The following is a 96,507-nucleotide window of genomic DNA, read 5'->3' as shown; positions in this document are numbered from 1 at the left end:
GTGCTCTCCTGCTGCTGCCGTCGTTCGCGCGTCGCAACGAGCAGTTGCATGGGCGCCTCAACAACCGCTTCGCTCTGCCTCCGGCAGCCGAATACTCGCTCCGCTCGTTTCGCGCGTCCCCGCGCGAATTGCCCGCCTCCGGCGGGTCGTTATGAATTGGCCTCCGGCCATTTCATAACGTGCGTGCCTCCGGCACGAAATGCGGCTGGTTTTGTTGTATATGTGGGTGGTTGGGGTTTTAGTTGAGGGCTCGTCATGTGTGTTGCCCTTGTGGGTATTCGAGGAATCTCCGATTCCCTTGAAAATAAAGGGAATTGATTGGTATTCCGTGGAAGGAAGTAAACCACGGAATACCCGGGAAGGGAAAGGGCCCCTCCGGGGCCCAACCCCTTTCGGGCTACAGGAGGTTGGGCGAGTCCCGGGGGTGTACCTGCCTCCGGCAGGACCGACCGGCCGAGGGAGGGAGAGGGAGCGAGGAGGACCCGAGGGAAAGAGAGAGCTGGGGTGTGGGCAGGGAGCCGCCACCCACCCACCCGAGGCCGACAGGCCCCGGCCCCACACCGGCCCGGCGCGGCGGCAGAGCCGACGCGCAGCAGACCCCAGGCCGTGCCCTATCCCCGAGGCTGCCACCCGACCACGCCCGCCCCCATACCTCACTCATCCTTCAACCGGCGCGGGAGCAGTGGCAGCAGAGGGGATGTCAGCAGCCGGACCACGCGAGAGTAGCTCGCTAAGCTGGTGTAACGCGGAGGCCGGCCGTCAGGCGGCGCAACATCCAGCGCAACCCTTGGCGCAACATCAAGGCGCAACCTGTACCGCAACACGAGGCGCAACAGGGCTTCCAACCATCCACTACACGTACTAGTATGTGAGTTGCAGGGGGAAGGTGACCCCTGGCAGATGCAGTGATCAGCGAAGGGGAACAAGTGGAAATCCAGATTTCCGACGGAATCGTGCGTCGAGTTCGAGGCGGAAAGAATGCCCCCATGACGGGCCTTGCCATCCAGGCACGCACGGTCTCGAACTTCCTCCCGCTGATGTGCGAGCGGGTGGGGGCGACGATCGTGCACAACTCCGACGCGCACTACACAGGAATTCGCTTTGACACCAAGGTCGGTCCGGTTGTTCTGGAAATGCCGACGGGTGACCAGCCGTACCGTTTGGTTCACGAATTAATCGAGCCAGACGAGAACGGGCGCACCGAGGTGGAGATGCGGCGATTCCCACAGATCTACAAGCCGCAGGGCGTCGCGCACATCACGGCCGAGTTTCTTCGGTCGCGCGGGTTCCTGAAGTAATCCGCTCAGGGGGGATCCCCGGCGGGCTGCCCCCCTTCCACCCGGCAGCACCGAGAGGAGAAGGGAAGGCATGGAGAGCATGCGGATTGCGGAGCAGGCCGAGGAGGCTGGAGCGCCGCTCACGGTGGCAGAGCGGGAGCAGGCCGGTTATGCACTGCGGGAGTTGGCGCGCAGCGAGAGCGACCCGGACGCGCTGCGGGTGCCGAGCGAGCAGCTGGAGATGGTCCGGCCGTTCTTCGAGTTGGGTTGGGCGATGGGTGTGCGCACCGGTCACACGGGGCCGGCCATGGCTGACGTGCCGGTAGACCGTGACACGATCGCGCGCGCGTTTGTCCTGCTGATGTCCGAGCGTGTAGCGGATCAGCTTGTGATCGTGGTAGCGCGGAGTCTGGACCCGCAGCACGCCGGACCGGTGCTGTGGCAGAAGGTCAGGTATCACGGCAGCCTGACGCAGCGTCACGGTACGTACTGGGTCGGCGCGATTCACGCGCACGCCGACCCGGTCGGTGAGGCCCCCGAGCTGCGTTACGACCTGTGCGAGATGCGCGGCGTCACACCGGTGTCGGTGGTCACGAACGTGCGGCGGCAGAGCCTGACGCCGTTGGCCGACCACCGCGCGATGGTCTAAGTGCGCAGGTCAGGGGTAGGTTCACACAAAGCCAACTCTCACTAGTATTGAAGTTGTTCGGGGGCGGCGGCTCCGTCCCCGGCCCGCAGAGATCAACAGCGTCCGGGGGTGGTGGCCCCACCCCCGGACTGCCACGAAGGGGAGAAACTGCATGACTCAGCAGTTCGCCGAGCGCGCCACGAACGTCGCCCCCACCGGCGCCCGTAACGCCGAACTCGCCGACCTGGTCCGCATCCTGGAGGACCAGAACCGCCGCAAGCTGGACGTGATCGCCCCCGCCGCCGCGCTGCGGTTCCGTGAGGGCAACGTGCACGTCGAGGGCGTGGAGTCCCTGATCACGGAGGACGGTGTGACGGAGGTCGACGGCATCTACCGGCCCACCGCCGTCGCCGACGAGGGGATCGCCGACAAGCTCCGCGTCCCGCTCGCCTACCTGCGCCGCATGCGCGCCGAAAACGTCCCGCTGCTGGACGAGAACGTGAACGCGTGGCTCCGTGAGGAGCCGGAGCGCCGTTTCATGCTCCGCGCGTTCCGAGGCGACAACGGCCCCGGCATGCCGCCCGCCGAGGGCGTGGCCCGCGCGCTGCTGTCCGACAGCTACAAGCTCATGGACAACTTCGACATGCTGCTGGCCGCCCTGGACGGGGTGAAGCAGTCCGGCCACCCCACCCGCGTCACGGGATGCGACCTGACCGACCGCCGCATGTACGTGCGCGTCGAGTCCGAAGCCGTCGCCATCCAGGCCCGCGACCTGCTGCGCGGCTACCGGTCCCCGTTCGACGGCCGCAGCGGTGACGAACTCCCGATGATCTCCGCCGGTTTCGTCATCACCAACAGCGAAGTCGGTTCCGGGGCGTACACCATCACCCCGCGCGCCGTCATCCAGGTGTGCCGCAACGGCCTGACCGAGACCAAGGACGTCATGCGCGCCGTGCACCTGGGAGGCAAGCAGGACGAAGGTGTCGTGTCCTGGTCCGGTCAGACGCAGCGCAAGACGCTGGAGCTGATCACGTCCAAGACCGCCGACGCCGTCCGTACGTTCCTGTCGCGGGAGTACGTGGAGGCCAAGGTGCGCGCGATGGAGGCCGCCGCCGGTAAGACGCTGTCCGAGCCGACGAAGACGATCGAGCACGTCACCAAGACGCTCAGCATCGGTGCCGAGGCCAAGGACATGATCCTTTCGCACTTCGTGCGGGGCGGTCAGATGACGGCCGGGGGCGTGATGCAGGCCGTCACGTCGACCGCGCAGACCCTCACCGACGCCGACCAGGCCGCCGCCCTGGAAGCGCTCGCGCTGCCCGCCCTGACGGCCGCCGCCGCGCACGGCTGACAGACCCCCGTGCGGGCCGGGAACCTCCCCGAGCCCGGCCCGCACGGGCCCCACGCCCCCCAGCGCCGGGCGGGTACCCCTCCGACCGTCCGGGGGTGCCCGCCCGGTCCCAGAGCGCGGAGCGCTCCCCACCCGGCCAGGGAGAGCGGAGCGCGCCCGCCCCGCTCTCTGCCGCGTAGCGGCGGCGCGTCGTGTCTGCGGAGCAGACCGCGCGCCCAGAAGACCCCCGCCGCGCCACGAGACACGTGCGCCGGCCCCGGTGCTCACCGCCCCGTCCGCAAGGAGTACCCGCATGCCCGCACGCCCGGAGCTCACCCGCCCCGACGACGCCGCCATAGCGGCCGCCATGAGCCGCTCCCTGACCGCGATCGCCGCCCTGGTCCAGGCACTCGGCGACGGCGAACACACGATCAACCTCGTGGCCGAACGCACCGACGACATGTTCGTCCGGGGTCAGGCCGACCTCTCCGTCGGCACCGCCCCGCTACGCCTGGCCGTGCTGGACGAAGACCTGCCGCCCCGACGCCCCCGCCCTCCCCTTCGGCGAGGGCGGGGCGGCAGGCCCCAGCTCACCGAACCGACCGACGAGGAGCCGCAGCCCATGACCAGCCCGAGCCTGACCATCGACACGCCCGCCGGCACCGTGCGCGCCACCGCCGGCCTCCGCCAAGCCGACGCCGTCGTCTTCGAGCTGGGCGGAGCGATGCGCGGCAGCGTGCACGTCACCGGCACCCACCACCCCCACTGCTGGGACCAGTTCACCGCCGTACGCGCCTGTCTCGGCCCCGTCAACGCCTTTGAGACCACCGCCCCCGACGACGACCTGCCGCGGCTCGCCCGCAGCCGCAGCGGCTACCGGGGCAGCCTGGCCCTCTACGACGACGACTACACCCACCGCCCCCAGGTCACGGTGTACCCGATGGAGTCCGCCGCCTGGCACGAGCCGTCCGAGAAGACGGCGGCGACACTCACCGCCGTCCTGCGCGCCTGCGCCGCCCATATCACCCAGCGCGACGACCTGCCCGAGATCCTGACCGCCTCCCGGCAGCGGGACACTCCCGCCCTGCTGCGCTTCCTCACCTGGTCGGCCACCCACCACCAAGCCGAAGCCGCCCGCTACGAGCGGGAGGCCCACACCGCCCACCCCGCGCGGCGCGCCGTCGTGGCCGCCTGGTGGACCGTCGCACGGTGGTTCACCGCCTGCCCGCACCCGGTCCTGCTGCTGATGCTGGCCGACCTCCCCAACTCGCTTGCGCGCACCGTCGACGTGAAGCAGTGGTGGGCCCCCTACTGCCTCACCGAGGCCGCCCGAGAGCACGAGCACGCCCGCCGCGCCCAGCCGAAGCCGACTCCCTGCGCACCCAGCAGCGCTCACGGCGCCCGGCACGCCGCCCGCAACCCCCTGCGCACGGTGCCCCGCACGCGGCGCGTCTGGAACTGGAGATGTCGTGACCCTGCGCTGGTTGATGACCCTCGGAGAGCGCAGCCGCCCCGAGACACCCACCTACGCCGAGTGCCCCGGCCCGGACGAGGCCCGCGCGGTCGCCCTGGTCGACGACTGCGGCCAGCTCTTCCCCATCCTGCTGGCATGGCGGCGGGCGCTCGGCCGCGAAGTGACCGGCTGGGCCGGGCAGGTCGAGGCGGACGACGTCGAGAACCTCCCCTAGGACGTGACCGACGACTGGGGGCCCGGTCTGCGGCTGGACACGATGCCCGGCGGGTACGTGAAGGTTTCGGACTACCGCGACCACCAGTCGCCCGACGCGGTCACCGCCGGCCCCCGCATGCTTATGCGCTGATCTCGACCTCAAAAGCCGCAGGTCGGGGGTGGGTTCACACCACCCTCAATCACACTATTATGAATGTTGCGGGAGGGGGCGTCTCCGTCCCCCCGTACCGCCCCCTGCCGCACCCAGGACCGACCGAAAGGGCCGCGGCGCCCGAGGAGTTCACGTTCCCCCGCAACACCGGTTCGTACGGCTACCAGGTCCTCGACCGCCAGGACCCGAGCACCAGTTACGGGGTCGTCTGGCGCGCCCCGGAGGTGTGCAGGTGGGTTGCCGAGTATCCCGGCAACCGTCCGGGCAGCGGCGGCGGGATCCCCGGATTCGCCAGCCGGGAATGGGCCGCGCGCTTCCTGTACCGCTACCGCAAGCCCCAGCCCTCCGGCCGCGCCTAACCGGCGCCAGCCCGCCTCTCACCCACCGCCGCATCACAGACAGGGGACCGCGCATTGGCCACCTTCGACCACGCCACCCCGGAACGCTGCGCCCAGCTCGGCCGCGCCCTCACCTCCGCCAGCCTCGGCTGGAGCGACAACGGCCACCAGGACAACCCGCAGTACCTCACCTACACCGTGACCGACCCGCGCGGCCGCACGTGGCAGATCAGCCCGGCCACCAACTTCCAGATCTCCCCTCCAGTCCGGCGCAGATCTGGCAGGCCAGCTGCGGCGAACTGGCGACGACCACGCCGATCCTGTCCGCCCGCAAGGTGGCGGAGCACATCAAGGGCGTCCCAGCATGAGCAGCCCGCCGCCGTTTCGCCCCGAAGAATTCGACGAGCGGTGCGAGACGTGCAAAGCCCCGCCCGGCCAGCTCTGCCACCCCTGGTGCGACACCGGCTACACCGCAGAAGACTTCCGCCACGACGCCGAGCGCCGCGCCAAGGCCGCCGCAGCGCCGGGAACCCCGACCAGCCACCCAAGAAGTGAAGACGCCGCCATGCCGCAGGAGTTGACCACACAGGAGCGGTTGGACGCGCTCGCCGACGAGGTGGCGCGGGAGTTGGGCACGCGCTGCCGGACGGACCGGCTCACCGGCTACGTGCGCGGTATGGGGCGGCTCATCATCGACGGCGACGCCGCGCCCTGTGCCTGTGCCAGCCCGATGCCCGCCGCCCCGACCGGCTGAAGATCTACGCCGCACTGCCGGACGAGACCCAGATAACCGCGCCGTCGATCGGCGTCACAGCCAGCAGCGCCCGCCATGTGGCACGTGAGATCACCCGGCGGCTGTACCTGCTGCACACCCAGGCCGTGCAGCAGGCCACCGAACTCGCCGTCCAGCAGGAGGCGGAGGAAAACGACCGCCGCGCCGTCGCCGAAGCCGTGGCCCGGGCACTCCCCGGGGCCCGGGCACTCCCCGTGGCCCGGGTCGAGGAGCAGCACCGGCGCACCCGGGTCGACAGTGTGTGCGCAATCATCGGCCCCTCCGGCGAGTGGGTTCAGGTCGAGGCATCCGGCCGTCCCGACTCGGTGATCCCCTTGCTCGCAGCTTTCTCCCAGACGCCACGGGAGTGAAAGGCGCAGGTCAGAGGCGGGTCCACATAGAAGAATCTCACACTAGTATAAACAATTGGTCAGACCGTCGCCTCACCAGCATCCCTCTCTCCGGGGTGACGACCTTCGTTCTCCCCCTCCCCTCTCTTCCAGCCTCAGGAGTTGCCATGTTGCGAACGCTGCGCCGCGCCCTGCGACCGGCCCGTCTGCGCATTCCCACCCGCCGCTTCACCGCCGGAATCGCGGCACTGCCACCCACCGCCAGCGAAGCGTTCGGCACCGACGCCAGCGCCGAGGAAGCCGTCGCCCTCTACCGCAGCGAGTACACGCTGCCGATGCCCGACGACCACCTGGGCGACGCCGTGCGCGCCCTGGACTTCCCCTACTCGGTGCCGAGCCCGAAGACCCGCGCCGCGATCCGTGCCGCCCTCGCCGTCCTGGAAGCCGACTACACCGTCACCCGCTGACCACCCCTCCGCCCTGACCTCGCGGGCCGCCCCGGCCGGGGTGACCCACGGCGGAAGGAGACCCCGTGTTCCTGGTCGTACCCGACCCCGCCCACGGACTCGTCGCCGCTCCCCAGTCCTTCCTGGACATCACCCCCGGCACCGAAGAAGCCCTCACCGCCCAGGGGTTCACCTGGAACGGCGAGATCGAGGCGTACACCCGCCAGACCGACCACAGCCCCGCAGCCGTGGAGCGTACCGCCGGCCCCCTGCGCGAACTGGGCCACTACGTCTTCTCCTCCTACACGCCGCTGCCCACCCGCTGACCGCATTCGCCCGGGTTTCCAGCCCATAGGCACACTATTATGCTTGTTGTGGGGCGGTGACCACCCCAGCGTCGAAGCCAACGCCTGCAGAGTCACTGCCACCCACCGACCACCCGCGCGGACCCGCGGGCCACCCAGGGAGGGGCGGCCCACGACGGACGCCCCCGGGTGTCCCACCCACAGACTCGTCGCCGTCCCGAGTCCACCCTCGGTCTGACGCCCGGCACCGAACCGTCCCCCACCGCCTAATCGTTCACCTGGAGCAGCCCGATCGAGGCGTACACCCCCTCCGGACCGACAACAACTCCGCGGCGGTTGAGCTGATGCGGTTGGTTGGCAGCAGCCTCCGCGGAAGATGCACCAGACGCGTTACCGGGTGGTGTTTCTGCCCTTCCAGGGCCACCGACGACACCCACGGCGCGCGTCATGGGTACCGTTTTGGGGAGATCCCGAACGGATGGAGCCCGCGCATGCTGGAAGAAGCCGAGGAGATCGGCCGCCGCGTTCGTCGCGCGCGTCTGCGCCTGGGCATGCCACAAGCAGACCTCGCCGTCGCCCTGGGGAAGTCTCAAGGGTGGGTGTCCAAGATGGAACGCGGACAGATCGAGATAGACCGTGTTGGCCTGCTCAACGCCATCGCGGCCGAACTGGGCGTTCATCCCAACGACCTGATCGGGCGCCCGTATACGAGCACCCCCGCCGACAACCAATGGCAGATCGCCGCCGCATCGATCCTCCGGGAACTACGCCGCTACGACCTCACGCCAGTATTCGAGGGCACCCCTCGGCCGTCCGGCGAGCTGTGGCGCGACATGACCAGGTTGCACCGCCTACGGGACGCCGCGGCAAACATCGCAATCCTGCGCATACTGCCTGACCTGCTGCGCGAAGCACGAGCACTCGCCGAAGTCTCCACCGGCCATGAACGCGAAGAGGCATACGCCGTATACGCCGTCGCCTGCAAGTTCGCCCACACCGCCGCGCACGCCCTAGGTCACGCCGAGTTGATCGCCATGGCCGCCGAGCGTGCGGCATGGTCCGCGCGCCTGTCTGGCGACCCCATCATGCCCGCGCTCGCCGACTGGATGCGTGTATGGGACATGTGGGCAACCGCCGATTGGGACGACTCCATGTCGCTGTCCGACAAGGCGCTCAGCAGCATCCAGGACGACTACGACCGAGGCGAGCCGCTCGCCGTCCGCATGTGGGGGGCCCTCCAACTACGCGCCGCCGTGTCAGCCGCCCGCGCGGGCCGACCGTCGGAGTCCGAGGACCGCATCGCGCACGCCCGCGCCGCCGCTGAGCGCATGCACAATCATCAAGGCCCACCGGTCTACGACCGGCATTCTGTGACGTTCTCATCCGGCAACGTGCAGATTCACGCAATCAGCGTCGCGCTGGAAGCCGGCAAGCAGACCCGCGCCCTCGCCCTGAATCGGCGCATCAGCCCTGAGCTGGTGTCCGCCCTGCCCAACTCCCGGCAGGGACACCATCACATGGACCTCGCCCGGGCGTGGCTGTGGGACGGCAACCGCGACAAGGCACTCTCCGAGCTGGAGACAGCCGAACGGATCGCCCCGCAACTTGTGCGCAATCACCCGATCGCCCGCTCGACGCTGCGCAGCATCGTCTACGCCGAACGCACGGCCACGCGCGAGAAGTTGCGCCGCATGTCAAACCGCTTCCACCTCGACGGGTGAGAGTCGTATTCCTCCGATTCATATTCGTCCCCTGACTACCTTTTAGCTTCGGGGCATGACTCGACGAGGAACCCCCCATCTGCCCTCGCAAGGCGCGTCGGGCACAGCCGCTCCCTTCTCTCCTCGACTCGGCGACCTTGCTCGGGACACCTCGAAGGAAGGCGAAATCGGCGTCGTCGTTGCGTTACCGGGCGAAGGCAGAAACACGTACCACCTCGTCCCGCCCGGAGGCGGCGACAAGTGGTCGGCCCCCAACGACGGCAAGACGCTGACCCCCGTGCAGCCGCAGGTCACACACATCACGCCGCAAAAGCGCGACGTGACGTACGACTCGCGCGCCGAGCGCGGCGGGTTGCCCGTCACCGTCCACTACGACGACGGCGGCACCGCCGAGTCCCTGCTCGTCTTCGACCCGTCCCAACTGGAGCTGTACTACTACCAGGTTGGACGCATCATCGAACTGCGCGACAAAGCGCGCGGGGGCAAGGTATGAGCGGACGCCACGCGGCCGGCCGCGCACCGCGCCCGCCCTTACGCCGCTTCCCGCAGACCACCGTGCCTCGCCTCATCGGCTACCGGTGCGAGGCCGTGGCGATCCCCCTCGACAATCCGCGTCGCGAGATCATCCTCGGCGCCTATAACGCCCGTTCTCCGCGCTTGGCCGCACGGTGGCTGCGCCAGGAAGCCCAATGCCTCGCCCGGCGCCTCGATGCGGACCCGCGCGCACCGTGGCTGTACGCCGCTCCCCTCATCCTCGGAGGCGACATGCGCCCCGCCGACTTCCTGCGCGCATGGGCAGGCGACGCCAATCGCTACGCCAACGCCATCGCCAAGCTCGCCGCCCGTGTGCCCTATCAGCTCACGGTCACTGATCACGACGCACGATATGCCCTGATCGTGGCCCCTGCACTGATCAGGCGGGCCCCACAGTTCCCGCCCCCTGCCGGGTGCTTCCCCTCCCCGGCAGGGGGCGGGTGCGAACCCGCAGCCACCACATACACCGCGCTGTAGATCACGCCTTACGCGGAAACAGGCCCCGCCCGATGCCTCGTTGCTCCATCCCGGGCGGGCCGGACCCCACCGCGGCCGAGGCCACCAACCGGGGCCGCCGCCGTGCGCACCACCACGTCCGAAGCACCACCCGACACAAGGAGGCACTCGTGACCATCGCACAGAAGCGCACCGCGACCGACGCGCGGACGCTGATCAGCACGGAACTGCGCGAAACCCTGGTCGACAACATGCGCGCCAAGTTCCCGCAGCTGACCGAAGAGAAGGCAGACCGCGGCGTCGGCCAGATGCTCGCCTTCCTCGCCGCGTGCGCGCACAGCGAGAAACCGCTCAGCCCCTCGCCGCTCGTGGACAACTTCTGGCACGCCTTCCTGCTCCACACCAAGGCGTACCGGGAGTTCTGTCAGCAGACCTTCGGCCGGTTCCTCGACCACCAGCCCGGCTACCTCAACCCGGAGGAGCACGGAGGCGGCAAGGTACTCCGGGCCCGGACCGTCGACGCGGTCACCCTCGCCGGGTACGAGATCGACATGGAGTTCTGGCCCGAGCTGGACCTCGCCGAGTGCTCGCAGTGCCACGCGAACTGCTCGGACAGCCCGAACCACCCCTGAGAGTTCCCCGGCCGGCCCCTGGCCTGTGCCACGCTGGCACAGGCCAGGGGCCGGCCCCCCTTTTTTTGCTCGACCAACGCAGGAGACCCCCGGTGGACCGCATCGAATGGCATGACCTACCAGCAGCAACCCGAGCCGCCGTGGAACGCCACACGGGTCCGGTCGAGCACGTCGAGACGGCGCCGCACGGCGTCATGTCCCGGCTCGCCTGCACCCTGCGCACACGGACCGGCCGAGCGTTCGTCAAGGGCACCCTCGAGGACGACCCGCAGGCGTGGGTGTACCGCCACGAGGCCCAGGTCACGCGGAACGCGCCCCGTGCACCCCGCGTGCTGTGGGAGGTCGACGCCGGCGGATGGCTGCTGTACGGGTACGAGTTCGTCGAGGGCCGATACCCGGACCTGACTCCCGGCTCCGACGATCTCGCCCGCCTTGTACGCACGCTCACCGCCATATCCGACACACCCTGGCCCGAGACCCTGCGCAAGAAGCCGCTTCACACACGATGGGCTGACTTCCTGCCCCAGGACGTTCCACCCTGTCTGCACGGCCGAAGACTCGCCCATACCGACATGTCCCCGCACAACATGCTGGTGAACAGCGCCGGCGAGCTGCTGCTACTCGACTGGGCCCTCGCCTGCCCCGCACCCGCATGGGCAGACACCGCGCTGACCATCCCCCGGCTCATCTCCGCCGGCCACACACCGCAACAGGCCGAGACAATCGCCCAGCAGGTTCCCGCCTACCACGCCGCCACGCCTGCCACCCTGACCCTGTTCGCACGCACGCTCCACGCGGCGTGGGAGCACTGGGAGCAAACACGCCCCATGCCTCACAGAGCCGCCCTCACCGCCGCCGCTCAAACATGGGCCACACACCGCGAGGAAGGACGCCAGACGAGCGCACACACCCTCTCCTCATAATCGACTGCACCGGTACAGGTACGCCTGAAGCCGCGCCAGGACGAGATGCTCACCCTCCCCCGGGAGCTCAGCCACCGCCGCCTGGAGACCCCGGTCGCAAGCAGCCATCTGGCCCTGGCGTTCAGCCCGGGCGGCCAGCCGTATCTAGTGCACCCCGGTTCGAGCAGCTGTCGCCACGCTGGATCCCCGACGGCGACGAATCGTTCCCGACCGCCGAACTCGCACACCTCGAACGCCCCCGCCCCGCCCTTGAGGCCCTGCCCGCGCGCCAGCGCTACCAACCGTGCGAGCTGCACGGCATCGTGCTCTGGCGGTGCCTGTGCGGGCCGCGCGCGATGTCCAGCCCGCAGATGGCCGTGTGTGGTCGCCAGCCGGCGTATCGACTCCAGTGACGCCGCAACAGGCGGCGTCGTTGAACAGCGCGACTCCATACGGCGGAGCCCCCGGGATGTCATGGCCAATGCCCGGGGCTCCGTGGCGTTGCGAAGCGGGAAGGCGTTACGTGTCAGCGGCTGGAGTTGGTGATGCCTGCGGCGAGCTGCCCCACCACATCCACGATGCCCTGCCCGAAGGCGGTCGGCGCAACGAGGATGCCGAACACCAGGACGATGAGCACGGTCAATTTCTCATCGTTGCGGCTCCGTGCCTCGGTGCGCCGACGCAACCGCACAACGATGATGACCGCCAGCAATACCGCCACATTGATCGTCAGCACGAACAGCCCCCACCCGCGCGAACAACGACTCTCCTCCCAGGTGTAGCCAGCAGCGATCCGTAGGGCGTCTTCGTCCTGCGAGGATGGCGGCAAATGCATGCCAGGTCGACCGGATACACGGTCTTGCCCCAGCAAAAGTCATCCGATGCCGCACTGACTCCGGAGTCTGCCGCCCGGGCAGGTTCGTCGGCCCGAAGCCGGACCCATGCCGCCGCCCACTGCGGCCATCATCACCAGGTGACCGACCCGTCCCACAGCCCGCCCGCACACGGGACAGTCAGGCGGCGTCCCGTTCATGAGCGCGAGTCGCCCGGACAGCGCCGGCCACTGTCGGCAGCCGCGTCGCTGGCGCCGCCCGCCTCGCCTGCAGCCCGGCGACATTCCACGGGTCGCGTAGCGGCTGCGCTGGCGGCTGCGAGCGACCACAAGTGACTTGCAATTGCAGGTCTGGATCTGTGTTACTGCGCGCCGACGCCCAAGTTGAGACTGTTTCTGATCGCATGACTTCGATCGGCGCCAGGACTGTCAATGCCTGCGAACGTTTTCGTCGTTGCACGACCAGAAAAGAAGGATAACTTTCCGCGAAAGAGACAGGCCGTGGCTGACACGCGGCGCTACGGAAGTCAGGGAGATTTCCGCTGAGGCCGAAACGAAAGTCACCCGTCCTGGGGTAACTCGAGATATAAACCGGAGTGCGGCAAATGGGTGATTAGCGTATCGCACTGCGTGTCGGTAGCTTCACCCTCAGGTGCGTGCGGGACTTCGTACTGCGTCTACCAAACCCTGTCCGAAGTCCCGCACGCTTGCGACAACACTGAGGAGTTGCCCTATGGGGCGATCTACCCCCCGGCGTCGCCGGGCTAAACGGCCTTCCGGCCGTTTCACTGCTGACAAGCGTAATGGCCGTAACGAAAAGTTTCGTTACGTGAACCGGTTTGGCACGCACGCGGTCAGCGCGTTCATCTGCGTCTTGTTCCTCGGATACGTGCTGATTTTCCGGCCGTCCGTCCAAGTGACGGTCTCTCAGGAGGCCGTCTACGCCCTCGGCGGTGTACTGTCCGGCGCCGCGTTCAGGGCCTTTCGTCTCCGCCGTCACCGGCACTGACACACATCCGGCGGTGGGAGGACTGCGCCATCAGCCTCTCACCGCCCACCCGGGGCGGCCTGAGCCCGGCCGCCGCCATAGCCCGCCCGCCCCGGCAAGCAGCGTGCGACAAAACCCGGGGAAATTCGGCTGTATCAGCACCGGACAACCCCCTCTGAACCCTTTTCGTGACGGGATGGAAGAACCGTGAGTGACACATGTGAGTACTGCGGCTCCGCTCTCGCCGGAGGACCGGGCAAGGGCCGGCCCCGGAAGTACTGCGGAGACGCCTGCCGCCAGGCCGCCCACCGGCGCCGCCTGCACGGCGACACCACCGCCCTGCCCGCTACACCGCAACCCACGCCGCCGGAAACCCAGCCCGAACAGCGGCCGCTCCCCCGGACCAGCCCCGCCGCCCGCACCCACGGGCCATCCGCCGGCGACGAGATCCTCACCGAGATCGCCAAAGACATCCAAGACAGCGCACGCGACCTCGCACGGTTCCTGCCGTCCTGCGACGGCGAAGAACCCTTACGGCGGATCGCCCAGCTGCACGAGCAACTCGACGGCCTGACGGCGGCCGTGGTCGGGCGTGCCCGCTACCGGCGCGTCACCTGGACCACCATCGGCTCCATCCTGCGCATCAGCGAAGACACCGCACGCCACCGCTACACCGAGCGGCACATCCTGCGCCGCCTCGCCCGCTTCAACCGCTCCGAAACCGCGCTCACCTCCCTCGCCAGCGCCTACACCGCCGCCAGCCCGCACGTCGGCGAAACCCCGGACGAAACCGCCGGCAGCGACACAGGGAACGAGACCTTCGACGCAGGCACCGAACGCGACGAAGGACCCGACCAGTCCACCCCGAGCGAGCCGTCGGGAGCGGCGTACAACCGGCTCGCCCCGATCCTGTCCATGCTGATCCGCACCGCCCAGCTCACCAACAAGGAGGTGAGCGGCCGGATCGGCTGCTCCGCCTCCTACCTGTCGCGGATCCTGTCCGGCGAACGCGTGCCCACATGGGACCTGACCCGGAAGTTCGCCCAGGCCTGCGGCGCCGACCCAGAAGTTCTGCGAACCGTCTGGGAGTCCGAGAAACTCAGCCAGAAGAGCCGCGATCTGCCTCCTGACCCGGATGAACCTCCTCTGCCCGCCGCCGAACGGCTCCGCGCCGCCGTGCACACACTGCACCTGCGCGCGGGACGCCCCGCACCCTACGACGTGGCGGTCGCGAGCCGCTGGCTACTCAGCGCCAGTGCCGTCGCCTCCATCCTCGAAGCCACGATCCTGCCGCACCACGACGTCCTGGAGACATTCGTGCGCGTCCTCGGCGGCGACGTCGACCACTTCAAGCAGCTCCTGGACAACGCCCACCGCGAAGCCGCCCACGGAGCAGAACTCCTTCACTCCACGCCTGCAGCACCGCCTACCACAGCAGTCACCGTCGGTGCGGCGAGCATGACAGCCCACCCAGACACTCACCCGCCTCAGCCGCATCCCACTGGCGCAGACGCCATCATCAAAACGTTCAGCGCAGTACTCACCGAGGATGAGACCGTCGAAGACGGCCGCGCCCGGCTTCTCCACAAACTCGCCAAGCAACACGAGCCCGCCCGACAAGCAGACAGCGGACGGACCCGGCCTCCTACCGCCCTCGCTGAGGCACTACGGCACCGCGCCCTGCCTCCGGCACACTCCATCTCCCCCCTCCGAGCCAGCACATGACCACCCCGCGCTATCGATCCCGTCCGACAGGCGCACCCCCGCCACTGGCCGCCGTGCTGACCATGAGGCGGTCTTGCTGCAGCTCAGCTGGGGCGCGACGTAGTCGCCATCCAGTCCAGGGTGGAGAGCCTTCTTCCCGATTCCAGCAGGCCGCGCAGTACCTTCTCCGCCGGGAATTCGGGCGAGCAGCCGTGACCTTCGGGCCGGCACCGATCGCACTGGTACGGCAACTGCGGGCGGCGCGGCCAGGCTATGGGGCGGGCTCGTACGTCACGGTCTGGAGCGGGCAGCCCAGCGCCACATCGTGCAGCGCCGCCAGCTCGGCTTCATCGGCGGCCAGGCCCCAGCGGAGCTTGGTGCCGACCCACTCGGCGGCGTACCGGCAGTGCACGTCGGCCGCAGGGGGCAGCCATTCGGCCGGGTCCCGGTCGGCCTTGCTGCGGTTGGAGCGGGCGGTGACCGCGACCAGCGACTGCTCGGCGCCCTGGTCGTTGGCGTACGCCTCGCGCCGCTGGGCGGTCCAGGCCGAAGCGCCGCTGTCCCAGGCTTCGGCAAGGGGCACCATGTGGTCGATGTCGAGCCCCGAGGCCGACGTCACCACGGTCGCGTCGTAGTACGACCACCAGCTGCCGCCGGTCAGACGGCAGCCAGCGCCGACCACGGGCGGCTCGATCGCCTCATGGATCAGGACCTCGGCACGGGTGTTGCAGCCGTCGGCCGGGGCGTCGCCGGCGTTCCAGTGGCGGAAGCTGTCGCGGCTGTAGCCATCGCGGGACTCGCTGCCCAGGGGAAGGCTGGCGACGGCTTCGGCCAGGGGCAGGGTCTGTGCGGCGTGGGCGGGGGACGTGAAGGTGAGGGACAGGACGGCGAGGGCGGCGGCCAGGCCGCGCAACAGAGCTTTGACCATGTGGCGTTGATAGCCACTGGCGGATGATCACATTCCGCACAAGTCCTGAGCGCCCCCCGTGTGAGTGGAATGGTCGTACTGGAGAAACGAAACAGCGGTCCGCCCGCCCGCACCTCCACAGCGACCGCCCCAAAACCGGTCGACTGGGCACGGGTCGGCCGGAGTTGGGGCCGCAAACTCGCCAAGGGCAAGAACCGCGACCAGGCCCTCACCGCGCGGATCGACGGCGAACGCCTGCCCGCCAGCCAGGCGTTGAGGGCGCGGTCGGCGACGTCAGGCCGGCCTCCCCCGCCGCCTGGCGGGCGTGATCGCTGCAACCGAGATCAGTGGTGCGGGGTGGGCGGCAGGGCCCGGTCGAGGAAGTCCAGCCGTGTCTGGCGGGGGAGCTGGCTGTCCAGTCCGAGTGCTGTGCGGATCGTTTCGGCCGTGACGTCGCGCGGGATGCCCAGGCGGCGTTCGGCGTCTCCGATGATCTCGCCGATGGTGTAGTGAGCGGCCCGGGGGTGGTGCCCGATGAGCCAGTCCAGCATCTTCGCCACGGGGGTGGTGATGCCGTAGAAGGTCGTCGGCCCGGTGTCACCGGTCGCTTCGTCGAGGTCCTTGCCGGTGACGAGTTCGTCGAGGAAGGCATGCCGGACGGTGGCTGCCAGATCGTGCGGGTCGATGATCGCCTCGGTGTCGGCGGCGACGCTCCAGGCGAGTTCGTCAGCCACCTCGTGGACGGCCGCCTCGTTGCGGTGGCGCAGGGTCCAGCGCTTGCGCCGGTCGGGGCGTTCCCAGAGCACACCGAAGAACAGGCGGGCCAGGCGTTGGCGGAGTTCGGAGGCGCCGACGGGCAGGTTGTCGTCATCGCCGGAGGCGAGTGTGGCGGCGGCGCTGTCGGGTGAGCGGTGGCGTTGTTCTGCCCAGTCCTGGGCTACGGTGCGGGCCCACAGGTTGCGGCCGTTGACGGTGGCCTGGGGTGGGGGGACGTCGCGTTGGCCGCGGGAGATGTAGGCGCGCAGAGTGGAGGCGGCGATACCGCCGATCTCGGCCAGCTCGGGTACGCCGATGAGCTGGTCGGTGGCGAGTTCGGGTGCGGAGAGGCGGACCACGCACTGGGACAGGGGGCGTGCGTTGCGGGGGCGGTGGGAGGCCCACAGGGCGAGGTGGTCGTTCCACGGGTCGGGGGGCGGTGCGTCCCGGTCAAAGTTGGCGATCTTGATCAGGCGTCCGCCGGCAGGGTGGGCGTTGTCGTCGAGGAGGTCGTCGGCGGTGATCGTGACGGCTGCTTTGACCGGGCGCCGGTCGTAGCGTTCGCCGGCGGCGTCCCAGACCTGGTCGGGCCGGTACCAGGTGGTTCCGTCCCACCAGTAGCCCCCCTGACGGAAGAGGAGTTGGGGTCCCCACAGGCTGCTGTGCCAGGACGAGGCGTCCTTGTCGGGGACCAGGAGGACGGTGCGGCCGTGGCCGGGGTGGTGACGGACGACCCAGGACAGGTCGTTGCGGATCGGGTCGGTGGTGAAGGCCAGCCAGGCCCCCTCGGTGGTGCGGTCCCTGTCCCAGCGGCCCCAGGTGCTGCCGCCTTCGTGGCGGCCTATGGCCTCGACCGCGGCGGGGTCGTCGACGGGGATGTGGCTGTCGTCGACGAACGGCAGGCCGGGGACGGGGTGGTCGGTGCGCAGGCCATTGGCGACGGGCTCGATGCGATGCATGGGTGCTGTACCTCTCCCAACCAGAGTGCTGTAGCTATATACAGCACACGAGATGCCCAACGTACAGCACACCCAAACCTAGTGCCTACAAAGGTAAGTGAGGGCCCGTCAGCCTCTCAGTAGGTGTTCTTTCAACCTCGACGCCGCAGGTCAGAGCGGCCGTGTTGCCCGTGGGGCAGGCGTCGTCGTTCCGTGACGGCGCAGTAACGGCGATGCCGGACGGCGGTAGGTCGTAGATGGGCGGCTATGCCGGAATGGTCGGCGATCACGGGCATCCCCGTCTTGCCGTGGATGCCGCCAGCTACCAGTACAGCCCTGTGATGCGAGGCCCGACAAGAGGCCCGTGATCACCGCCTCGGAGGTTGAAAAGCACCCAGTCAGCCGGACCCCGAGCATGCCACTCCGTGACGGTGACTCGAATCGCTCCGCGATTCGGCCCAACGGAATTCGCTCCGCAAATTCCCGAGAGTGCCGACGATACGAGGCTCACGCTACAGCCCGCAGTCTCGACCGACCGTCAAGTCCTTTTCGTTTCCTCATATCCTCTCGACCAGTACGCCCGATCGCGGTGTGTCATTGCTGCCGTAACCACAACGCCACGGTCATTATTTGATCATGAGAAGTCACCCCCTCGTGGTCGTGCAGGCACCAGACGACCGAGGCTTGAGAGCCGTACGCGTCGCAGGCGAACCTATCGGACAGGCCTGGTCATTGCGAGAATTGCGAAGACTTCTGCGACGAGCCGGCCTGCCCTCGGATATCGATCTTAAGAACCCAGGGTATGTTCATTGGCTGGCGGACAGCTGTTGCTGGCCCGACCGCCCGTGGAAAAGGCGTGGTACGGCCATGGTCATGGCTCTGGGGCTTCTGACATCCGTCGCCGTGCTGTCCTATGTCGGCGTCAAGGACGCCTTTAATGCGCTGGCGTACGGCGGGCGTGTCATGGGTGCCCTGTTCATGGTCGCGGCACTGATGGAGATGCTGGCTGCTTTCGCATTGTGGGACTACTGGGGGAAGAGGATCACGCCATACTCAGGCGCGGCAGTCCTTCTGGGCGTCGGGTCCGTAGCGGGCACCAATCTGACCTTCCTGGTGATTCAGATCGAGGGCGGATACTACGCCGGGTTCCTCTGGCTGTGGATCGGGCTGGCTCTCTGGTCGGTCTGGGCACTATGGGCCCTAAAGGGTGTCTGGCAAAAGATCCAGCATCCCAGGAGCGTTGCGCTGGGAGCTGCGCTGTCCGGAATCGTCGGGGTCGTCGGCCTTACCTATTCGCAGATGTACGTCCCGTATGCCACTCCCGTGAAGGTACCCTTCGGCGTCTCCTTCGGAAATCCCACGATGAGTGCGGATGGCGCGGTGCTTCACGTGCCTGCACATGTCGAGTTCCGTAACACCGGTTCAGTCACAATTGACGTCATCGGCACTATGTGGAGCGTCACAGGCTACCCGACCAAGTTGAATACCGAAGGCAACAGCATGCGTGACTGGAAAAACGATCTGTGGCAGTACGGTGCCACGCTCAGACATGTCGCTTACTCACCTTCCCACATGCTGGGGACCGAAGAGTTCGTAAACGCGGGTGCAAGGATGGACCCCGGGGACGACTTCTCAAAAGATTTCGTCGTCGATGTCCCTCTACGGTCTGGGATCGGCCGCATTGAAATCTACGCGATCACCTCCTATGTCAGGGCCGATAGAGGAAAGCTAGGAAACGACTACGGAGACTCACACCAAGCATCATGGGATACGGAATCGAAAGACGGGAAGCACACTTGGGACGCCCCCGAGTGGGTGGCAGAACCGGGAGACGCGTTCTATCGAACTGCTTCCAGGATTTACCGCAGCAGTGAAATGCTGAATCTCACGCACGCCGAGGATTACGCATCTGCCTGGTGGGTGCTGCCGCGGTGGAGAGAAGGTAGCGGGTTCGCCGAGGACGATACCGCCCCGTACATGGCGGTGAGCGTCTCCCCACATGAGGACCTCAAACAGAGCCTCAGTGATGCCGAACAAGCACCATACGGAATGAAGACCCTCAAGACAGTTACTGAGCGCACCATCGCTCAACTCCTGCAGGCGGCCAAGAAATAGCCCCCCTCACCAGCAACCGCCTTACCTCCCTTCTGCCTACTCCCGCTAACGCCTGGAAGCAGCTGCACCGTGGCGGGCGGTACGGCGGCGAGTAGGCCGATGCAGTGGATGCCGTAGTCGCGCAGCACCTGCGCTTGGCGCGGGCCGAGGCCGTGCAGGGCGTCGACCGGCAGCGGGCTCAGCCACTCGGTGACCTGGTCCGGGTCGATGGCGAGGACGCCGCCGGGGCCGCCGATCTGGCCGGAGGCTGTGGCCGCAACGGTGATCGACGGTCCGATTCCGACCCGTACGTCGGCACCGAGGCGGAACAGGGTGCACACCCGCAGCACCTCCCCAGCGCAGCGGCCGCAGTTCCCGCCCCACAGGCGCGGCCTCGCCCTCGTCACGCGCAGTGCGTTCCAGGTCGGCCCACACGTCGTCGGTCGGGGCCACATTCCAGTTCGGTGCGAGCGTCTCCTCGGCACGCCAGTCGGTGACCCGGAAGAGCTGGACCAGGTCCTGGGGGCTGCGGGTGGAGACGTAGCGGCCGCACATGCAGTCACTCTCCCCCCAGCCCTACTGGCTCCCACCGTGCCGGCTGCCGTGTCGAGCCGCATCCGCGGCGCGCGGCCGTCACGCCGGCCACGCAAGGGCCGAGGCGGTGGGGCGGCCCCTGCCCAGGGCGCAGGTACGAGGGCCGCCCGGGCCCTGCAAGTCCTGTCACATCGCAAGGCACTACGACGCTATGACCGAACGTCTTGCCCGGCCCGCTCGGTGGGCCCGGACGGGTGAGCGCCAGCAGCGCGAGCGGGCGCCTCGCCCAGGCGCGTTCTATTCTTCGTTCGAGGCGAGCGCTGCTTTTCGCCCAGAACAGGACATCGCGATGACGACTCCCGTCCCTCCGCCTACGGAGGCCGATCCCTCGGTTCTGACCTGCCGCAGCGACGAAGTCGGCCTGTGCGCCAAGTGCCAGCGGAAGACTCATCGCTACGGCCGCGGCGGGAACCCCTTGTGCTCGTACTGTCTGCCAGAGGCATCAGCGCAGTGGGGACAGAACGTGCGGCAGGCCCCCACCCCTGATCACGACAGCGGTCCGATGCGAGGGAGGGCGTGCCGGTGTGCACCCGGACGGCGGGCGAACCGGGGCGGACCGCGGCGGAGTCGTCGCCGAGTTGAGCGACGGCGGTGGTGAAACGTTCGGTGCCCAGGCCGGAGCCGTACCCGGTGCCCCGTCGGGTCCCCCGCGGGGGCGCCGTCCGCAGCCCCGCGCAGTGCGGTCGTGGCGCGCCCACGCCCGCCTTGGCCGGCGGATGAGCCCCGGCGGCGGCCGTGCGGCGCCGCCGCGGGCCGCCGTTCCGTGTCGCGGCCGCCGCCGGACGGTAGCCGGCGTGGGTCATCCCACCGTCGGGTCAGGCGATCCAGCTGTGGGTGACGGCGAGGACGGCCGAGCCGTCGAGGTCGGTGAGCTTGGTGCCGGTGAAGTCACGGGCCCACTCGGAGGTCTGGATGCGGAAGGCCGGACGGTCCGCGGTGAGCGCCTCCAGCACCGCCTCGGCAGCCTCCGGCGCGGTCTGCATCCCGCTGGAGAGCCGGGGGACGGCACGGTGGATGTACGCCTGGAGGGCCGGGGCGTACGGGCCGGCAGCAGCGATCTCGGACTCCAGGGCGAGACCGATGTTGTTGATGAACTCCGTGGCCACGCCTCCCGGTTCGACCGTTGTCAGACTGGGAGGTGCGGCCGGCGGTCTCTGCCGTGGCGCGTGTTGAGGACATCGTGCAGGCTGTCCCGCTTTGGGGAGCGGTGCAGGAAGCGGTGAAGAGACACCCTTTGGCCGTCTACTTGAGTAGACGGCCAAAGGGTGTCTTGCTGGTCAGGTTCCGCCACGGGTACAGGGGTGCGGCTAGATCATCCAGAGCTGGCGGACCGACTTGCCGTCCTTGGAGCGGATGAGGATCTCGTTGCCGCCGTCGCTCTCCTGCTCCACGAGGTAGAGCAGGGCCACAGCCCGCCGCACGGTTTCCGTGATGGAGGTCTGCTTGTGCTCCTTGTACCACCTGAGCTTTTCCGCCGTCTCGGAGTTGATGTTCACGCTGAGGCGGGTCACTTCCTGCTGCCGGAGCGCGTTGGATGTGGTGTCGGTGGTGTTCGAAGGCATGGCAAATCCCCATTCCCAGTGGTGTCGCGCGAAGCTCGGACACGACAACGATCGGGCCGTCTACCCCGGAGGTGACGAACCCGAAGTTTTCGTGGACACGTATGTGTGCCTGTGCGCGGACACGGGCGAAGCGCCCTGTTGAGCCTCGCTACGGCGAGGTCCCTGTCCCCCTGGACCTCTTCCGGCGACACAGGCGGTCTGTGCAGGCCGGCGCAGCGGTCTCCCCCTGGGTATCTGGATGACCCATCGGAACTCCTTTGCGCCGGACGTCGAAAAGCTTGTACCCCATCCTGAGGCAACACACACCTGGTGTCAAGTAATTCAGCATGGGATGCGTTCTGGATGTACATCCTATGCACATGGTATGTGTACAGAGATCACATGCTGTGTGGTAGTCTTCCCCTCCAAGGAAGGCTGGTGGCTCTCGTTCGCATCAGCAGCCCACGCCCCAGGGCCGAACCTTCGAGGGGACACCGCGCATGGCCGACCAGGGTTCGAGGAGCCGGGGATCACTGCGCACCGTGCGCGGCATAGTGATCTGCAGCAATGCGAAGATCCTTTACATCGCTCCCTTCTGGGACCTGGGCAGCCCGGGGCAACTGCAGAAGGTCCGTCAGCGCCGGCCGCAGATTGTCGAGTTCCTCGGCCCGGCCGAGGACGAACCCTCCTGCAGTACAGAGGTTCGGATGGCCGAGGACATCGATCCCGGCCCCGACACGGAGATCTGGAGGCTGGGCCCTCCACTTCGGCTGATTGCCTGCGCCCACGGCGCACGCGGGTGTAATCACACATGAGTGAGCGCACATCGGCACGAACGTTCCAGTAGGGCTGAACGCAACTTCCCCGTACGGCCGCGGCAGTCTCCCGAAGCATCCTTATGGGACGAAGACGAACCCTCGCAAGAAGGCGACGACTTCTACCGCCTCGGTCCCTGGAAACCGTGTCCCCCCATCCAGTCGGACACAGCAATTCCCCAGCAGCCCGGTCCCGACAAGGAAGCCTGACCGCCCATGGGCACCGAAGACCAGGACCTCGTCGAGGACGAAACACCAGCCGCCTCAGGCACGGATGACGACATACTCAGAGCCGTCATCAGCCAGAACATCCAGGGACAGGGCACCACCGAACCCTCCCCACCAGAACCGGCAGACCCCGAAGCCGGCACTCAACTGGGCGAGTTCGAAGAGAACGACCAGCCACGCAGGGACGAAGTCGTGGGTGAAAGGCCCTTCAACCCGCAAGAAGGCATGCACAGAACCCGGACACGGCTGGCGATGGGACTGCTCATCCTGGTCGGGGTTCTGGCCCTCGCCCCCACGGTCGCCCTGATCTTCGGCAAGCAGCTGGAGTTCACCACCGACGCCTACCGCGAAGTGAGCGCCATGTTCACCCCCCTCATCGCCCTCGCCAGCGCCGCGTTCGGCTTCTTCTTCGCCTCGGACGATCGCAACCGGCCCTGAGCAGCCCACACGCCGCGCCGGTGCCCGGATCCGGCACAAGGACCTCACACACCCTTATGTTCGGCGGAAGGCGTCGACCGCGGTGCGCATCTCCCGGGCCCGGTCCCATTCCGCTTACGAGGCGGCGGGCTCGCCGCTGATGCGGGCGACAGTCTCGGCAAAGGCCCGGTGGTCGGCGAGGACGTGACGTGCTCGCGACCAGGGCCAGCCGAAGAACTGGCGCTGGACCGGCACGGTCAGCGCGAGCAGCAGCTCCAGCTTGGTGGCCTCCTCCCGTTCGGACAGCACGACCATGCGGGCGTTGCCGGCGTAGTCAACAGCGAACTGGATGAGGTGGGAGGTGGGCCAGCTGCCCGCGTACGCCGCGACATTGTCGATCAGCCACCGGGTGGCGTCATCGAGCTGCTGCCACCAGCGCTCCCGCTCGCCTGCCAGCCGCTCGCGCATGACGGGCGTCCAGCCCGGCTCGTCGTCCGCCGGGAGCTGGACCTTCTGCAGCAGACCGCACGCCGAGATGATCCGGGTCATGTTCGCGCTGAAGGTGTCACGGGTGGCATGGACGTCGCCCAGCCGCTTCTTGCGGGCCTCCATGCGCGGGGTGACGAACAGGCCAGTCGCGAGGGCGGTCACGACGGCGGTGGCAGCGGCCACCAAGAGGGTCCACAGGATGCTGGGCATGGCGCACATGCTCCCGCACCGCGCGGGCCGCCCCGGACGCTCAGGTGACCGGGCCGTCGACCTCGCCTTGGGCCGTCCAGGTCTTGCGCACGCGCTCGGCGCCATCGGTCTCCTCGATGAGCCGGATCACCACGTTCGGGTCAGTGCCGTAGAGCCCGACCCACTCCGTGTACCGGTCCTGGGCGGTGCTGGGCACGGTCCACGCGCCCTCGACGGCCGGGCCGTCCGCCCGGAACTGCAGCCGGGCGAGATGCCTGGTCCCCATGCGCCGCTCCTCGCCTCGGTGCTCAGTCTCCATCTTTGCGCCACGGCGGAGCTGGCGGTGGTCCGGTCCTCTGCCTCGCGGACCTTGTCCCGGGCCTCCACGGCCCCGGTGTCCTAGCTCAGACACCAGCCGCAAAGTAGGAGTCGGGGCCATGTATCTGAGGGCCAACTGACCGCACCGGGTTCTGGGACACCCTCGAGAGCGGCGATGTCAGACCCTCCCGCTAGCTTCCCTCCATGGACGCAGGAGACTGGATCGCCCTCGCCGCGGTCGTCATATCGGTGGCTGCCGCCGGCATCGCCATCTGGCAGGCGAAGACCGCATCTGCCTCGGCAGACCACGCCAGGGCACAGGCCCGTGCCGCAGACGAGCAGGTACGTGTTGCCAGGGAGCAGCTCCAGCAGGCTGAGCGAGTGCACCGTGAGCAACTGGCGCTGGCCGAGCGCGTCCACCGGGAGCAGAACGAACCGTACGTAGTGGTCGACATCGCACCCAACGAGCCCGGCTCCGGAATGCTGGTGCTGACCATCCAGAACACCGGTCCCACGATGGCCCGGGACGTCCGTGTCGAGTTCACGCCCTCCTTGGAGTCCAGCGACTCCCGCCTCACGCAGCGTCTGCGGCGTGCCCTGTCCCGGCCCATCGCGGTGCTTCCGCCGGGTCGGCGGCTGGTGTATGCCGTGGACACCTTCCAGCGCTGGCAGGTTGGCCTGCCGATGGAGTTCGACGTCACCGTGCACGCGAACGGTCCGGCCGGCGCGGTGGAGCCGCTCACGTACAGGATCGACCTGGAGGTTCTGGCCGAGTCCCTGGTGGGTGAACGCCCGAACAAGCGGATCGAGGACGCGCTCGAGAAAATCGCGGGAGGCGCCAAGTCGCTGGCTGGCACGTACAAGCTGGCGAACGGCACCGCCATCCGTGCCGAGCGGCAGTGGAGCCAGGAGCAGCTTCGCCGCCTTGCCTCAGAGGACAACTAGGCAGGGAAACGGGGACGCCGCGCTACCCGCGACCTACTTTGCGGCTGGTGTCTGAGCTAGGACTCCCGGGCCTTCTCAGCGCCAACGGCTGTACCGATGTTCCCCGCGGCCGGTCCACGAGCTGGCTCACCATGACCGTGAGCCTGCGCTGGCACCAGGACGGCGGGTGGAAGGTCACCGACCTGCAGCAGAGCGACGGCCCCGAACCCGCCGACGCCACGGACTGAGCCCGTCGACCTGCGAGAGGTGCGCCCGGCCCATGCGTTGCCGATAATGCCTGCCACCCAACGAGAGCCGACAACGGGGGCGAAGAGTGACCAGGAATCAGTGGATTGCCATTGGGAGCGTAGCGGCCACGGTCATCGCCGCGTTGATCACTGCCGGGGCGATGCTCCTGGCAGACTCCGACGGCGGCGGCACCCGGAACGACTGCAGCAACTCGGCCCAATGCGCCGGTCGCGACATCAACGAGAACGCACGATGAGAGACGTCCCAAGAGCGCTGCCGATGGGGGGCATTCGAGGCGGCGCGATGGCAGTGAGCGCTGTTCTGGCTTTGTCGGCGTGCGGTGGAACAGAGATCGGTACCCAGAACAACTGCAGCACTGGCGCCGACTGCGCCGGCCGCGACCACGCCGAGGGCGGCCAGGGCAAGACCAAGGAACCGCCTGAAAGTTCCCCTTCGCCATCGTCTGCCGCATCGGCTGAGTCTGCAGCGCCCCCGACCTACTCCCTGGTTTACGAGCACAAGACCTTCGGCCTCACACTGTGGGAGTTCTGCGGTGAAGGAACCTGGTACGCCGACTTCGAAGGGCGGACGTCCAAGTTCTACTCCGCCGATGACGTCAGCAATATGGAGACTCAGGCAACGGACAGCGGTCAGCAGTTGCCGCTCGACTTCTACTACGGAGGCTGCTTTTGGGGCGCCTTCGGCAGTGACAACCCCTGGGGGATCGTCTCCTCGAAGCCGACAGGGCCAGAAGACTGCGCCAGCTCGGCGCAAAGCGCCGGGCTGAGCCACATCAACCTTCAGCCGGACAAGAACGAGGGGCAGGTAAAACCGGGCACGCTGATCTGCACGGTCACTGACGCCGGGGTAGCACTTATCCAAGTGAAGAGCCTGCGGGGCAGTAACTCGATGGATACCCCAGAGCATGTGGATCTCGATGTGACCCTCTGGAAGAAGGGCTGACGGACGCCGACGAGGAGGCCCGGGCCCCTGTCCCGGGCACACCGGCAGTGCCGTCTTTGAGGAGCACCCGCACCCGTCTGCCGTGAGCCGGTGGCGTCTCGCCCCGACCGACCGCCGACGGAGCGGCCAACGAATGGACTCCGGATAACCCACACATATCCGGAGTCCATGAACTGGCCGGGATCACCTAGTAGGGATCAACAGCGGTGCACCGCCCGTACGATGACCAGCGTGACCGTCCGCCGCACCCTTGGCACCGGCCCTCAGGCTCCCGCGCACAGCATCCGCGCCGCCCAGGCCGATCTCCTCGACGCACTGCCTGGCGTCCGCCTCCCCGACCTTGACGAGCTGCGGGGCCGTGGGGTGCTCGGAGCGCATACGGCGGCGCCCCGGGGCCCGCGTCGTGTTCTCGGAGCCGGCGGCCGCCCGGTCGACGACCCGTCCACCTCGCTCGGCTGACGCGCCCTCAGTGCTGACCGCTGAAGGACCGATAGGGTCAGTCCGGTGTCACAGTTATGCCGCTGGGGATGTCAGTCCCACGCGGCACCATGCGCTCATGAAGCTTGTCGGGTACATCCGCGTCAGCACCGACCGGCAGGTGGAGGACGGCTTCGGTCTAGCGGTCCAGGAGAAGACGATCCGCACCTGGTGTCGGCAGCAGGGCCACACCCTCGGACGCGCGATCTACCGGGACGAGGGGTACTCAGGGACCCTGCCCGCTCCCGAGCGTCCCGCACTGGCTGACGCGCTCAACGAGGTAGAAGAGGGCCAGGCAGCTGGGATCGTAGTCGGTCGGCTCGATCGGCTTGCCCGTCGTCTTGTTACGCAGGAAGCCATTCTGGCCCAGGTGTGGAAGAACAACGGACGCGTCTTCACGGCTGACCAAGGCGAGATCCTCCAGGACGATCCCGAAGACCCCATGCGCACGGCCATGCGGCAGATGATGGGCGTCTTCTCTGAGCTGGAGCACTCAATGATCGTGGCCCGGCTCCGGGCGGGGCGTAAGGAGAAGGCGATCCAGGGCGGGTACGCCTACGGCGCCCCGCCCTACGGATGGCAGGCCGTTGCCGGAGAACTTGTCGAGGAGCCCGTCGAGCAGCTCGGTCTCTCCAGGGCTCGGGAACTACGGGCGGCGGGCGCCTCACTCCGTGAGATCTGCCGCCATCTTGAAGCGGAGCAGATCCCGCCCCGTCGCAGCGATCGATGGCACCCAGAGGCCGTGCGCCGGATGCTCCAGCACGAGGCGCCCTACACCCTCCGGCCGCGTACAACCTGAGACCGCGTGTCGGTCGAACGCCGATAACGAGGTCAGCTGGACCAGATTGGAGGCAGGAGCACCCCGGCCGGAGGGGATCCGTCGAGGGCACCAGACCTGATGGTGCTTCGCCGGCCGCCTCGCTGAAGTCGACCAGGCTGCCGGAGAAGACCGCCCAGTTGGAGCCGACCGTCGCGCACCTGGGCGAGAGGCCCGCGCGATCAGGCGCACGATCGGATCATGGAGATTCTGGTACGGGTCGCACTCGGCGAGGGGAGGTTGCGGCATGCTCCTCTCGTGCTCGTTCCGCAGCGTCGTCGTCGCTTTGTGCTCTGGCCGATCTCGTGTGTCGCGCCCGTGGCCCTCATCCCCGCCCTCGTGCTCGGTTGGGCCGTGTATCGGTACGTCAGCAGTGTCCTCACGGGTGTCGGCACCGCGTTGGTGTTGTTCAGCGTCTTCCTTGCTGTCGTCTACGCCTACCGCAGGCGACGAGTAGCCCGATGGGCCCCTCAAGGACGCTACGCCCCGGACCTCTTGCCGGTATGGCTCGTAGCGCTCCTGGCCGTCGCCCTCGCCCTCCTTCTGGGCCGGGTGATCTACCAGATGGCGCTGGACTACTTCGAGCGCGAGGCTGCCGCGCAGAAGCTGACCAAGCCGGTCAACATCAACGACGTCCTCAAGGCCACCGTCACCGTCCTGACGCTGACCGGCGCGGTACTCGCTGGCGTCTATGCCTACCGCAAGCAACTCGTCGCCGAGGGCGACGCGCACCGCGCGGACGCAAGCCAGCTCGCCGAGCGCTACGCCACCGCCGCTGAACAGCTCGGCCACGACCGGGCCGCTGTCCGCCTCGCTGGCGCCTACGCCTTGGCCCGGCTCGCCGACGACTGGCAGGAACAACGCCAGGTCTGCATCGACGTACTGTGCGCCTACCTGCGAATGCCCTACGAAACCGAAACCACGGCGGCCGGCTACAAGGAGGGCGAACGCGAGGTTCGTCACACCATCATCCGTGTCATCCGTGACCACCTGCGGGACCCGGACGCCTCGGCGTCCTGGTGCCCGTACTCCTTCGACTTCACCGGCGCCACCTTCGACGGCGGCGACCTCTCGGACAGCCACTTCCAACACAGCGCCAGCTTCGACGGCGCGAAGTTCAAGGGCAGGACCGTCGCCTTCAACTTCACCGGCACGAGATTCCATGAGGGCACCGTCACCTTCCATAAGGCAGAGTTCGGCGGCACCGTGTTCTTCAACCGTGCGCAGTTCGACGGCGGAACCGTCGGCTTCCTCGGCGCGGAGTTCCGCGGCGCCCGCGTCAACTTCCTCGGCGCGAAGTTCCGCGGCACCCACATCATCTTCAAGCACGCGGACTTCGGCGGTGGCACCGTGGCCTTCCACACTGCGGAGTTCAGCGGCGGCACCGTCGACTTCCACCGCGCGAAGTTCGGTGGCGGCACCGTCGGCTTCCGCGATGCGGAGTTCAGCGGCAGCACCGTTACCTTCGACAACGCGGAGTTCGGCAGCGGCGCCATTGTCACCTTCGATGACGCGCACTTCCAAGATGGCGTCGTCACCTTCGACGGCGACACAAGGCTGGAGCCGGGCGCCGCTGTCACCTTCGAGGGCGCGGAGTTCGGCGGAACCCGCATCGCCTGGGGTCCGTTGCCGCGGCCGGCGGGGCACTAACCCGACCGCCCCCGCTTCGGTACTCCAGATAACCTCTCCTACTTCGGAGGCCGACCGGACCCTGAGCGCGGCATACGTCTCCGCGTCACTATTGCGCCGGCAACAGTGACGGCTCGCCGACGCGAGCGTGGCGCCGGCGAGGTCTGGCAGGGCACACGCGGAGTGAGATGGTCCCAACTTGCTCAGCTAGCCGCCTCAAATTCGATTTCGCTGCGGTCCTTCCTCTGCCACAGCCCAGACACCTCCTTCCTGAGGGAACGAACCGGCTCAAGGAGTTGCTCGATGAGGGGAGGGTTGAGGGCTTCCTCAATGTGACGAGGATCGTAGAGGGGCAAGTCGTTGGGAGCGGGGCGGGCGGGAACCCGCATCTCCTTCTCCGACTCCCGGCGCCTCCACGCTCGTGTCCACGCCTTGAGCCATGCACCACGCTCCTGCTCGTGCACGTCGCAGACGTTGAGGAAGGCTACGAGCTGTTCGAGCTGCAGCATGGTCTGTCCGAGAACCATGCGATGCAGGGTGGTGTGGGGAAGTAGGCCCCCGCCGCCAGCTCGCCGCTCGATTTCCTCGATCGGCATGGCGCCACTTCTGTAGTACAGGTATTGCAGTGCCGCGATCATGTCTTCGGGATCCTTGACCGCGCTCAGCTTCGGCGGACGGGTGCGGACCACCTCGCTCGTACGGTGCTCCTCCCACCGGGCTTCCCGCCACAGCTCCCGCGCGTGGGCGACGTTGCCCCCACACGCCCGCGCGAAAGCCTCCACCACGGGCAGTCTGGGGATCTTCTCCCCAGTCGTTGCGCGAGAGAGGGTCACCGAGCTGTAAACCGTCCGCTCGGCAAGCTGCTGGTACGACAGACCAGCTTGCCGTCGATGACTCCGCAACCAGATAGCGAGCCGCCCCAGGCTCCGGTTCGGCGTAGTTATGGGCTTCTCCGGCCGTCCCATAAGCGCAGCCCCTCACATACCGGGGGCAAGAGGAGCGCGGCGGGCCACGTGGGCCCCGACCAAGCCGCCGCCGGCCAGGATTTCCATTGCTGCGATGACCGGCATTCCCGCATACACGAGCACTGCACACGCAGCGATCACGATGATGATGACGACGGCCTCCGGCCAATTGAGCCGTGTCGGCGTGGTCGGCTCTTGAACACACGCGTGGCGCTGACGGTTCCTCATATCTCGATCTCCTTGGGGAGTTGGGACGCCAGAGGGAGCGCCCCTGGCGTCACGGACGGGCTGCACAACACCGCTGGGCGACTGCAATCACCCGGCTGGGGAGCATGGTGGCACTAGATCCGAAAAGCGCACACTCGTTGATGCACAGGCATCCCCGTACGCCGAGTGACAGAAGTGACGCCTTCCGGAAAGAGGCGTTCCGAATGGCCCTGACCTGCGGCGGAGCAAGCTCCGTCATTTGTCAGTGCCCCGTGGTAAGGAGAATTGATTCAGCCGCAACCCGATTCTTGTTGCAGGCGTACGCCTCGCCTTGCGAAGCTCCAACAGGTTCATTCCACACGCGGAAAACGTCTCGAAGCACGGGCTGCACAACCACTGCTCACAGACACGAACCTGACCGCCGAACCAGCTGCAACTGGAACGGCACACACGGGAGCCCCGGCATCAGGATGCCGGGGCTCCCGTGTTCTTGGACCTCACCTTCAACGCGGAGCAGGCAGAGCGGCGGGCGCGTCACCGGTCACCAGGGAGTCCCGACCAGCAGCCAGTTCCGGCACGTACTTGTAGAGGGTCGTACGGGAGACGCCCAGCAGCTTCGCAATCGACGTGACCGTGTTCTCTGGCTGTGCGAGCAGGGCGCGAGCGTGCCGGATCTGTTCCGCGTTCATGGCTGGCGGCCGGCCGATGCGCTCGCCCCGGGCGCGAGCCTCTGCCAGGCCCTCGTGGGTGCCCTGCACGATCAACTCCCGGATGAACTCTGCGAGCGCAGCGAACACGTGGAACACCAGGCGGCCGCCCGGGGTCGTGGTGTCCAGGGCCTCGTGCAGCGACTGGAAGCCGACCCCGCGCTTGCGCAGGCCGGAGACGATCGAGATCAGGTCTTGGATCGAGCGGCCCAACCTGTCGAGGGAGGGCACCACCAGCGTGTCGCCGGGGCGTACGTAGTCGAGGCACTTCCACAGTTCCTCGCGCTCCGCGTTCCGCCCGGACTTCTTCTCCTGAAAGATCCGGGCGCACCCCGCCGCCTCCAGTGCACTGATCTGCCGATCGAGCAACTGGCCCTTGGTGGAGACCCGGGCGTAACCGATGAGGACGCCGGAGGACGTCGCCGGGAACGCCGTCAAGAGATCGTCGCCGTCTGCGGCCCACTGGGGGAGTGTCGTCATGGGCGAGCACCGTACAGAAAAGGGCAGCGAGGCGTTACTGGACGCGCGCGGACTTGTTGGACGCTCTTTCTGGACGCCGAATCCCCGGCGTAGGGCCAGTTCCCTCGTTGCGCGCCCAAGTGTCCAACAAGAGATCGGTTCTTGGACAACGGCGCCCAGACGCCGACACGCCCCGCCGTCGCCGACTTCCGGCAGCGTCGGCTTCACCATACGACCGCTGCCATCACAGATGCCAGGAAGTGGTCAGGCTCGACTGGCATGGTTCACCATCGTCGGGTGGACCATGAGAGCGGCTCCCATGAGCCTGACGAAGCCGAGCCCCCTGCGGCGCCGAGTTCCAAGGGTGCCGATGGAAGAAAGCCTGATGCTGGCAATGTCTTGCCGCCGTCGTACCGGACAATCTTGCAAGTCTCTGCCGGGTTCCGCGCCATGGCGGAAGACGTGGCCCGGACGCAACGGTTCATCAATCAAGCCGTTGCACCCTTGCAACACGTCATTGCCGAATCCCAGCGCTTTCAGCAGATGATTCGCGACAGCATGCCGGATCTCTCCTTCATTGCTCCGCGGATCGACTGGGCGCAGTTCCGGGGCCTGGCCGATACCGTCGCCAAGGCCCAGCGTGTCCTCGAACGGGTTGTTCCGAGCAACTGGCTGGGAGAATCCCTCGACTACGACGCGATGCCGCCCATCCTGGAAGGTGGCACGCCGCTCGCTTGGGTGCCCTCCGCTCCCATCATCCGCCAACTGCTGGCTGCGCCCGATGCACAAGCTCGCGCTCAAGCGCTGGAGGAGAACACCGAGGAGATCGTGGCCTCGTGCCGAGAAGCTCTCAGTGCCGTCAGCCAGCCAGGCCTCCGACAGCAGGCAGCCATGCTCGAGGACTGCTTGACCATGGTTGAGGCCAGCACGCTGGGGGGCGCTCAAGCACTCGCAGCCTCGGTCTGGGACACGGTCTACCGGGGCGTATGGCGCGCCGAACCGGCTTTGAAGACAGCCGGATTCTTCAAGTACAAGGACGTAGCCAAGAAGCTCCCCAAGATAGACCTAGACGACTCCACCTTGCTGCAGTTCCGCCAGGCCTGTGTATTCGCGCCGTTCGTGAAAGCCTGCGAGGACTTCCACGACAGCCACCCGGTTCCTACCGTCTTCAACCGTCATGCCACCGCTCACGCTGCCGGATCCACCCAATACAGCAGAGCGAACGCACTGACGGCACTCATGCTGGCCGTGAGCCTCCTGCGTGAACTGGAGCAGGGAGACCTCTCCTATTCGATTCGCAGCTAACGATGGAAGGCGTACCACTGGAAGGCCTGCGGCTTCCCGCTGGGCCTGCCATGTGCTGTTCGGACGCTCATGAGTCCACGAGGTACGCCTTCTCCCCCGCCATCAGCGGTGCGTCGGCAGGCCCCTTGATGTAACTGGCTGTTCTCTAACCGTCCGTGTGGTCGGTGGGATTCGAATAGGGGCCTGGTTCGGGTGAGTCGGCCGGTGCAGGTGCATGGAAGAAGGGCCTCTTGGTAGCTCGCGGTTGTCGAGTCCAGCGAGAAGCAAGAGGCCCTGTTGTCGAAGTGTCGCGTGGTCGTGGTCGCCGGGTCCAGTTCGTCCACTCCGGGGTGTGACTGCCTCGCCCATCGGTTCGGGAACGCGGCCGACCGGCCGGAGCGCCGGCCCCGGTACGACTCGGACATGAGCGATGCGGAGTGGGCACGGGTGCGGGATCTGCTGCCGGTTCCGGGATGGCTGGCGGGCCGGGGCGGCAGGCCGGAGGGCTACTGCCACCGGCAGATGATCGACGCGGTGCGCTACCTCGTCGACAACGGCATCAAGTGGCGCGCCATGCCTGCGGACTTCCCGCCCTGGCCGCGGGTGTATGCCTTCTTCGCCCGCTGGCGGGATACGGGGCTGGTGGCCGAGCTGCACGACCGGCTGCGCGAGGCCGTCCGCGGAGCTGAGGGCCGCGGCCCGGAGCCGAGCGCAGGCGTGGTGGACTCGCAGTCGGTGAAGGCGGACGCCACCGTCACCCATGTCTCGCGGGGGTTCGACGCCGGCAAGAAGGTCAACTGTGATAGTCGAGCTGCGGCCCGGGTTGGGCTGCTGCCAGGCTCGGCGCCGACGTTCCGGCATGACCCACAAGGTAATTGGCGGCTCGTTGCAGCCTGCCGTTCGCCCGAGTTGTCTGCCGGACGTCGGCGTCGGCCTGGCCCACCCCGTTGGCTTGATCAGCAGCTTGTCCGCCATCTCGACGTGACTCATCACAGTTCTGCCACGCGGTGACTCCACCCAGGCCGACGCCGACCACGGCCGTCCTGAGCCCGAAGGAGAACAACCGCGTGACCATGCTCGCAGAACAGGTCGACGGCGTCATCGGCGTCGACACCCACCGCGACACCCTCGCTGCCGCATCCGTGTCCCCGATCGGGGCCGTCCTGGCCACCACGGATTGCCCGGCGAACGCCCGCGGCTACCGTCACCTCCTGGACTTCGCCCGACAGCATGTCCCCGGCCGCCGCTGCTGGGCGCTGGAGGGCGTCGGCAGCTTCGGCGCCGGGCTGGCCGCCTTCCTCGACCAGGCCGGCGAACAGGTCGTCGAGGTGCTGCGGCCCAAGCGGCCGGCCGTCCGCGGTGGACGCAAGACCGACATGCTCGACGCCATCCGGGCAGCCAAGGAGGCCCTGTCCACCGAGCACCTCATCCAGCCCCGGGTCAGAGGCGAACGCGAGGCCCTGCGCGTCCTGCTCGTCACCCGCCACGGCGCGGTCCTCGCCTCCACCGCTGCGGTCAACCAGCTCAAAGGCTTGATCGTGTCCGCGCCGGACGACCTGCGATCCGAGCTACGAAAGCTCAAGCGCCCCGCCCAGGTCACCCATTGCGCTCAACTTCGAGATCGCCCGACGCACGGCGTCGAGCACCGGATGACCGCCCGGGCTCTGCGGTCCACCGCCCAGCGCATCCAGGCCCTGCAGGTCGAGGCCAAGGACCTCGAGAACGAGATCCTCGCGCTGGTACGGCAGTTGGCCCCCGAGCTCCTCGATCTGCTCGGCGTCGGACCGATCACCGCAGCTCAGATCCTGGTCAGCTGGTCGCATCCGGGCCGGTTCCGCTCCGAGGCGGCCTTCGCCTCATTCGCCGGAGTCTCACCCATCCCCGCATCCTCCGGGCTGACCAACCGACACCGGATCAACCGCAGCGGCGACCGACAACTCAACCGAGCCCTGCACACCATCACGCTCATCCGGATGCGGTTGGACCCTGCGACGAAGACGTACGTTGCCCGCCGAGTCGCCGAAGGCAAGACCTCACGCGACGCACAACGCTGCCTCAAGCGAGCCATTTGCCGGCAGCTCTACAAGATCCTTGAACGCTCCGACCCCACCGGAACGAAACCCAAGGAGCTCCCTCAAGTGGCTTGACGCGATATAGCAGCCTCGGGCGCAAGCGCCACCTGCTCACCGACACCCTCGGGCTCCTTCTGGCCGTGCTGGTCACGCCGGCCTCCACGACCGACCGGGACGCCGCCCGCATCCTGCTGCCCGCAGCAAAGAAGCACTTGAGGCGGCTGGTGCGGGTCTGGGCCGACGGCGGTTGCACCGGCCACCTCACCGACTGGGCTGCCCTGCACCTCGGACTGGTCCTGGACATCGTCCGCCGCAGCGACGACGTCCAAGGTTTTCAGGTCCTGCCCCGCCGCTGGGTGGTGGAAAGATCCTTCGCCTGGCTCCTGCGCAGCCGGCGGCTGGTGCGTGACTACGAGCGGCGCACCGACACCAGCGAGGCCGTCATCCTGTGGTCGATGACCATGCTCATGAGCCGCCGCCTGGCCGCCCGGCACCAGCAGCGTCCTGCTCCGGCGCGGGCAGCGTGAACCTGCCCGGCTTCGCCTCCACCAGCCAGCCCCGTTCCACCAGCCGTTTCAGCCGGGCCCGCGCTCCCTCGACCCGGGAGGCGGACGCGCTGTCCCAGCCCAGCACCACCGCTGCCCGCCGGGCACCCAGCCCATCGGATCCCGCCTCCAGGGCGGCGGCCATCAACGCCTGGTAGTCCACCGACAACACCTCGGTCCCGGCCGCGTCCTGACGGTGCGGCACCGCCCGGCGCGGCCCCACCGGCTTCCTCTGCGACACCCCGTCGGCCACCACGGCGGGCGCATCCGCCTCGGCCAGCGCCTCCAGGTACTGCTCCAGGCCGATCACCCGGCGCCTGAGCACCTCTTCCGCCTCCGCCAGAGCCGCCCGCACCCGCTCCAGCTCGGCTTCGAGTTCCTCCACCCGCACCGCAGCGGCCTTCTGCCGCGCTTCCAAAACCGCCCGCATCGATGGCACCCGCCACCCCCACGACATCTCGGCCAGCAACGGACCGAGACTCCCGCGACAACCGCGATCTCACGCCTGACCAGCAGGAACCGCACACGAGGTTCGGAAAGAGAACGACCTCTCAGGCAACTGCATTGGCCTTCACTGGCCCCCAGACCCCCGCTGGCCCCGGCGTCCTGCAGCGCGGACCGGCATCGCCGGAGTGGAGAGCGGCCACCGGGGACACCTTCCGGCCCGACTGGCGCATCACCGACCTGATCAAGGCTAGTCGTCAGTCCACCGCCCCGGACCCCGGGATCATCTGCCCCGACAACGGCCCCGACATGGATCTGCTCGAACACCAGGTCCGCCGCTTGCTGCAGCAGCCGCCCCGCAAAGCCGCGGATCTCGCCGCCCAGCACCGGTCGGCCTGCAGCGGCTGTAATCGACCATCGCCCGGAACCTCACGCCCTCCGGGGAGGGATACTGCCCATGATGACGACGACCGCTCAGCGCCTCCTCGACCTCGCCGCGGCCGCACCGGCCTGCCAAGGCGGGGACTTGCTGCTGCTCCTGCGTGAAGCGAACGAGCTGTACCAGCAGGGCCTTGAAAGCCTGCGCCAGAGTGTGGCGGCCCGCTTCGCCGGGCTCCGCACGCGGGATCTGGTGGCGGCCGTGACCGCGGCCGGCATGCCCTGCGACGCCTCTCAGGACCGCGACGAGCTGCTCCTGCTGCTGACCCTGACCGAATGGGAAATGACCCCCGCCGCCCTGGCGTACACGGAGATGGCCGAGGACGCCGCCCGCAGGGGGGTCAGCCTCATTCCAGAGGAGTGAAGTCGGGCATCGGCTGGATGCCGCGGACGACTGGACACCCACCGAAAACATACTCCATTATATGCGTTGCGAGCCGGGCGGGCCGGCTCCTCGCTACGGGATGGGACGGTTCAGGTCATGGCTGCCCGATCCACGCCGCAACTCGTCGAGACTGCAGAGATCGCCGCAGAACACGGGCTGACTCCCGCACGCATCAGCGCCCTGTACCTCGAGCGGGAGACCAACGGATTCCCGGAGATCGTCGGCCGCCGCGGCCGCGCCCGCCAGTGGGACAAGAACGAGGTCGACAAGTGGTTCACCCAGCGGCGGAAGGCGCCCCGTCTGCAGCAGTACAAACCCCCCACACTCCATCCCGACGAGCTGCTCACCGGAGCCCAGGCCTCTCGGTTCCTCGGCTACAAAAATCCCCAGCAGGTCAACACCTATCTGCGGGACCACCCCGGCTACTTTCCCGAGCCGGACGTCGTCGAAGAACTCGGCACTCCAGAAAGGCCCTACCGCCGTCCGAAGTGGCGCGTGCAGACGCTCCTGGACTGGAAAGACACCCGTCCGGGCAGCGGGAAGCGCAGCGTCAAACGCGCAGCGCCCGCTCTGCCGGACGTCCCCATCGATGGTGACCCAGACGAGCTGCTGGGCGCATCGCAGGCAGCGGCCCTGCTCGGATTCAAGAGCCTGAACTCCTTCAGCAGCAGTCTGGGCCAGGGCAACCTGCCCCTGCTGAAGACCGTGGACGCTGTTTCCGAGAAGGGCGGCCGTCGCCGGTGGACCCGCCGGCGCATCCTCGAACAGGCCGCGCAGCGCAAAGCCAAGTGACACAACCGGCAGGTGCGGCCGCTTCGCCCACCGCCCCTCATAAACGCGGTGTCCGGTTATGGGTCGTTGATCCCCTGCGGACCGGGTGCGCAACGATGGCCGGCATGGCGTGGCTCGCCACCGCGCCCCGCAGCAGCCCCGGTTGCTGCGGACCGGCCATCGCCGAACTTCCGGTGGTACCGCCCTCCGCGTGCGCCAGCCCACCTTGCCGAGGCTGGTCAGCGGACCCCCAAGCAAGCTGTGCTTGCGCGCGTGCGGGGCTCGTGGTCGGGGTCGTGGAGGCCGGCCACGGCCCCGACCGCGAGGCTGTTTCGCGTTCGTGACCATGGTCGGGGCTTCGTGGTCGGGGGTTGGGTCGGGGACCACGGGTTTCCTCAAAGAATGCCCATGGCCAGCCCCACACCGAGCACTCCGACCACCAACTCGGCCCCCAGCCCCGCCGAACCGCTGCATCACCAGGTCCTGGCCGCGCTCGCCCAGCACCGCATCGCCACCACCAGCCAGCTGCGCAGGATGGTGCGGCCGGACGGCACGCGGCAGCTGCTGTCCCGCGTCCTGAACAAGCTGCGCTCCGACGGCTTCGTCGACTGCACGGCGCTGCCGGGTGCAAGCCGGTCACGTACCAACGCCTGGTACCTCACGCAGGAAGGCGCGCGGCTGACCCGGGACCTGCCTGTCCTGCGGGGGCGGCCCCCCTACCCCATCACCTCGACGACGGCGGCGTCGCTGAAGACCCCGCACACGCTCGCCGTCGTACGCGCCCACCTTGCCTTCGCCGAAGACGCCCGCCGGCTCGGACACGAGCACGGCCCCTGGGACTGGACGCCGGAAGTGTCCCACTCGATCGGCGAGGGCGAGCGGCTCGTCGCCGACGCCCTCATGTACTACACCGTGATCGAGAGCGCACACCGGCGAAAGCTGCGCGCGTTCGTAGAAGTCGACCGCAGCACCATGAGCAGCGAGCGGCTCGCCGTGAAACTGATCGAGTACGCGCGCCTGTTCCAGCACGAGGCCCAGCCCGTCGGCCGTCGCAAGCTGGCCGGTACCCCTCCTGCCTGGCTCCGCTGGTATCCGGTCTTTCCGCGCGTGCTCTTCGTGCTCACCGGTGCCTCCCGAACCAGGCTGGAGAACCGCATGAGCGATCTACAGGCCATGGTCGCCCACCACCCGCTCGTAGCGGCCCTCGCCCGCGAAGTCCGCCTCGCAGCCGCCGCGCTCGAAGACCTCGAGCAACACGGTCCCGCCCAGTCCGTGTGGATGCCTCTGACCGGCGGGAAACCCCGCCCGTGGACGGACCTGTGAGAGTCCTCTGCACGAGCTACAGCTGAGGAGCCGAGCTGCCCGCAGACGCCACGTGCGGCGCATCCTGCCCGTCACGAAGGCGGGCGATGCGCTCGATAGAGCGCATCGACGTGGGCCGGGGCGGCCGCGCTGGGCTGACGGCTGCGGTCCGTCCGAGCGGCACGGTGTCCCGGTCGACATGGACGAGCGGTGCGGGCGGGTGTGGGCCGCGTACCGCAGGAGCCGTGCGACGTACTCCCAGGACCTCTGCGGTCCCCGCACAGGAAGCCATGAAAATCCTGCCGTCACGACGGCAGGACCGAACGAAAAACCGGCGCCCCAGGCGATGGCCTGGGGCGCCGCGCCGTGTGACAGCCTGTTGTCAAGCCTCGCCGTAGCTGGTTGGCAGGTTGTTCGTCGGGCCTCGTCCGCGCTGCATGAGCCGAACCAACTCGAGGTCTGTTCAGACGGGTCGGGTGAGCGGGGCGAGCAGGCCGTCGCCGGGCCAAAGATCCTGCTCGGCCACGAGACTGGCGAGGAACACGTCCACCTCGGCCAGCACGGCGGCGCGCTCAGCAGGCCCGTATGCGATGAAGTCGTCAGCTGCGGCGTCGTAGGCGCGCACGTGGCTGTGCGGCCCCGTGCACAAGAGGCCGCGCGCCATCTCGGGCAGGCCGAGGCTGAGGGCGTCGCACCGCCCTGCGTGGACGAGCTGCACCAGGTCGCTGGTGACACCCTCCCAGTCGCCGACGGTCGGCCAGTCGGCGCCACCGTTCAGTTCGTGGGTGAGGGTGGCCAGCGGGACGATCTCGCCCGACTGCCGTCCCTGGGTGAGAAGGTCGTGGATGCGGACACCGTCGGGCTGGCGCACCTGCGGGTGCCGCAGAGAGTCGGCGGCCACCACGGTGGTGTTGATCTCCTGGGTGCCAGGGCCGGGGTAATACGGCTCGTGGGCGAAGAGGAGGTAGACGTCCGGGGTGCGGACGGCCGGGCTGGACTCGGGCTGTGGCTGGGATTGGGGCATGAGGACAGTTCCCTTCAGCGGTGATGTGCTCGGCGTGGGGCGGGGTGTCGTCGGACGGACGCCCGGCGGGTACGGGCCCAGTGGCCAGCCGGGCTCGCGGGTCTGGTCCGCATCGGCGGCGCTTTCCTCCGTGGCGGTGCGCTCGATGATCTGCGCGACCTGGTGGGCGAGTTGGAGCATCAGCCGTTCACGGCCGATGAGGCCGGCGGAGGCCGAGCGGGTGTCTTGGGTCTGGAGCAGGTCGGCGGCGTCCCACAGCAGGTTGTGGCCGATCTCGGCCGAGCGGCGTAGTTCGTAGCGGTCGTTGCCGGCGGCGGCCTGGACGAGCGAGGTGTGCAAGGCGGCGAGGCGCTGCAGGTAGCGGCAGGCGCTGTCGCCTTCGACGCTGCGGACGTGCTCGCGGGCTCGGGCGTCCAGCCGGCCGGGCAGGTGCTCGGCGAGGAGCGGGGCGAGCAGCAGCGCCGGCAGCGCGACGTCGATGGGGACGCCGTGGCGCATGGCGAACAGTCCGACGACCAGGCTGATGAGCGCGACGGCAGCGGCGGAGAATCGCGGGGATCCGGGGACAGTGTCGAGAGATATCCGCTGGGCGGGGCGCCTGGTCAGCCAGCGCAGCGCCAGGCGCTGGGTGCGGGTCGCGATCGGGGTGAGCACCCCGATCTGATGGGGGACCTCGGGCAGCGTGCCGTCGCCGGGGACGGTCCAGGTGAGCCAGCCCCACGAGGTGCGTTCGTGCACGAGCACGGGCTGGCACGCGTCCGAGCACGTGCTGCCTGGGACGTGGCCGGTGCGCAGGGCGCGGATGCGTTCCTTCTCCCACCGGCCCGGGTCGCGGGTGAAGGGGTGCCGGTGGTGCGCGGCCGCGGGCGGCGGCGTTGTGTGGAGTGTGTCCGTCACGGGGTGCTTCCTTCCAGGTGGTCGATGAACGTGGAGGCGCACGTGGTGCAGCGGCCGTCGCCGTCGGGATGGGCGCGGCGGGGGGTGGGGCCCGGGCAGGTGCGGCACGGCGGCCAGCCGAGGCAGGCCGGGCAGAGGTCCTCGCCTGGGGCGGTTCCGGGTACGCCGCAGCCGGCGCATTCGACGAGGGCCCGGTAGGTCAGGGCCTCGCTCACCGTGCGCGCGGCGGAGGAGGTGGTGGTGGTTGACCGCGGCGGCGGGTCGTCCCACGCGGGCGTGTCGTGGTGGCTGGCCACGGTGGCGGGCGGCGGGTAAACCTGGGCGGCGCGGAGCCGGGCCGCGATGATCGCGCCGACGGTGGTGCGGACCGGGCTCGGCAGAGGGCGGTCGCTGATGACGTGCTGAAGCTGCTCGCGCGTCCAGCCGGCGTCCAGCATCGCGGTGACAGTGCGCCCCTGCTCGGTGAGGACCTGGTCGGTCAGCAGCAGCTCGGGGCGTTGTGCGCCAATCGCCAGCAGCAGGCGGACTCCTGGTTCGAGGTCCGCGGGCGCTGGCGCGGTCGGTGCCGTCCGTGGTGCTGGCGGCGTTTCGCCACGCGGTCGCGCTGCGCGGGCGCCGGGAGGGAGGGGTCTGGTGTTCTGCTGAGTGGTTTTCTTTCTGTTGGTGTTCTTAGTGGGCCGATCAGCCAACGTAGGGTCATCCACTGGTGGAAAACCCGACTCTGGTTGTGACCTGCTGGTTTGCAGGGCGGGCAGGTCGGTGATGAAGTACGCGGCCGCGCCGAGGGCTCCGTCCTGGCCGCGCTCGCGTTCCCGGACGAGGAAGCCGTGCTTCTCCAGTTCCTTCAGCCCGCTCTTGACGGCTGACTCGCCGTCGCGGCCGCGGCGGGCGATGTCGGCGACGGTCATCCGCCAGCCCTCCCGGTGCGTGGAGAGCAGTCCGAACAGTCCCTTGGCCTTGTAGGACAACTGGGTGGTGCGGAACAGGCCGTTGGCGGTCTGGGTGAACTGATCGGCGGCCATCACGCCCCGGCGGATCCCCGCGCCGAACCCGCCGGCGTGCCCGGCCTCCGGGGCCGCGATCACCAAGTCGGCTTCGATCAGCGCGATGTCCAGGGTGGCCGGACGGTCGGTGATGCAGTAGACGATCTCGCCGAGGGTGCCGTCCGGGCGGCGCAGGCGTTCACGGATCAGGTAGCCGTGCGCCTCCAGCTCCTTCAGGCCGGTGCGTACCGCTTCCCGTCCGTCCGGACCTAGGCGGACGAGGTCGGCGATTGTCACCTGCCAGCCGTTTCGGTGCGTACTGACGTACCCGAAGATCCCCTTCGCTTTGAACGACAACTGGGAGTCACGGAACAGCGCGTTGGCGACCTGGGTGAACTGATCGGCCGCCATCACGCCCCGGCGGACCCCTGCCCCGAAGCGGCTCACGACCGCGCCCCTGAAGCGGGCCGCACGTGGTGGCCAGGGCAGCGCACCGGGCCCGCCGAGATGGGGCGGCCGGCGGTCCTGGGGGCGCGGGCGTATGTGTGTTCCATGCGGTCAGCTCACCCGCCGGCCCCGACCGGGCTGACGGCCATGAGCCCCGACCATCGGTCACGATCCGGCAACGTAGCCGTCTAGCTGCCGTGGTCGGGCTCATGGTCGGGCCGACCACGCCCCCTTCACCCCAGTGCGCACCGGTTGCGCACCCGACTGCGCAGCCCCGGACGGACGTTGCGCAATCAGGCTGCGCAACCGGCCGAGGATCCTGCGCAGTCGGGATGCGTAGTCCGCCTGCGCAGTCGGCCCGAGGGGGCCTGATCTTCTAGTGCGCAGGCCCGGGTGACGCACTGCGCAGACGCCCCGCGGGCCCGGCCGACTGCCGTCTGCGCATCGGGGCGCGGGTCCGGTGGCCGGGCGGCGCGTGGTTGCCCAGCGGTCGTCGGCCCGGGGCCGTGGGCCGGATGCGATGTCCTGTCCTCGGTTCACCGCCGGCCTGTGGTCGGGTCTGTGGTCGGGCCGACCATGACCCCGACCACGGACTTCGTGTCCCCATCGTGACCGTGGTGGGGGTCTCGTGGTTGGTGGTCGGGTCGGGGTCGGCATCCCTGCACGCCGCCGCCCGGATGAGTCGGGATGACTTGCCCCAGGCCGATGCTTGGAAGCGGCCAGCCGTCATCGCAGGACGACGCTGACGCCCCGTCTCTCGAAGATTTCCAGGAGCAGGTCGAACAGCGATGCCTCGCCATCGTCGGTGGGCACGCGCTCCGCCAACCGGGCACTGGCCTCGGCCGAGGACTCCCATTGCAGGGTGAACGGCGGGGTGGCGCCCCAGCGGCCTCTCAGGCAGTCGTCCAGGGCATCAAGGTTCCAGCCGAAGTATCCGCCGGGACCGTTGATGGCTTCACCGAGCGCGCAGAAGAAGCTTTCGATGTCATCAATGTGCCGGCCATCCAAGATGAACACCTGGCCTGCGGGAGCGTCGGGCTTCCCCCGGCGGTGGTACTCGTCGGACCACAGCGCTACCGACAGCCACGCGTGTTTGTCCTCGGGGGCAAGTTCGTGCCACATACCGTTGCGGTTCAGGCGACCGGTGCGGATCAGGTCCCACACTTTGTCCGAACCGGGCACGGCAAGATCACACCCCAGCGTCACCGTGAGGTCGACGAGGCCAGCTCCGCGGGCGGAGGGCTGGACGTCAACGACAGTCAGTTCGCCGACGAGGTAGGACCCCATGGTGGCACCGTCGGCGTCGAGGACGTGGAACCAGGCATTCCCCGCCACGGCGCGACGGCTGCCGATGTGGTCAAGGGCCTTCTTCAGGCCGCCCTGCGGGGAACAGCCCGTGAGGTGCACTCGGCGTGCTCCCTCTTCTTCCTGCAGCGGCGTGAACAACCCCTCGGCGTCGTGAGCGAAGCCCCAGAAGTCGGTGTCGTCCTCGTCGGAGGCCAGAGCGTACTTCTGCCCCTCTCCGCCCCGGTCTGATGTCCGCATCGCACTGCCCATGAGAGCGCTGATCCTACCGGCTACCCCCTGACCCCACCCGCATTGATTCGATCTCGGAGGCCCTTTGAGAAGTCACATACCCATCGCCACCCGTTCGGGTGAAGTGCAGAGAAGCGCAGCCCGACTGCGCACCGTGCTGGGCCTTGCACAATCGGCCTGCGCAACCGATCGAGGGCCGTGCGCAGTCGGTTTGCGTGCAGCGGGTGCGCAGTACGACCCGTGGAGCCTGATGTCCTCTTGCGCAGAGCCGGGTGTGCCGATGCGCAGGCCGCCCCTGCGGGTCTGGTGGTGTCCTTCTGCGCACTCGCGTACGGCGCCGGCCGGGGTGCGGCAGAGGGGTGTTAGCACATCCGTCGGCGGGGTGCTGGTGGATGACGCGGTGAGCGCCGACAGACCCACGTCGGGCCCATGGTCGGGTCTGTGGTCGGGCCGACCATGACCCCGACCACAGGCTTCGTGTCCCCATCGTGACCGTGGTGGGGGTCTCGTGGTCGGTGGTCGGGTCGGGGTCGGCGGGTTTTCTCGAGGTCAGCAATCACACGTTCTGACCTGGGAGTTTGACCATGTCCCCTGGCAAGCAGGCCTCACAGAGCGAGGCTGCTGCTCCGATGGCGGCCGGCGCCCGGCTGGAGTCCATGCGGCGCCGGGTGCGCCTCTCGCGTGTAGCGGTCTGGACCGTGATCGCGGCCGGCCCCATCGCCCTGGGCGTCGCCGTCGCCTCCACCCCGACCAAGGTCCAGGCGGCCACCCCGGCCAAGCCCGCCGCCGTGCGCACCGCGGCGGCCGCCGCCGACCCGGCCGGCTATGCGCAGCTGTTCGTCAGCGCCTGGCTGCGCAGCAGCGCCGACGATGCGACGAGTGCGCAGGCGCGGCTTGCGCAGTCGATGGCGCCGGACGTCGACCTGCCCGACCCGGCCGCGGGTGCGCAGGCGACGCCGCAGTCCGTGACGGCGGTGCGCAGTGCGCAGCGTGCGAGCGGCGCGTGGTCGGTGACGGTGGCTGCGCAGTACGCCGACGGACGGTTGCGCTACTACGCCGTGCCGGTGGCCGCCGACGAGGCGGGCGCCTCGTTCACGGTGACCGGTGCGCCGGGCGTGGTGGCCGGCCCGGGTCCGGCCGAGGTGCCGACGTCGTCGTACGGCGTGACCGTCCCGGAGGGTGATCTGTCCTCCGCCGTCGGGGAGTTCCTCGCCGCTTACCTGAGCGGTGCCGGCGAGGTGGACCGCTACCTCGCGCCGGGGGTGCAGCTCACCGCCGTCTCCCCCGCCCCGTACGCGGCGGTCTCCGTCGAGCAGGTGTTGGCCGTCGAGGAGGCCGCGGCCGCCGAGCAGGTGCCGGCCGACGGCACGGCGGTCCGCGTCCTCGCCCGGGTGGAAGCCCGGGACGAGAGCGGGCGGTGGCCGCTGGCGTACGAGCTCACGCTCACGGCCCGCTCGGGCCGGTGGGACGTCGCGGCGCTTCAGTCCGGGACCGCCCGGGACGGGGGTGTGCGGTGAACACGGTGCACAGCGTGATGCTCGCCGGGCAGCTGGACGACCTCGGCGACTCGTGGATCACCATGCTCCAGGACTGGGCGACCAAGGGGCTGCAGGCCGGTCTGATCTGCCTCGTCGTCGTGATCATGATCCAGAAGTTCAGCCTCAAGGCCGGGATCGGCGCCCTGCTGCTGATGATCATCGCGCTCGGTCTGTACAACTCCCGCGAGGACCTGGCGGACATGTTCGAGGACGAGGTCAACAACCCCGCCCAGGGCGCGCCCGCCGTCCCCGGCATCGTCCAGTCCGAACTCCCAGCTTCCCGTGACCACTCGCCGGGCGTCGGAGGCTGGCGGTGAGCGCGGCCGCCGCGGCGCGGGTGGGCCGCTTCTACACCGCCGCCCGCCGGCATCCCTGGGTGCTGGGCAAGGTCGCCGACTGGAAGATCCCCCTCGGCCCGTACACGCCGGCGCAGATCGCCCTCGCCGTCGGCGGCGGCTTCCTTCTGGTCAAGACCATCAGCTGGTGGTCGGTGCTGGGGCCGATCCCCATCGCGGCCTGGCTGCTGGCGATCTGGGCGGTCCGCCGTCCGAAGATCGCCGGCCGTGCCCCGCTGCAGGCGGCGCTGGGCTGGGTGCTGCTTCTCTGGCATCCCCAGGGAGGGCGGATCGGCGGGCGGGCCGCCCGCGACCGCGCTCCCCGCCCGCTGCTCGGCGGTTTCACGATCGAGGACGCGACCGTGCCCGGCCCCGCTACGGCGATCACGCCGTCCCGAGCGGCTCGGCGGCGCACCGACCGGGCGCCGCACCCCAGGCCGGCCGCAGCTCGCTCGTCCGCCCGCCGCCGCATGGAGCCGGCTGCTGGCGCGGTGCCGGTGGGGCCGGTGTCGGGTGTGCAGCAGCTGCTCGCGCTCGCCGGGCAGGGCGGGGGTGTGCGGTGAGGGTGCCGATCCGTCACATCGCCGGGCACCTGGTGTGGTCGACCCAGGGCAGCGTGTGGGCCGTCTACCGCCTGCACCCCGGCCCGGACACGCAGGGACAGCACGAGGAGACCGTCCAGGGCACCTACGTGCCCGCCGCGGTCCGCGACGAACAACTCACCAAGGTCACACATTTGGTGCGGTCGTTGTCCGGGGCGCCGCGACTGTTCGGTCTGTGCGCGCGGGTCGATCCCGGCGAGATCGCCCTGCGCATGATCGAGGGCATCGAGCCGGCCGACACGGCACCAGGTGCGGGCCGACACCCGTGGGTGGAGAACGTCGAGGCGACCCTGGACCTGCTGGACGGCCAGGAGATGCACCGCCGCACCCTGTGGCTGGCGGTTCCGCTGCAGACCGAGACCGCCGGTCTGCAGGTGTCGGCGTCCCTCGGCGCGGCCTGGGCCGAGCTTGCCCCGATGCTCGGCATGCGCCCGGCCCCGGTGGCCCGACGCGAGGTGAGCGCCTACCGCGAGCAGGCCTTGCGGGTGGAGGCCGCGCTCGCCGGCGGTATCGCCTTCTGTCCGGCCCGCCCGGCGGAGATCGTGTGGATGGTCCAGCACGCCCTGCACCGCGGCCTTGCCGAGCCGCTGCTGGCGGATGCCGAAGCCAGCGAGTTGTACGGCGGGTACCTCCGTGACGGTGTGCTGCGCTCCCCCAGCTATGCCGACCTCGGCCAGGTCCGCCTGCAGGAAGGCGGCATCGACCCCGACCTGGACGACACGGGCGAGCTCAAGAGCGCGGGCCGGATGACGCGGTCGGGCCGCAAGGCCTGGTGGCGGCTGAACACCGGCTCGCCGCTGGGGCGGCGCTGGCTGCAGGTCGAGTCCGACCCAGGAGTCGGCTACCAGGCGCAGCTGGCGCTGGCCGAGTGCCCGCCCGCGGTCAGCCAGGACGCCGCCGACCTGTTCGCCCAGCTGGAAACGCTGGACTTTCCCGTCGACTACACCGTCGACCTCACCCTCGTTCCCGCGGAGAAGGCCCGCGACCAGGTGCGGCGCAAGAAGAACGAACTCATCGACCAGGCCGACCAGTACGACGCCCGCCCCACCGGCATGCCCGCCTCGCTCACCGAGGCCGCCCGCGACCTGGGCGAGCTGGACGCCCGTCTCTCACGCACCTCCGTCGAGGTCGAGGTGCAGTCGGTCACCGTGCTGACCGTGTGGGGGCCGACCGCCGCCGTCTGCGACGCCCGGGCCCGCGCGCTGGCCGCGCTGCTCGGCGGCGCCGACTACCGGGCGGTGCGCCCGGCCGGCCTGCAGCAGGCCCTGTTCACCCTGGGCCTGCCCGGCACCGTACGGCCGGGTGTGGTGCGGGAGTTCACCCAGCACCAGATCAGCGAGGACTGGGCGCTGGGCGGCGCCTTCACCGTGAGCGAGGTCGGCGACCCGGACGGCATGTTCCTCGGCATCGACCTGGACTGCGGCACCACCCGCCCCGTGATGATCAACGTGGCGGACGCGCCCAAGGTGGACGCGTCCGCGTCCATGGGCATCGTCGGGGATCTCGGCGCGGGCAAGAGCGTGCTGCAGAAGCTGATCGCGGAGGCGGTGTGGGCGCGCGGCGGCTGCGCGATCTGCATCGACCGCACCCCGGTACGGGAGTGGGCCACCTTTGCCCGCACCGCGGCCCAGGGCCGCGTCCAGATCATCGACGCCGCACGCGCCGAGGTGTCCATCGACCCGCTGCGCATGTTCGACGGCCCCGCAGGCCGCCACTACGCCCTGTCCTACCTCACCCTGCAGCTCGGCATCGGCCCGATGAGCACCAACGGTGAGGTCCTGCACCACGCCGTCGAGCAGGCCGCCGCCGGCGACCGGCCGTCCATGCACCGCGTCCTTGAGGTCCTCGAGGAGATGGCCACGCGCGAGGCGGGCAAGCGGCAGGACGCGGCCGCCACCCTCGCCGGCCTCATCCGCGTCGTCGCCTCCAACTCCCTGGCGGCGATGGTGTTCGACCCGACGCTGCCGCCGGTGCGGCTGGACGCCTCCAGCGCCTCCGACATGATCGTGATCACCACCACGGGGCTGAAGCTGCCGCCGAAGGCCGCGTTCGACAAGCCGGAGGTCCTGTACCAGCAGCCGCTGGAGGCGCTGATCGGGCGTGCGGTGCTCTACCTGATCGCTGCGATCGCCCGGCAGACCGCGTTCGAGGACCCCGGGCGGTTCACCGCGGTGGTCCTGGACGAGCTGTACTGGCTCACCTCGTCGGCCGAGGGCACCGCCCTGGTCCACGAGGTCCTCCACGACGGCCGCAAGCACGGCGCCGGCCTGATCGCCGGCTCCCACGACGCCGCCGAACTCGGCCCGGACCGCGGCCTGATGGCCTACCGCGCACTCGCCCGCACCGCGAGCCGTGAACGCGCCCGCCGTGGTCTGGAGTTCGTCGGCCTCGACCCCAACGACGGCGAATTGGTGCGGCTGGTGACCACCGGCCTGTCCCCCGTCGGCCGCAAGGGCCGCGAGGGCGAGTTCCTGCTGACCTGCCCGCGGCAGAACACCGGCCGCATCAAGGTCTCCATCCTTCGCATCCCGCGCATCACCACCTCCATCACCACCACGCCCGGACGCCGCCCGAGCGCTGCCCCGCCCTCCGCGTCTGAGCCGCCCGCCGGTGGGGCCGTGGATGCACGTCCGAAGGAGCACGTCCGATGACCTCTTCTTCCTGGGACCGATCCCGGCGCGTCACGGCGGCCGCGAGCGTCCTCGCCGTGATCGTCGTCGCGGTCGGCGTGCTCGTCCTGGCCCTTTCATTGAGCGTGCCGGAGGCGTGGTGGCCGCATACCGGGAAGGCCTTCGCCACCGACATCCGCCCTGCGAGCCAGGACCCATGCGACCTGATCGTGGGCCCGGCCAAGGCGTACTGCGAGCGGGGCGCCACGACGACCGCATCCGCCGGGCAGCCGGACGTTGCCGGTGCGGCGTGGAGGCTGGTGCCCGCCGGTGCGGGTGCGGCTGCCCTGGTGGTGTGGCGGCGCCGGAGCGCCGCCGGGCAAAGGCGGCGCTGAAGTGTTCCGTCCAGACCGCGCGACCCTGCGTTCGGCCGGCTTCGTCGTGCTGCTCACCGGCGTGTTCGTCATGGTGAACAGCCAGGTCGTATACGCGGCCGGCAGCAACAGCGAGACCGGGGACCTGCTCGCCCCGCTGAACATCACCTCCTCCGAAGGGGTGCCGATCAACGGCTACGAGCTGAACGCCGAAGGCGGCTCCATCGTCAGCGTCGAAACCCAGTTGCTCGCCTTCGCCCTGTCGGGCCTGTTCACCCTGATCCAGGTGCTGGTCGGCCTGGCCGGGTGGGCGATCGAGGTGGCCTTCCGGTTCCCGCTGCTGAAGATCCTCACCGCTCCGGCGCAGACGGTCGCCGACGCCTACAACAGCGTGGTCGTCGACACTCTCGGCCTGAAGGGTGTGCTGCTGGCCTGGGCACTCGTGTTCGCCTCCTTCATGCTCGTACGCGGCCGTGTCGGCCGTGGTCTGGGCGAGATCTTCCTGACGTTGTTGATCGCGGCCTTCGCCGCGTCCGTGTTCGTCCGCCCCGACTATCTGCTGACCCCGGACGGGCCGCTGGGCCAAGCCCAGCAGGTGGGCGCTGAAGTCGCGCAGGAGAGCGTCAACTCCTACGACTGGGGCGGCAAGCTCGCCAGCAAAGGCCCGTGCGACGGCATGGCCGGCAACGCGGAGATCAAGTGCCTGGAACGCGAGGGCGAAGCGCCGGTGTCCGCGGCGGAGGTGGCCCGCCCCCTCCAGGACTCGGTCACCAACGCGCTCGTCGTCAAGCCGTACATGCTGCTGCAGTACGGGCGGATCCTCGACCCGGCCAAGACTGCCGACCGCAAGGCGTACGCCATCCACCTGAAGTGGATCACCGGCGGCTACCAGGCCGGCGCCGACGAGAAGGATGACAAGGGCGACCCGTGCAACCTGATCAAAGGGCCGGCCAAGCAGTACTGCGAGCGCGACACCGGCGACAAGCTGCCGCAAGAAGGTGCGCTGCCGGAGTTCACCCCGGGCGGTGAGCTGCTGGACACCGCCAGCCCGGTGGTCAGCGAGGAAGACCAGGAGTTCGCCGCGTTCCTCGCCGACCTGAAGAAAGCCGGAGATGTCGGCAAGGCCTGTGCCGCCTACGCCGAAAAGCCCACCTGGTGGCGCGTCGGGGGCGCCGCACTGCTGTTGATCGCTGCGCTGTTCATCTGCGGCATGCTCTTGTCCAGCGCGATCGTCCTGCTCGGCACCCAGGGCATCTGCGCCGCAGCGGCGGCCGCCGGGGGCGTCACCTTCATCGCTGGCATGCTGCCTGGGCCCGCGCGCCAGTCGGTGTGGAAGTGGCTGTCCTTGTGGGGTATCGCGGTCCTGGCCGTAGTCGGGATCTGCGCGTTTGTGCCGTTCTTCGGCATCGCCGTCGATGCCACCATCACCGACGGCCCGCAGCTGATGGTGGAGCGGATCCTGCTGATCGACGTCCTCGCCATCGCCGGTGCGGCCGGGCACCGCCGGCTCCTGACGGGCATCACCTCCTTCGGCCGGCGCATGGCCATGCGGATGCGCTACGCGAAGGTCGGCGGCACCCATATGCCCGGCGACACGTCCGAGCTCGGCGCCGCCCTCGCCATGAACTCCCCCGCCGTGATGGGAGGTTACGGCGGTGGCTTGCGCGCCTTCACCGGCGGCGGTAGCGGCCGGTACGGGATGCTCGGCACCCGCCATCGGCTGATGGGCGCCCTCAACTCCCTGTTCGACGGTGCGGGCATGCCGGTGGACACCGGCCGTGTCCTCGCCGACGCAGGCGCCGAAGCCGGGCGCGGTCTGGCACCACTCACGGCGGCGGCAGCGGGTGTCGGGCTTGGCGCGCGGCTCGGCGCGAAGGGCGCCTACAGCCTGCTGATCGGACGGCGGCCGGACACCGAGCAGCTGGCCAAGTGGCGCAAGCCCACTGCTGGCGGCGACCCACGCACGGGCGGTCCGTCGGACGGCGGAGATGGCGGTTCCGGCGGTGGGGGGCCGCGCAGGCCCGGCGGGCCGCCCGACCGGTACCGCGACGACCAGGGTCAGGTGCGCGACCGCCGATCTGATCGGGTGCTGCACGACCAGAACACCGACCGCACCCTGCTGTCGACGCGCGCCCACAACCGGCTGGTGCGGTTTCGCGGGTACCGCATCCTCCACCGGGGCGGTCGGGCCGCCTACGGGGCGACGGTCGGTCTGCCGGCGAACGTCCGCCGGGCCCGGTCGGGAGACTCGCGCTACTCCCAGGACGCCCGTCAGCAGGTACGGGTGTGGGGCAACACCGTCCGCGAGGACCGGCGGGCCTGGGGTGACACGGGGCGGCACGTCTCCCGTGTCCTGCGGGAGCATACCGACGACAGCGGCGGGCCCGGTCCGTTCGTAGGCCGCCGCCTGCCGACCGCAACGTCACCGGCCGCGACGGCGCGTCCGGCTCCTGCGCCACACCGGGCACGCTCCGGCGGCTCCTCAGGCCGTACAAGCCCGGCCCCCGCGCAGCCCAGCGCGCCGGCGTCTCCGGGCGGCGGCGCCGCGGCACCAGCGCCTGCTCCGGCGTCGCCTCCGCGGCTGGGAGGCAGTGCACCCCGGCCTCCGGCGAGCGGGACACGGTCCCGCCCCGCTCTTCCCGGCGGTGGGGGCGCGCGCAGTTCCGCGCGCGAAGAAGCCGCGGCCCGGATGCAGGAGTTGATGCGGCGGACCGAGCCCGAGGCCGAGCGGCTGCGCCAGGAACGGGCCCGGCGGCGGGACGACGGTGAGGACGAGTGAGGCCGCCCGTGCGCCGCGTCCGGCGGTGGGGATGCATGGTGGCGCTGCTGCTGTTCGCCGCCGTGTGCTGTGCAGCGCCGGTCTCGAACGCGATCAGTGCGTACGTCGCGCTGCAGACCGGGCTCCAGGACGATGCCGATGGTGGTATCGCCGATGGCGGCAGTGCGGCGGACATCCCCGCCCGGATGCTGACTGCCTACAAGAGGGCGGTCCAGCAGGTCGGGAAGCATGTGCCGAAGTGCCAGGGCATGCGCTGGCCGATCCTTGCCGGAATCGCCAAGGTCGAGTCGAACCACGCCGTGGGCCGCAACATCGCTGACAACGGCGACATCCGCCCGCGCATCTACGGGGTGCTCCTCAACGGCTCCGGGGCCGGCGGCAACACCACCGTCTTCCCCGACACCGACAACGGCCGCTGGGACGGCACCGCACACGGGGAACGCGCCGTGGGCCCGTTCCAGTTCCTGCCCTCCACGTGGGAAGGAACCGGCGAGGACGCCAACGGCGACAAGAGCGCCGACCCGCACAACGCCGACGACGCCGCGCTCGGCGCCGCGATCTACCTCTGCGCAGGCGGACGCGACCTGACCCAGCGCGCCCAGCTCAAAGCAGCGATCCTGCAGTACAACCACTCGAACGAGTACCTGTCGAACGTGCTGGGGTGGATCGACCAGTACACGGCGGCCGCCAAGGACCCGGACCTGACCAACGTGTCCGGGAAGGTCCGCACCGTCATCGAGGCGGCGCTCTCCCAGCGGGGTGTGCCGTACTCCTGGGGCGGCGGCAACGCCAAGGGCCCGTCGACAGGGATCTGCTGCTCGCCCAGCGGCAAGAGCGGCGCGAACATCAAAGGCTTCGACTGCTCGGGGCTGGCCCTGTACGCGTACGCCAAGGCCGGCATCCGGCTGCCGCGTACCGCGGCCGCCCAGGCCGGTGTCGGCCAGCGGATCCCCGCCAGTCTGGGCACCGGCGCGCTCAAGCCGGGCGACCTGGTCTTCTACGCCTACGCCCCGGGCCACGACTCGACGATCTACCACGTCGGCATCTACACCGGCAGCGGCCAAATGATCAACGCCGCCCGCCCGGGCACCGTCGTGCGGCTGGACCCGGTCAACGCAATGTCCGGCTATGCGGGAGGAGCACGGCTGCTGTGACCACCACCCCGCGCTCACCGCGTCTGCTGTTGCTGAGCACCGTCGTCCTCGCCGTCGCCGGCGTTGCCCTGCTGGGCGCGCCGCACGGCCAGGAGCCGCCGGCCCCGGCAACGTCGTCGGCCGCGCACGCGGCCACGGATCCGTCCGCGTCGGCCACTGCACCTCGCGCGAGCCAGCCGACCGTCGCCACGACGCCCTCCACAGCATCCGCCGCAGCGGCACCGTCGTCGGTCCTCGAGTCCGCTCTGCCGCCGCACGGCGAGGGCGTGGCCGGCGACCGGGCTGTCCAGCGGTCGCTGGAGGCGGCCTGGCCCGCTGACCTTCCCGCCGACGACGAGCGGGAGTTGCTCACCGCCGGTCGCGCGCTGCTGCGCGCGGACGCCACCGGCATCGACCGCGCGAAGTGGCCAGACGTTTTCCCCGACTCCGGCCAGGCGGTGGCCCCGGCGTTCGCCACCGCGCGCTTCCGGATCCAGGCCGCGATCGCCCGCCAAGGCGGCAGCCCGGACCAGGCGGTGGTCCATCTGGTGTGGGCCGGCATGGACCGCGGCGGCACCTTCACCGACCTCCGCATCACCGACTGGCACTTCACCCGCACGATCAAGAAGGGAGCAGCGACGTGGACTCCGCAGCCCCGTACCTGACCGACCGGGCCGATCAAACGGCTGCTGGTCAGGTACTCGGCCTGGTCACCAGCCTGGTCGACGCCGCCGACTGGCTCTACGACCACTGGTATCTGCTCGCGCCGGCCATCGCCGTGTACTGGGGCGTGGGCGAGCTGGTGGTCCGCCGGCTCGCGGCCAAGGCTTCGGCCGAGCGGATGGCCCTGGAGCTCGTCTCCACCCGGCACTTCGACCCGGGCCTGGAGGAGATCTTCCGGCGCGGTGTCCAGCTCGCCCGCGCCTCCACGGCCATGCCGTGGTGGGCGCCCCGCCGGGCGAAGGCCGTGCAGATCCGGCTGCGCGCGGACGGCAGTGCGCCGCTGCGCTACCGCATCGAGGGCCCGGCGGGCGGCGAACGGCTTTTGTCCATCACGCCGTTCGGGCCGGACGTCGCCGTCAACCGGGCCCGGCCGATCGTCGACGAGCCGAGGACGCACACCGTGCGAGCCGAGTTCATCCTGCGCGGCAGGCTCACCTCCCCGCTGCGCGAGGTGCCGCTCACCCCTGACCCGCTCCAGCCGCTGGTCGACGCCGTGGCCGACCTGCGCGCCGAGCTCGGCGACCTCGCCGAGATCCGGCTCGACATCCAGCGCGCCCCGAAGTGGGTGCTGAGGGCGCGGCGCCTGCAGCTGATGAGCGCCGCGCGCCGGTCCGAACGCCGGGAGTCCCAGCGGGCCGCGCGCTGGCTGCGGCGGGACGCCAGCGGCATCGAGGACTCCCTGGGCTGGCAGCTGCAGCAGCTCCTCAGTGACAAACCCGGCTCGGGATCCGGCCGGCGGCTGGTGATGCCGCCGGTGCCCCGTCGGGTGGAACCGGCCGAGGCGCTGGGCAAGCTCGCCGAGGACGACCACCTCGTCCGCGTCCAGCTGCTGGTGATGTGCGCCTCGAACACCGAGGGCCGCGCCCAGGCGAGACTCGCCCAACTCCAGGCCGCCTTCGATGTGTTCGGTGGGCGCTCGAGGTGGGCGATGCGCGGCTGGCGGCTGGGACCCTGGCGGATCGGCGCCGACCACCGGCCCACTAAGCGTGGTTTCGAGCGCCGCTGGAATCTGGGGCACTGCCAGCCGCCCCGCGCGAACTGGGTGAGGCTGGAGGAGCTGACAGGCCTGCTCAAGCCCCCGACGGTGCACTGCCGTCTGCCGGTGCTCGCCGGTGACCTGCCGACCTTCGCTTTCGGCGAGCCCGAGCTGCTGCTGCAGGGCATCTACCGGGGTCCGGACGGCCGAGAGCGGTTGGTCGCCACCTACGCCGAGGAGACCCTGTTCGAGGTCGGGGTGGGCAAGGCGGGCGGCGGCAAGACGGAGAGAGCTCTGGCGCAGGCGATCGGCTGGGCGCACGCGGGCGGTGGGCTGGTCTTCGTCGACCCGCACCGCGACTCCTGGCCGCGCGCCCTGCCGTTCCTGGCGCACGATCACCTGATGCCGCGGATCGCGCTGATCGACCTCAACGGTCTCGGCCCCAACCCGCGGGTGAGTTCGTGGAATCCGCTCGGGATGCACCACGGTCAGGCAGCGCACGAGGTCGTCGAGGCGATCGCCGACGCCTACGCCTCCGCACTGGCCTGGGACGACGCGACCGCCCCCCGTGCGCTGACCATCCTCACCGCCGCGCTGGCTGTCCTGGTCGCGGTCAACGAGGCGGCCTGCCAGGCCGGGCAGCCCGAGGACCAGGCCACGATCTTCCACGTGCGGGCTCTGCTCACCGACGCCGCCTTCCGCACCGCGGCGCTCGCCGCGGTAGCGGGCCGGCTGGATGAGGAGACCCGCATATGGTGGCAGTCGGTGTTCCCGACCCTGCCGCCCGACGCGTTCGCTGTCGTCCTCAACCCGATCGCCCGGCTGGCTGCCAACCCGGTCACCCGCGCGTTCCTCGGCCAGCCGGTCGGGGTCTACAACATCCGCGCGGCGATGGACTCCAAGATGATCGTGTGGGTGTGCCCGGGCGGCAACGGGCCCACCGACCGGTTGCTTACCGCGCTGCTCGCTCGGGATCTGCTGCGGGCCGCGCGCTCGAGGCGCGACACCCCGGAAGCCAAGCGGGTGCCGTTCCGCCCGTACTTCGACGAGCTGATCACCCTCACCGGGGCCGCCCCGGAGACCATCGCGTCGATGTTCGAGGACTTGCGCAAGTACAAGTGCCACATCCACGGCATGACCCAGCTGCTGTCCCGCCTTCCCACCCCGGTGCGGCTGTCCCTGGTGCAGAACGCGTCCACGCTGGCCACCACCGCCGGTTCGAAGTCCGCGATCGCGCCGATCACCGCAGAGTGGGGTGACAACCCCAGTCCCGACCGGGTCGCCACCATGGAGCGGTTCGAGCACTACGTCTCCATGAACGTGCACGGCCGCCGCGTCGGGCCCATCCAGCTGCGCGGGCCCCATCTCGACGACGTCTTCGCCGCCCAGGCCCGCCCGCAGCAGGTCCCCCAACTGGAGCGGGCCGCCCAGGCCAACGCCGGGGCGCTCCCCCTGGGCCAGCTCACCGTCCGCGCCGCCGAACAGTTCGTCCGTGTCACCGCTTTCCTCGCCGCGCACGCCCCCGCCGGCGCCGCCGCTGGCCGCCTGTCGCAGGAGAACGAATGGAACTGACCACCGTCCAGCCCAAGGGCCGTGTCATGACGGGCTTCACGCCCAGCCCTGTCGAGCCCCTCAAGCATCAGCTCCTGGCCACGCTCGCCCAGCACCGCATGGCCTCCACCAACCAGCTGCATGTCCTGCTGAGGCCCGACCGCTCCCGGCAGTCGGTCTCGGAACGGCTGAACGATCTGCTCGGCGAGCGCCTGGTCGACTTCGTGGTGCTGCCGCAGTCCCATCGCACCCGGGTCTGGTACCTCACGCCGAAGGGCGCCCGCCTGACGCGGGACTGGCCCGCGCTGCGCGGCCGCCCGCCGTATCCGATCACCTCGGCGACGGCCGCCTCGCTCAAGACCCCGCACACCCTCACCGTCCTGCGGACGCACCTGGCCTTCGTCGCGGATGCCCGCCGCCGCGGCGACGAGCACGGTCACCTGGACTGGACCCCCGAGGTGTTCCACGCGATCGGCGACGGAGAGAGGATCGTCGCCGACGCGATCCTGCACTACACCCTCATCGAGGGTCAACAGCGGCGCAAACTACGGGCGTTCGTCGAGGTCGACCGCGCCACCATGAGCAGCGAACGCCTGGCGGCGAAGCTGATCGAATACGCACGGCTGTGGGCGTACGAGCCGCAGCCCGTCGGACGGCGCCGGCCGGCGGGCGGGCCCGGCTGGCTGCGCTGGTACCCGGTGTTCCCCCGGGTCCTGTTCGTGCTGACCGGCGCCTCCCGGCAGACGCTGGACAACCGGATCAGCGACCTCAAGGCCATGGCCGCCCACCATCCGCTCGTGGCCGACCTCGCCCGCGCGGTGCCGCTGGGAGCCGCCGTCCTGGAAGACCTGGACGAGCACGGCCCCACCTCAGACGTATGGGTACCGCTGGCCGGCGGCAAGCCCCGCCCGTGGACCGAACTGTGACACCACACTCCCAGCGGCCCAATGTTGCAGCCTTGCAACTACGCCCTAAACCCCTTGAGATTTGCTCACGCGAACACGTAGGTTACTGCTGCACAACGAGGCCCCGCTTTGAAAACCCCTCGCTGTGCACCGAGGTTAGGGGACACCCCATGTCGCACACTCCTGGTCAAGTTCGCACTTCAGAAGCAGCCTTCGACGTCGAGTGGCCGCCCCGGACGCAGGCCGTCTCGTACGTCGGGAACGCGTGCGTGATCGAGGGGACCGGTGAATTCGACCTGGACGACCTGAACCTGGTGCGCCGTCACTTCCCGGGTCGGCACGTAACCCTCGACGGGGATGTGATCACCGTCTGGCCAACTCCCACACCCGGCCAGCAAGGCCACTCCTCCTCTCCTCCTCTCGGAAGCACCCCCACCCCATGACGCACGTGAAGCTGCGATGGGACTATTCCTGGACCGACCGGGCGGTTTGACCCTAGGGGCAGAGGTGTCACTGCGGCCCGCTCTTACGACTCCCGCCCGCCACCTCAAATGCCCGCATTTTTCCGGAAATTCAAGCCCTCATTGAGTGAAGAGACAGAACTACAAATCGACTTACGTGACCGAATATGACCATTACGACTCGAGTTGTGCGAACGAACTCAAGGATCTCAGTAGGAAGTTGACTGGCATATGCGTAACCTGACGACTACACAAAGCGCATCAGCGCAGCTTGACCAGGGTGACTGGTCGGGTTTTCAAGCAGCAGAAGCCCGACGGGTATGGCGTGAGGCGCTGAACGGGGAGGAATCGTGACACGCCAGGTACATCACCAGGCCGTCTTTGCTGGACGGAATCTCGCGGCTGCGGCAATGGCCCTGTGTGCCGCGCTCTCGCTGGCTGGTTGTGGCGACAGCGACAGCGGCGCGGATGCGTCACCGTCCAAGAACAGCCCTACTCAAACGGCCGACTCGTCGCCGTCCGCCAGTTCCACCGCCGACACCGAGGATGCCGCTGTCATCGCGGCGTACACGAGTTCGTGGGACGCGCAGACCGAGGCCTACAAGAAGGCATCCTCCGCGGGCACCGACTTGAAGAAGAACACCACTTTCCAGGCCCTGGCTGACATCGAGAACGACTTGTCAGCCATGCGGAAGGCTGGACAGGTGACGACCGGGAAGCCGGTGATCAATCCGAAGGTCGTCAAGATGAGCGACGCCGAGGTCCCCAAGGCCACGGTCAGGGACTGCATCGACACTACGAACTGGACGCTGATCGACAAGACCTCAAAGAAGGAGGTCCCACTGCCATCGGAGCGACTCACCAAGTACGCCAGCACCGCAACGCTGGAAAAGTGGGGGACGAAGTGGATGGTCACGAAGTTGACCGCTCAAGATCAAACCTGCTGACCCGACGCCTCGCGTTACTCACCGGCACCCTCGTCCTGGCCGCAGCCGGCACCGCGCATGCCGAGGACGACCCCGATGTCGATGCGGGCAAGTGCCAGGTCGTCAAGTTCTGCGTCGGCGTAGGCGTGGATGACGAGACCGACGGAAGTGGCGGGCAGGCGGGCGGCTCGCAAGGCGGCAGCGACAGCAAACTGAAGTGCAAGTACACCAAGGTCGACCCGGAGCCGCCAGCCAACCATCCGGCCTGGAATGGCGCCGACCCCAAGACGAACGACCTGTACTTCCGCGGCTGCTCGGACGGTGGTCAGGACAACCCCGACGGCTTCGTCGTTGTGCCGCCGGGCCAGCCCGAGCCCCAGGTCGACCTGCAGGAACTCGCGCAGCGCGCAGTCGACTCCATGACGCTACTTGGCCCGGATATAGCCAGCCCGCGCGTGGCCGGGAAGTACACCGTGGGTGTCCCGATGTGGATGTGGGTCAACCAGAGCGCCACGACGTACGGGCCGAACACGGCGTCGGCGTCGGCTGGCGCGGTGACCGTCACCGCCACGGCGAAGGTGTCGAAGATCGTGTGGCAGATGGGTGATGGAGCGACAGTGACATGCACCGGCCCAGGAACTCCCTACCGGGCTTCTGACGGTATGGCGCAGTCGCCGACCTGCGGCCACGTCTACACCAGGACGTCGGCAGGCCAGCGGGGCGGCAAGTACGGGGTGATGGCAACCTCCACATGGACCATCGACTGGCAGGTCACCGCAGGCGGCGCGGCAAGCGGCCAGTTGACCGAGACCCGTCAGTCTCAGATGCAGGTGGCTATCGGCGAGTTGCAGGTCGTCAGGTAGCGCCACCGGAAGGAAAGAACGGTGAGCAAGACCAGAGTAAGTACGGCCACCGCGACCGGTGTGCCCCCGCAGGGGCAGGTGGCTGGCCCTGTGGCGCCGCCTCGGGTGTCGGCCCGTAGGCGTCGGCCCGGTGTCATCGCTCTGTCGTTGGCGCTGATTGCTGCCGGCGGGGCAGGGGTGGCGGTGCTCCTGTTGCAGGTCGGAGACCGTGCCCAGGTGTTGACCGTCGTCCGCGATGTCCAGGTCGGCCAGGTCCTCACCGAGCAGGACCTGGGCAAGGCCTCCGTCGCCCTGGATCCGGCGGTGAAGGCCGTACGCGCGGACAACCTGGACACGGTGGTGGGCAAGCGAGCTGCAGTCGAGCTGAAGCCCGGGGCGTTGCTGTCGCCGTCGCAGGTGACGAAGGATTCGCTGGTTAAGCCGGGCGAGCAGCTGGTGCCGATCGGACTCAAGCCGGAGCAGGTACCGGCGACCGCGCTGGTGCCGGGCCAGAAGGTGCAGCTGGTGCACGTTCCCGCGCAGGGCGCTGCGGACACGGGTGGCAGCGCCGAGCCCTCTGAGGGCTCGCAGGAGACGATCGCCGGACGGGTGGTGAAGGCTTCCAAGGCCGCCCCCGCCACCGGAGTCGTGGTCGTCGACGTGGCCACCTCCGCGGAGAACGGCCCGACCGCGGCCGCGTGGGTGGCGTCCGGTGCCCTGCGCCTGGTCCTCGACGCTCCGGATGGCAGCTGATGAGTGTGATCGCGCTGGCCGGGTGCCGCGGCGCGCCCGGCGTGACCACGAGCGCTCTCGCGCTGCTGCTGGCGTGGCCGCTGGAGCCGGGCCGGAAGATGATCCTGGCCGAGTGCGACCCGGACGGCGGGGCCGTCCTGCACGGTCTGCTGCAGGGCACGCTCAGCGATCGGTACGGGCTGCGGAATCTCTCCATCGCCGCCCGTAAGAACGAGTTCGGCGACGCCTTCTGGCGGCAGCTGATCGACCTGAGCAGCGAAGACGGCCAGCAGGAGTCGCCGCGTGACCGGCTGCTGTTGCCGGGGATCACTGATCCCGCGGAGGCGGCGGGCCTGGGCCCGGTGTGGAAGCCCCTCGCAGTGACGTTCCGCGGCATTGCCGCCGACTATGACCACGACGTCCTGATCGACCTCGGACGCAGCGGGGCCGTGGGGCCCTCGGCTGTGTTAGCCGAGCGGGCGGATGCAGTGTTCGTGGTCGTGCGGAACACCCTGCGCTGTCTGCAGGCTGCCCAGGCCGGCGTCCGTGCTTTGGAGGAGCGGGTCGGTGATGTCGGCCTGTTGATGATTGACGAGGGGCCGTACGCCGCCGGTGAGGTGCAGCGGGTGCTGCAGGTTCCTGTGTTGGCGACGCTTCCGTACGCGCCCAAGGACGCGCGGGTGCTGTCCGACGGTGCCGACCAGCCCCGCCACTTCACCAAGTCGGCGCTGATGAAGGCGGCCCGTACGGCAAGCTCGCTGCTCGTTCAGCGGGCAGCCCTGCGCAGGTCCCCGCCTGGCACCGCGCACCCCGGCCGGAGGAGGGGTGACGCGTGCTGCGCGGTAGGCCTCTGCACACTGATCCCACCGTGGCGCCGCCGCCCGGAAACCCGCGGCAGGCCTCGCCCCGTCAGGCAGCCGGCGCCCCTGCGGGTGCGGCCGCGAGTGCCCGGCCGCTCGGCACAGCGGCGCCTCAGGTCACCGTCGACTACCGGGTCGCCCGGCACATCGCGACCCAGGTCGCCCGGCAGCGCGAGGAACTTCTGAAGATCACTCCAGAGGTGGACCGGGCCACCGAGGAGCAGCACTGCCTGAACTGGATCAACGAAACCGTGGCGTTGTGGGCGCACGCCCAGGGCGTCGAGCGTGGTGTGAACACCACGCCGCAGGAAGAGGACACGCTGCGCCGGGCGGTGTACGACCTGCTGTATCGGGCGGGCCGGCTGCAGCCGTTTCTGGACGATGAGCGGGTCGAGGACATCTTCATCCAGGGACCCGATGAGGTGTGGCTCGACTACGGCGACGGCGAGCGGACGATGGTCGGCCCCATAGCCGATTCCGAGGAGGAACTGCTGGAGCTGCTGCGCGAGTTGGCCCGGGACTCAGGCTTGAGTGAGCGCACGATCTCCACCGCCAACCCAACGCTCGCGCTGTCCCTGCAGGATGGCTCCCGCCTGCAGGCCATCACCGGGCTCGGCCCGAAGACGTACGCGGTCATCCGCCGCCACCGGGTCTCCCACGCCGGCCTGGACGACCTGGTGCAGTTGGGCACCATCGACCCGGTCCTGCGCGAATTCCTCGGCGCCTGCGTGCGCGCAGAGAAGAACGTCATGATCGCGGGGAAGCAGAAGGCCGGCAAAACCACCTTGCTGAGGGCGATGCTCCGGGAGTTCGACCCGGAGTGCCGGTTCGCCACCATCCAGACCGAGGACGAGCTGTTCGCCCACGCCGGCGGCTACCACCGGCAGGTCGTCTCCCTGGTGGCCCGGGAGTCCAATGGTGAGAAGGACGCCACCGGCCGCGGCGCCGGTGAGGTCACGCTGCTGGACCTGATGCATCCCGCGCTGCGGATGTCGCTGGAGCGGATCGTGGTCGGTGAGGTCCGCGGGCCGGAAGTCGTGGCGATGATGCAGGCGCTCACCAACGGGGCGGGCGGCAACCTGTGCACGATCCACGCGCGTCGCCCGGACATCGTCTTCGACCGGATTGCCGAACTGTATGCGCTGGCGCAGGAGAACCTGTCCGAGCAGCTCGCCTACCGGCAGATCGCCAACGGCCTGGACTTCATCGTCTACGTCTCGATGACCGACGAGACGCAGATCGGCGGCCGCCGACACCGCTACGTCTCTCACGTCCTGGAAGTGACGGGGATCGGCGAGTCGGGTCGCCCGGCCACGAACGAGGTGTTCGCCCCAAGCCTGGAGTTCGGCGAGGTGCGGGCGGTGCCGCAGATGGATCCCGGCTGCATCGACGACCTGCGCCGTGTCGGCTTTGATTCCTCCCTGCTGCAGCACCGTCAGGGGCTGTGGAAGGAGCCGTTGCCGCTGCTCGTGGGGGTGAGCCGATGACCCTGTTGTTGGCCTTGTTGAGCGGCATGGCCGTGATGGGCGGGCTGATCGGCGTCATCGTCGGCGTCGTTGGAACGACCGCGCCGCGCCGGGCCCCGCTATGGCAACGGTGGCGGGCCCTGCGTGCCGGGCAGGAGCAGGCCGAGGACCTGCGCATGCGGCAGCGGACGCTCATGGTGGCGGCCACAGTGGTGTTCCTGGGCGTCTGGCTGGCCTCGGGGAACTTCGTGGGCGGCGCCCTGCTGGGGGCGGCCGTGGTCGGCGTTCCTTGGCTGATCACCCCGGCGCAGGTCGCGGCCGAACGCATCGGGCAGTTGGAGGCCCTCAGTGAGTGGACGCAGCGGCTGGCCGGCCTGCTGCGGCTGGGCATGGGCCTGGAGCAGGCGATGATCACCAGCCGGAAGGGTGCCCCGGACGCGCTCGCCGAGCAGATCACGGCCCTGTCGGACCGACTGCGGCTGGGGTGGCGGCCGGAGGAGGCGCTGCGCGCGTTCGCCGACGAGCTCGACGACGTCACTGCCGACAAGGTGACCGCTGCGCTGATCCTGTCGGTCAACGATCGCAGCCCGGGCCTCGCCCAGGCGCTGGAGGACCTGGCGGGCACGGTCCGTGAGGAGGTCGCACGCAAGCGCTCCATCGAGGCGGACCGCGCCAAGCCGCGCACCACGGTGCGGTGGATGACCTTCATCACCCTGGGCGTGATCGTCGCCGGCTTCTTCGTGCCGTCCTACACCCGCCCCTACTCCACGCTGCTGGGCCAGCTGGTGCTCGCCTGCCTGACGGCCGGGTTCGTCGGCGTGCTGGCGATGATGCGGCAGCTGGGCAACTTCCGCCGCATCCCGCGCTTTTTGATCGCGGATGCCCGCAGCACCGTGCGCCTGCCCGCCCCCTCGGCGGAGCCAGCCGCTGCGGCGGCCGAGCGTGAGCCGGAAGGAGCCCCGTCGTGAACCTGCTTCCCGTGGTGCTCACCGGCAGCACGGTCGGTGCCGGCGTTGCTTTGCTGGTGCGGGAACTGCTGCGCCCGCAGCCCGCGTTGGCGGCCGCGCTCGCGCGCAGCGCTCCCGGCAGCCTGAGCATGCCGGAGCCGGATCTGGACCGTGAGGAGCTGTGGGGCCGGTGGCTGCTGGCCCGCCTCGAGCGGCTGCCCGGCGTGAGGATCCCGGTCAAGAACCTTGCCCTGCTGGGGCAAGGGCCGGGGCAGTTCATGCTCAAGAAGACCGCACTGGCCGCGCTCGGGCTGCTGTGCCCCATGCTGGTGACCATCCCGTGGATCATCGCGGGCATCTCGCTGCCGTTCTACGTACCCGCCGTGGTGGGGCTCGCGGTCGCGGGCCTGCTGTTCGTCACCCCCGATCTCGCGGTGCGCGACCAGGCCAAGCGGGCGCGGGAGGAGTTCGCCCACGCCCTGTCCGCCTACCTGGACCTGGTCGCGCTCAAGCGGGCCGCGGACGCCGGGCCGACGGAGGCCCTGGAAAAGGCGGCCGCGGTCGGCCACGGCTGGCCCTTCCTGTATCTGCAGGGCGCGCTGCGCCGGGCCCGGCTGGAGAAGATCCCGCCCTACCAGGCGCTGACCGAACTCGCCGACACCTACGACCTGCCAGCCCTGGACGACGTCGCCGACATCATGCGCGGCTCGGCCACCGACGGCGCCGCCGTCTACAAGGCCCTGCGGGCGCGGACCGCCGCACTCAACGCCGAGCTGCTCGCCGCCCAGGCCGCCGAGGCCAATACCGCCAGCGAGAAGATGACCGCCCCCGGTGCCCTGCTCGCCGTGCTGGTGATGCTGCTGATGGCGTTCCCCGCGGTGATCCGCATGCTCACCGTCTGACCTTCCCTACCCGACCGTCTCGTTCAACCTGGTCAAGGAGCAGTCCTGATGAAGTACACCGCAGTCCGTTCCTACCGCGCCGTGCGCCGGCTCACCTCGCGTCTGGAGGAGGGCCTGACGGAGATGGCCCGTCGTCCGGACCGGGGCGACATCAGCATCACCACCGTGATCATCTGGGTTGCCGCCGTCACCGGCGCCTTGGTGATCGCCGGGACCATCGCCGTGGTGATCGCCAAGTACAACGGGAACCTGGCCGGCATCTGATGCTGGACGGCGACCGGCTGAGGGCCTGGTGGCGCGGGCGCAGGTGGCACGATGACCGCGGAGACGCCTCCATCCAGATGGCGATCGTCTACCCGTTCGTGCTGCTGGCCACGATCGCCGTCATCCAGGCATCCATGTGGTACTACGCGCGGTCGATCGCGCTGACCGCCGCCCGCGAGGGCCTGACTGCCGCCCGCGCCTACCAGGCCTCGCCCGCCGACGGCACGGCCAAAGCCCGCGAGGTGCTGGGACGCAGCGCGGGCGACAGCCTGCTCGGCTACAGCGTCTCCACCACCGGCAGCACCGCCGAGCGGGTACGCGTGCAGGTGACGGGCACGGCCCAGTCGATGATCCCGGGCGTGGCCGGTCTGCGGGTCAGCCAGTCGGCGTCCGGTCCCGTGGAGCGCTGGACGGTGCCGGGGGGATGATTCCGTTGAGCAGCAGGGCCCGATGGACGCGCAGAGCACGCGGTGATGAGGGCAGTGTGGCGATCGAAGCCGCCATCATCGTCCCGCCGCTGATCATGTTTCTGTGTCTGGCGATCGCGGGCGGTCGGCTCGTCATGTCCGGCGCGAAGATCGATGCCGCGGCCGAGGACGCCGCGCGGGAGGCGTCCATCCATCGCACCGTCGCCTCCGCCCAGGGCGCCGCCCACGCCGCGGCCACCGAGTCGCTAAACGATCAGGGCATCACGTGCGCGTCCGCCGACGTCACGGTCAACACCGGCGGGCTGAACGTTCCCGTCGGCCAGGTGGGCACCGTCACCGTGACGGTGACCTGCACGGTCAACCTGTCGGATCTGCTGCTGCCGGGCGTGCCCGGGGCCCGCACCCTCACGTCGACCGCGACCTCCGTTGTGGATCAGTTCCGGCAGCGGGAGAACGGATGATCTTGAGGCGGATGGGCGGCCGGGCACGATGCGACGACCGTGGCGGCGTCACCGTGTTCGTCGCGGTGTGCGTCATCGCGCTGATCGGCATCATCGGCGTCGCGGTCGACGGCGGCAGCAAGATGCGCGCGGTCGAACGCGCCGACTACATCGCCGGTGAGGCCGCCCGGGCGGGCGGACAGGCCATCGACCCGGCCAAGGCGATCACCGGAGAAGCGGTCGTCGTGGACCCGCAGGACGCAGCGGCCGCCGCCCGGGCCTACCTGAGCACGGCCGGCGCCACAGGCACGGTCAGCGTGTCCGGGGACGGCAAGACGCTCACCGTCACCGTCACCGGCTCCTACGACACCAAGTTCCTGTCCGTGGTCGGGATCGGCTCCCTCCCGGTGACCGGCCACGGCACGGCCACCCTCCTGTACGGCGTCACCGCACCAGAAGGAACCTGATGCGCACCACCCCCTCCCCCGCCAACCCGGCGGGCCGCACCCTGGCCCGCGTGATCAAAGCCGTGCTGAGCCTGCTCGTCCTGGCCGGCGCGGTCGCCGGGCTGCCGCTGCTGCTGGCCTGGGTCACCCCGATCCTCTGGGCGTCCGGCCACGACGACCTCGCGCACCTGCTCGACCGGCAGGACACCGGCGCCGTGTTCCTGCTGCTGCTCGTCGCGGTGGGCTGGATCGGCTGGGGTCAGTTCACCTTCTGCGCCGTGCGCGAGCTGATCGCTCAGCTGCGCGGCCGGACCTGGCACGCCCCGCGCGGGCTGGGCTCCTCACAGCGGGCCGCAGCCCTCCTGATCGGCAGCATCCTGGTGCTGCTGCCCACGAGCTCGGCCCTGGCCTCCGACGCCCAGGCCGCACCGGCCAGCACCGCGTCCCGCGCGCCCGGCCAGGCCCACGCCTCCCACGCCTCCCACGCCGAAGCCGATCAGGTCTCCGCATCCGCGGCGCGTACGGCGAAGGCCCGCACGTACACGGTGCGCGAGACCCGGCCCGCGGAAAGCCTGTGGAGCATCGCCGAGCGGGAGTTGGGCGACGGCGAGCGGTGGCGGGACATCGCCGCTCTCAACGAGGGCCGCACCATGACCGACGGTCAGGTCTTCCGGTCCACCGGTTTTCTCCAGCCGGGCTGGCAGTTGGAGATGCCCGAGACGTACGCGTCGGCGGACGGCGTCGGTACGCAGCCGGGTGCCGCCGCTCCCGCCTCTGCCGAACAGGGCAAGCACGTGGTCGCCGTGGAGTCCGGCGACCACCTCTCGAAGATCGCCGAAGAGGAGCTCGGTGACGGCACCAAGTGGCCCGAGCTGTTCGAGGCCAGCCGGGGCAAGCCGCAGCCGGACGGCCTGCCCGCCATCTCCGACCCAGATGTGATCTACGCGGGGCAGCAGGTCACCGTGCCCGGAGCCCAGCCCGAACAGGACACACCACCCCGGGGCAGTGACCAGGGCGATGCGGCGGGCAGTCAGGAGACCACTCCCCCGGCCACCCAGCAGCCCGACGGCCAGCAGAAGCCGGGCGACGCCACGGGGGATGGGCAGGCACCGGCGCCGAGCCACACCACAGCGCCCGCACCAGAGTCGTCGGCCCCCAGCACGCCAGCGAGCCGCCCCGCCCAACAGCCCGGGCAGGAGCAGGCCTCTCCTTCCGCACCGGCCTCCGCGACGCCCGGGCCCAGCACCAGCATCTCTCCTTCCGCCGCCTCACCGTCGGCGTCGGCCGAGCCGTCCGGCTCTGCTGCTTCCTCCCCCGCTACGGCGTCCGAGACGCCGGCGTCGGCTCCGGCCAACAGCCCGCTGAACCTGCGCATCGTTCTGGGCGCCGGCGCGCTGCTGGCCGCCGCCGTCACCGGTGCGCTCGCCCTGCGCAGGACGCTGCAGCGCCGCCGTCGCAAGCCCGGCGAGACGATCGCCATCGCGTCGGAGACGTCCACGGCAGAGGCGCAGTTGGCGGCGGCCGCCGAGCCCGGCGGAGCTGCCCGCCTGGACGTGGCCCTGCGCACCCTGGCCCACCACGTGGCCCAGCAGCAGGAGGACGACACGGTCCTGCCGCCGCTGCGAGCCGCCCGCATCGGGACCCGCACGGTGGAGGTGCTGCCCGAGGATCTCACCCAGGAGCCGCATGCGCCCTTCGTCTCCGGGCAGGGCGGCTGGTGGGTCCTGCCCGCCGACGCCGCCCTCCTGGACGAGGAGTCCGCCCGTGAGGTGCCGGCGCCGTATCCGGGGCTGGTCACGATCGGCAGCACCGAAGCGGGTGACCTGCTGCTGGTCAACCTCACGCGATTGCCCGCCCTGCTGCTGGACGGCAACCCGGTCCACATCACCGAGGTGTGCACCTCGCTCGCCCTGGAGCTCGGGATGAGCCCGTGGGCGAGTGAAGTCGAGGTCGTCACCGTGGGGTTCGGCGAGGATCTGCCGCAGCTGCTGCCCACCGCGCGGATCGCCCACATGCGCCAGGCCGGGCACGCGCTGCGCGATCTGAGCGAACGGCTGCTGGAAGCGCACCAGATGCCCGAAACCCGGCATCAGCCGTATGTGCTGCTGTGCGCGTCCTCCCTGGACGAGGACACGGCCTGGCAGTTCGCCGACGTCCTCGACCGGGCGGGGGCCGTGCCCGTCACGCTGATCGCCCCGGCGAGCACGGCGGCCGCGCACTTCCCCGAGGCGGAGATCCTCAACGCCTCCCTCAGCGAGCCGCAGCACCTCGACCACGCCGGCACCGACATCACGGTGCAGCGCCTGGAGCACGCCGCCTACCAGCAGATCACCACCGCGCTGAAGGTGTCCGGACAGCCGTCCCACCCGGCCGAGGGGCCCTGGCAGGACGTCCCGGACGAACCCGACAGCATGCAGCAGCCCGCGCAGGCATCGCCGCAGGAGTCCACCGCGCCCGCACCCGCCGCCGCCCCGATCCCGGCGCCGGCGCCGGCGCCGGCGGCGGCAACGGACCTGAACAGCGAGGTCTTCCCGGCCCTGCTCGCCGCCAGCACCGATCCGTCCGGACTCCGTCTCCTCTCCCCCGCCCCGTCGTCGGCCGGGCGCGACGAAACCGGCCCGGGCACCGGAGCAGCGGTGCCTTCGGCCCCGGCGTCCCCGGCTGATGCGGACTCCACCGACACAGCGCAAGCCCCCACCGCGGAGGCCGCCGCCGTCGAGGAGCGCACGGTGCCGGAGGCGGAGGAGTGCGAGGCACCCGACCTGCACGCCCCGGAGATCCGGGTCCTGGGGCCGGTGGAGGTGACCGGCGTGGACAGCACCGGCCACGGCCCGCGGATGGCGCAGCTGGCCGCGTTGTTGTATTTCCGGCCCGGGCGGAGCGCGGATGTCCTGTGTGCCGACATGGATCCCGTCAGCCCCTGGTCGCCGAGCACCCTCAACGCGCGGATGCAGGGCCTGCGCCGCTCCCTGGGCAGCGATCCCGCCGGCACCCCCTACGTGCCGCGCCGCACGGCGGGCGAGGACCCCTACCGGCTCGCGCCCGGCGTGCGCTGCGACTGGACCCGTTTCCTCCAGCTCGTCGAGCGTGCGTTGCCGCTGGGCCTGTCCGGCCTGGGCGACCTGGAGAAGGCGCTGACGCTGGTGCGGGGCAAGCCGTTCGGCGGCCGGCCGCTGCCCTGGGCCGAGCCGTTCCAGCAGGAAATGACCACGCGGATCATCGACGTCGCGCACACCGTGGCCACCCACCGCACCCCCGCGGGCCCCCACCACGACCTCAGCGCCGCACGCCAGGCCGTCGCCACCGGTCTCGACGCCGACGACACCGCAGAGCTGCTCTACCGGGACTGGATGCGCCTTGAGGCTGCGCGCGGGAACCGCTCCGGGCTGCACACCGCCATCACCCGCCTCCAGCAGGTCAACCGGGCGCTGGACTGCTCCCCCGAACCGGAGACCGAGCAGCTCATCAACGAGCTCCTCAACGGCTCCAGCACGGCGGAGCGCATGTAGGATCCGCGAGTCGGTGAGCACTGTCGGCGGATCATGAGCACCGTCGGAGCAAATCCGGATAATCACGAGCATCGGTGACGCTCAGTAGCTGTCAGGTATGGGATTGCGGTCTTGTGTCCGGACCGTACAGGTGCTCCGTACCGTCGACGGTTTGCGATCTTGCCCGGGGTGCCCCGGGCATCCCAGGCGGAGCCATCGCCGGATCGCGGCGACGGGCCCTGCGAGCTGTGATCGATACGTCTCGCTGGGTTGGGCCTTGGGCCGGTGGGCCGACCTGCGCACACTGGAACCATGCGCGGAATGATCGTCGGCGGGATGGCGGAGCGTGAGGATCTGCTCGCTGCAGCCGTCGTCGAAGCCGTCGCAGGAACCGGCGCGTACGCCGGGAGCGTCTTTCTCCGCTCCCGCGACCGTCGGTCGATCGTGCTCGCCGCGACGTGCGGGATGCCACCTTCTCTGCTCGGTGGCTGGCACCTCATTCCGGTGAGCAGTCCCATCCCGGTCGCCGCCGCCTACAGCTCTGGGCGCACGGTCCACCTGACCGACGCCGACGAGACGATGCGCCGGTTTCCTCAGCTGGCGGTAGCTCTGCCGTACGCCTTCGGCTCCTGTTCCGTGCCGGTAGGCGCAGGTGAGGAGACCTTCGGGGCGCTGGCGATCGTCTGGGCGGCGTCGCCCGGCAGCGAAGGGCTGTCCAAGGCCCAGCGTCGCCGCGTGCGGACCATCGCCAAACGGCTCGGTGCCTCCCTCGCCGATCTCCGCGCCCGTACCGGCGATCCCGTCGAGTGCGACCCGCAGACGATTCCCGTGGAGACCCCAGCTCCGTCGGCACGGGCCGTGAGGGCCGGCCTGTTCGACTGGGACCTCGTCACCGGCACCCTCACCGTGGACGACGAGCTCTGCGCGATCTTCGGTCTCGCCCCCCGTGCTTTCGACGGACGAGCCGAAACGCTGGCTTCCTGCTTGCATCCCGGCGACCGCGCCGCCCTTCGAGCGGCCGCCCGCGCGGCAGCCGCTGAGGGCCGGATCAAATCGCGGTGCCTGCGTATACGGGATCGCAGGGTCGGCGGCGAGGGGTACCGCACGGTCGAGTTGTGGGGCCGCGTACCGGAGGCCGACGACGCGCGGGCACGCACCCACCTGGTCGGCACGGTCGTCGACGCGCAGGCCGGCAGCGCGGCCGTCGCGGCGGTCGAACGGCTGCGGGACGGGGTGTTCTCCCTCGCCCCCGACGGGCGGGTCACCTACGCCAACCACAGCGCCCTGCAGCTGCTGGGCGTGCGCGGCGACGAGTTGTTGGGTCAGTTTCTCTGGGACGTGCTGCCGTGGCTGTCCGATCCCGACGTCGAGTACCGGCACCGGTCCGCGATGATCTCGCAGGCGCCGGTCTCCTTCCTGGCCTGCCGGCCGCCCGACCGGTGGCTTGCCTTCTCCCTCCATCCGGAAGCGGACGGAGTAACCGGCCGGGTGGTGCCCTCCGGTCATCCACCCTCGACCTCAACGCCATCAGCCTCCTCGGCCCAGACGGCAACCGTTGCCACACCGGCGCGCCTGGGCGTCATGTACCACGTCTTGCAGCTGGGCAGCGCGCTGACTGAGGCGGTCACCGCCCGCGAAGTCTGCGAAGTCATCTCCGACCAGCTCCTCCCAGCCTTCGGCGGCCAGCAGCTGGCGATCTACGTGGTCCGCGACGGAACGATGCGTCTGCTCTATCACACCGGCCACCACGAAGACTTCCTCGACTGGCTGGAGGGCGTACCGCTGCATGCCTGCCTGCCCGGTACGGAGACCCTGACCTCCGGCGCTCCGCTCTTCATCGAGTCGCAGCAGGACCTCTTCCAGGGCTACCCGGCCATCCCCACCGGCGGAGTGAGCTCTTGGGCGTATCTGCCACTGATCGCCTCCAGCCACCCTGTCGGCACCTGCGTCCTCGGCTTCGACGAGATCCACCGATTCACGGAGAAGGACCGCGGTGTCCTCACCGCACTCGCCGGGCTGATCGCCCAGGCCCTGGAACGAGCGCGGCTCTACGACGCGGAGTTCGCCCTCGCGCGCGGCCTGCAGCAGGCGCTCCTGCCGCACCGGCTGCCAGTAGTCCCGGGTGTCCGCACCGTCGCGCGCTATCTGCCCGGCACCAGCGGAATGGACATCGGTGGCGACTGGTACGACGTAATCCCCACCGGTAGCGGGGTCTGTCTTGTGATCGGAGATGTGGAGGGGCACAGCATCGCCGCCGCGGCCACCATGGCCCAGCTGCGCAGCGCCGTACGGGCCTTCGCCGCAGTAGGCCATACGCCTGGCGATGTGATGGCGGGCGCCAACCGGACCCTGATCGACCTCGACCCCGGGCTGCTGGCCAGCTGCTGCTACATCCACCTCGAACCCCACGGCCACCATGCCTACGCCGTCACCGCCGGCCACCCCCCACCCCTGCTCCGCCGTCCCGACGCGACGACCCACGCCCTTGAACTGGACGTCGGCCCACTCCTCGGTGTGGATCGCGCAAGCGCCTATCCAGCAACCCGGATCGACCTCCCGCCCGGGTCTGTCCTCGCCCTCTACACCGACGGACTGGTCGAGGAACGCGGCGCCGACATCAACGTGGGGATTGACGGCCTGCGAGCATCCCTGGCCCACGCCCCTGCGGACTCACTGGACGAACTCGCCGACCGGCTTCTGCACAACGCCCGGGGCTCTTCGTACCGAGCCGACGACATCGCCCTGCTGCTCGCCGAGTACGGCTCCCGTCACGGTGCCGAGGTGACACCTGATCACGGTGTCATTCTCACTGACTCGGCAAAACGCTAGGCCAACGCCGAACTCGCCTGCGGCCATGATCAGCGTCCACCCGCCACCGACTTTGCAGGCCGGGCACCGGAAACTTTCGCCGGTGCCCCGCGTACGCTTCAAAGACCACTGGTGACGCGTAGTCACTAGTATCCGTTCGCAGACCCGCCTGAATGCTCAATGTCCGCCGACACCATCAATGCTCACTGGACCCGGATTTCGGCCTTTCCGCAGGATGCAGTGCTCGCGAAGCCGCGGAACCTACAGCGCAATGTAGGATCCGCGATTCCGTGAGCAGTTCCGGGTGACCATGAGCACCGTTTGAACATTTCCGGGTGCTCATGAGCACTGCTCACGGTCGGTGGTTGCCGACATGCGTGTGCGACGGCTCTCCCCCGCGCTGTCCCGCCGGGCCGCGATCAGGGCCAGCACTCCGAGCACGATCAGTCCGGGTGCACCGGAGACGGGATAGAGAATCTGCAGCGGCACACCGATGGCGAGCAGATACCAGCCCAGCTGGGCCGGGAGCCTGCCGGTGTCTCGGGCGATACGTTGGCTGAGCGTGCCCAGGGCGAGGAGGCCGAACCCCGCGAGGAAGAACCACATCTCGTACTCGCGCTGCGGCTTTCCGGGGACGGCGTTCCAGAATCCGTCGCGGGCCACGTCATCGAAGGTGCTTGAGGCGATCAGGGCGACCGCGAAATGCACGGCGGTCAGTCCGATCACCAGTCGGGGAATCAACCGGGTCATTGTCAGCTTCCTCGATTCTTACGGTCCTTGAGTCTCCTGACGGCGTGGCGCCGGTCTTGGCGGCGAGGGGCGCGAGTGGAGGCAGCGACGTATGCCGTCAGTCCCCCGAGCGCCAGACACAGCGGGGAGTACAGTGCCAGGTCCCAGCGGGTGAAATCGGTCGGCCGGCTGGTCAGACCGGAGGACACCAGACCAGCCGCACCTCGCAGAAGCAGCACACCTGCGACGCCCCATACGGCCTGGCGCACCAAACGACGTGGCCCCACCTGGGGGACCAAGTCGGCCTGGGCCGCGATCACATAGGACGCCGCCCCGAGCGCCGCCGCGACTGCGGCCGTCAACTCCGGTGCAGGCAGGTCGGCTTCAGCGACCCCGACGACCGTACGGGCGAACTCGGCGCGGCTAGCCAGTGGCCAGGAAGAGCAGGTCCAGATCCCGTGCAGTGCCCCGACTGCGCCGAGGCCGACTGCGGCCGTCCCCCCAGCGAGTTTCGTCAGCGCCGTACTGCTCCCCGTCATACTGCTCCCCCAGTCGCTCCGTACACCCCTGTATGGAGTGACCATACAGTACTGTACGGACATGGCGAGACGGCACCTCACACCCCCGGACTGGTCGACCGCGGCGCTGCGCGCGATGGCACGCGGCGGAGTCGCCGCAGTATCGGTCAACGCACTCGCGGGCGAGCTGGGGGCAACCCGGGGCAGCTTTTACTGGCACTTCAAGGATCGCGATGCACTACTGACGGCCGCGCTGGAAATGTGGGAGCAGGACAACACCACGGCCTTGATCTCGGAGCTGGGCGACATTGCCGATCCCCGTCAGCGGCTGACGGCCCTGTTCACCACCGCACTGGGGCAGGAAAGCATCAACGGCCTGGAGCCCGCGATCGTCGCCCATGCCGATCACCCTGCCGTCGCCCCGGTCCTGCGCCGGGTCACCGAGCGACGGATCGCCTACCTCACGGACCTCTACACCGACCTGGGCCTGGCCCCCGCCCCGGCCCGGCGTCAGGCAGTCGCCGCGTATGCCGCCTACCTCGGATGGCTCGAACTACGCCGCTCCGCCTGCGACATCGTGCCCGAAGTCGCCGCCACCGGCACCACCGCCACCGCCGCGCTTGAGCACCTCATCACCGAGCTGGCCCGATCCGCCAGGCACCAGGCGGAGCCGGGGTAGAGCGCGCCACCGTCCCCGATAGCACCGCCCGCCCGCGAGCCCTGAAATCGGTCAGTCCTGACACGGACTCAACTTCCTTCACCGACCGTGACCACGGAGGACGCCGCGATGGCACAGATTGCTCGTGATCAGCCAACGTGACCTGTGCTCCTTGAGCCCGGATTTCGAAGTTTCCGCAGCAAACAGTGCTCACCGAATCGCGGACCCTACACGCAAGGCGCAGTAGAGCGCACCCCTCCAACGAACTGCCGCCAGTGTGACCGTCTTTGGAGCAGCCCACCACGAAGTACAGCAACACCCATCGGGAGGGAATACGGGTGGCCGCGCCCCTGAAGCCGACACGGATCCACCGCGTCCTCATCGCCGTGGTCGTCCTCGGTGCCGTGATCATCGCGGGCATCGGTTTCGCGGGTTCGTACGCCGCGGTACGCGAACTCGCCCTCAAAAAGGGCTTCGGGGACTTCAGTCACCTCTTCCCGATCGGCATCGACGCGGGCATCTGCGTCCTGCTCGCCCTGGACCTCCTGCTGACCTGGATCCGCATCCCGTTCCCGCTGCTGCCCCACGGCGTGGCTGCTCACCGCGGCGACGATCGCCTTCAACGGCGCGGCGGCCTGGCCGGACCCGCTGGACGTGGGCATGCACGCAGTCATCCCCATCCTCTTCGTGGTGGCGGTGGAGGCCGCCCGCCACGCCATCGGCCGCACAGCCGACATCACCGCCGACACACACATCAAACGCGTGCGCGCCACCCGCTGGCTGCTCTCCCCCATCCCCACGTTCCTGCTCTGGCGCCGCATGAAGCTCTGGGAACTGCGCTCCTACGACCAGGTGATCAAGCTGGAACAGGAACGCCTCGTCTACCAGGCCCGCCTGCGCTCCCGCTACGGCCGCACCTGGCGCCGCACAGCCCCCGTCGAGGCCCTCATCCCCCTGCGCCTGGCCAGATACGGCGTCCCCCTGGCCGACACGGCCCCCGCGGGCCCGGCCGCGGCGGGCATCGAGCAGCAGCCCTCGCCCGCTGCCGGGTCGGCCCCGCTCCCCGCCCCGCCGCACCACTCCACCCCCCAAGCACCAGCAGCCCAAAAGCAGCAGCCGACGCACCCGCAGCAAGCAGAGCCCCCGCCCGCCCCCCCTTCCATGCCCCAGCGGACCCCTGGCCCACAGGAATCGGCCAGAAACGCCGCCGAGCCGTTACCCGACGCCTACCAGGCATTCCCTGCGCAGTTCCCCACCGAACCGACCGCCGCGCAACGGCCCCACCGGCGCCGCAACGCATACGGCATCACCACACAGGCCGGCCGCCCACTCCCCCAGGAACAGGCACACCCCCCGCCCCAGACCCTCCCCAAGCGCGATACGCCTCACCCGGCAAGGAGCACCACCCACGGTGAAGAACCGATGCCCACGGACCAGTCCTGGGACGACCAGGTCCACAGCGCCCGAAGCGCCCACCGGCAGCAAACCGGCGCCAGCCCCGATACCACTGCCCCCTCGGCCCACGTGTACGAGCACCACACCACCACAGCAGACGGCGACCAGCCCCCCAGGGGCGACGACGCGGCAGCCCCCGACACGGACGTCACACAACCCGCACCCGGCAACACCCCACCGCCCGCCGACCAGGTCACCGACGATCACCGCACGCGGGGCACTGACCAACCCCTGCGGCAGAAGGACCATCCCCGCACGGCACCCGCCGACGCCGGCGCGCGCACCGCCACCCACCCCCGCGGCCCTCAGGTGAACACCTCCCTCGACACCCCGGCACCGGACAAGGGGGGTCCACACGCCGCGCGAGCCGCCCTCACCACCGTCGACCGCTACTACCTCGCCTGGAGGCACTACCAGGCCGACCACGGCGCCGAGCCCACCGCCCGGCAGCTGTCCGCCTACCTCACCGAAAAGGGCCTCCACGGCCGCGGCCGAAACCCCGTCAGCCCCGCCACCCTGCGCCGCTACCTCCTGCCCTACCGCGTCTACACCATCTGGGCCGAACACCGCACCCACCACACCGAGCCCTCACCCGACGCCATCGCGCAGGACTGCGCAGCCCGCGGCATCACCGCCCAGTACAACAAACCCCTCACCACCGGCTACCTCACCCAACACGCCGCCGACTTCGAACGACGCTTCCACACCCTCACCCACCACACCCGCCCACCCCAGCCACGCCCACACCCAGCAGCAGACCGGCAACAGCCGCGACCGGCCCCTCACCAAGCCGGAGCAGGCAACCGCTGACACCGTGCCGGAGACAAAGCCGCCGCACCGGCTCCGCGCGGCGCTGCGCCAGACGGGCCGACTCACCCCTTGCAGGCCTCCCGCCTCCCACCCGCCACCCCCCTCGCAGCCACCCTCGCCAGTTCCCGCCGGCACCCTCCCCCACCCCCGGTGACGGCACCCGGTACGCGAAGACCCCGCCCATCCGCCACGGGGGGAAACAGACGAGCGGGGCCGATCAGAGGGCAAACCCGGGCGGGGGCCGCCGTGTTGCGGGCGGGGGCCGCCGTGTTGCGGGCGGGGGCCGCCGTGTTGCGGACGCGGCTACAGGATGGCGGACCAGGCACCACGCGACAGGGTCGCCGCCCCGTCCGGTCCGCGAACGCCTGATCATTGTCGCGGTGAGCAGAACCCGTTCGCCTGAGGCCGGCAGTGGGGGCGCTGGCAGGATGGCGTCATGGCGAACACCAGGCGCGCGAAGCCGAACTCACGGACGGCACCGAGCCGTACCATCCACAAGATCAAGGCCACCTTGCGGGACTCCCGGCCTCCCATCTGGCGCCGCCTGGAAGTGCCCTCAGGCACCACCCTGCGGGAACTGCACGCCATCATCCAGGCGGCTTTCGGCTGGGAGGACTACCACATGTGGTCCTTCGACACCGGACGGGACCGCTACGGCATGCCCGACCCGGGTCTGGGGATCCGCAGCGCTGCTGCGCAACGACTCGGCCAGGCGGCCCCCGGCGCCGGCAGCCAACTGCTTTACACCTACGACTTCGGCGATGACTGGGAGCACGACATCCTCGTCGAAGACATCACCGAGCCTGAACCGGGGATCGCCTACCCCCGCTGCCTCACCGGCCGCCGGGCCTGCCCGCCCGAGGACAGCGGAGGCATCTGGGGCTACGAATACCTCATCGAGATCCTTTCCGACCCCAGCCACGAAGAACACGAAGACCGCTTGGAATGGCTCGGGCTGGACTCGGCCGACGAGTTCGACCCCGCAGCCTTCGACACAGCACAGGTCAACTCCGCCTTGTCACCCCTTGCCACCGTCCTGGTCAAGCACTGACCCATCACTGCCCGACCCCCGTCAGCCGATCAGGCTGACGGGGGCCACAGACCCTCGCAGAACCAATGCGGCGCTGCAGTAGGTACCGTCATCCAGGTCGTTCCTGGGGAATCGGTCTGGGTTCAGTCCGAGGGTGACTTCGTCTGCGTGCTCGTGCCGTGCGACACGGTAGAGCGGGGTCGTGCAGTTGTGTACGAGGACACCGGTGGTAGCGGCTGAGGCATAGCACGTGTGCTACGTGGCACCCCTCTACCTGCTTTTTCGCTGGTCAGCGTGCTTCTCGGGTTCCGCTGGTGTCCGTGGTTGTGCGGGAAGTCCGGCAGTGTTGCCGTCACTACTGCCGTCAGGGGTATCGGGTGGCTGGCGCTGGCGCGGTTTCCCGCCCCGCCGGTCACCGCCGGGTGTATCGGGCCACCGTGTACGCGGTTGGCCCGGTGAGCCCTGTCCCTGTGCCGTCGAGCATGTCCAGGACCTCGAAGCCGACGCCCTCCGCATAGCGCTCCAGCTCGCGGGGGAACAGAACGCGTCTGCGGATCTCGTCTCGGGCCTCGCCGTTCGAGGGGAGCATCCAGTGGCGGTGCATGGTGTTGATCTGGGTCCGCAGGTCCCACTCATGTCGGATGGTGACGGTCGCGGGTCCCCTTGGGGTGTCCACCGTGGCGGTGGTCGGCTCGGTCCGGGTGATCGGGGCGATCGGGGCGCACAGCACGAGCAGTGCGCCCGGCCGGGCGTGGGCCGCGAAGGTGGCGAAGACCTGGCTGATCTCCTCGTTGTCGTGCACGTAGGCGAGGCTGTTGCCCAGGCAGGTCACTACGTCCATGCGCCGGCCGAGTCGTACGGTGCGCATGTCGCCGGTGCGGATGTCCAGCTCCGGCCGGGCCTGGTGGGCGTGGTCGACCATGCCGGGCTGGAGGTCCACGCCGATGCACTCGAAGCGCTTGGCCAGGATCTCCAGGTCCCGGCCGGTACCACATCCGAAGTCGACCAGGGTCCGGGCGTCCGGCCGGTGCAGCTCGATCAAGGTCTGGCACATCCCGGCGCCCATACTGTCGGACTGGACCAGGTCGTAAAGCGCCGGATCGCGGTACAGGAGGTTGGTGGCTTCCACGTGCTCGGCTTCCGGGTGGGGGCTGGTCACATGAGGCTTCGCAGTCCGACCTCCAGGGCGAGCACATCGCACAACAGATCGGGAACGACCGGGGCAGCGTCAGCGTCCCCCCGCGCCTCGGCGAGCGCCTTGCCGTCAACGTGGCCGACGTCCACCAGGATGGACTCCTTCAGCATGTCGTCCAGTACCGGCAAACCGTAGGACCGCAGGCCCTTCTCCAAGACGGCCAGGAAGTTCTCCGGTTCGGCCGGCGCGGCCACCCACTCGGGCAGCCCGGCCCGCCGGATCCGCTCGCGAAACAGCGCCTTGCCGCGCCTGTGCTCGTGCGGTGGCTGCTCCATGAACCGCACGATCCGCGGGTGCACGAGCGGGCTCACCGGCCAGATCCCGGCCCGGAGGAATCCGGGGTTGTGCCTCCCCAAGGCCGTCAGGGTCGGCACGGGCAGCACCGCGATGGGGCCAGGTGCTCGTTGACCTCGGCGAGCGCTCGGACTGCTTCGTCGCCGAGCCACGGCACGGCTTCCGGCGTCGGCAGGTCGGCCCGCGTCCTGGAGCGGTGGGCGTTGACTTCGTCCCCGCCGCTGCCCGTGAACACGATCTCGCACCGCCGGGCGGCTGCCTGCTCGCGTACCACGTCGAACCCCTCCTGGTAGAAGGCTCCCGCCGGATCATACCGCTGGCCCAGCGCCCGCACGCCTCCGGGACAGAAGGGCGGGTACTGCATGCCGGGGGTGGCCGTGTCTCGGAAGCCGCAGTGCTCCACAAGGGTCCGGCGCCGCTCGCGCTGCGGCTTCCGGCGATGCCATCGAGGCAGACGAGGTCGTTGAAGCGGAACATCGGGCGCGGGTCAGTCACCTGCGGAAACGCACTTCTGTCACCCGTGAACCAGCGCAGAACCAGCACGCGTCCGGCACCACAACGGCCACCGCCCCTCACTCAGGCAGCGTCGCCGAAACTGATGTGGAGAGGCTGCTCCAGCGCAGCGGCAACGCGCAGCAGGGTACGAGTGGACTGCCTGGGCGGTCACCTCCCCGCTCTACACACCGAGCCGCGCACCGCACCATCGAAACCCGCCGCCCAGCCCAGACGGCATACAGGTACGGTGGCAGAAAGCCTGCCGGTGCGTCTCAGACCGACTTGGTCTCTCCACCGTCAACGCGGAGGTTCTGTCCGGTCATATAGGCCGACTCCTCCCCGGCCAGGAAGCGCACGATCCGCGCGGCCTCTGCGGTGCTCTGCGCTCGGCGCAGCGGGATGCCGCTCGTCCACTCGGCCGGGACCACACTGGGGTCGTCCTTGGTCAGCCCGGTGAGCACGTTGTTCATCCGGATGCCCTGCGGGCCGTACTCGTTGGCGTACAGCTTGGTGAAGGAGGCCAGCGCCGCTCGCATGGTCACCGAAACGGGGAACATCGGGCCGGGCTCGAAGGCGCCTGCGGTGGAGATGTTCACGATCGCGCCGCCGCCGGAGGCGACCAGGTGGGGCGTGACGAGGCGGGCCATGCGCACGACGTTCAGCAGGTAGAGGTCGACGCCCTCGGACCATTGCTCGTCCGTGATCTCAAGTACCGGGCCGCGTGCCGCGTGACCGCTGCTGTTGACGACCGCGTCGACCCGGCCGTACTGCGACACCGCGAGGTCGACGCACGCCCGAAGGTCCTCGATGCCGGTGTTCGAGCCGTCCAGACCAGCGCCACCGAGCGATTCGGCCAGGGCTCGGGCCCGACCCGACGGCGACATCGCGACCACCCGGTAGCCGTTCGCGGCGAACTCCCGCACGCAGGCGGCGCCGATTCCGGATCCGCCACCGACGACGATCGCGACCTTCTCGGATGCGGACGAGGGGGTCTCAGGCATGCGTGTACTCCTTCAGGCGGGCGGTGACCAGGGACTCGAGCGCGTCGGCAGCCAACTCGGCGTACCGGGCGAAGTCGGTGTCGTCGCCGGCGGCCGCGGCCACGCGGAAGCCGTCGGTGAGCGCGCGACCCATGACGGCCATGTCGTGCGCCAGCTCTGCCGCGACATCCTCCGGTAGCTCCGGGTACGAGGTCCGCAGCCGGGAGGTGACGAACTGGAACATCTCCTTGCGGATGGCGAGGTACCGCTGCCGGGCGAGGTTGTCCTCCAGCCGCCGCTCGAACGCGAAGACGAGGCCGATGCTCCAGAACGCAGCGGCCGGCTCGGCCAGGCTCGCGGAGGCTGCCGCCGAGCCGCTGATGCTGCGCCGCAGCAGGTCGCGCATGCCACCGAAGGACGCGTTGGCCTGCTTCCAGACCTCGAAGCAGTAGTCGAGCAGCTCGACGAAGAGCTGCTCCTTGTTCTGGAAGTGCCAGTACACGGATCCGATCGGCAGGCCGGACGCGCGTGCGACGTCGGCCATGGTCGTCCCCTCGTACCCGGCCTCGACCGCACGCGAGAGCACGGCCTCGAGGATCGCCCGCTTCGACACCTCGGACGCCCGGTGGGTCTTCCGCCTCGTGGTCATCGGTCCCCTCGCTGCTCTTCGGACTGTCGTTCTACCAAATCGACGCCAACCCTTGACACCTGCGGTGGGCACCGGTGATCGTAATGCCAATTCTAGAACGTTGCTTCTAGGAAACGTAGCTGGAACGCGCCAGTGCGCGGTCCACCTCATCCCGGCGGGCACTGCGATGGCGCGGGTCCGCTCTGTCCGAGACAGGGAGACCTCCATGAGGCTCACCGACCACATCGCTGAAGAGAAGATGAGCGGCCTGCAGATCCGCGCCGTCATCGTCGCGATCACCCTGGTCGTGCTCGACGGCTACGACGTCTCGCTCACGTCGTTCGCCGCCCCCTACATCGAGAAGGGCTTCGGGGTCTCCAAGGCCCAGCTCGGACTCGTCATGTCCGGCGCCCTGATCGGCATGCTCGTGGGCTCGATCATCGTCGCGCCGCTCGCCGACCGCATCGGCAGGCGCAAGATGGGCGTCATCTCCACCGTGACGATCGCGATAGGCATGTTCATCGGCCCGTTCGCGACGCCGGAGACCGGGACCTGGCCCCTCGTCGTGAGCCGCGTCGTCACCGGCATCGGCGTCGGCTCCCTGGTGGCCGTGGTCGGCGTCATCCTCGCCGAGTACACGGGCAAGCGCGTGTACGCCCTGGTGATGGCCGTCTACGCCGCCGCGATCAACATCGGCGGACTGCTCGGCTCCATGATCGTGGGCCCGATGCTCGGCGCACGCGGCTGGCAGTTCGGCTGGTGGGTCGGGTTCGCCCTGAGCGCCCTCGCCGCGGTCGCCACGTTCGCCTTCCTCCCCGAATCGCTCGCCTGGCTCTCCGAGGGCCGCCGTGCGGACTCCCTGCGGCGGCTCAACGCGCTCCTGACGAAGATGCGCCGCCCCGCGCTCGAAGCGCTCCCGGAGTCGGACTCGAAGGGCGTCAAGGCGAAGGGCTCGCTGCGCACCGTGTTCACCGGCCGGACCGGCTTCTACACGCTGCTGATGATCGTCGGGTACGTCGCGTACATGCTCAGCTTCTACTTCATGACGAACTGGGCGCCGAGCGCCGTCGCGTCCGCCAACCACAACCCGGCGCTCGCCCCGCAGCTCGTCACCGCCTTCAGCATCGGCGGCATCCTCGGCAACGTGCTCTTCGGCTTCCTCGGCGACAAGCTCAACGTCCGCCTCCTCGCCCCGGTCTTCCTGATCCTGGCCACCGCCACCCTGTCGCTGTTCGGCATCGCCGGCCCGGGGATGCCGACCGCCTGGTGGACCCTGTTCCTGGCCTCGTTCTTCGTCTGCTCGGGCACCGCCGCCTTCTACGCGATCGTCCCCACGCTGTACCCGACGCTGGCCCGCTCGACCGGTTTCGGTGTCGTCATCGGCGTCGGCCGGTTCGGCGGCATCGCGGCGCCGATCGTCGGCGGTGCGGCCTTCGACGCGGGCATGGGGATGGGGGCGGCCTTCACCGTCTTCGCCTTGCCCATGCTCGTCGCCGGCCTCTGCGTCCTCGCCCTGCACCTGGTCCAGCGCCGCTCCGACGCACCGGATGCCCAGCCTCAGCCCGCGCTCGCCGGCACGTCCGTGTAAGCGCCGTCCACCACTTTCGAGAAATCCAAGAAATCCGAGAATTCGGAGAAAGAGGCACCACGCCATGCCGCTGGCCGTCGCAGCGCTCTCCCACGCGCCGTCCTTCGGCAATGTCGACCCGGGCGGGGAGACGTTCGCCGAGATCAATGCCGCCATCGACGAGGTCAGGGGGTTCGTCGCCGAGTACGGCCCCGACCTGGTCGTGGTGTTCGGCCCCGACCACTTCAACGGTCAGCTCTACTCACTGATCACACCGTGGGTGATCGGCGCGGTCGCCGAGGGCATCGGTGACTACGGCACAACCGCGGGGCCGCTCCCCGTCGACGGCGACGCCGCCCGGGCCTTCCACGCGGCAGTGCTGGGTGAGGGCATCGACATCGGCCGCAGCGAGCGGATGAAGGTCGACCACGGCGTGGTCCAGCCGCTCGACTTCGTGTTCGGGAAGGGCTTCACGCAGCTGATCGTGCCGGTGTTCGTGAACGCGATCGGCCTGCCGCTCTCCCCCATGCGGCGGGTGCGCCTGATGGGCGAGGCGTTTGGCCGGGCCGCCCGGGCGATGGACAAGAAGGTGCTGTTCCTCGCCTCGGGCGGCATCTCCCACAGCCCGCCGATCCCGCGCTGGGACGGTGCCCCCGGCACCGTGCACGAGCGCCTGGTCGCGTACGCGCCCTCGCCCGAGGAGCGGCACGAGCGTGAGCAGATGATCGTCAAGGGCATCCAGGCGATCGCCGACGGCAAGGCGCCGAGCGACCCGCTGAACGAGGAGTGGGACACGCTCGTCCTCGATGTGCTCCGCTCCGGCGACCTCGACCCGGTCGACGGCTGGGAGAACGGCTGGTTCATGGCGGAGGGCGGCTCGGCCGCGCACGAGATGCGCAGCTGGATCGCCGCCTATGCGGCGCTGTCGACCGCCGGCCCGTACCGCCTGGCCGTCGACCACTACTGGGCGGTCGAGAAGTGGGGCGCCGGTTTCGCGATCCAGGCGGCGGTGACCTCATGAGCCAGGCGGGAAAGACGCACTTCGCGACCTTCTGGGAGGAGATCGCGGACCTGGAGCACACGCTGCGGTACGTGGACGCGGGCGGCTACCGCACCCGGGTGCTCGACTTCGCCTCAGCGGCCCCCGACGCGCAGACGGTCGTGCTCGCCAGCGGCACCAGCGGCCACATCGAGGCGTGGACGCAGAACATCCGCGCGTTCGTGGAAGCCGGTTTCCGGGTGATCGGCTACGACTACCCGGGCCACGGCTACACCTCGCTGGCCGACCACCCGCTGGAGATCCGCGACTACGAGGAGCACCTGCTCGCGCTGCTCGACGCGCTGGAGCTGGAGCGCGTGCACCTCGCCGGTGAGTCGCTCGGCGGCTGGCTCGCGCTGAAGTTCGCGCCGAAGCACCCCGAGCGGCTGCACACGGTGATCCTGTCCGCACCGGGCGGGCGGATGATCGGGGAGCCGCAGCTGGACAGGACGCAGTCGGTGAGCACTCAGGCGGTGAGCGAGCCGACCTTCGACAACGTGAAGAAGCGCCTGCAGGTCGTGATCCACGATCCGGAGAAGATCACCGACGAGCTCGTCCGCGTCCGCCAGGCGATCTATGCCCGCGACGGGTTCAGCATGGCGCACGTGTCCGCCCTGCGGGAGCCGGAGCGGCGCCGGCGCAACCGGGTGACGGACGACGACTTCGCGGCGCTCCCGGTCCCGGCCCTGATGGTGTGGACCGACAACGAGCCGACCGGCGACGAGGCCGAGGGCGAGCGCCTGTGCGGGCTGATCCCGGACGGCGAGTACCTGTTGATCCGCGGCGCCGCGCACTGGCCGCAGTGGGAGGGCGCCGCGGAGTTCAACGCCGCGGCGGTCGCCTTCCTGAAAAAGCACGCCGGACGAAAGGACCGCCCGTGAGCGTCGCCCAGGAGACCATCAACCGGATCGCGCGCGAGCTGTTCGAGGCGAAGCGCGACGTGTACACCGTGCCGTACGTGAGCCCCCGGCTCCCCGAGCGCGATCTCGACGCGGCCTACGCGATCTCCGCCGAGTTCGCCGCCCTCCGCGAGCGCGAGCTGGGCGTGAAGCGGGTGGGTCGCAAGGTCGGCCTGACCAACCCCCTCGTACAGCAGCGCGTGGGCATCGACGAGCCCGACTACGGGATCATCCACGACGACATGGTGCATGCCTCGGGAACGCGCCTTCCGCTGTCCCGGTACAACCGCCTGCTGATCGAGGCGGAGGTCGCGTTCGTGCTGAAGAGCGACATCCTCGAGGCCACCCGCGAAGGCGTCGAGGCGGCGATCGACCACGTGACCCCCGCGTTCGAGGTCGTCGACTTCCGCTACGACGGATCGGTCGGGCAGATCGTCGACACCATCGCGGACAACGCCGGCTGCAGCGGCATCGTCCTCGGCGAGGAGCAGCACCCGTACGGCGAGGTCGACCTGACCAAGGTGGAGATGGTCATCACGGGCGGCGACACCGAGATCACCCGGGGCGTCGGCAGCAACGTCCTGGAGGACCCGGTCAACGCGGTGATCTGGCTGGCCGGGACCGCGATCCGCACCGGCGAGCCGCTGCGCGCCGGCGAGGTGCTGCTGTCCGGGTCCATCGGCTACATCGAGCCGTGGCCCGCCGACGTCGAGTGCGTCGCCACCATCACCGGACTCGGTCGCGTGGTCGCGACCGCGGATTCGAAAGGCTGAACATGAGCGACTACCGTCCCGTCGACGCGACCACCCGCGTCGAGATCGAGCAGCTCATCGCGGAGATGCTCTATCGCCTCGACCACAACCAGGCGGACACCACCTGGGAGCTGTACACCGAGGACGGCGTCTCGGTCGGCCCGATGGGTGACATGGACCGCGAGGCCATGAAGGCCTGGGGTGCCAAGCGCGCCCGGCAGACCGACCTCGTCGGCCGCCACTTCATCGGCGGGATCCGCCTGGTGCGGGACGGCGAGGAGGTCGAGGGGACGGTGCAGTACCTCACCTTCCGCGACACCAACGAGCCGCAGACACAGCCCGCCTCGGTCGGCGAGTTCCGCGAGCGCTACCGGAAGGTCGACGGCCGGTGGCTGTTCTCCCGCCGCGAGATCGTGCCGGTCTTCGGCGGCCGGGCGGCCGCGGCGCACGCCGCGCGGCTGGCCGGGCGAGAGGGGTCGGCGCAGTGAAGCAGGCGGCTCTCGGCGGCAGGAACCCTGTCCTCTACCACCAGTCGGTCCCCTCGTTCTCGATGCCGGAGTGGGCGGCGGCCGCCGGCTACGACGGGATGGTCCTCGACCTCCAGCACGGCGAGCTGGGGCTGGAGGCGGCATGCGGGATCCTGCGCTCGATTCCGCGGGAGAACGCGTACGCGTACGCGCGCGTGGGCTCGCTGGATCCCGCCCCGATCCTGCGGCTGCTCGACAGCGGGGCCCGCGGCATCATCGCGCCCACCGTCGAGTCCCGGTCCCAGACCGAGGCTCTGGTCGCCGCCACCAAGTACCCGCCCGTCGGGAACCGCAGCCTGGGTCCGTCCAGGCCGGCGCTGTACCCGGGTGACTCGTACACCGAGGCCGGCAACCGCGCGGTGTCCGCCATTGCCCAGATCGAGACGAAGGCCGGCGTCGACCGTGCCGAGGAGATCGTCTCGGCCCCGGGCCTGGACTCGGTCTACATCGGGCCGGCCGACCTGGCCGTCTCCTACGGCCTGCCCGGACGCGGCGACTGGGAGGACGGCCCCGTGCGCGAGGCGATCGCGCACCTGCGCGAGGTGACGACCGCGCACGGCGTCACCCTCGGCATCTACTCCGGCCGGCCTCAGTACGCGGCCGGCCTGTTCGCCGACGGCCTCGTCGACTACGTGGCCCTCGGCATCGATCTCGTCCTGCTGAACCGGGCGTTCGGCGACACCATCGCCGCGCTGGACTCGGCACGATCCACTGGGAGCACCTCATGACCAAGGCCTGCGACGTTCTCGTCGTGGGTGCGGGCCCCGTCGGCCTGACCCTGGCCAACCTGCTCGGGCAGCAGGGCGTCGACGTCCTCGTCGTCGAGCGGGAGCACGAGCTCATCGACTACCCGCGGGCCGTGGGCATCGACGACGAGGCACTGCGCGCGATGCAGACCGCCGGCCTCGTCGACGAGGTGCTCCCCCACACCATCCCCGACCAGAAGATCTACATGGTCAACGGGGACCGGATGATCCTCTCCGAAGTGAACCCGACGACGCGGGAGTTCGGCTGGCCGCGCCGCAACGGCTTCGTGCAGCCGCTGGTCGACCGGGTGCTGCTCGCCGGCCTGGACCGCTTCCCGAACGCCACCGCACGCTTCGGTGCGGAGGTCGTGGACCTGTCCGAGGACGCGGACGGCGTGGTCGCCACCTTCGCGAACGGCGAGACGGTGCGCGCGCTGTACGTCGTCGCCGCCGAGGGCGGAGCCTCGCCCACCCGCAAGCGCCTGGGCATCTCGTTCGAGGGCGAGACCCGGCCGAGCGACGGCATCGTGATCGACGTCGCCAACGACCCGATCGGTACGCCCCATGCCGTCTTCGGCGGGGATCCGACCCGCAGCTACGCCTCCATCGCGCTGCCCCACTCCATCCGGCGCTGGGAGTTCACGCTCTTCGAGGACGAGACCGAGGCCGACGTCGACAACGACGAGTTCGTCTTCGCCCTGCTGGCACCGCACGTGCCGGACCCGTCCAAGCTGGACATCATCCGCCGCCGCGTCTACCGGCACCACGCCCGTGTCGCTGGGCAGTTCCGCCACGGGCGGATCTTCCTCGCCGGCGACGCCGCCCATGTCATGCCGGTCGTCGGCGGCCAGGGCTGGAACTCGGGGATCCGAGACGCCTTCAACCTCGGCTGGAAGCTGACCGCCGTCGTCAAGGGCCTCTCGACCGACGGTCTGCTGGACACATACGAGACCGAACGGCTGGGCCACGTCACGCAGATGGTGGCCGTCTCCCTCGGGATGGCGAAGGAGATGACCGACCACGATCCGGTCAAGGCCGCCGAGCGCGACCGGATCGCCGCCAACCGCACCCCCGAGGAGCGGGAGGCCCAGAAGCGGCAGGCGTTCAAGCCGCAGCCGAAGTTCGACCAGGGCGTGGTGGTGCACACGCCGCTGCCGACGTTCAAGACGCTGCCGGCCCGCGACGTACCGCGTCTCGCCGGCTCGATCTTCCCGCAGCCGCAGGCCACCGACGCGGACGGCGTGCAGATGCTGCTCGACGAGGCCACCGGGCAGGGCTGGCGTGTGATCACCTGGAACAACGACCCGACGGCCTTCCTGTCGGCTCAGCGGCTCGCCGTGCTCGATCGCCTCGGCGCCCGCCTCGTGCAGGTGGTGCCGAAGGCGCAGCTGCCGTGGGCCCGCAAGCAGGCCGCGGCCGGCGTCACCGTCGTCGGCGACCTCGGCGGGGAGACAAGCCTGCAGGCCTGGTTCGACGCACGCCCGGTCGGCGCCGTCATCGTCCGCCCCGACCATGTGATCGCCGCCGAGTGCCTCGCCCAAGAACTCGACGACGTACTCGGCAAGGTCTTCGAGGCCGCCTGCATCGCGTGATCCCGGCATATCCCGGTATGTCTCGGCATGTCCCCGAGAGAACCCCGAACACGATGGAGGGCTGATGACCGACCCGAGCGAGGTCGCCCAGATCGATGACGTGTACTGGCGCGACGAGTACACGCCCATCACGGAGGACGACGCCTTCCTGATGCGCATCGTCGCAGAGGCCGACCTGCCGTCGCTGCTCACGGCGCTGGCAGCGCTGACCGGAGATCACACGCTGATCCCGGCGGAGCTGCGCCCCCCGCTTCCTCCCGTCGACACGACCCCGCCCGCGCACGGCGGCATGAGCGAGGCCGCGCAGGCGCATGCGCGTGAGCTCGCGCTGTCCGCGCTGGGGCGCGTCCGCGATGAGGGGCTCACCCGGCCCCGTCTGCTGGAGCCCGAGGAAGCACGCACCATGGTCGACTTCATCACGGGCGGGGCAAGTGCCGAGGACGCGGCGCTGATGATGCACGAGCTCGACCTGGTCACGCAGCGTCCGGGAGCACCGATCTGGCACATCGACGAGGTGGCGCCCGACCGCGACTTCGAGGTCGCGGTCATCGGCACCGGGATGAGCGGCATCGCGGCGATGTACCGGCTCAAGCAGGCGGGCGTACGGTTCGTCGCGTTCGAGAAGCACCCCGAGGTCGGCGGCACCTGGTGGGCCAACACCTACCCCGGCGTACGTCTCGACACCCCGACCTTCGGCTACAGCTTCTCCTTCGCGCAGCGTGCGGACTGGACCAGCGCGTACGCCGAGGGCGCGGAGATCGAGGCGTACGCCGTCGAGATCGTCGATCGCGCCAAGCTGCGCGAGCACATCGAGTTCGACACCGAGGTCCTCTCGATGACCTGGGACGAGGCATCGGCCACCTGGGAGGTCGTCGTACGGCGCGACGGCGTCGAGCAGCACCGGCGGTTCCATGCCGTCGTCGCCGCGACCGGGCAGCTGGAGAAGCCGAACATTCCGGAGATCCCCGGACAGGACGACTTCGGCGGCGTGCGGATGCACTCCGCGCGGTGGGACCACGACGTGGACCTGACCGGGAAGCGCGTCGCGGTGGTCGGCACCGGCGCCAGCGCCTACCAGATCGTCCCGAGCATCATCGACCGCGTCGCCCACCTCGATGTCTTCCAGCGGTCCGGACCGTGGACGGTTCCCGCCCCGAACTACCACGACCCGACACCGCCGGCCCTGGCCTGGTTCAGTGAGCACGTCCCGCACTACGGGCAGTGGTTCCGGTTCCAGGCGTTCTGGGGTGCGCGCACGGGACGGCTGCACACCGTCAAGGTCGATCCGGAATGGGACCGCACCGACTCGGTGTCGGCGGCCAACCTGCGGGTGCGTGAGGCACTCACCGCGATCATCCGCGAGCAGTGGGCGGACCGTCCCGACATGCTCGATGTCGTCATACCCGCGTATCCCCCCGGCGGCAAGCGCATGCTCCGCGACAACGGCGTGTGGGCGCGCGCACTGCACCGGGAGCACGCCGCGCTCGTCACCTCCCCGATCGAGCGGTTCACGTCCGACGCCATCGTCACCGCCGACGGCGAGCGGCACCCGGTCGACGCCGTGATCTACGCGACCGGGTTCAAGGCGTCCGACTACCTCGACCCGATCGTGGTCACCGGGCCGTCCGGGCAGACACTCAAGGAGCACTGGAACGGTGATGCGACGGCCTGGGCCGGTATCTCCGTGCCCGGCTTCCCGAATCTCTTCCTCATCCAGGGGCCCAACACGAACTACGTGGTGCACGGCCAGTTCCACTTCATGATCGAGTGCGGGGTCGAGTTCACCATCGAGGCGATCCACCAGCTGCTGCGCCGCCAGGCGGCGTCGCTCGAGGTCAAGCAGGAGACCCTGGACCGCTTCCTCGCGTGGATCGACCAGGGCAATGCCGAGCGTGCATGGGGGCAGCCGCAGGTACGCACCTGGTACAAGAACTCCCGCGGCCGGGTCTCGCAGGTATGGCCGTACAGCCATCTCGAGTACTGGAAGCTGACACGGGGCGCCGACTTCGACACCGACTTCACACTCCGCCCACGACCGGAGGCGACGTCGTGACCGCCCGGCGTGACGTGCTCGTGGTGGGTGCCGGTCCGATCGGGCTCGTCGCCGCTCTCCTGCTCGCCGACGCGGGGGTGCGTACGACGCTCGTGGAGAAGGAGACCGAGCCGGGCGACCTGCCTCGCGCGATCAGCCTCCAGGACGAGTCGTTCCGCACCCTTGAGCAGCTCGGTGTGGCCGACGCGCTCAAGGCCGAGTCCCTGCTTGACACCGGCAGTCGCTACTTCGGGCTCGGGGACCGCCTCCTGCTCGAGGCGAGGCCGGTCGCGTCGCGGCTGGGGCATCCCGCCAAGACCCAGTTCGACCAGCCGATCCTGGAGCGGCTGCTGTGGGAGCGAGCAGTCGCGCACGAGGGGCTCGAGTTCCTGCGCGACGCCGAGGCGACCGCGATCACGCAGGACGGCGACGGGATCAGCGTGACCGTGACGACCGGAGAGAAGACGACCGGAGAGAAGACGCGGACGCTGACCGCCGACTGGCTGATCGGCGCCGACGGCGGACGCAGCTTCACCCGCCGGGCGGTCGGGATCGATCTGACCGGTACCACCCAACCGCAGCGGTGGATCGTCGTCGATCTGCACAACGAGCCGCGCGCGCGGGACCCGTTCGCCGAATTCCACGGCGACGGCGAGCGGCCGTACGTGCTCGTGCCCGGCGTCAAGGGACGCCTGCGGATCGAGTTCATGCTCTTCGACGACGAGGACCCCGATGAGATGACGACGCCGGAGCGGATCCGCGAGCTGGTCGTGCCGCGCTTCCGGGCCGAGCTGGCGCCGGATGACGTGCGCCGCGCGGTCGTGTACATCGCGCACCAGCGGGTCGCGCGGACGTACCGTGCGGGGCGCACGTTCCTCGTCGGTGACGCCGCGCACCTGATGCCGCCGTTCGCGGGCCAAGGCCTGAACGCCGGTATCCGCGACGCCACCAACCTCACCTGGAAGCTGATCGAGGCGATCACCGGCGGCGCGACCGAGCGGCTGCTGGACTCGTACGAGGTCGAGCGCCGCACCCACGGAGCCGCGATGGTGACGGTCTCGCGCCGCATCGGCGCAGTCGTCATGGCGACCCACCCGGTGGTCACACGCGTACGCGACACCGTCATCCGCACGGTCAGCCTGATCCCCCGCGTACGCGAATTCCTCGCCAACATGCGCTTCATCGCACCACCCGACTACACCGCCGGAGTCGCCGTTGCGGCCCACGGCGTCACCCTCGACACCGTGACCGTCGGCCGCGCCCTGAGCCAACCGGTCGTACGCGACGCCACCGGTGCCGAACGCGGACTCGACGCCCACCTCGGGCGCGGGTGGACGCTGCTGCAGATCGGAGGTCCGCCCGACACGGCGGTCGATGCGTACTGGGACGCGATCGGCGCGAGGCGGCTGTGCGTCCGCGCACCGGGCGGCGAGCCGATCGACGGCATGGTCACCGAGACCACCGCGGTGCTCACCTCCGGCGCCGGCACCCTTCCGGTCTTCGTCGCGGTACGTCCCGACCGCTACGTCGCGGCGGTATTCGACTCCGCCGGCGAGCGACGCGTCGTCGAGGGCCTCCGCGCCTTCATCGATGATCGCTCCCGACGGACTGATCCGTACTCCGCGATCCCGCACTCTCGCCCACCACTGAACAGGAGCACCCGGTGAGCAAGTTCGTCAGTTACTACCGCGCCGACCACAGCATCGCCTGGGGGCGTCTCGACGCCGAGACCGTCTATGACGCGACCCCGACAGCACCTTCGCTCGCCGAGGCCATCGCGGCCGGCGCCCTCGATTCCTTGGCGCACTACACCGATCGCCCAGTAGCGCTCAGTGATGTGCGGCTCGCTCCGGTCATCCCGGAGCCCGGCAAGATCATCTGCATCGGGGTCAACTACCGCACCCACCAGGAGGAGATCGGCAAGGCGGCTCCTCAGGCCCCGGTCGTCTTCGCCCGCTACGCCGACAGCCAGATGGGGCATGGCGAGGACGCCCTCAAGCCGGCGGACTCCGCGCAGTTCGACTACGAGGGCGAGGTGGCTCTGGTCATCTCCATGCCCGCGCATCAGGTCTCCAAGGCCGAGGCCTACGACCACGTCGCCGGCTATGCCGTGTACAACGACTTCTCGGTGCGCGATTGGCAGCGTGCCGCAAGTCAGTGGCTGCCCGGCAAGACCTGGCCGGGGACCGGGGGCTTCGGTCCTTGTCTGGTAACAGCCGACGAGGTCGGCGATGTCACCGAACTTGAGCTTACGACCCGGGTCAACGGTGAGGTACGCCAGCACGGCAAGGTCGCCGACCTGATCAACGATATTCCGTCGATCATCGAGTACGTCACCACGTTCACGCCGCTCTCCCCCGGCGACGTCATCGTCACCGGCACGCCGGGCGGTGTCGGGCTCTTCATGGAGCCGCCGGGATTCGTCGTCGACGGTGACGTCGTCGAAGTCGAAGTCAGCAAACTCGGGACGCTTCGCAACACCGTCCGCGACGTCACCTGACCGGCGTAGGGCGGCAGCCCCCGGCATCAGAGCGGCTACCACTCCATCACCGCGGGTGGCGTGCACGATGTGACGGCGTGTCGGAGGCCTTCCGGGGAGACGGTCATCGGCGGTGGATGGGGCCGCTGGTGGTGCTGAGCCTGTGCCCTGGGACGCCGACGCGGGTGGCGATGATCTCGGCAGCGATGGAGAGGGCGGTCTCCTCCGGGGTGGTCGCGCCGATGTCCAGCCCGATCGGGGAGTGCAGCCGGGCCAGTGCCGCGGGTCCGAGTCCGGCGGCGCGCAGGTCGTCGCGGCGCTGGGCGGTGGTGAAGACCTCGCGGGCGTCGCAGACGGTGACGCGGTAGCCGAGGAACTTGCCGATCCGGGACACGGCGGCCGCAAAGTCAATCGCACCGTAGACCAGCATCGGCCCGTGGACCGCACGCGCGGGCGCCTTCCGTCGGCCGGAGAGGCGCCGCGCTCCCCTTTGATCCAGGTCCTGAACGGAGGCGATCCGGTCCTGCAGGACCGGGTGGAGAGTGCCGCAGCGCCCGACTCCCCCCTGACCGCCGTCCACAGCGGCTTCCTGCAGGCCGTGGGCGCGATGTCCGCCATCACGCGCCGGCGCCCTGACGCTGGTCCGCACCGACCCGGCGCACTCCTTCGACACCGGCGATGCGCTGCTCTTCCTGGGCCAGGAGGGCCGCGTAGCGGGCGGTCAGGTCTCCGTCCACCTCAGTTGCTTCGGGACGAAGCGGTCGCTCCGTTAGGGTGCGCTCCATGACCGACGACGCCTCGGCCTGTCCCGAGTGCAGCCAGCCCATGGAGTTCGGCGGCTACCTCCTGGCCGAGCGGGAGGACGATGGTCGGCGGACCTGCCGGAAACTGTGGAGGTGTACCGGTCGGCATGTCTGGTGGCGCTGGGCCGACCGGCCGGAGGAGCCGTTGGAGGCCTGCCTGATGCCCGAGCTGTTCCGCTGACATCAACGACCCCGGACGGCGGCGGCACACAGCAGCCACGTGTGGCACCAGTTCACGCGGCGAGCCCCGACCAGTCCATAGGAAGATCGAACTCCTAATGCGGTGGTCTGTGAGGCGCGGTGTCGTTCGGCTGGCAGACTGGCCGCTTGCCGTGGGACTTCGAACGGGGGGCGTGATGAGCAGGCGCACGAAAGGGTGGCTGATCGGCGGTTGGCTCGTGCTGGTTGTCGTCGGCTGGTCATTTACGGAGTCGATCAACGATGGGATTGAGCCAACGTCGGGTCCCCGGCCGGAGCCGTCGTCATCGAGTTCTTCTTCGGGATGCTCGGCGCCGACACCGTCGGCCGACGCGGAGCACGACGTCACCGCCTACACCGACGCGGAGCCCGATTTCGCTGCCACAGCGGTCATCTGCAAGACGTCAGGCTGACGCCATGCCCCGGTGAGACGTACGGATCCTTGCCCTCGCAACAGAGGTGAGTGACTAACTGCGTGACAACGCCGACGCACAGCGGCGGACGGCCACGCACGCCTGTGGACCATCGCAGCAGGCGAACGGTACACCGGCCCCAGGTCGAGCGCCTATCCAAGTTGTGTCGGGACGAAGGGGTCCACGCTAGAGGCGGGCGGCCGTCAAGGGCATCGACTCGTCGACGTCGCGTTGATCGACTGGCGGTCGGCTCGTGCCGTTGGTGTTCAGAGATCGAGGTCGGCGGCGGCGCACTGTAGGCGTCCTGGGCCGCTGGACGACACCGGCACGGCGCCGGCGGCGGGATTCGAACCCGCGTTACCCGCTTGAGAGGCGAAGTAGCCGCAGCCTGCGCACCTGAACACCGGAACCGTAGCCCGAGCCTGCGGGACGGCGCACCCGAGTTTCGGGCTCAAAAAGGCCCCGCAAGCCTGGCCTTGGAGAGGTGCGACGACGAATGACTCGTGCCAGGCGCGTGCCAGATCGTGGGGGGAACCACGGGGAACACCGGGGAACCAGTCGACCAACCACTAGACGCCCGACACCGCTCCCGCAGGTCAGCACCAGAGCAGCCGTCAGATGCCCTTAGCTTCCCAAGCTGATGGCTTGGGATCATCCATGCATCACAGATCACTGCCCTGTGATGCCCAAGCGTTCGGCGCCCCACGGTGAGAACGTCATGGGGCCGGCCCACCCCTGTTGGATCTGAGCTACCTGGGACGGCACCGGACTCACCGGGTACACATCCCTGCCTCGCGCCCAGTTCGCCAGCAACCCAAGCGTCGTATCGACCGACGAGACCACCATGGTGACCCTTGCCCCGCCCTTGCCCCAGGTGTTCCACAGTGCCCAGCCCTCGGCGCGGGCTTCGACACCGAGGCGGGCACACGCCTCCTCGTAGGTCTCCTCCATGCCCGGAGGCAGAGAAGTCGGCCGGAGCACCACCACGCCCGCCAACCACACCGCGGGTCGGTCCTCCTCGGGCAGACAGCCGTCGCCGGGAAAGTGGTAGTGCCGGATCTCGCGTGCGAGTGCGTTCACGGCTCGCTGCAGCGGCGTGGCATCGTCCGGGTCTGGTGCGTAAGACAGGTTGCCCTCGGCGGACGCCGCAGCGGTCACCGCCCTGGCAAGCCGCTCGATCTCCCGCAGGTAATCCAGCTCAGAGAGTTCAGGTCGAGGCACGCCACGGAGTCTCGCATCCGTCCAGCATCACGTGAAACCGGTTATCCGACAGCCCAGACCACAGCACGAAGGAGGTAGGTCGCGCGCTGCGTCAGAGGAAGAGCCGTCTCAGTTCCCGTCTCATTCAGCCCAGTTCACAGCCCTTCAGGCGGGACACGCAGTCGTCCCCTCACCGACGGTCAGTCGGCCATGAATGCAGGTGAACGCCCCTGCACACCGCACCGCAGGCCACCAACACAGTTGGAAAGCGTGCGTGTTCCAATACTGGGGAGGACCGCCCTGGGACGCGTTGTCAGAGGCCGATGGGATCGTGCGCTCATGGACACGCTCTTCGATCTCCCCGAACCGGAGACACCAGAACAGGCCGTCATCGCTCACTACCGTCTGAGCGACGACCAATACGGCTCTCGTGCCGAACGCGAAGCGATCTTCAATGCTGAGCGCGCCATGGCCGCCGCAGTCGAGGAAGCGGGAGCCGGTGAGGTCGACGGGAACGAGTTCGGTGGAGGCGAGGCAGTGCTGTACGCCTACGGAGCGGACGCCGAAGCGCTCTTCAAGGTCATGGAGCCGACCCTTCGAGGCCTGCCGTTCAGGCCGGCGTACGTCGTGTTGCGACAGGGGAGCCGCGAGACGGAGTCCCGGGTGGATCTGTGATGCAGTACAGCAGCGGAGTACAGCAACCCCAGCAACCGGCAGCGCCCAACACCGGCCCTCACGACCCTCACGGCAGCCTGTATGACCTCCAATGACCAATCTCTACAGAGCTACGGATCAGAAGGTTGCAGGTTCGAACCCTGCCGAGTGCGCACGGACCAGAGTCCCCGGACGGAAAGTTCGGGGACTCTGGCGTTGGGCCGTACAGCAGCGAAATACAGCAACCACATCGACCGTCGTCGGTCGGCTGCCGCTCGTGGCCGCACCGTTGATCCCCTCAGGGGAGTCACCTGTAGCTACTGAGGTTTTCGGTTCGGGGTGACGTTATGGCGGCGTTGTGATCAGTCCGGTCTCGGCGACGAACCCGTCGAGCAGGCCGGGCCGGTACTGC

Annotated in this window: 91 protein-coding genes, 1 tRNA gene and 2 pseudogenes; 68 read left to right on the top strand and 26 right to left on the bottom strand. The window is 69.5% G+C overall.

Annotated elements, in window-relative coordinates:
- Positions 1-926 precede the first annotated feature (926 nt).
- The 13 genes from ACFV7R_RS35170 (at position 927) to ACFV7R_RS35110 (ending at position 11,553) form a co-directional block, all read left to right on the top strand.
- Positions 927-1,298 (top strand): hypothetical protein, encoded by a 372-nt coding sequence (locus ACFV7R_RS35170; protein ID WP_385270928.1) that lies wholly within the window; start codon positions 927-929, stop codon positions 1,296-1,298.
- 70 nt (positions 1,299-1,368) lie between these two features.
- Positions 1,369-1,926 carry a hypothetical protein gene (locus tag ACFV7R_RS35165; RefSeq protein WP_385270925.1) on the top strand — a complete coding sequence of 186 codons (558 nt, stop codon included), beginning with the start codon at positions 1,369-1,371 and terminating at the stop codon, positions 1,924-1,926.
- Between the two features lie 151 nt (positions 1,927-2,077).
- A complete protein-coding gene (locus tag ACFV7R_RS35160) occupies positions 2,078-3,256 on the top strand; it encodes a DUF932 domain-containing protein (RefSeq protein WP_385270922.1) in 1,179 nt (392 codons plus the stop codon).
- A gap of 292 nt (positions 3,257-3,548) precedes the next feature.
- Positions 3,549-5,435: a hypothetical protein gene (locus ACFV7R_RS35155; RefSeq protein ID WP_385270919.1), complete on the top strand. Its 1,887-nt coding sequence runs from the start codon at positions 3,549-3,551 to the stop codon at positions 5,433-5,435.
- Between the two features lie 343 nt (positions 5,436-5,778).
- Positions 5,779-6,168, top strand: coding sequence for a hypothetical protein (locus tag ACFV7R_RS35150; RefSeq protein ID WP_385270916.1), 390 nt, complete (start codon positions 5,779-5,781; stop codon positions 6,166-6,168).
- A gap of 77 nt (positions 6,169-6,245) precedes the next feature.
- On the top strand, positions 6,246-6,557 hold the full coding sequence (locus tag ACFV7R_RS35145) for a hypothetical protein (RefSeq protein WP_385270914.1): 312 nt from the start codon (positions 6,246-6,248) through the stop codon (positions 6,555-6,557).
- A gap of 146 nt (positions 6,558-6,703) precedes the next feature.
- A complete protein-coding gene (locus ACFV7R_RS35140) occupies positions 6,704-7,003 on the top strand; it encodes a hypothetical protein (RefSeq protein ID WP_385270911.1) in 300 nt (99 codons plus the stop codon).
- A 65-nt stretch (positions 7,004-7,068) separates the two neighbouring features.
- Positions 7,069-7,308 carry a hypothetical protein gene (locus tag ACFV7R_RS35135; RefSeq protein WP_385270908.1) on the top strand — a complete coding sequence of 80 codons (240 nt, stop codon included), beginning with the start codon at positions 7,069-7,071 and terminating at the stop codon, positions 7,306-7,308.
- A 470-nt stretch (positions 7,309-7,778) separates the two neighbouring features.
- A complete protein-coding gene (locus ACFV7R_RS35130) occupies positions 7,779-9,008 on the top strand; it encodes a helix-turn-helix domain-containing protein (protein WP_385270905.1) in 1,230 nt (409 codons plus the stop codon).
- Between the two features lie 55 nt (positions 9,009-9,063).
- On the top strand, positions 9,064-9,501 hold the full coding sequence (locus tag ACFV7R_RS35125) for a hypothetical protein (protein WP_385270902.1): 438 nt from the start codon (positions 9,064-9,066) through the stop codon (positions 9,499-9,501).
- Positions 9,498-10,019 carry a hypothetical protein gene (locus tag ACFV7R_RS35120; protein ID WP_385270900.1) on the top strand — a complete coding sequence of 174 codons (522 nt, stop codon included), beginning with the start codon at positions 9,498-9,500 and terminating at the stop codon, positions 10,017-10,019. Before ACFV7R_RS35125 ends, ACFV7R_RS35120 begins: the two co-directional genes overlap by 4 nt.
- Before the next feature lie 149 nt (positions 10,020-10,168).
- The gene (locus tag ACFV7R_RS35115; protein ID WP_385270897.1) at positions 10,169-10,630 is read left to right on the top strand and encodes a glycine-rich domain-containing protein; all 462 of its coding nucleotides are present in this window, start codon (positions 10,169-10,171) and stop codon (positions 10,628-10,630) included.
- A gap of 92 nt (positions 10,631-10,722) precedes the next feature.
- Positions 10,723-11,553 (top strand): phosphotransferase, encoded by an 831-nt coding sequence (locus ACFV7R_RS35110; protein ID WP_385270894.1) that lies wholly within the window; start codon positions 10,723-10,725, stop codon positions 11,551-11,553.
- Positions 11,554-12,058: 505 nt separating this feature from the next.
- On the opposite strand, the gene ACFV7R_RS35105 is transcribed toward ACFV7R_RS35110, so the two are convergent.
- Complete coding sequence (locus ACFV7R_RS35105) at positions 12,059-12,268, bottom strand: hypothetical protein (RefSeq protein ID WP_385270891.1); 210 nt, start codon at positions 12,266-12,268, stop codon at positions 12,059-12,061.
- Positions 12,269-13,559: 1,291 nt separating this feature from the next.
- Between ACFV7R_RS35105 and ACFV7R_RS35100 the strand changes: the two genes are divergently transcribed.
- Complete coding sequence (locus ACFV7R_RS35100) at positions 13,560-15,077, top strand: helix-turn-helix domain-containing protein (RefSeq protein ID WP_385270888.1); 1,518 nt, start codon at positions 13,560-13,562, stop codon at positions 15,075-15,077.
- Between the two features lie 250 nt (positions 15,078-15,327).
- Here the strand turns inward: ACFV7R_RS35100 and ACFV7R_RS35095 are convergent, their stop codons facing one another.
- Together ACFV7R_RS35095 and ACFV7R_RS35090 are read right to left on the bottom strand one after the other, a co-directional pair.
- Complete coding sequence (locus ACFV7R_RS35095) at positions 15,328-15,984, bottom strand: HNH endonuclease family protein (RefSeq protein WP_385270885.1); 657 nt, start codon at positions 15,982-15,984, stop codon at positions 15,328-15,330.
- Between the two features lie 323 nt (positions 15,985-16,307).
- On the bottom strand, positions 16,308-17,678 hold the full coding sequence (locus ACFV7R_RS35090) for a hypothetical protein (RefSeq protein WP_385270882.1): 1,371 nt from the start codon (positions 17,676-17,678) through the stop codon (positions 16,308-16,310).
- A gap of 846 nt (positions 17,679-18,524) precedes the next feature.
- On the opposite strand from ACFV7R_RS35090, the gene ACFV7R_RS35085 reads away from it, so the two are divergent.
- Positions 18,525-19,772 (top strand): hypothetical protein, encoded by a 1,248-nt coding sequence (locus ACFV7R_RS35085; RefSeq protein ID WP_385270880.1) that lies wholly within the window; start codon positions 18,525-18,527, stop codon positions 19,770-19,772.
- Here ACFV7R_RS35085 and ACFV7R_RS35080 read toward each other — a convergent pair.
- From ACFV7R_RS35080 to ACFV7R_RS35065, 4 genes and pseudogenes are all read right to left on the bottom strand, one after another.
- Complete coding sequence (locus ACFV7R_RS35080) at positions 19,745-20,158, bottom strand: hypothetical protein (RefSeq protein ID WP_385270940.1); 414 nt, start codon at positions 20,156-20,158, stop codon at positions 19,745-19,747. The two genes, ACFV7R_RS35085 and ACFV7R_RS35080, sit on opposite strands and share 28 nt — an antisense overlap.
- Positions 20,103-20,306, bottom strand: a pseudogene (locus ACFV7R_RS35075) (SOS response-associated peptidase family protein); the annotation flags it as partial. The pseudogene ACFV7R_RS35075 and the gene ACFV7R_RS35080, both read right to left, overlap by 56 nt.
- An 854-nt stretch (positions 20,307-21,160) precedes the next feature.
- On the bottom strand, positions 21,161-21,451 hold the full coding sequence (locus tag ACFV7R_RS35070; protein WP_385270877.1) for a hypothetical protein: 291 nt from the start codon (positions 21,449-21,451) through the stop codon (positions 21,161-21,163).
- A 201-nt stretch (positions 21,452-21,652) separates the two neighbouring features.
- Positions 21,653-21,907, bottom strand: coding sequence for a hypothetical protein (locus ACFV7R_RS35065; RefSeq protein WP_385270874.1), 255 nt, complete (start codon positions 21,905-21,907; stop codon positions 21,653-21,655).
- Between the two features lie 479 nt (positions 21,908-22,386).
- Between ACFV7R_RS35065 and ACFV7R_RS35060 the strand changes: the two genes are divergently transcribed.
- Both ACFV7R_RS35060 and ACFV7R_RS35055 read left to right on the top strand, forming a co-directional pair.
- Positions 22,387-22,701 carry a hypothetical protein gene (locus ACFV7R_RS35060; RefSeq protein WP_385270871.1) on the top strand — a complete coding sequence of 105 codons (315 nt, stop codon included), beginning with the start codon at positions 22,387-22,389 and terminating at the stop codon, positions 22,699-22,701.
- 216 nt (positions 22,702-22,917) lie between these two features.
- The gene (locus ACFV7R_RS35055) at positions 22,918-23,367 is read left to right on the top strand and encodes a hypothetical protein (protein WP_385270868.1); all 450 of its coding nucleotides are present in this window, start codon (positions 22,918-22,920) and stop codon (positions 23,365-23,367) included.
- 114 nt (positions 23,368-23,481) lie between these two features.
- Here ACFV7R_RS35055 and ACFV7R_RS35050 read toward each other — a convergent pair whose 3' ends face one another.
- Both ACFV7R_RS35050 and ACFV7R_RS35045 read right to left on the bottom strand, forming a co-directional pair.
- Entirely contained in the window at positions 23,482-24,045 is a 564-nt protein-coding gene (locus ACFV7R_RS35050) for a hypothetical protein (protein ID WP_385270866.1), read from the bottom strand.
- Between the two features lie 40 nt (positions 24,046-24,085).
- Entirely contained in the window at positions 24,086-24,310 is a 225-nt protein-coding gene (locus ACFV7R_RS35045) for a hypothetical protein (RefSeq protein ID WP_385270863.1), read from the bottom strand.
- A 236-nt stretch (positions 24,311-24,546) separates the two neighbouring features.
- Between ACFV7R_RS35045 and ACFV7R_RS35040 the strand changes: the two genes are divergently transcribed.
- The 5 genes from ACFV7R_RS35040 (at position 24,547) to ACFV7R_RS35020 (ending at position 29,422) form a co-directional block, all read left to right on the top strand.
- Positions 24,547-25,287, top strand: coding sequence for a hypothetical protein (locus tag ACFV7R_RS35040; RefSeq protein WP_385270860.1), 741 nt, complete (start codon positions 24,547-24,549; stop codon positions 25,285-25,287).
- Between the two features lie 531 nt (positions 25,288-25,818).
- Entirely contained in the window at positions 25,819-26,478 is a 660-nt protein-coding gene (locus ACFV7R_RS35035) for a hypothetical protein (protein ID WP_385270857.1), read from the top strand.
- Positions 26,479-26,709: 231 nt separating this feature from the next.
- The gene (locus ACFV7R_RS35030; RefSeq protein WP_385270854.1) at positions 26,710-26,937 is read left to right on the top strand and encodes a hypothetical protein; all 228 of its coding nucleotides are present in this window, start codon (positions 26,710-26,712) and stop codon (positions 26,935-26,937) included.
- Positions 26,938-27,034: 97 nt separating this feature from the next.
- A complete protein-coding gene (locus tag ACFV7R_RS35025) occupies positions 27,035-27,754 on the top strand; it encodes a recombinase family protein (RefSeq protein WP_385270851.1) in 720 nt (239 codons plus the stop codon).
- A gap of 219 nt (positions 27,755-27,973) precedes the next feature.
- Positions 27,974-29,422 carry a pentapeptide repeat-containing protein gene (locus ACFV7R_RS35020; RefSeq protein WP_385270848.1) on the top strand — a complete coding sequence of 483 codons (1,449 nt, stop codon included), beginning with the start codon at positions 27,974-27,976 and terminating at the stop codon, positions 29,420-29,422.
- 182 nt (positions 29,423-29,604) lie between these two features.
- On the opposite strand, the gene ACFV7R_RS35015 is transcribed toward ACFV7R_RS35020, so the two are convergent.
- The 3 genes from ACFV7R_RS35015 to ACFV7R_RS35005 form a co-directional block, all read right to left on the bottom strand.
- Complete coding sequence (locus tag ACFV7R_RS35015; protein WP_385270845.1) at positions 29,605-30,366, bottom strand: helix-turn-helix domain-containing protein; 762 nt, start codon at positions 30,364-30,366, stop codon at positions 29,605-29,607.
- A 12-nt stretch (positions 30,367-30,378) separates the two neighbouring features.
- Positions 30,379-30,594, bottom strand: coding sequence for a hypothetical protein (locus tag ACFV7R_RS35010; RefSeq protein WP_385270843.1), 216 nt, complete (start codon positions 30,592-30,594; stop codon positions 30,379-30,381).
- A 482-nt stretch (positions 30,595-31,076) separates the two neighbouring features.
- Positions 31,077-31,760 carry a recombinase family protein gene (locus ACFV7R_RS35005; RefSeq protein WP_385270840.1) on the bottom strand — a complete coding sequence of 228 codons (684 nt, stop codon included), beginning with the start codon at positions 31,758-31,760 and terminating at the stop codon, positions 31,077-31,079.
- A 276-nt stretch (positions 31,761-32,036) separates the two neighbouring features.
- Here ACFV7R_RS35005 and ACFV7R_RS35000 point away from each other — a divergent pair, with 276 nt between their 5' ends.
- The 4 genes from ACFV7R_RS35000 (at position 32,037) to ACFV7R_RS34985 (ending at position 35,622) form a co-directional block, all read left to right on the top strand.
- Positions 32,037-33,044: a hypothetical protein gene (locus tag ACFV7R_RS35000; RefSeq protein WP_385270837.1), complete on the top strand. Its 1,008-nt coding sequence runs from the start codon at positions 32,037-32,039 to the stop codon at positions 33,042-33,044.
- A gap of 402 nt (positions 33,045-33,446) precedes the next feature.
- A complete protein-coding gene (locus ACFV7R_RS34995) occupies positions 33,447-34,034 on the top strand; it encodes a transposase (RefSeq protein WP_385270834.1) in 588 nt (195 codons plus the stop codon).
- A gap of 62 nt (positions 34,035-34,096) precedes the next feature.
- Positions 34,097-35,170, top strand: coding sequence for an IS110 family transposase (locus tag ACFV7R_RS34990; protein WP_385270937.1), 1,074 nt, complete (start codon positions 34,097-34,099; stop codon positions 35,168-35,170).
- The gene (locus tag ACFV7R_RS34985) at positions 35,167-35,622 is read left to right on the top strand and encodes a transposase (protein ID WP_385270831.1); all 456 of its coding nucleotides are present in this window, start codon (positions 35,167-35,169) and stop codon (positions 35,620-35,622) included. The genes ACFV7R_RS34990 and ACFV7R_RS34985 overlap by 4 nt, the downstream gene beginning before the upstream one ends.
- Here ACFV7R_RS34985 and ACFV7R_RS34980 read toward each other — a convergent pair.
- Positions 35,561-36,070: a hypothetical protein gene (locus ACFV7R_RS34980; RefSeq protein ID WP_385270828.1), complete on the bottom strand. Its 510-nt coding sequence runs from the start codon at positions 36,068-36,070 to the stop codon at positions 35,561-35,563. The genes ACFV7R_RS34985 and ACFV7R_RS34980 overlap by 62 nt on opposite strands.
- A 471-nt stretch (positions 36,071-36,541) precedes the next feature.
- Between ACFV7R_RS34980 and ACFV7R_RS34975 the strand changes: the two genes are divergently transcribed.
- The 3 genes from ACFV7R_RS34975 (at position 36,542) to ACFV7R_RS34965 (ending at position 39,001) form a co-directional block, all read left to right on the top strand.
- Positions 36,542-36,886: a hypothetical protein gene (locus ACFV7R_RS34975; protein WP_385270825.1), complete on the top strand. Its 345-nt coding sequence runs from the start codon at positions 36,542-36,544 to the stop codon at positions 36,884-36,886.
- A gap of 117 nt (positions 36,887-37,003) precedes the next feature.
- The gene (locus ACFV7R_RS34970) at positions 37,004-37,699 is read left to right on the top strand and encodes a hypothetical protein (protein WP_385270822.1); all 696 of its coding nucleotides are present in this window, start codon (positions 37,004-37,006) and stop codon (positions 37,697-37,699) included.
- A 387-nt stretch (positions 37,700-38,086) separates the two neighbouring features.
- The gene (locus tag ACFV7R_RS34965) at positions 38,087-39,001 is read left to right on the top strand and encodes a replication-relaxation family protein (RefSeq protein ID WP_385270819.1); all 915 of its coding nucleotides are present in this window, start codon (positions 38,087-38,089) and stop codon (positions 38,999-39,001) included.
- A gap of 442 nt (positions 39,002-39,443) precedes the next feature.
- Here the strand turns inward: ACFV7R_RS34965 and ACFV7R_RS34960 are convergent, their stop codons facing one another.
- The 3 genes from ACFV7R_RS34960 to ACFV7R_RS34950 form a co-directional block, all read right to left on the bottom strand.
- Entirely contained in the window at positions 39,444-40,901 is a 1,458-nt protein-coding gene (locus ACFV7R_RS34960; protein ID WP_385270816.1) for a hypothetical protein, read from the bottom strand.
- Positions 40,898-42,331 (bottom strand): hypothetical protein, encoded by a 1,434-nt coding sequence (locus ACFV7R_RS34955; RefSeq protein WP_385270813.1) that lies wholly within the window; start codon positions 42,329-42,331, stop codon positions 40,898-40,900. The genes ACFV7R_RS34960 and ACFV7R_RS34955 overlap by 4 nt, the downstream gene beginning before the upstream one ends.
- A 726-nt stretch (positions 42,332-43,057) precedes the next feature.
- Entirely contained in the window at positions 43,058-43,888 is an 831-nt protein-coding gene (locus tag ACFV7R_RS34950) for a barstar family protein (RefSeq protein WP_385270810.1), read from the bottom strand.
- A gap of 563 nt (positions 43,889-44,451) precedes the next feature.
- On the opposite strand from ACFV7R_RS34950, the gene ACFV7R_RS34945 reads away from it, so the two are divergent.
- From ACFV7R_RS34945 to ACFV7R_RS34835, 23 genes are all read left to right on the top strand, one after another.
- Positions 44,452-45,384 (top strand): conjugal transfer protein, encoded by a 933-nt coding sequence (locus ACFV7R_RS34945; protein ID WP_385270807.1) that lies wholly within the window; start codon positions 44,452-44,454, stop codon positions 45,382-45,384.
- Positions 45,381-45,722, top strand: coding sequence for a hypothetical protein (locus ACFV7R_RS34940; RefSeq protein WP_385270804.1), 342 nt, complete (start codon positions 45,381-45,383; stop codon positions 45,720-45,722). The genes ACFV7R_RS34945 and ACFV7R_RS34940 overlap by 4 nt, the downstream gene beginning before the upstream one ends.
- Complete coding sequence (locus ACFV7R_RS34935; protein WP_385270801.1) at positions 45,719-46,303, top strand: hypothetical protein; 585 nt, start codon at positions 45,719-45,721, stop codon at positions 46,301-46,303. The genes ACFV7R_RS34940 and ACFV7R_RS34935 overlap by 4 nt, the downstream gene beginning before the upstream one ends.
- Positions 46,300-48,993, top strand: coding sequence for an ATP-binding protein (locus tag ACFV7R_RS34930; RefSeq protein ID WP_385270798.1), 2,694 nt, complete (start codon positions 46,300-46,302; stop codon positions 48,991-48,993). Before ACFV7R_RS34935 ends, ACFV7R_RS34930 begins: the two co-directional genes overlap by 4 nt.
- Positions 48,990-49,346, top strand: a complete 357-nt coding sequence (locus tag ACFV7R_RS34925) for a hypothetical protein (RefSeq protein ID WP_385270795.1) — start codon at positions 48,990-48,992, stop codon at positions 49,344-49,346. The genes ACFV7R_RS34930 and ACFV7R_RS34925 overlap by 4 nt, the downstream gene beginning before the upstream one ends.
- A 1-nt stretch (position 49,347) precedes the next feature.
- A complete protein-coding gene (locus ACFV7R_RS34920; RefSeq protein WP_385270793.1) occupies positions 49,348-52,104 on the top strand; it encodes a hypothetical protein in 2,757 nt (918 codons plus the stop codon).
- A 35-nt stretch (positions 52,105-52,139) separates the two neighbouring features.
- Entirely contained in the window at positions 52,140-53,258 is a 1,119-nt protein-coding gene (locus ACFV7R_RS34915; RefSeq protein WP_385270790.1) for a C40 family peptidase, read from the top strand.
- Complete coding sequence (locus tag ACFV7R_RS34910; protein WP_385270787.1) at positions 53,255-53,902, top strand: hypothetical protein; 648 nt, start codon at positions 53,255-53,257, stop codon at positions 53,900-53,902. The genes ACFV7R_RS34915 and ACFV7R_RS34910 overlap by 4 nt, the downstream gene beginning before the upstream one ends.
- Positions 53,878-56,508, top strand: coding sequence for an ATP/GTP-binding protein (locus ACFV7R_RS34905; RefSeq protein ID WP_385270784.1), 2,631 nt, complete (start codon positions 53,878-53,880; stop codon positions 56,506-56,508). Before ACFV7R_RS34910 ends, ACFV7R_RS34905 begins: the two co-directional genes overlap by 25 nt.
- Entirely contained in the window at positions 56,499-57,413 is a 915-nt protein-coding gene (locus ACFV7R_RS34900) for a replication-relaxation family protein (RefSeq protein WP_385270781.1), read from the top strand. The genes ACFV7R_RS34905 and ACFV7R_RS34900 overlap by 10 nt, the downstream gene beginning before the upstream one ends.
- 790 nt (positions 57,414-58,203) lie before the next feature.
- A complete protein-coding gene (locus ACFV7R_RS34895; RefSeq protein ID WP_385270778.1) occupies positions 58,204-58,800 on the top strand; it encodes a hypothetical protein in 597 nt (198 codons plus the stop codon).
- Entirely contained in the window at positions 58,746-59,642 is an 897-nt protein-coding gene (locus ACFV7R_RS34890; RefSeq protein WP_385270775.1) for an ATP/GTP-binding protein, read from the top strand. The genes ACFV7R_RS34895 and ACFV7R_RS34890 overlap by 55 nt, the downstream gene beginning before the upstream one ends.
- Before the next feature lie 78 nt (positions 59,643-59,720).
- A complete protein-coding gene (locus tag ACFV7R_RS34885) occupies positions 59,721-60,374 on the top strand; it encodes an SAF domain-containing protein (RefSeq protein WP_385270934.1) in 654 nt (217 codons plus the stop codon).
- Complete coding sequence (locus ACFV7R_RS34880) at positions 60,374-61,399, top strand: hypothetical protein (protein WP_385270772.1); 1,026 nt, start codon at positions 60,374-60,376, stop codon at positions 61,397-61,399. The genes ACFV7R_RS34885 and ACFV7R_RS34880 overlap by 1 nt, the downstream gene beginning before the upstream one ends.
- Positions 61,360-62,700, top strand: a complete 1,341-nt coding sequence (locus ACFV7R_RS34875; RefSeq protein ID WP_385270931.1) for a CpaF family protein — start codon at positions 61,360-61,362, stop codon at positions 62,698-62,700. The genes ACFV7R_RS34880 and ACFV7R_RS34875 overlap by 40 nt, the downstream gene beginning before the upstream one ends.
- The gene (locus ACFV7R_RS34870) at positions 62,697-63,647 is read left to right on the top strand and encodes a type II secretion system F family protein (protein ID WP_385270769.1); all 951 of its coding nucleotides are present in this window, start codon (positions 62,697-62,699) and stop codon (positions 63,645-63,647) included. The genes ACFV7R_RS34875 and ACFV7R_RS34870 overlap by 4 nt, the downstream gene beginning before the upstream one ends.
- Complete coding sequence (locus ACFV7R_RS34865; RefSeq protein ID WP_385270766.1) at positions 63,644-64,528, top strand: type II secretion system F family protein; 885 nt, start codon at positions 63,644-63,646, stop codon at positions 64,526-64,528. The genes ACFV7R_RS34870 and ACFV7R_RS34865 overlap by 4 nt, the downstream gene beginning before the upstream one ends.
- A gap of 48 nt (positions 64,529-64,576) precedes the next feature.
- On the top strand, positions 64,577-64,792 hold the full coding sequence (locus ACFV7R_RS34860) for a hypothetical protein (protein WP_385270763.1): 216 nt from the start codon (positions 64,577-64,579) through the stop codon (positions 64,790-64,792).
- Positions 64,792-65,220: a TadE/TadG family type IV pilus assembly protein gene (locus tag ACFV7R_RS34855; RefSeq protein ID WP_385270760.1), complete on the top strand. Its 429-nt coding sequence runs from the start codon at positions 64,792-64,794 to the stop codon at positions 65,218-65,220. The genes ACFV7R_RS34860 and ACFV7R_RS34855 overlap by 1 nt, the downstream gene beginning before the upstream one ends.
- Positions 65,217-65,681, top strand: a complete 465-nt coding sequence (locus ACFV7R_RS34850; protein ID WP_385270757.1) for a TadE/TadG family type IV pilus assembly protein — start codon at positions 65,217-65,219, stop codon at positions 65,679-65,681. Before ACFV7R_RS34855 ends, ACFV7R_RS34850 begins: the two co-directional genes overlap by 4 nt.
- Positions 65,678-66,127 carry a TadE/TadG family type IV pilus assembly protein gene (locus ACFV7R_RS34845; RefSeq protein ID WP_385270754.1) on the top strand — a complete coding sequence of 150 codons (450 nt, stop codon included), beginning with the start codon at positions 65,678-65,680 and terminating at the stop codon, positions 66,125-66,127. The genes ACFV7R_RS34850 and ACFV7R_RS34845 overlap by 4 nt, the downstream gene beginning before the upstream one ends.
- Positions 66,127-69,615, top strand: coding sequence for a hypothetical protein (locus ACFV7R_RS34840; RefSeq protein WP_385270751.1), 3,489 nt, complete (start codon positions 66,127-66,129; stop codon positions 69,613-69,615). Before ACFV7R_RS34845 ends, ACFV7R_RS34840 begins: the two co-directional genes overlap by 1 nt.
- Positions 69,616-69,906: 291 nt before the next feature.
- Positions 69,907-72,423 (top strand): SpoIIE family protein phosphatase, encoded by a 2,517-nt coding sequence (locus ACFV7R_RS34835; protein WP_385270748.1) that lies wholly within the window; start codon positions 69,907-69,909, stop codon positions 72,421-72,423.
- 318 nt (positions 72,424-72,741) lie between these two features.
- Here ACFV7R_RS34835 and ACFV7R_RS34830 read toward each other — a convergent pair whose 3' ends face one another.
- Positions 72,742-73,152: a DUF6463 family protein gene (locus ACFV7R_RS34830; protein WP_385270745.1), complete on the bottom strand. Its 411-nt coding sequence runs from the start codon at positions 73,150-73,152 to the stop codon at positions 72,742-72,744.
- A gap of 2 nt (positions 73,153-73,154) precedes the next feature.
- Positions 73,155-73,670, bottom strand: a complete 516-nt coding sequence (locus tag ACFV7R_RS34825) for a DUF3995 domain-containing protein (protein ID WP_385270742.1) — start codon at positions 73,668-73,670, stop codon at positions 73,155-73,157.
- A gap of 61 nt (positions 73,671-73,731) precedes the next feature.
- Here ACFV7R_RS34825 and ACFV7R_RS34820 point away from each other — a divergent pair, with 61 nt between their 5' ends.
- From ACFV7R_RS34820 to ACFV7R_RS34810, 3 genes and pseudogenes are all read left to right on the top strand, one after another.
- Positions 73,732-74,328, top strand: a complete 597-nt coding sequence (locus ACFV7R_RS34820; RefSeq protein WP_385270739.1) for a TetR/AcrR family transcriptional regulator — start codon at positions 73,732-73,734, stop codon at positions 74,326-74,328.
- 317 nt (positions 74,329-74,645) lie between these two features.
- Positions 74,646-75,340, top strand: a pseudogene (locus ACFV7R_RS34815) (DUF2637 domain-containing protein); the annotation flags it as partial.
- A 1,668-nt stretch (positions 75,341-77,008) separates the two neighbouring features.
- The gene (locus ACFV7R_RS34810; protein WP_385270736.1) at positions 77,009-77,623 is read left to right on the top strand and encodes a plasmid pRiA4b ORF-3 family protein; all 615 of its coding nucleotides are present in this window, start codon (positions 77,009-77,011) and stop codon (positions 77,621-77,623) included.
- 391 nt (positions 77,624-78,014) lie between these two features.
- On the opposite strand, the gene ACFV7R_RS34805 is transcribed toward ACFV7R_RS34810, so the two are convergent.
- The 5 genes from ACFV7R_RS34805 to ACFV7R_RS34785 all read right to left on the bottom strand — a co-directional run bounded on the left by ACFV7R_RS34805 (position 78,015) and on the right by ACFV7R_RS34785 (position 81,215).
- Positions 78,015-78,761 carry a class I SAM-dependent methyltransferase gene (locus ACFV7R_RS34805; RefSeq protein WP_385270733.1) on the bottom strand — a complete coding sequence of 249 codons (747 nt, stop codon included), beginning with the start codon at positions 78,759-78,761 and terminating at the stop codon, positions 78,015-78,017.
- A complete protein-coding gene (locus ACFV7R_RS34800) occupies positions 78,758-79,108 on the bottom strand; it encodes a hypothetical protein (RefSeq protein WP_385270730.1) in 351 nt (116 codons plus the stop codon). The genes ACFV7R_RS34805 and ACFV7R_RS34800 overlap by 4 nt, the downstream gene beginning before the upstream one ends.
- A 50-nt stretch (positions 79,109-79,158) precedes the next feature.
- Positions 79,159-79,455 (bottom strand): hypothetical protein, encoded by a 297-nt coding sequence (locus ACFV7R_RS34795; protein WP_385270727.1) that lies wholly within the window; start codon positions 79,453-79,455, stop codon positions 79,159-79,161.
- Between the two features lie 403 nt (positions 79,456-79,858).
- Complete coding sequence (locus ACFV7R_RS34790; RefSeq protein ID WP_385270724.1) at positions 79,859-80,587, bottom strand: SDR family oxidoreductase; 729 nt, start codon at positions 80,585-80,587, stop codon at positions 79,859-79,861.
- On the bottom strand, positions 80,580-81,215 hold the full coding sequence (locus ACFV7R_RS34785) for a TetR/AcrR family transcriptional regulator (protein WP_385270722.1): 636 nt from the start codon (positions 81,213-81,215) through the stop codon (positions 80,580-80,582). The genes ACFV7R_RS34790 and ACFV7R_RS34785 overlap by 8 nt, the downstream gene beginning before the upstream one ends.
- A gap of 205 nt (positions 81,216-81,420) precedes the next feature.
- Here ACFV7R_RS34785 and ACFV7R_RS34780 point away from each other — a divergent pair, with 205 nt between their 5' ends.
- The 10 genes from ACFV7R_RS34780 (at position 81,421) to ACFV7R_RS34735 (ending at position 92,848) form a co-directional block, all read left to right on the top strand.
- Positions 81,421-82,782 carry an MFS transporter gene (locus tag ACFV7R_RS34780; protein ID WP_385270719.1) on the top strand — a complete coding sequence of 454 codons (1,362 nt, stop codon included), beginning with the start codon at positions 81,421-81,423 and terminating at the stop codon, positions 82,780-82,782.
- Positions 82,783-82,846: 64 nt separating this feature from the next.
- Positions 82,847-83,782: a 3-carboxyethylcatechol 2,3-dioxygenase gene (locus ACFV7R_RS34775; protein ID WP_385270716.1), complete on the top strand. Its 936-nt coding sequence runs from the start codon at positions 82,847-82,849 to the stop codon at positions 83,780-83,782.
- Positions 83,779-84,681, top strand: a complete 903-nt coding sequence (locus ACFV7R_RS34770; RefSeq protein WP_385270713.1) for an alpha/beta fold hydrolase — start codon at positions 83,779-83,781, stop codon at positions 84,679-84,681. Before ACFV7R_RS34775 ends, ACFV7R_RS34770 begins: the two co-directional genes overlap by 4 nt.
- The gene (locus ACFV7R_RS34765) at positions 84,678-85,472 is read left to right on the top strand and encodes a 2-keto-4-pentenoate hydratase (protein ID WP_385270710.1); all 795 of its coding nucleotides are present in this window, start codon (positions 84,678-84,680) and stop codon (positions 85,470-85,472) included. Before ACFV7R_RS34770 ends, ACFV7R_RS34765 begins: the two co-directional genes overlap by 4 nt.
- A gap of 2 nt (positions 85,473-85,474) precedes the next feature.
- Positions 85,475-85,939 (top strand): nuclear transport factor 2 family protein, encoded by a 465-nt coding sequence (locus tag ACFV7R_RS34760; protein WP_385270707.1) that lies wholly within the window; start codon positions 85,475-85,477, stop codon positions 85,937-85,939.
- Entirely contained in the window at positions 85,936-86,706 is a 771-nt protein-coding gene (locus ACFV7R_RS34755; protein WP_385270704.1) for an HpcH/HpaI aldolase/citrate lyase family protein, read from the top strand. The genes ACFV7R_RS34760 and ACFV7R_RS34755 overlap by 4 nt, the downstream gene beginning before the upstream one ends.
- On the top strand, positions 86,703-88,316 hold the full coding sequence (locus ACFV7R_RS34750; RefSeq protein WP_385270701.1) for a bifunctional 3-(3-hydroxy-phenyl)propionate/3-hydroxycinnamic acid hydroxylase: 1,614 nt from the start codon (positions 86,703-86,705) through the stop codon (positions 88,314-88,316). Before ACFV7R_RS34755 ends, ACFV7R_RS34750 begins: the two co-directional genes overlap by 4 nt.
- Positions 88,317-88,380: 64 nt before the next feature.
- Positions 88,381-90,369, top strand: coding sequence for a flavin-containing monooxygenase (locus ACFV7R_RS34745; RefSeq protein WP_385270698.1), 1,989 nt, complete (start codon positions 88,381-88,383; stop codon positions 90,367-90,369).
- A complete protein-coding gene (locus ACFV7R_RS34740; protein ID WP_385270695.1) occupies positions 90,366-92,015 on the top strand; it encodes an FAD-dependent monooxygenase in 1,650 nt (549 codons plus the stop codon). Before ACFV7R_RS34745 ends, ACFV7R_RS34740 begins: the two co-directional genes overlap by 4 nt.
- Positions 92,012-92,848, top strand: coding sequence for a fumarylacetoacetate hydrolase family protein (locus ACFV7R_RS34735; protein ID WP_385270692.1), 837 nt, complete (start codon positions 92,012-92,014; stop codon positions 92,846-92,848). The genes ACFV7R_RS34740 and ACFV7R_RS34735 overlap by 4 nt, the downstream gene beginning before the upstream one ends.
- A 103-nt stretch (positions 92,849-92,951) precedes the next feature.
- On the opposite strand, the gene ACFV7R_RS34730 is transcribed toward ACFV7R_RS34735, so the two are convergent.
- Entirely contained in the window at positions 92,952-93,257 is a 306-nt protein-coding gene (locus tag ACFV7R_RS34730; protein ID WP_385270689.1) for an XdhC family protein, read from the bottom strand.
- A gap of 353 nt (positions 93,258-93,610) precedes the next feature.
- Here ACFV7R_RS34730 and ACFV7R_RS34725 point away from each other — a divergent pair, with 353 nt between their 5' ends.
- Together ACFV7R_RS34725 and ACFV7R_RS34720 are read left to right on the top strand one after the other, a co-directional pair.
- Positions 93,611-93,811, top strand: a complete 201-nt coding sequence (locus ACFV7R_RS34725) for a dehydrogenase (RefSeq protein WP_385270686.1) — start codon at positions 93,611-93,613, stop codon at positions 93,809-93,811.
- Between the two features lie 175 nt (positions 93,812-93,986).
- Complete coding sequence (locus ACFV7R_RS34720; protein ID WP_385270683.1) at positions 93,987-94,241, top strand: hypothetical protein; 255 nt, start codon at positions 93,987-93,989, stop codon at positions 94,239-94,241.
- Between the two features lie 331 nt (positions 94,242-94,572).
- Here the strand turns inward: ACFV7R_RS34720 and ACFV7R_RS34715 are convergent.
- Both ACFV7R_RS34715 and ACFV7R_RS34710 read right to left on the bottom strand, forming a co-directional pair.
- A tRNA-OTHER gene (locus ACFV7R_RS34715) sits at positions 94,573-94,648 on the bottom strand.
- A gap of 262 nt (positions 94,649-94,910) precedes the next feature.
- On the bottom strand, positions 94,911-95,462 hold the full coding sequence (locus ACFV7R_RS34710; RefSeq protein ID WP_385270680.1) for a hypothetical protein: 552 nt from the start codon (positions 95,460-95,462) through the stop codon (positions 94,911-94,913).
- Between the two features lie 318 nt (positions 95,463-95,780).
- Here ACFV7R_RS34710 and ACFV7R_RS34705 point away from each other — a divergent pair, with 318 nt between their 5' ends.
- Positions 95,781-96,116, top strand: a complete 336-nt coding sequence (locus ACFV7R_RS34705; protein WP_385270677.1) for a hypothetical protein — start codon at positions 95,781-95,783, stop codon at positions 96,114-96,116.
- The last annotated feature ends 391 nt before the right edge of the window (positions 96,117-96,507 follow it).

It is taken from the genome of Streptomyces sp. NPDC059866 (genome assembly GCF_042731325.1).
Classification (GTDB): domain Bacteria; phylum Actinomycetota; class Actinomycetes; order Streptomycetales; family Streptomycetaceae; genus Streptomyces; species Streptomyces flavusporus.
The sequence above is the reverse complement of the archived record's forward strand: the minus strand, read 5'-3'. Positions and strand labels throughout refer to the sequence as shown.

Bases quoted from the DNA above. Each gene is read 5' to 3' on its own strand.
- ACFV7R_RS34840 (WP_385270751.1), top strand. From the start codon at position 66,127: ATGCGCACCACCCCCTCCCCCGCCAACCCGGCGGGCCGCACCCTGGCC.
- ACFV7R_RS34995 (WP_385270834.1), top strand. From the start codon at position 33,447: ATGAGCGATGCGGAGTGGGCACGGGTGCGGGATCTGCTGCCGGTTCCG.
- ACFV7R_RS34965 (WP_385270819.1), top strand. From the start codon at position 38,087: ATGGCCAGCCCCACACCGAGCACTCCGACCACCAACTCGGCCCCCAGC.
- ACFV7R_RS34785 (WP_385270722.1), bottom strand. From the start codon at position 81,215: ATGACCACGAGGCGGAAGACCCACCGGGCGTCCGAGGTGTCGAAGCGG.
- ACFV7R_RS34975 (WP_385270825.1), top strand. From the start codon at position 36,542: ATGATGACGACGACCGCTCAGCGCCTCCTCGACCTCGCCGCGGCCGCA.
- ACFV7R_RS34760 (WP_385270707.1), top strand. From the start codon at position 85,475: ATGAGCGACTACCGTCCCGTCGACGCGACCACCCGCGTCGAGATCGAG.
- ACFV7R_RS35020 (WP_385270848.1), top strand. From the start codon at position 27,974: ATGGAGATTCTGGTACGGGTCGCACTCGGCGAGGGGAGGTTGCGGCAT.
- ACFV7R_RS34900 (WP_385270781.1), top strand. From the start codon at position 56,499: ATGGAACTGACCACCGTCCAGCCCAAGGGCCGTGTCATGACGGGCTTC.
- ACFV7R_RS34775 (WP_385270716.1), top strand. From the start codon at position 82,847: ATGCCGCTGGCCGTCGCAGCGCTCTCCCACGCGCCGTCCTTCGGCAAT.
- ACFV7R_RS35130 (WP_385270905.1), top strand. From the start codon at position 7,779: ATGCTGGAAGAAGCCGAGGAGATCGGCCGCCGCGTTCGTCGCGCGCGT.
- ACFV7R_RS35040 (WP_385270860.1), top strand. From the start codon at position 24,547: ATGGACGCAGGAGACTGGATCGCCCTCGCCGCGGTCGTCATATCGGTG.
- ACFV7R_RS35005 (WP_385270840.1), bottom strand. From the start codon at position 31,760: ATGACGACACTCCCCCAGTGGGCCGCAGACGGCGACGATCTCTTGACG.
- ACFV7R_RS34990 (WP_385270937.1), top strand. From the start codon at position 34,097: ATGCTCGCAGAACAGGTCGACGGCGTCATCGGCGTCGACACCCACCGC.
- ACFV7R_RS35055 (WP_385270868.1), top strand. From the start codon at position 22,918: ATGGGCACCGAAGACCAGGACCTCGTCGAGGACGAAACACCAGCCGCC.
- ACFV7R_RS34730 (WP_385270689.1), bottom strand. From the start codon at position 93,257: ATGCTGGTCTACGGTGCGATTGACTTTGCGGCCGCCGTGTCCCGGATC.
- ACFV7R_RS34845 (WP_385270754.1), top strand. From the start codon at position 65,678: ATGATCTTGAGGCGGATGGGCGGCCGGGCACGATGCGACGACCGTGGC.
- ACFV7R_RS34835 (WP_385270748.1), top strand. From the start codon at position 69,907: ATGCGCGGAATGATCGTCGGCGGGATGGCGGAGCGTGAGGATCTGCTC.
- ACFV7R_RS35165 (WP_385270925.1), top strand. From the start codon at position 1,369: ATGGAGAGCATGCGGATTGCGGAGCAGGCCGAGGAGGCTGGAGCGCCG.
- ACFV7R_RS34950 (WP_385270810.1), bottom strand. From the start codon at position 43,888: ATGGGCAGTGCGATGCGGACATCAGACCGGGGCGGAGAGGGGCAGAAG.
- ACFV7R_RS35085 (WP_385270880.1), top strand. From the start codon at position 18,525: ATGGTCATGGCTCTGGGGCTTCTGACATCCGTCGCCGTGCTGTCCTAT.
- ACFV7R_RS35125 (WP_385270902.1), top strand. From the start codon at position 9,064: ATGACTCGACGAGGAACCCCCCATCTGCCCTCGCAAGGCGCGTCGGGC.
- ACFV7R_RS35120 (WP_385270900.1), top strand. From the start codon at position 9,498: ATGAGCGGACGCCACGCGGCCGGCCGCGCACCGCGCCCGCCCTTACGC.
- ACFV7R_RS34705 (WP_385270677.1), top strand. From the start codon at position 95,781: ATGGACACGCTCTTCGATCTCCCCGAACCGGAGACACCAGAACAGGCC.
- ACFV7R_RS34870 (WP_385270769.1), top strand. From the start codon at position 62,697: ATGACCCTGTTGTTGGCCTTGTTGAGCGGCATGGCCGTGATGGGCGGG.
- ACFV7R_RS35155 (WP_385270919.1), top strand. From the start codon at position 3,549: ATGCCCGCACGCCCGGAGCTCACCCGCCCCGACGACGCCGCCATAGCG.
- ACFV7R_RS34915 (WP_385270790.1), top strand. From the start codon at position 52,140: ATGGTGGCGCTGCTGCTGTTCGCCGCCGTGTGCTGTGCAGCGCCGGTC.
- ACFV7R_RS35150 (WP_385270916.1), top strand. From the start codon at position 5,779: ATGAGCAGCCCGCCGCCGTTTCGCCCCGAAGAATTCGACGAGCGGTGC.
- ACFV7R_RS34945 (WP_385270807.1), top strand. From the start codon at position 44,452: ATGTCCCCTGGCAAGCAGGCCTCACAGAGCGAGGCTGCTGCTCCGATG.
- ACFV7R_RS34780 (WP_385270719.1), top strand. From the start codon at position 81,421: ATGAGGCTCACCGACCACATCGCTGAAGAGAAGATGAGCGGCCTGCAG.
- ACFV7R_RS34980 (WP_385270828.1), bottom strand. From the start codon at position 36,070: ATGCGGGCGGTTTTGGAAGCGCGGCAGAAGGCCGCTGCGGTGCGGGTG.
- ACFV7R_RS34855 (WP_385270760.1), top strand. From the start codon at position 64,792: ATGCTGGACGGCGACCGGCTGAGGGCCTGGTGGCGCGGGCGCAGGTGG.
- ACFV7R_RS34725 (WP_385270686.1), top strand. From the start codon at position 93,611: ATGACCGACGACGCCTCGGCCTGTCCCGAGTGCAGCCAGCCCATGGAG.
- ACFV7R_RS35060 (WP_385270871.1), top strand. From the start codon at position 22,387: ATGGCCGACCAGGGTTCGAGGAGCCGGGGATCACTGCGCACCGTGCGC.
- ACFV7R_RS35160 (WP_385270922.1), top strand. From the start codon at position 2,078: ATGACTCAGCAGTTCGCCGAGCGCGCCACGAACGTCGCCCCCACCGGC.
- ACFV7R_RS34970 (WP_385270822.1), top strand. From the start codon at position 37,004: ATGGCTGCCCGATCCACGCCGCAACTCGTCGAGACTGCAGAGATCGCC.
- ACFV7R_RS35095 (WP_385270885.1), bottom strand. From the start codon at position 15,984: ATGGTCAAAGCTCTGTTGCGCGGCCTGGCCGCCGCCCTCGCCGTCCTG.
- ACFV7R_RS35140 (WP_385270911.1), top strand. From the start codon at position 6,704: ATGTTGCGAACGCTGCGCCGCGCCCTGCGACCGGCCCGTCTGCGCATT.
- ACFV7R_RS35010 (WP_385270843.1), bottom strand. From the start codon at position 30,594: ATGAGGAACCGTCAGCGCCACGCGTGTGTTCAAGAGCCGACCACGCCG.
- ACFV7R_RS34830 (WP_385270745.1), bottom strand. From the start codon at position 73,152: ATGACCCGGTTGATTCCCCGACTGGTGATCGGACTGACCGCCGTGCAT.
- ACFV7R_RS35015 (WP_385270845.1), bottom strand. From the start codon at position 30,366: ATGGGACGGCCGGAGAAGCCCATAACTACGCCGAACCGGAGCCTGGGG.
- ACFV7R_RS34825 (WP_385270742.1), bottom strand. From the start codon at position 73,670: ATGACGGGGAGCAGTACGGCGCTGACGAAACTCGCTGGGGGGACGGCC.
- ACFV7R_RS34795 (WP_385270727.1), bottom strand. From the start codon at position 79,455: ATGCAGTACCCGCCCTTCTGTCCCGGAGGCGTGCGGGCGCTGGGCCAG.
- ACFV7R_RS34790 (WP_385270724.1), bottom strand. From the start codon at position 80,587: ATGCCTGAGACCCCCTCGTCCGCATCCGAGAAGGTCGCGATCGTCGTC.
- ACFV7R_RS34880 (WP_385270772.1), top strand. From the start codon at position 60,374: ATGAGTGTGATCGCGCTGGCCGGGTGCCGCGGCGCGCCCGGCGTGACC.
- ACFV7R_RS34750 (WP_385270701.1), top strand. From the start codon at position 86,703: ATGACCAAGGCCTGCGACGTTCTCGTCGTGGGTGCGGGCCCCGTCGGC.
- ACFV7R_RS34720 (WP_385270683.1), top strand. From the start codon at position 93,987: ATGAGCAGGCGCACGAAAGGGTGGCTGATCGGCGGTTGGCTCGTGCTG.
- ACFV7R_RS35045 (WP_385270863.1), bottom strand. From the start codon at position 24,310: ATGGGGACCAGGCATCTCGCCCGGCTGCAGTTCCGGGCGGACGGCCCG.
- ACFV7R_RS35035 (WP_385270857.1), top strand. From the start codon at position 25,819: ATGGCAGTGAGCGCTGTTCTGGCTTTGTCGGCGTGCGGTGGAACAGAG.
- ACFV7R_RS35050 (WP_385270866.1), bottom strand. From the start codon at position 24,045: ATGCCCAGCATCCTGTGGACCCTCTTGGTGGCCGCTGCCACCGCCGTC.
- ACFV7R_RS34810 (WP_385270736.1), top strand. From the start codon at position 77,009: ATGGCGAACACCAGGCGCGCGAAGCCGAACTCACGGACGGCACCGAGC.
- ACFV7R_RS34745 (WP_385270698.1), top strand. From the start codon at position 88,381: ATGACCGACCCGAGCGAGGTCGCCCAGATCGATGACGTGTACTGGCGC.
- ACFV7R_RS34770 (WP_385270713.1), top strand. From the start codon at position 83,779: ATGAGCCAGGCGGGAAAGACGCACTTCGCGACCTTCTGGGAGGAGATC.
- ACFV7R_RS34820 (WP_385270739.1), top strand. From the start codon at position 73,732: ATGGCGAGACGGCACCTCACACCCCCGGACTGGTCGACCGCGGCGCTG.
- ACFV7R_RS35025 (WP_385270851.1), top strand. From the start codon at position 27,035: ATGAAGCTTGTCGGGTACATCCGCGTCAGCACCGACCGGCAGGTGGAG.
- ACFV7R_RS34860 (WP_385270763.1), top strand. From the start codon at position 64,577: ATGAAGTACACCGCAGTCCGTTCCTACCGCGCCGTGCGCCGGCTCACC.
- ACFV7R_RS35065 (WP_385270874.1), bottom strand. From the start codon at position 21,907: ATGCCTTCGAACACCACCGACACCACATCCAACGCGCTCCGGCAGCAG.
- ACFV7R_RS35090 (WP_385270882.1), bottom strand. From the start codon at position 17,678: ATGCATCGCATCGAGCCCGTCGCCAATGGCCTGCGCACCGACCACCCC.
- ACFV7R_RS34850 (WP_385270757.1), top strand. From the start codon at position 65,217: ATGATTCCGTTGAGCAGCAGGGCCCGATGGACGCGCAGAGCACGCGGT.
- ACFV7R_RS34925 (WP_385270795.1), top strand. From the start codon at position 48,990: ATGACCTCTTCTTCCTGGGACCGATCCCGGCGCGTCACGGCGGCCGCG.